The sequence below is a fragment of the Pseudoalteromonas sp. SANK 73390 genome (assembly GCF_054966645.1).
Window position 1 is genome coordinate 1 of record NZ_ARPN01000035.1, and the last position, 115,343, is coordinate 115,343.

Consider the following 115,343-nt stretch of genomic DNA (forward strand, 5'->3'; position numbering starts at 1 on the left):
GCAACCTAAACAACTTGCTCGCTTTGCAGGCAGCCTCAGAAAACACATGCCCAAAGGGCTGCCCTTCGAGTTAAAGTCTTATTTAGAATTAGTTGAGCTAACGGGCCGCTGTATGAGAGAAGATAAACGCGGGCATATAGAGCAACGCACTCTTCCTATTTTAGAACGATTAAACATAGCACCTGAAAACTGGTTAAAACTCACCACACAATTTAGCAAAGTGTTCAAAGGGGCAGTAGGGCGACCCAATAAGCTTGACGGCTATTATACTCATTTAGAAGTAAAACGGCGAACCAGCATCAGTCAATGTGAAAAGCTATTCGGCTAGCCGCTCTAAAACCCAAAACATAGCCTTTTGAATTGGCAATCACTATTTCGGTAACCCTTTGTTGTGTGTCTAGTTATACTAATTTTCAATAATACTTAATCATTTTTAGGTACTAAACCTGGTGTTAGCTGCGTTATAAATCTCTCATTTAGAACAACTTAATAGCGAAACCTCGACCTCATTATCGATAAGATTTATTAGCTAAAAATAGATCACTTAATTAAGCGAATCGCTATTACACTCTTTATCTTTTAATTTAAGTGCAAGCGTTGCCCAAACTAAGCGGTGATCAGAGGATGCAGAACGAGATGAAACTAGCCGTGAAGCTTCATCGTCTGGCTTAGGCCAAAAAACCCCACTGTCGATAACATTTAACTCTGATGACGGAATAACATAGTCTGCACGCATACCCCAACTGGCAGTATGTGATGCTGCATTTAGGTTATCTGGTTTGTTCAGTGCCCCTCCTTCAGATATAGGCGCAGGATAGTTATTGATACGAGGGTGAGTTAACAGTTGACGCATTGCGTTGGGGTGTGCACTGCCTTCAGTGGCACTTGCATTGAGATCGCCAACAATAACAAATGGCGCATTTTTAACAATACCGCCTTTTTTACCCTGATCATCATAGTGGTAACTTTCGCTATTAGCGATAATATAGTCTTTCCAAAAGCGTATTTCGTCGTGATTTCTGCGTCCATTTCGGTCTTCATCGCCATCAAATACAGGCGGTGTGGGATGACTTGCCAATATATTTAGTTGCTTATTACAAATATTCACAGGAATGTCCCAATGTGATTTTGAAGATAAACGCATGTGTTGTTTTTCAGCTTTGCTGTACCAAGACTTGCCTGCTGAATCGACAGGCATTAAGTTATCAGGCATATCTTGCCATAAAAATTGTTGAAAGGTTCGGGTTTGCTGGTTTTTTATCGGATATTTAGACAACACCACCATGCCATATTGGCCGGGATACTTGCCAAAGCCATAGTGGGTTAAACGACTATTTGCGCTTTGAAATGGGGTCTTTACACCGGTATTGACTGGCGCTAGATAAATGTATGGGTAATAAATCGGTGCGTGACCTTGTTGTGATACTGACAGGTATTTATTTTGAAAAGCGTTAATGCCTATCTCTGTCTTCTCTAAATAATCAAACTCATTGAGCAGTAAAATATCAGGTTGCACCCTTTGAATAATTTCAGCAATATTTTTAATTTGTTGATGCTCTGCGCTTGCTAAAGCACGCGGTAGTGCCAAGTTGATGTTTTGAGTTGCACCACCTTCTTCAATATAGTTGTTTGCCTCCATACTCACATTAAAGCTTGCGACCTTAACGTTAATAAAGGTATTACTGTCTTGCATTGTTTCTGGGTTATTTACCTGTTGGCAAGCTGTTAAGAATAATAATGATATTGCAAAAAGTAACGTTGCTGTATGGCTAGCAGCTGAGTTAATAATTTGTGTGTACATAATTTTAATGTGAGTTGGGTGCAAGAACTATATGAAGTATAAATGTGCGTAAAATCAATATGCAAATAAATACGATGTAATCGATTATGCTTTTCTTTTTTATTTTTTGAAAAAGGCACTTTTTGTTTTGCGTGTTATTTTGGGATAATTAAATCAAATGTGTGAGCTGCTTTTACATTCTTAGTTTGAGTGTTGCTGCTAGTGGTGAGTTTGTGGTGTTGGGTGTTGCAGATGGAGTAAGGTAATATTGTTTGCTCCACTGAGCGTCAGCTTTAATATTGCCACTTTATTGCTTTTTTCGCCTGCTTTAACGTACTATCCACGCAAAATTTTTGTGGTATGAATATATGAAAATCAACGGATCAATACTTTGTCTTACGCTTATTGCCTCTTTAACAGCTTGTGGTGGTGGAAGCGGTGGTGATGCCAAAGGTAACTCAGGAGCTGCTGCTACTGCGAATGTAGCAAAGTTAGCCGCCCAGACCAATTTAACTAACTCATGTGGTGATAAAATTCCAACATCTATGGACATTGTTTTTCATGATGTAAATGGTAAAGTCGTGAATAATATAAAGTCGAGTAATGTTGGTCGAGTTGACACAGCCCTCCCTAAAGGTACTCAACATGTCTCTTTTATTGCATCCGTTACTGAAGGGCTTGATGCGCCCAAAATGTTTATTGATACATATTTGGACATTGCAAATGGTCTAGCACGTGATGAAGTGAACTTTTATTTAGCAGATCAAGCGTGCGAATGTAAATACAATACCGAACTTGATGTCACTTCTTTGTCAAGCTCTCATTATGATTATGAATTACACGGCACCGAAAATGTAATTGGGCGCGGTGTTGAGTTAGATAATGCAAATAACACGATTAATATGTGTAGTGATTCTCAAATTGCCTATTTACTGCTTAGAAAACGTTATGCTAGTGATATAACCGCAGCTAAAGTGGACCTGTCTAATGAGAAAATTGCACTATCCTATTTAGACTTTGCTCATAAGGGAGTACAAGTAGACTATATTCCTGCTTTTGATAATGACACAACGGTTTTAGTAAGTGGTGGTATTGAGGGTCAAAGAGTGCTAAGTCAATTTGCTTTAAGCTCAATGGGTGAACCTATGTTCATATTTCCTTCATTAACAACTTCAAATACTATCCGTTTTCGACAAAGTGAAAATATTGATACAGCCAATGGCAGCATAACGACTAGTTCATTTGCTTATAAGAACATCGATGAACAAGGCTTTTTTGAGCCAATAAAACAATTGCCTGGTTACGATATAGGCTATGAGTTTTCAAATAGCTTCTTAAATTCATTCACAACACAAAATCGTAATGCTCTCTCATTTGATTATTTAAGCTTTGCACCTGAGTCTGATTTGTTGATTCATAGTATGAATTTCAATGATTATACACATGGGAATATTCAGTGGGACATTTTTTCTGAAGCAAAAGGCACTATTCCAGAGTTTGAATTTGGTGATATTTTGTCTCAAGATACAGTGAATGAGAACTCCGTCAACCTTAGATTTTCCTTATATGACTATAACCATAATGGCAATTATGTTGACCTATTAAACGATTTTCAACGTGTACCTTATGAGCAAAGGGTGATTAATGGGCTATACGACGGGGCTGCGGGTGTTCAAATAAGTGTGCGTGCTAATTAATATAGAATTAGTAAAAACAAGGCCGCGCGGTATTTTGCTCAAAGGTAATTTACCGCGCTTTGGCTCTGTTTTAGTCAAGCAAAACCTATTATTAGTGTTTAAATCAATTGTCTTTTGATTCGCCCTCTAGAGTTGCCTCGGGTTCATCCGAGAAAATACCTGTATTGATAATATGTTCATCCACAACAAGCATTTGCTCTTGCGCTGTTTTTTCTTCAATCCTTGGGTCAAGTGTTGCCGCAAGAGGTGAGCTGGTGATATCAGATGTGGCAGCGACGTAGTCAGATGCAGCGGGTTTCTCTGCTTTTTGGCGGGCATTAATATAAGTGAGTGCGCAGTACATGCAGGCGGTCAATAGCGTGAATGAGGCATACAAAGCGTGTGGGCCAAAGTACGACATGATTTGTGCAAGACCTGTTGAGCCAACGCAGGCTCCGGCACCAAAGGCAACTAAAAGAGCAGAAGAAACGCCCACTCGGTGTTCATCATCAACGCGTGAATTAGCCAGTGCAGACGACAGCGGGTATAGCGTAAATGCAAATAAGCCAAACGAAAAAGTAAGCCAGTAGCTCAAAGGTGTTTGCGTTGGTAGTAAAAATAAAGCTAAAGAAATCAGCCCGATCATTAACGCATTTGTGCGTAATAAAATACTACGGCGAATTTTATCGGAAATAATACCCATAGGCCACTGCGCTAATAACCCTGCAAAAATGGTAATCGACATATACATGGCAATTTCTTGTGCGCTTAAACCTGCTTGGCTTGCAAAGGTGGGCGCCAAACCATAAAAACTACCATTAATGACACCAGCAAAGCACACTGCAGTAAGGGATTGCGGAATGGTTTTAAAAAAACCTAATAGGCTGACCTGTATTGGCTTTAATGGCTTTGGATGTATTCTGCGAGTGATAGAAATGGGCACAATGCCAAATGAGAGCGCAATACATATTAAAAATAAGGGCGCATAACCCAGCTCAGGAAAGTTAGAGAGCGCAAATTGCCCAGCTACCATACCTAAGTAGGAGGTAAGCATGTAAAATGAGAATACGCGACCGCGCTGCTCTGGTGCTGCTTGTTCATTTAACCAGCTTTCTAATACCATATAATTACACATCATACCCAAGCCAACTACAAAGCGAAGTACGAGCCAAAAGTAAATGTTGTCACTTACACCGTGGCTTGCAACACAAGCTGTAACAACGGCTGTACTGGCGGCAAATGCTCTAATATGTCCGGCAGATTTAATGAGGTGGTAACCGAGTTTTGAGCCAAGCAATAACCCCAAGTAATAGCATGATGTAAGCAAGCCAATCCAAAATGTGGATATATCATGTTGGCCAAGGTAAAGGGCAAGGTAGGTAGTGAGTAAGCCTGTACCGCCAACTAAAAAAAAGTTTGTAAAATAAAGAGAAGGAAATGATTTCATAAAGGCAACTAAGTGAGCCAAATTTTAATACTGTAAGTCTCTAATATTAGAAGAAAAGTGAGCATACGCCAAACTATTATTGCGGCTAAAAGAAATTAACTGAGCACTTGCAGAGTGTCAGGAGGTGTTGAGGGCTCACCAACAGGTAAGCCGCTCGCTTTTCGTATTTAATAATCAAAAACCTGCAGTTTTACCCCATTAATATTTATATTTTTAAATTTAGCAGGCTCAACTAAATACTCTTCGTTGATCAGCATCTCGACCAGTGTTTCTTGAGAGAGTTCATCGGAGTGATTAAAGTGCAAAGATTTGCGTAGCCACTGTGCTTGCTCAAAATAAAAGAGCGACAAATCCACATATTTGTCCTGTTTTGAGATCAATACATATTCGTGTTGTAAGTCGCCATTGAGTTCAATAGGTAGCAGCATTAGCTTGGTACTGTTGGCAATAAATGTGGTGTTCTCATTGGCAAATTTTTGCAGTGTTTTTATTAGTTCAGGTGGCGGTGTTACTTTTGAATGTTGGCCAATAACTTCTAGTGTATTGGCAATATTGGTATTGTTGGTATGCAATGTGTTATTTGCGCTATCGTTATTTAGCGCTGCTTTTATTCTTAGCCCAAGTTGCGGATATTGCTGCGCAAAATGTGCATCAATTTCAGTGAGCGCATCGGCACCTGCTACTCCTAATTCATGGGCAAAATAGTACACGTCAATGTCATCCACATTGGTTATGCCAGCATGTATTCTTGCGAGTTGATTTTGGGCGCTGAGGTGTTTGAAATTTAAAATAGGAGATTGCGTGAGCAACAAAGTAGCGATAAATAATAGCCCTAACCGAGTGTTGATTGTGCCAAGTGACTGTAACCAATTAAGTCTATCTTTGATGATACAAAAGCTGTAACACACAAGATAAAAGGTCAAAAATACCCAAGCTAAAATAGCCCATAAGCGACTGATACTGAGGCCATATTGCTCTACTCTTAACCATATACCATAGCCACTAATGCCCAAGTAAATTGGTAAAATAGCGATGCCAGTTAACAGTGCTAAATAGGCATAATGAGGCATGCTTGGGGGGCTTTTTGTATCTTGAAACGCTAAATTTAACGTTAACAAAATTAGCAATGTGAGTATAAACACTAAGTTGCTGCCGCCATTATCCCACAGTGCATCTAGTCCTTGAAAACTAATAGCGATTAAAAATACGCTACTCAGTAGTAACAAAAGTGGTAGTAAAGCAAAAGACAGTGTTTGAATTAGGTGGCTGGCGGTATTAACTATTTTACTGCTGCTACGCACTTTTAATACACCAATTGCATGTGCCAAGCCTAGCGTTGGGTATACAAACCATGGCTCATAAAAAATATCTTTAAAAATATGAATATCAATTGCGCTAAATAATTCAGCCCATAGCACAACAATGAGCCACACAATTAAAGTAAAAAAGCTGGCAAGGAGTATGGTAATCGTTAAACGACAGGTGTGACTGATAAGTTGCGAGTAGCAAACTTTCCAATGGCTATTTTGGTGCTCAACTGATGCGGCAAAAATTATCGCTTTGAAAGTTAAAATAAACATCACAACGGCAAAGCTAAAACCATGAACTGCTAAATCTGGATAGTGTGGGTAGAGAATTTGCATGCCTGTATAAGCGCCCAATATAGCTGTAAGCATGCTTAAGCACAGAGCAATAACGTAAAAGTGTCGTTTAGTTGAGGCCGTAACGCCATAAATTAATAATGTTGGGCCTGTTAAAAGGGCCGCGTAGCTTGCAAGCACCAATGAGGGAGAATGCATAACTGGCCAGTCAAAGCTAAATGCTTGATGTAGCAGTAGCAACCCTAAAGCTTGCAGTAATGCACAAAGTAATAGCCAGCTGCGCTGTTGCTTTGTTTGTTCAGGTATAACTTTTTGCAATGGTTTCATCCTTAAAATTTACAGCTATAAACACATGTTATTCCTTTAATAATTAACATAAAGTGACTAAATGAGAGGGCGTTTAGTCACTTTCAAAATATTAATCGATATGAAAACGACCAACGAGTTGATCGAGACTTTTTGCTAAGTCTACCAGAGATTTGGCACCATCAGACAAGCTATCTGAGGCTTGACTGACTTGAGTAACAGATTGTGTCAGCCCAGCTATTTGGTCATGCGTTTGGCTTGCAGATGAACCTTGCTGTTGGGCATCCTGTGCGATAGTCGAAATTAAACCTTTCACTTTGGTCACACTACTGGCAATGTTTTCAAATGCTTGATGGGCTTCTTCTGATTGTGCAATTGCTTCATTGGAAGCACTTACACTTTCAGTCATTTTGGCTGAGACTGAACGAGTTTGCTCAATGAGTTTGGTAAGTACTTGTTCAATTTCTTGTGTGGCATCATGAGAGCGTTGCGCCAGTGTTCTTACTTCATCTGCAACTACCGCAAAACCGCGGCCTTGCTCGCCTGCTCTAGCTGCCTCAATAGCGGCGTTTAATGCCAGTAAGTTTGTTTGCTCAGCAATACCCCGGATCACACCTAAAATATTAGTAATGTTATTACTTTCACTTTCAAGGTGAGAAATCTCAGTGGCAGAGGCGTCCAAAGAGTTATTTAGCTGCGCCACTTGATTAACGGTGTTGCTAATTAAGGTATTGCCAGAGTGAGCAAATTGGTCGGTTTGTGCTATTTCATCTAATGAGCCTTGGCAGTTGTGACTGACATTCTGCGCCATATGATGTACCGATTCAGTGTTGTTTGCCGCTTGATTAGCCGTGCCTTGTTGGCTTCGACACTGGCTTTGTATATCGTTAATTTGATTTTCAAAGTGTTGAGCTGCGTTATTGAGTGTATGTGCATTTTGTTGGATGTCTTTAACCAAAGAGTTAATCGAGCTTAAAAATTGATTAAACCACGTTGCAAGTTCACTAATTTCATCGTTACCAATAACTTGTAAGCGCTTAGACAAGTTACCTTCGCCTTGCGCTATGTCTCTGAGCCCTTCTGAAACACGTTCAATCGGGTAGACAATTTTATTCGCGAGCGTGACCGCGATGATACCAAATATAACCAGCATAACTAACGCGATGAGCATGATGCTCCATGACATGCTGTAAGCTGACGATAAAATTTCATCTTCATCAATCACGGCCACAAAGCGCCAATTTAGCTTTTTAGAGTCGTATATCTTAGCGTCGACCGTTTTATCATCCATCTCCACGCTAATGTAGGGTTGGTCAGCCGACGATGCTATCTGGCTATAAAGTGGAATGTCTAAGTCGCTAATATTTTTAAAATTGTTTTCTGGTCGCTTAGGGTCGGCTAAAATGGTGCCTTGACCGTCTAACAAAATGAGGTAGCCAGTTTCGCCTAACTTTATGTTGCTTACTATGTCGGTTAATGTTGATAAAGTAACATCTAAAGATTGGACGCCAGAGAATTTTCCGCCATTAAAAATACCCGTGGCAACCGAAACCATTGCTTGCCCGGTGACGCCTTGATAAGGCTCTGTGATAATTACCTCTTTGGGGTTGATTTTGGCGTTTTTGTACCATGGACGTTTACGCGGATCATAATTGCCTAAAGGCTCTGCTGGGTATTGAATAAATCCGCCTGTTTCAGAGCCCATATAAACAAATAATAGCTCGGGGTGAGTTTGCCCAAATGCCGTATAAAACTCAAAAATTTCCCCCTCTTGCGGAGAATTTTGCAGTGGGGTCATGGGCTTCTCAGCATCAAAGTATTGCGTGATGTTATCTGGCACGGTGCTAACGGCTTTGTGCTGGGCCAAAAAGCGTGCGTTGTTCTTCATTTGATCGAAAAACAACACAAAGGTATTTTCAATTTGCCGCATTTCACTGCTAGAAAAGTCTAAAAAGCTATTGAGAGACTCTTGTTTGGTTTTTGATATGCTTACTGCAGAAATAGCTAAAATAGGCACGATAACAGTGAGCAAAAAACTGACGATTAGTTTTTGGCGCATTCTCATAAGGTGCTCCTGTAATTGGTCTGTTTGCAGGTGTGCTAGTGTTGTTGTTGATTAGTTATCACCTGCAAAGGGGTTGTCATTGTGTTATGCACTGTTTGACTGAGTGTGTTTTTACGCTCAGATATATTTAGCTACTTTGCACGATAACTAAACGTTAATAAACGTCAAAAGGGCTTTTTAACGTTTATTACAGTATAGATACAATAACGAGTAACGCACCGTTTCGCTATATTTTCTAGCAACTTATTTGATGTTTTTTAATCAGCTTATAAAAATCAGAGCGATTACGCTGTGCAAGTTTGGCGGCTTCGGCCACATTGCCTTGGCATAATGACAGTACTTTTTTAATATAATCGTATTCAAACTGTTTTTTTGCATCGTTGAGCCCTTGAAAGCTCACTTGGCCGAGATCTGGAATGGCTCCCTGTATTGTATCTGCGGTTATCAGCTTGGATGAACTAAACGCAACAGCATGCTCTATGATATTTTGCAATTGCCGAACATTTCCAGGCCACTGGTAGTTTAATAAGCAGGTCATGGCTTGCGGACTAATTATTTTTTGGCCTTCACTGATACTCGAGGCAAATCGATTGGCTAAAAGAGGAATATCTTCAGGGCGATCATGTAGGCTGGGTAGATGAATAGATACCACATTGAGTCGATAATAAAGGTCTTCTCTAAATTCTTTATCAGCAACAGCTTGTTGTAAATTTTTATGGCTTGCTGAAACAAAACGAATATCGATTTGCTGCTCACAATGTCCGCCAACGGGGCGTACGCTTCGCTCTTGCAGCACACGAAGTAGTTTAACTTGCAAGTCCATAGGCATGTCGCCAATTTCATCTAAAAACAAAGTGCCACCATGGGCACTTTGTACCAAGCCAACCTTATCTTGCATTGCACCAGTAAATGCGCCTTTTTTGTGACCAAATAGTTCTGACTCAAGTAAGTGAGCAGGCACTGCGCCGCAATTTATGGCAACAAAAGGTCCGCTACTGTAGTTACTTGCTTTATGAATGGCATTGGCAGTTACTTCTTTACCTGTGCCGCTGGCCCCTTGAATTAAAATATTAGCTTGGCTTGGGGCAAGTGCTTGAATGTGCTGTACCACTTGGTGCATAGCATTGCTTTGATAAATGAGTCCGTGAAAGTGTTGCTTGTTAACTATGCTGTCGCGTTTTTTACTATTTTTGAGGGTATTGTCTATGGCTTCAAGTAATGCTTTGCTTTGTATCGGCTTACTTAAAAAGCTCACAAACCCTTGTTGCATGGCATCTACGGCATCAGGAATTGAGCCATGCGCGGTCATCATAATGACAGGTAGCCCAACGTGGTTTTTTTTGATGTTCTCAAATAATTCAAAGCCATCCATGTGAGCCATTCGTAGATCAGTGATCACTAAATCAATCGCATTGTGTTGCAGTAACTGTAGCGCTTGTGTACCTCTATGCGCTGTTAGTACATCATAATTGTTGGCTTCTAAGCGCATCGCGAGTAACTCGATGAGTGATGTATCATCGTCTACAAGTAATAAGGTATTACGGCTCATGGTTGTATTCCTAACTGGCTATTTTCAATGTCTGATGCTAAGCGTTGTTGCTCGATTTGGGCGAGTTTTTGCTTTAAATTTTTCAATGCAAGTTGCGTGTTTTGTAGGGCACTTTGCTGCTCAATTAATTGCTTTTTTAATTCAATATTATTGAGTTTATGTTGCCTTAATACAGACGTTTGCTGATGCAACATTGCAAAGTAGCTTAGGTAAGCTTGCGGCCAATCATCTTGTTGATGCAATTGGGCAATAAGTCGCAACTGTGTTGTGGTTGATTCTTCTGAGCAAAAAGCGCTGAAAAAGAGATTGAGTTTTTTAGCAGAACGATAACCTGCCAAGGGGTTGTAAAAATTGCCATCACATGCACTTTGATGGGCGTGAAGCAATGCATCAAGTGGTGCAAATTGTGCGTACTTAGCATTGGTTGGACCAACAAAAGGAAGCTGTTTATCTGATGAACTGATTGATTGGCATGCAACTAACGAGTATGTCATCAAGAACAATAGTAGGTTACGCATTTGAAAGCTCTCTTTGAATTGGAAATTGAATACATATATGGCTGCCTGTCTGGGCATGTTGCCACTTTACAGTACCGTGTAGTTGTTTAACGCATTCCGCAACAATCGCCAAGCCCAAGCCACTGCCGTTATGTTGTTCGCTGTGTTTGCCACGATAAAACGGTTGCATGAGTTTGTGTTGCTCAGATAAATCAATACCTGGACCATCGTCTATAACGCTTAATTGAACTTGCTGTTGTTCTATATGAGAATGTATTTCGATATGTGAACGTGCATATTGCAATGCGTTACCTAAGAGCTGCGTTAAGATCAATTTAATTGGTAAGTAAGGTAGTAAAGGCGCTGAGTCTTCATGGTTCCAATGTATGCGCAGGCGAGAGTCATTGATTTGCTGCTCAAAATGTTTGATTAATTCGAGTTTAATCTGATCAAAAGAATACAGTTGTTGTGACAGAGGATGATTTGCTGCGCTGTAATTTAGTAAGTCATCAATTAATGTGGCCAAACGAGACAATGCGCCATCCATAATATTAATGATACGTTGTTGAGCTTTGGTTACAGTGCCAAAGCTATCACTTTGCAGCAAACTATTTCCTTCAGTTAATGAGGCCAGAGGCGTTTTTAGCTCGTGACTTACGTGACGCAAAAAAGTGTCTTTTTGTTTATGGCTTAGGTGCAACTCCTCTCTTAGCCAGTCAAGCTCTTTGCCTAATGCCACAAATTCTTCGCTGCCGTGCAAAGTGATGGGCTTGGCAAAATTACCTTCACCGAGTTGCAATATAACCCGCTCAAGTGCATTGAGCTGATTGGTCACTTTGCGGATCACGATTAAAGAGATCACAATCAGTAAGGGGATGAATAAAAACAATCCTGCTAAAAAATACTGGTTAAGCGTTGAAAACGCGATAGCTTGTTGGCGTAAACTATCTTCTATTGCTTTGTGTAAAGGCTGCTCTAGCTTTAATAATTGCTGCTGAAGTTTAGCGTAATCTACATTTAAAACATGTGTTTTTGGGGCCAGGTTTTGCAACTGTTGCCATTTAGCGACTATTTGCTCAGACACATGTGATTTTTTTAAAAATTCAATACGTTTGTTGGTGACTTGCCATTTATCTTCAATACTTTTTTGCAGTTGTGCATTGTTTAACAGTTGATTGTTTAAGTGGGCTTTTTCAAGCGCTGATATATCACCTTTTAGTGTGTTAAAAGATAAAACAAGCGACTGATTTTTATGGTAAATATGGTTTGTTTCTTGTTGGTGCTGCGCGACTTGCTGTGCATACCACAAGGTTAGTATTACTATGGGAACAAGCGCTAATAACATTGCACGCTTTGCTTGCTGGCTTAAGGACTGAGAAAAAAACTTTGCTGGTGAGTTTTTAATGCCTACTAAGTTTAAAGTACTTGGCCACTTTAACCGATTTGTACCCACTAATCACTCCTTATTTAAACCGCAAGTTGCTAAAAAGCAACACCTTAACTCATTGATTTAAAGTATGTTATTTGTTTTCTATTGGTCTGCTGTTGCTATTAAGCAACAAACTGTCTTAATCGTCACTGAATTGCGCAGGCTGATATTTCATAACCTTATGTTTTATCTTGCTTTTTAATTTCTGGCATTAAAGTTGGAATAGTTAGGGCGACACAAACAATCGCTCAACGACAGGCAAATCGTTTTACGCCGTAAAAGTCACTAGTGAGTAGGCACTAGTTTGACTGTGAGCAGAATATAAGGAATCAAATGATGAAAAACAGTTTAATTACAATTGCATTTTTAGCCGTATCAGTAAGCGCAGCAGCACAGGCTGGCGACACATTTTCAACACTTGATACTGATAATAACGGGTCAATCAGCTTAGCTGAGTCAAAAGTACTACCCGCGTTGATGGCAAAGTTTAAAGATTTAGACACCGATGGTAATGGCGAGCTGAGCGCACAAGAGTTCGCAAGCTTTAAAAGTGAATAACGCCTTTTTTATCAGGCTACCAGCCACAGCTAAAAATTAATATTTGGAGTACAACATGAAATTAAGCCACGTTTTTACGTTAACAATCGCGTCATTGATAAGCACGGTAGCACTTGCTGAAGAGGTCACATTTCAATCATTAGATAGTAATAATGATGGTGTGATAAGCCCAACTGAAGCACAAGTATCAACTGAGCTAGCTAAGCAGTACCGCAAGCTTGATAGCAACAAAGACAACGAACTTAGCCCTGTAGAATTTGCTCACTTTAAAAAATAGGAGAGAAAACATGAAAACACTTAATACCCTTATTATCGCGATGGTTACAATGGCAAGCGCAACTGCAATGGCGGCATCGTTTGCAGATTTTGATACCAATAAAGATGGTGTGATCAGTAAAAGTGAAGCCTCCGCATCTGAAAGTTTAATGAAACAATTTAATGAATTGGATGCGAATAAAGACGGTGAGCTGTCTGAACAAGAATTTAACAAGTAATCCCTAGAGAATCATTTCTCGTCCTAAAGCCCAGAGTGATCTGGGCTTTTTTGCGTTACTTGAATGAGTCTTAACAGAATCTGTCTGATTTGATCAAATATGACAATCGCATATGTGCCACTTTGAGCCGCTCAGCTAATCCAATATTAATTTTTCGTCACCGCGATAACAGATGTTAAACCAACTCATTTCTGGACAAAAATGAGTTACGAGTCGGCACAAAAATGACTGGTTTTAGATTCGATAAAGTATGGAATAGCTCTGAACCTGTGACCAATCTTTCTCGGCAACAACAATCATAAAAGAGGCGGTTCTTCCATCGCGTTTGGCGCTATCTATGCCTTGGACTAGACTAAATAATCACTTCTGTTTTGCTTAAAATCGGCAACCTGAAGCTGACTTAAAAATTAACTATACTAGTTCTTTTATTTTTCTAAGGTACTGCAAGTAAACTGGAATTTTCACAGAGCCTTCGCTCCAATACTGCTGAGATTTTGACATTTTGCCAGCAAGTTCAGAAGTTAGGTATTTATAGTTTGCTACTAGCCTATCGCTGCCGATAGGAGAGCTTTTCTCTGATGCTAGTTTCTCTGCATATGCTTGAATGTGCTGACGCATCTCAAATTTAGCTGTTTCTGGAGCTTTTTCTTCAATGTTGCAAAAATCCAAAAATTCACCAATATCGGTTTCAGTCTCATTGCAAAGCGCTAGTATTCCTTCGAGATCAGCAACACAACAGAAGTGTACGTTTTTCAGAGGTATCTTACCAGCAACTGCTTCATCTATCCTTTGTCTATACTCTTCCCCTATATAAGAGGCGAGTTTAACACCATTACCAAGGTAGAAGTCTTGGTGAGTAACTATGAGAGCATATCTGTTATCAAAATCAGCAAGTTCACCAAAACCAACGCCACTCAACTTATCTGCACATTCAGCCGCTTGTTTAATACCTTTCAGATGAGTATCTCTTAACTTGTCCTTAATAATGTTTCTCTGATCAGTCACAAGAATTTTTTGGTTGGGTTCTACACCCTTTGCATCAATAAAAATCGAAGTTCCGCTCCGTTGATGTAAGAAGTCGACAACCTTACCTTGAATTTTGTTGTCTCTGTAAACTTCCATCAGTTGCTCTTCTCTTGTCGTCTCAAAATTATATGCATCAAAAACATATGCTAAATAATTTTCAAACTCTTTAGTAAATTTGTCTCTAAAACCACTCGAATCAGCAGTTTTAAGAGTTCTGAGAACAAATTCGCTCAACCCGATACTTGCAATATATGGATGAGCGGTTGATATACCCTCAGGTAGAATGAGTATTGGTTTCTCAAGCAATAGTGGTTCAGAAAAATACTCTTCCGCTCTTACATCTCCATCGCCTCTAGTTTTCCCCCTTCGGTGTTTCATCAATTGTTGCAACTGTTCAAAGTTAGCCCCAACTAAGTTAAGGTATTGTTTAATCAGGGCTACTGGATATGCTGGTGATAGTTTGGGTAAGAACTCTTCGTACTTAATGGCTGGCTTATTAGGCGAGTAAAATATAGAAAAGAAAAACACCGACAAAATAAAAAAGTCTTCCAAATCAATATCTGTCTGAGCTTTGAAATTATCTCGAAAAGACCGACTTGCACCTTCATTGCACATTATTGAGAACAACCTTACCAAGAAATAGTTGTGTACTATCTGGTTCGTTTGAAATCTAAATTGTGTTAGTAAGAACGCTCTTAGAGACAACCAAACATTATCTTCATCGGCAAATTTTATAGCTTTTACTTGTAGTGCACAAATTTTGTTCAATATGTTCCAAACATCTTTTTCATTCGCAGGAATAGCGCCTTGAATGGGTTCTAGTTCTAATGTCCACTCAAGCATTAGGCAGACAATCCAAGGACGACCTATTGCTTGAGGTTCATCAGGATATACGGTATGTAGCCGAGTAAGTAAATGTTGTACTACAGATTCTTTTGTGTAACGTGTTATCGAGTTTCTTATCTTATGGGCATCTCTACTAAATGACATCAAGTAATCCCACTAGCAACAATGCAAAAACGGTTAAACAAGTCATGAGCAACCAGGTGATTTGATGAGCAGCTTCTTTCATGAGCACGGATTTCTCCTTGTAGCTTCATTACGATCGAGGTTTGATAATATCTTAATATCTTAATATCTTAATATCTTAATATCTTAATATCTTAATATCTTAATATCTTAATATCTTAATATCTAGACTGTGTAGTATTACTAATATTTAGTCAATCTGGTTTTGTTTGAATTGGCCTAAAGTCACACTGCCAAAGCATTTTGGGGCAGAAAACAGTTGAGTGCGCCTAATAGTTGTTGCAGCTTTATAATATTATTGAGAAAGGAATGAACTCTTATCCGACTAATTAAAGTTAACCATAAAGCCGTCTAGATCTTTTGCGATGACATCTAACATTTTCTTTTCGGACTGTTGGAGTACAACAGCATGATAAGAGAATTCATTGCGTAATTGATGGTAGTTCAGTTGTTTGGTTTTGCCACTCAATATAGTTTCAATAGGATTATTGTAGCCTTTAAAAAGGCCAAGCAATCCAGATCGTTGATCTAAACTCTCCTTTATCGATGCAGCAACATTGACAATATTTTGATAATCGTCACAAAATTGCCGTAGGACAACTTGATAATCAGACTCACTGGTGTAGAAACCATTTTCTAAGGCGACATTTGCTTTCAACTCATTGAGCTGTTCAAAGATTGAACACAAGCGTATGTACAGAACAGATACGTCTATTTGAGCAATTTTTCCCATATTTCGGTTATAGTAGCGCTCATTTAGATCAAAATCTTTCATAGGTTTTTTGGTTTCTTCAACAACGTTTATCATTAAGTCTTTGAAAAGATCCAATACGTTGTTCGGATTACTTAGTTCCATTTCCCCACCTAGCAATTACATCGGTTGATGTTACCCCAATTCTATATACACATTACTTGCATGAGAAAAAGTATATCAAATGATGGTTCGATGAACAAAGAAGCCTATCAGGTGTAACTTCGAATGGGGCACTTCTGAGTTAAGTAGTGCCAACTGTGAAGCTTCTGGACAGGAACGGTGATCATCCCTTTTTTAATAGACATCAAAAATGGAGTATTTAAGCAGCCTTTAATGGTGGGAAACCATTATTAGCTTTATGTGGTCTTTCATAGTTATAATGCCACAACCATTTTGTAGCATAGTCAGATACTTCTTCCAAGCTATCAAAAATAAATCGCTCAAATAAATCGCTAATAAATCGCTGACACCCACCACTAATTTGCACCTTCCTAAGATACCGCCTAAGCTTTAATCCTGCACTCAAAGGATTGAGGAAACCAAACTATGGCAACAGCCCGTAAAAGACAAATCAGCTTAACCGACACCAAATACTACCACTGTATCTCCCGTTGCGTAAGGCGCGCGTTTCTGTGCGGCGAAGATAAATTTACTGGCAAATCATACGAACACCGCCGTGATTGGGTTGAAGAAAAGCTCCTGATATTGGGGTCTGTGTTTTGTATTGATGTCTGTGCTTATGCCGTGATGAGTAATCATACTCACATTGTTTTATATGTTGATGATAAAAAGGCTAAGGGCCTGTCGGATAAAGCGATTGTGATACGGTGGCACAAGTTGTTTAAAGGCAATTGGATAAGTCAAAAATTTACTGAAGGTGAAGCACTTAATGAGTCGGAGCAGTTGATACTCAATGAACATGTCGCCAAGTACAGGGAAAGACTTGCAGATATTAGCTGGTTTATGCGCGTACTTAACGAAGATATCGCCCGTCGAGCAAATAAAGAAGATAATTGCACAGGCCGCTTTTGGGAAGGACGATTTAAATCCCAAGCATTACTGGATGAAGCAGCACTGGCTGCTTGTCTAGCTTACGTAGACCTAAACCCCATTAGGGCCAAAATCGCCGCAACGCCTGAAGCCTCAGACTACACAAGCATCAAAAAGCGCATCGACCACGCAAAACTGGGCAAACAACCAAAAAGCCTACTACGCTTTGCGGGCAGCCCACGAAAACATATGCCTAAAGGCCTGCCTTTTGAACTCAAATCCTATATTGAATTGGTTGAACTCACAGGACAATGTATTCGCGCCGACAAGCGAGGCTATATTAACGAAGCACAACCCATTCTTACTCGATTAAATATAGAGTCTGAGAACTGGATAAAACTCACTACGCAATTTTCTCGGGTATTCCACGGTGCTGTAGGTAGAGAGCGAACAATAACCGCTTACTGTGAAACACTGCAAAAACGACGGCGGACGAATCTAACAAACTGCGAGCGCTTGCTGGCTTAGCAGAACTCACATTCTCAATTCTAGAATTTCTTACTGTTGTATTAGCTGCGCGTTGTCGTGCGCGATAACCCAGTTTTAGTGTAGAGATATGCTTGGGCGCTAAAAATTAGCCTATCAATAAACGTTTTTGACCAACGTGATGGAAGTGCTTTCGTAATTTTTTATTTCACCTCCTCAGCTTGGATATTAATAGTGGTGGGTGTCTTTTGTTTTTCGCCAATATGGATTAGATATTATCGGTCAAACTAAGGATAGGTAAAACGACATTGACTATCGTTTCAAACACGTTTTGGGGCATAAACGAGTTAGTTGAACGTCTGCTTTGAAGAGCTATAGACAAAACTTGTAAAGCTATTGAGCGACCGTTGTTCGCTCATATCTCGTCAACACCGCAAAATCAGATATGAGCTACTACAGTTAATTACATTACTTTGACCATTTGAATCATTTCTGGCTCAAAGCCTTGTTGTTGATAAAAGCCGCGTGTAGCGGTGTTATTTGCGGATACATTCCAAATGTAACCTCTAAGTGGTAAGTCTGCATTTAATTTGTGTGTAAGAGAGCTTGTTAGCTGTCGTACTTAGCTCTCCCTAATAACATAACTCAATGCTAATTGTTAGCGAATGACACATTACCTTATATTTGTATATCAGGGGTTTACTTGAAGTAAAGATCAACACACTCGTTAAGTGATGCTGACCTGTATAGTTTAATATCTAGAATACTTGGCACGCTAATATGTAAATAGGTACTCATATTGGAATATAATTTGCTTTATTTAGGGGGTATGACAAAGCAATTAGTATAAGGAATAATCATGGCCACTTTCGGAATTAATAGCAACTTTCAGACTTCTCAATATAATCAAAGTGTTAAACTAAGTAACGCGAGTGCAACAAAGCATGTAGAACAACCACCGAGGCAAGAAATTGCCAGCGTACAGCACCGCTATCCAGAAAGAGAATTTGACTTTACAAATATGACATTGGCTGAGCAGTCTAATGCGGCGAAAACGCTATACGATAAAGGCGTATTATCCATGGGGGAAATGGCTTTTATGACAGGACGTTATGGGCTTATTGAGCATGACGGGCAACTCGGTGGCACCACTTTAAAACAAGCAAACAGTGAGCGCTTTGACGTTATAGCAAATATGAAAGAAAACCTTGCAACAGTACAAGGGCAAGGACAAGCAACTTCAGATGTTGTCAGCAATTATAAGGCATTGATTAGTAAATTAGAGACATATCAATTTGGTTTAAATACAAGCGCTTAAGTAAGCGCTTGTATTGCATGCTCTATTATCGAATATAAAGTCGATCATCTTCTCTATTGTATGGGAAGTTGATTGATACTGCTTGATAGGTAGATGTGCCACTTGTGAAGTTGGTTTGTGTATTATGCCAGTAATTAATCCAACCGATAACCGTATTACCTGAATCTTTGATAGGCTCAGATTGCGCTAATGATAGGTTTGAGCCATTAAGCTGGAACCTTCTTGAAGATGGCGTAGCATAACCATATTCGACTGTGACGGCATAAAACTCGCCACCATGATCTTCATTGGTTGAAAAATCACCAACAGCAACATAGTCCCATGATGGAGATTGTGCTGATAAAACACCACGGATCTCTAAATAAGTCAGTTCAGGTGCAGGTGCCATAGGCACAATTTCACCCTTACTCTTTAGAGAGTCGATGTATAGTTGATAATTTTCATGTGTGTTGAGTACTTCTTTTTTTAGAGTTTGTTGATACGCGAGGAATCCAGACTCTTGAACAACGTTTTCTAATGAAGGTAATTGACTTGCAATGGTTGAAAATGTGCTGAACGCAGCTAATCCTAATAAAAACTTTTTCATGTGCTATATCCTTATTCAGTTTGTTAAATTGAGTACTGCGTGAATTACTATACTTCAATACAGTAGGAATGATAGCAAAAGGTGTTTTTATTGTTAACAGTTGGTTTTTATTTCCCAAAAAAACCTGTATTTATTTGATTTTAAATAAAAATTTCTGGTGTTGAGGTGGCTTTATTTTATCATTATTCTATATTACTTTGACCATCTGAATCATTTCTGGCTCAAAGCCTTGTTGTTGATAAAAGCCGCGTGCAGCGGTGTTATTTGCGAACACTTCTAAATGCAACAAACGACAACCTAACTTTTTAGCCCATTGCTCTGTTGATGTCATAAGTTGTTTGCCAAGCCCTAGGCCTTGTGATTTTGGGGATACTGCCAGCAGGGGCACGGTGGCACACAATTCACCTGAAATACCATCTGTGTGAGTACGTACATGTATGAAGCCCAATGTTGTGCTGTCTACCTCAGCGATTAAAGTGAGGGTTGGCTTATCTGTGGGTGTGAGCATCTGTGCAATGTATTCGTCTTGCATTTTTTTAATGGCTTGATCAGTGTGCCACGGCAGTTGCGCAACTTCGGCCAAGTGAGGAGATAGTGAAAAGATAAAAGGGTGATCTCCCGTGTGTGCTTCTCTAATGATTACCTGATGTTGCATGCTGTTCTCTGGTTGTTTTGCCCAAATTAAAGTGGTGAGATAAGTAAAAACTTCGATCTTTGAACCTATTTTAATAACATAATTTGAAGCCAATTGTTAGGGGCGTGTTGATCTTTGCTGTGTGTTGTTGCTGCAGTCATTCGGGTATTTTTACAAGGCGGAACCTGCATCCATAGGTATTCTATGTTAGCCAGATGATAACGTAGAAAAAATGCCTGAATGGCGCTACCCAAAGGGTTCAAGCAAAGGCTTCCACTACTTTGTCATTCGCAACTAACATAAACTACTATGCTGCATTGCTCATTCTTTTTTATACAAGCCTTTGATTTTAAATGAATTTATACCTCAATGGTCAACAGCCCCTAGGCTTTTTAAAGCTCTGTTAAAAGCGATAGGTAATATTGGCACTTGCCTGAAATTGACTCAGTGAGTCGCTATCAAAGTGCCAGCTACACGTGTCGGTTGTTTCTGGGTCGTCATCGCAGTTGATAACTGATGTGTTTTTTACAATCGTAGCAATCCATCTAATTTCTGTGCCAACACTAAAGCCTGCACCCAACTTGTAATCAAGCCCTGCAAACAGCCCTGTTGCAAAGAAATTATCAGCATCAACAAAGTTAGTTGTGATGCGATTAACACCCAACTGTGCACCGAAGTAAGTGTGTAAGTTATGTGTGATAGGGCGATACACGGCACTTTGAAATAGTAAAAGCTCAGAGTCTACTTGGTGTTGTGAGCTATTTTCTAACTCACTTTCAAAGTTACTATAAAAAATACCATACTTAGCACCATCGATATGCCTGTCGATACTGACTGCAAAGTGCGCATCGTCAGCTAGTTCATGTTTTTGACCTTTACTAGTGGTCAGCTTTTGACTATAAGTTTGCCCAGCATAAGCGGTAATACCAATATCAGCAAAACTAGGTGCTGAAATAAACGCCGCGCTGGCCAAAGCAGCCGTTATTAATTTGTTCATAAGAACCTCCCTTTAAGTCGGCCTTCGTTGAGGCCGATGTAAAATAGTTATGTTTTATACCAATTGCACTAAGTAAATGACCAGACATTGCGACAGATAAATGGCTTAGTAACAAGGAAAAGTTTCGGTATGTAGTTATTCTCCATAGTAAAATTTCTGCTTGGCTATCGACAAGGTTGCATTGCCACAAAATAGCTCACTTAATTAAACGCATTGGCATTAATGACGGCAATTCTACATTAAATATCAGATATATAAACCTTGTTGGTTGATAGTTTCTTCTGTTAAAGGCTCTGTCAGCCAGCCTAACTTGACGGGGGTGTTGTAAAGACGCGGATTACCGAGTTGAGGCCAAATATGGCAAAGGCCGGGGACAAACACTTTAGCTGTACTGAGTGGTATGTCATTTCGACTATAATCTAGCGCCAATGTTTGCATACCCAACGTACTCAAATGTTCGATGATGTGGATAATGTCTTCTTTTATATCAGTACTTGGCAATATTGCATAGCTCGACTTAATCTTGCTATCAGAAGGCCACAAGAATGCCTCATCCCGAATTGCATCAAAATCAAAAGGTGCGCAGTTTTGCTCACGAATAGGAATTAATTGACATAGCTCGGTTAAGGCGCGTTGAGCTGCCATTTCGGGCTTTAAGTGGCAACCAAAACCAAATGTCCATCCCTTTGTTTGTTTGTCTCGACCTATAGCAGCCATTACTGGCACAGCTGTATCTACAGTCAGATCTAGCACCCAATAATCATGCTTATGCGAAATAGTCTGGTGCAGTGGTGCTAAGTAATCAGGATCGATTAGGGAAATATCGAATGATGGCCTAGGCAGTTTATTATACCACCAAATTGCAGTGGCATCTCGTTCCATTAGCTCAAAAAGTGCTTGGAGTATTGCCTCTTCAACATTGTTACCAGCTGCACATCCATTTGAATGCCATTTGCCGAAGCGATCTTCTAGATATGGTGTATTTGCGTAACAGCATACAGTCGGTACATATACTTTTTCATTGCTTGATAGTGACCATAGTTGAGACCAGTTTATCGGCGAATTATCATAGGATTGGGCAGCCTGAATTCGTGTCGAGTCTAGATGGTTTGCATTTTGAAACTGAGCATATTGCTTTTCACTGTATGGTAAGAGAGTTTTAAAATGATAACTTAAAGCATCTAATTGATTTGGGCTTGCATAAGTAGATTTTTCTTTACTTGTGAACTGAGCATTTCTTCGCTCTATTGCTTCACATAATGCACTCGCTTTAGATTGTACATGCGTTACCCCTTTACCGAGACAAGCTTGCATAAAACTGCCTTCATTAAGCTTAATACTCTCTCGCATAGGAGGGCACTTAAAGAAACCAGTTTTGTAAATTTTTACAGGTTGGTTTAATGTACTTTCGAGCGTTGTTAGGTGGTTAATACAGCCTGTCAAAGGGCTAACAAAAGGAAGTAGCTTTGCTACGGTTTCTTCTGCTTGTATAGTCCGAGAGCCGCCATCTTTGTTATAGCTTGCAATTTGAGACTTCAAAGTAATTGTTGATTCTATGTCGTTTCGCTCGTTTAGTTTACAGTTGATAATATGCTTATTAATTACCTCTTTTGTTAATAAATATTCTGTTAAGTATGGGTTGGCGGCATTAATTTGTGATGTAGCTAAATCGACAATGCGTTCTAACTGCGTCGATGTTAATTTATGCATATAGCTCAGGTTAGGAGTTGGTCTTGTATATATTGTTTGTTGAAATTGACTCACGAATTTAAGTACAGGCTTGTTGCGAATTAAAGATGATTGCAATGTACGTAAGTCAACTTTGCTATTTAGTAAATTGGAAAATTGAAGCGTGTCGTGTCTTAGTTCGATTAAGATGCAGGGTAATGTAGTTTGTTCAAAAATACTCAGTAATTCGCAATCAAGCATGTCAGTGGTAATCACTAAGTTTGAACCAAGTTGAGAGTTAACAACCCGTTGTTCAATCTCACTAAGCAGTGGTTTGATATACGATTCATCAATGTAAGTATAAGTATTAGGCAATACTTTTCTAAGTTTTACGCAAACATTGTTTTTAGACTCGCTATGTTGTTGTGTTAAAAATATATTTTTGGTCAAAAAGTGAGTCACAACCTGCGTAAACCGTGTTAGCATCTTTGAGCTTTGTGCTAGCTTTTCTAAGTCATCAATTGAACGAGTTCCATCGATCAAACTAAACAAAGGAAAAGCTTCATTGCTAAATAAGACTTCTTGCTCAGGTGAAACAACAATCAAATCGTCATTTGGTAACGTGAATATGTCCAAGTTAGGTAGCCAGTGGATCGCTTTTGAGGTGTCTAATTTCATAATCCGAACAGAGCTTTTGGATTGTTTTCTAAAATATCGCGAATTTGTTCAGCCGATAGCGCTGGCATTTCATCTTGAATGCTGGCTAAGTCAAAATGTAAATGATCAGGGTGTGGGTAATCGCTGCCAAATATCAGTTTTTGGTGGCCAATCATGTTTAGGGTATCTGTAATTGGTTCACCGATTTCTACACCTACCCAACAATGCTTTTTAAAATAATCAGAAGGACGCATTTTGATATTGTTTTCAGTTAAGCTTGGAAACTCGCTGTAACAAATATTATCGAGTCGCCATAGCCAATGAGCAACCCATGAGCAACCGGCCTCTAAAAAGGCAACTTTTAAACTAGGGTTTCGTTCAAACACGCCTGATTCTAATAGGTCAATGAATGCCATTTGAGCTTCCATTGGGTGAGAGCATGCGTGCAGAGAAAAGCGCGTATTAAATCTTTCCATACCGACTGTTTGCCCTTGCAAGTGTGTGCCTCCGTGAAAGCAAACTACAATACCAAGTTCTGCACATGTAGCCCAAAAAGCTTCGTTATCGGGGTGGCTCAAGTTTTTACCTAATACTGGTTCTGGCCTTAATACAACAGCTTTCCAGCCTCTAGATACGATAGCTTTTATTTGTTCAACCAGTACGTTGCTATCGTGGCGGCTAATAAGTCCTACGGGTAATAGCCTTTCTGTGTTATATCTACAGTAATCATCTAACCAGTTGTTATAGGCCTTTGCATAAGCTATTGATGTATCCGCATCAACATTTTGGTGATTTACAATATAATTGGCAAAAGTAGGAAAAATCAGCGCTTGAGCGACGTATGTTTCATCCATTGATGAGACTTGATCAATGGGATTAGTTGCTGATTTTCTCTCTTTAATACTTTGTGCATTTACAAGAGCTGACGCAACTTGCTGATCAAGACCCCAATTGCTTAAAATTGGCTCATCGCCGATTAAATAAGTCGGAGGAATTGAAAGATCAGGGTAGCCGTTCAATACCCTTTGCTTTTGGGCCTCTGAATTATCAAATAGTAAAGAGATCTTTTTTATATTTTCGTTTTTGGGGAGGTATTCATCCCATATCTGGATAGGCTCGATAACATGTCTGTCACAGTCAATGATTTTAAATTTATTATTCTGCATAAATTGTATAGCAAACCTTTGGGTATTTTAGGTTATTTATATATCAAAAGGGGTCGTTATTAAAGTCCACTTTTGATGGATCTGACAGTAGTCCAACTGCAATTACTATTCTAGTATTTTATATGTCAGCTAGGCTGCGATTTTGCCAATACTAGTATTTGTAAAATATTAAGGATAAGTTGAGAAACTTTTTGAAGGTTTATAGTTCTCACCACTTGCTACCCTCTCAAAATGTAGCAAGTGAACAAAGGCATGCCGTATGATAACCAAGAAATAAGTTACTCATTCTCTTCCTTAATTTTCTTATAGAGAGGTGAATACCTCTCTATATTTGATTTATTTAGCTACAAGTAAATGGATATGCCGGTCCATCATCGTTGTATGCTGTTAACGCTGTAGGCATTTGTGATTGTACTTCTGGTCTGTTAGGGAACCATAATCTAATTTCATTGTTGGGTATGTTTGCCTTATCCCAAGACCCCGCATGAACAATAAATTCTTCGTTTGGTATATGGAACTCTTTTACAGAGTAATTAAAGTTTTCTGCTTCAAAGAACTGTAAGTTAAAGTTCCAAGGGTTTTTATAGCCTAAAAATTTCGCGATAATAGGTGAGGCATCGGCGATATATTGTGAGTTATCCTCTTTTGGATCTGAAGCTGCCAAAAGCTGATTTTTAAAGTCCTCGGAAATCCAAGTAAGAGCAATAATTTGCAGCATTGTGGCACCAAAGTATGAAATTGCATCATCTCCAATAAGGCTTTGAGCTGGGCCACATGCAGCATTGGTATTTGGAATTAACATTTGCGCCATTTTTTCAATATCACTAAACATGCTTACGTTAGGTGTTCTTAAAGGCCCTAGGAAATCTGGAAAAAGAGCATAATAATCAGCAAGTGCTGTTGCCAAAATGTCACCGTTGGCTTTATGACCATTGAATTTTGGCACGTTAGGCAAGGCTATCTTTATGAAATCATTAGGTCCTATCCAACCTTGGACGTTTGAAGGGGCCCAAGACATAGCATTTGTCTTGGATACAGTAACTGTTAGATGTGCAAATGGGTTTTGGTAGTCGTTAAATAACTCTGGGTTATTACTAAAAAAATCTAACAAGTTATTTTGGTTCAAGAGCAACTTTTCAAATCTATTACTTTGCCAAGCCAAAGTAATAGATTTTAAATAAGCAATTCGAAAGTTTAAAACATTGTTCATTATTTTTCCCTATATTTTATTTTTTAGATATTATATTTGCCTTGTCATAATTTTCAGTAAGACACCGCTGTTTTTTTGTAATAGTCTCATAGACTGAGCTTGTTACTTAAAAAAGTATGTAATACTCCCATTTTAAACAACAGTTATTCGTATAAATTGTTTAGGAAACAACGCCGATCAGACATAAAAGTGCTAGCTTAAAAAAGAAGTATAAGATCATATTTTTAAGTCAAGGTAAAATTCATAATTTTGCTCTGGGGGTCATTGCTATTCAATGGAGTACTGTCCATTTAACATCCTTATCATTAAATTTATTTTTTATATAGATTAAGAGGTAATTGATAGCTTTAATCCCTCTTAACCTGTGGTTTTGGCAAGAGACTAGTTAAGCTTTGGGTCTGTGTTAGACTCTGAGAAATCGTCTTTAACAACTTCAGCTAGCTCGTCATGGATAGCTTTTGACATTACTTCTACCTCAGGAACCCATGTTTCAAATGCTTCTTGAACTTTAGGGTCGGTAATACCAAAGGTATCGAAGAAATTTTGGTATTTTTGCTTATCTTGTGACTGAATGTAATCTGACACGCTGCCGTCGTGTAGAAGGTTATAAGTCGCAGATAGAGTTGATGTTTCTCTATAAATTTCAGAGTTTGGGATTAATAGCTGCGGCTTAGATAAATGGCTAGATACTTCATTCGCTAGCATGTCACCTAGTGTAGTCTTAAAATCGCCACTGCTATTGGCCGTAATAAGATTATTATACTCAATGTCTGATAAGCCGAATACTTCAGCAACTTTACGAGGGCTTTTGTTGAATTCAGAGCGTACTTTTTCATCGAAAATTAAATTGTATAGTAAGCCTAAAATAGGCGCTTTTACTTTTTTACTTGAGTTCATTGTTTATCCTTATTTAGTCATGTTTTAGTATAAATCTAAGCATCCAATGAGAGCTATCAGAGTTCTTATTATCTCTAACCTTATGGACAAGAGAAGTGTAAAAAATTAACACATCCCCAAAATTAAGTTCAATATTAACTTCTCTTTTTAAATATTGTTCAAGACGATTGTCTTCTATTCTAATTAGAGGTCCGAATAAAATATGATTGAATGTCCCAATATTATGCGTTGAACATAGAACTTTGATTAGACTTAATCTCTGTTCTGATAAAGGGGTGATTACATGTATTCTCTTCGGATTTTTATCTTTTACATTCTCATCTTGGTGATAATGGACGTTATAGCCACTTAGCTCTTCAGGGAAAAGGGTAATAATGCTCGCTCCCTCTTCAAAGGTTAGTGATTTTTTTATTTTTTCTGAAATTTTTCTTTCTAATAATTTGTTTGATAGCTCTTTTATTTTTTTATTTATTTCTTTAGTCTCATAACCCATTGATAGGTACTTCACGTTGCAATCACTAACTAACTTGTGAGCATCTTTCAAGTCTAAATCTTCAACTCTATTGATTCTATTTTGAGAAAAGAAAGATTTAGTAACTTCACTTCTAATTTTAAGTAAGTCTTCTTTTTCTACTATTTTTCTTAAAACTAAAAAACCTACCTGTTCAAAATTCACGGCTCATAACCTCTAGTGCCCAAATGTTGTTGTTTGTTCTATAAAAATTAACTTCACTATTGGGGCATGAATTAATTCTTTTGTATAGAATTGGCTGAAAAAACTTCTCACCAATTACTTCCGAGTTTTTTATCTTTTCTTCAATATAACTAGGAGTCATTTCTTTTGTACTTATATAAAATGCAATCCAAAGTGAATACATTATTCCAGACATGTACTCGGGATTATTTATCCATTTTTCTATGCATTTTGCATCATCATTTACCCAGCCAGTTAATACTTCTAAGCAAGGGAGCACATATCCAAGTGTGCCATATTTTTCAAAATGTTCATTTACTGCATTTATATAAAAGAGAGCTTTTTCCTTTTGTGAGGAACCACTCTCATGGAGCATTAAACAAATAAAACAAGCGTAGCAACATGACTGGGCTACTGCATTATGGTCTTGCTTCTCTTTTCCAACAGCAATTGCTTCGTCGATATGTTCAAACGCTAGGTGAAAGTTACACTTGAAAGCATTTAATAGTGCTGAAATCATATACAGCATTGGCTTATAAGAAATACCAAAGCTTAAATCATTGCTTTTTAGTTGTTTAAAGTGGTCCAATATCCAAAATGCTTTGTTTATGTGCACTTCAGCATCATTTACTTTGCCTTGTAGCAGCATACTCTTTGCTAATACTATGTGTACATATACGGTTTCTATATCTTTGCTTTTCTCAATCAGCTCATAAGAGTATTTAATGGTGAGGGTTTTATTGTTGTTCATGTGATGGTAAAGCATGAGGAACCACATGGAGATAAAAAGACTACTTTGTAGCTTTTCATCTAAATCTATGTTTAGCTTTCTGCCTTGCCATAAAGATTTTAAAGCAATCTCTCTAATACTGGGGTGCCCGTAGCCTAGTTGACTTGACTTAGACTTTAGGGTAATCGACGAAACTAAGATAGAATTAGCTATTTGTTCTTTTTGGTCGGAGACTTTAGAGTTTACGTAACTCACATGCTTAAGAAGATCATCAAACCCTTTAAAATCATTGATAAATGATTTATGTTTTAGTACCAATAATGATGCTTTAATAGAATCGTTATACCGATTTGCGAGCAAATAATGTCTACTTATTAGGCTACTTGATTCGCTGGAGTTAGTCTTCCCTAAGCTTAACGTGTCTCCTATCGTTGCATGAAACTCAAGTTTCTTGTTAAGTAATATGGATTCGTATGCGGTATCTTTGATAAGCGCATGTTTAAAAATATAACTATCGTTATCTACTCTTCGCTGGTGGATGATTAAGTCGTTTTCTATGAGTTCATTTAAGTCGTTTTGAACTTGGTTTTCGCTTAGGGGCGAGGCGGCAACGAGTAGGTCGTATTCAAACTCTCGGCCAATGGTGGCGGCCAGTTGTGCGGTTTCTTTGGCGTAGAGTAAGCTGTCGAGTTTTTGTTGTAATGACTCTCGTAAGCTTGTTGGTACTTGGTCTAATTTGTCAGGGCTTACAAAATCAATGGTGCCATTGCTATCAGCAACCAGTCCTTTTTGTTTTAGCATACCGACTAATTCTTCAATAAACAGTGGAATGCCGTCGGTTCTACTGACCAATACATCTAACACATTGCGGGCAACACTATGGCCGTCGAATAAGTGAGCAATAAAGTCTTCGGTGGCTTGCTCTGTGAGCTTTTTAAGATTCACGTCCATTAAAGTTAAATCTTGTAGCTGGCTTGGAATATCTTGTCTTGAGGTGCTAAGTAATACGTGCCCTGAGGTAAGCTTTTGCGCAAAGTGATGCAAAAACTCAAGCGTGGCGCTGTCAGCCCAATGAATGTCTTCAACAATATAGAGCTTGAGCTCGTTAAGCGAGTGTTGGTTGGCTAATAACAATGCACTTAAACCATTGTAAAGTAGCTCTTTTTGAGCATCAGGTGCCAGTGCTGAGGGTTGTAACTCTTCTCCTAACTCAATATTTAACCATACCAGTAAAATTGGTAAAGTTTGATCAATGTTAAGGGTGCTGTCTTGTTCCTTAAGGTGCTTGCTAAATAACGCACATGCGTTTTTTGTATCAAGGTTTGTGGTGTTAAATAGGTAACGAAGTAGAGTCAATATTGGGTAGAGTGCATTGTTTTGATGCTCAGGTAGGCATTGTGCAACAAGGTGTTGAAATTGCGCAGAATTAGCACGTATTTCTTGCAATAGTCGCGATTTACCAATGCCTGCTTCACCATGAATATGGGCAATACGGGTGTTATTGTTATCGGCTTTTATTAACGAGAGTGTTTGTTCAAGCTCTTGGTGGCGGCCAATTAGCTCATGATTATTACGTGTACCACGCATAAATCCAAAGGCTTCTACTCGGCGCTCTCCCACTAAATTATACACATCAATAGGGTCAAAAATTGGCCCCATCTGGGCTTGTCCGTAGCTGGTAAATTCAGAGTATGAGTCGAGAATAGCCCTCGATTCTGCGGTACAGAGAATTTGCTTTTCGCCGGCTTCTCGGGACAGTGCCACTGCAATGTTGGCATTATAGCCTTCAGGCACCGCGTTGGCGTAAGTGATAAATACCCCAGTATGCATACCAAGGTGTACGTTGATAGCCACATTATGTGCTTCATGCATTAAAGCATTACGTTTACTGAGTTCACTGACCATTTCAAGTGCGGTACGAGCGCATAATCGCGTGTCGTTATCACTGGTCACTGGGTAGCCGTAATAAAACAAGCAGGTATCTGATAAGTTTCCCACATGGTAAGCGCCATAGCGTGTGGCTATATCAATCAGGTTATTGCGCTGAGATTTGTAAACAGTATCTATTACATCGTAGTCTTTATCGCTGTTATTCAGTGCTTTTACACTTAACCGTACCGCAAGCACTGTTAGCTGTTTTCGCTCAGTCAATGCAGTGTATTCTTGCAGCGCTCTGTGGTTTGGGTCATCATCACGAATCAGTACGGTGGTGTCGTCAAAGCCATGTTGCGCATTAGCATCGGCAAGTACGCCAACTAGGTTTGAGACGTTAATAGAGGATAAATCTGAATATATTTCGTTGCCTGTTATCACGCGTTCAGTGGCATTTTTATGTAATACACGGCGCAGTAATTCAGCCAATGGGTGGCCTAGCAATGCGCTGGGAATAGGAATATGTACATCGCTTAATTGCTTATGATAAATTGATGCAATACTGTTACCTGTGACGGCGGGTAACCCTGTTAAGCATTCTAAAAATACTAGACCCCACACGTACAAGTCAGATTTTGCAGACGCAGGTTCTCCACGCAGTTGCTCAGGTGCGCTATAAGAAGGCGTGCCGAGTGTTTCTTGCGTAAGTGTTAAGGTATTAAAGTCTGGTTGGCGACTCTCAGTTACCAGCGTACCAATGCCGAAGTCTAAAATCTTAGCGTGAATTTTGGCACCTGAGTTGGTCAACATGATGTTGGCAGGCTTTATGTCGCGATGAATAATCCCTTTTTGATGAGCATGAATAAGTGCATCGAGCACTTGAAGCATCACATCAGTGGCGGTCACAGAGTCTAGTGCGTGCTCGGAGGTTAAATGTTCACGCAGTGATACGCCTTCAACATATTCAAACACCCCATATAAAATGTCCTCGTTCACTTGGCCTCTATCTAACAAACGCACAATATGAGGGTGTTGTAATTGGCTACTTAGTTCAGTTTCGCGTTTGAATCGCTCAATATAACGTTGTTTTTTTTGTTCTTCACAATGGGGCTCTAAAGCTAAAAACTTGATAGCGACTAACTGGTTGGTGTTTTTGTGTTTGGCTTTAAACACTTTACCAAAGCCACCTTCACCAATCTTATGGAGCAGTTCATAATGCTCAGAATTGAAGCTCGAGGTGATAAATTCGTCTGAAAATTGTGTGAGCGACATAACTTAAGTATTCCAATAAAGAACTTGCAACCAGATCCTTTGATAAACTTCCTAGTTACAATTCAATTATAATTTTTATTGGCAAGAAAACTTATCCCTTCCATGCACTTGCCATACGTCGTTGAGTATAGCCTACCTTATCGGTAGAACTTTAGGGAACTTAAATTACATATTTGTTAATTATTTTTGGAAATCTTTGATAGAAGCAAGTGTCTGCGAGTGACACTTGCTTTAAAAGCGGGTTATTTGATAGTTATGTTGATGTTTTCTAATATTTTGGTTTGTGTGGCGTACGTTCTGCTGCTTGATGCGTAGCGGCCATCAACCGAGCCATAACGCCTGCGTTCAAAACTAAATTTAACCGTACAGGTAAAGTTACTGTTTAGTTCTTCATTCTTAAAAAGGCCAATGGTTTCAAAATCAACAACCTGTATTCCATCATCTTTTATATCATTATAATTGTAAGATTTGGTGATTTCTTTCTCACCATGCTTGCAAGTACTATCAACGTTTATTTTAAGTGATTGATCGCCTATAATTTTCGTTGCTTTAGCCCATTGCAATTCCAAAGCGCTATCTGCAGAAAATGTTTGGTAAGCCTGTGGCGCAAGTATCAAAATAGGTTCTGGAAGTGTTACTTTGCTACTAAGCGTAACTTTATCTTTGGCTCTATAAAGCCTGATTTCATACTGAGTATCAGCTTGGTAATATGGAAAGTTTGCTCGATAATCAATATCAAAAATCTTGTTATCTTTGTCCATATTTTTAGTCATGTTTGCTGAAATAGCATTGTTTGTTGCTGTGACCGAGAGTTTATCTCCTTGCACTAAATTTATATTGTTGCCGTTTCTGCTACTTACGTTGAGTTCTGCAACAACTTTGCTGATATCACCATCAGACTTAACCAAAATATCAGACCAAATAGCCTCGGTTTTAACTAAGTTTGAATTAGTATCTGAAGAGCATGCGCTGACGAGTAGGCTGCAAAGCGCAATAGTGCCTAATTTGAAATGAGACATAATATATCCTTATAGATATTTTTAAGAAATTTTGCAGATCGTACTTTAGAAACAAAAAGGTTTGAATATGTAAATACAATTAATAACAATTTCGCACACATTCTAACCGCGCTGTTTAGTCTAGCAATGTGATTTTAAGTTGAGTTACTTTAAGTGTGCAGTTAAGTGCTGATAAATGTGTATTTAATACTTGAGTGGCAGTTTGCAATTGAGTTGCACTTAAGCTCTGCGAACAAAACAGTTGCACCACCAGTGTTGTGTTTAACTTTTTTAAAGAGGCTGTATGGCTTAAGTAACAAAATTGAGAAAGCTCGTCTTTTAAGGTATTACACGCATTTGTGAGCAGTGAGATTAATTGTTTTTCTAAGCGCTTTTCTGTTTTTGTCATAGTGATTTAGATGCCGCGTAAATCCAACAACGTTTACCTGATTTAAGCTTTGCTTCTACGCGTACATAATCATCTACTTCATAGTCATCGGCTTTGGTTAGCTCATCATCAGTCAGTGAATATACAGTGCCTTCAACTAGGTTATAGGTTTTACCAGTATACACTAAAATTGGATGAACATTTTTACCGCTACTGGCTATAACGGCCGGGTCGGTTATTGTTATTTCATCTACTAAGTAGCCCATTAATGTGTCTTTATTACCTTCGAGCTTTCTACCAAAAGTGTCTAGTTGCACTTGAATTTGCTGCAGCGTGCCATACGAAAAGAGCTGTTCCATGTTGTACCTTAGTAATGAATAAGGCAAAACTATAACAAAAAACCTACTAAATTAAATATCTTTTGGTCTGCCTACATCGCCCTGGCTATAGTCGCACACACCTTGCGAAAAAATAGTTTTTAGAGCCGTGATATCTTGCTGGGACAAGTTTGTGCCGTAAATACCGCGAGTGATTGCTAACTCAACATTTATTAAAGCACATTTAAACATGTCTCCTGCCCATGGCGCACCTGCTTCAATCCGACTTGTGCTGTACATAGGAAAACGCGATTGACACTGGCCCTCAATACGGTTATTCCATTGCCCATCAAAGACCTTTGGCCCTGCTGAATAAACACTGCCGTCTTCGTTAAAACAACTATCTTTTAGTGTTTTAGGTTTTTCTTTAACAACCTCTTCGGGCGTACCATGCTTGATGTTTAATAGCCATTCATCCATCATTGCAAAGGCCTTAACGGTTGGGTCATATTCCTTGTGCGCTACCCAAATAATATGATTTTTGCTGTGACCTTGCATTTTCTCTATGCGTAAGCGGCTATAAAATGAGGCAGACATGTGATGCATATCGAGTTCATTCTCTAAGTAATGTCGGGCGTCTATTATAGGGATGTGTACTTTACCTAAAAATACTTGTCCTGAACGATAAGCTGCTTGCATTGCTTTAACAGAGCCATGATGACGAGGCGCAACCCCCTCTTGAGGTTGTGTAATGTTATCGCTACCCCAAAGTGATAACCAAAGCGGAACCTTGGTGCCCAATGGTGTAATGATATGTTCTTTATGCATGTGTTCTTGAGCTTTCCATGCGCCTATTTGGCGATTAATATCTAAAAATTCATCCATTGAAATCTGCTGATTAAGTAAGGCATTTATACCATATTGCACGCCAACATTGTCCCAAGTGCTCAGGCCAAAACCTTGTTTATTGGTGCCAAGAATATACTGCATATCTTGCCAATAACTCCAATTAGTTTGTGCTACTACAGGTTTTGCAAAAAACTGCCTTAAAAAACCTTGTTTTGGGTTATTTATAAATGCAGATAGTCCAAAGTAACCGTTAATACATTCGCTATTGCCATCAGGGAAAGAGGGCACAAACCCTGCCATTAACTGGTTTAGTGGTTGTAAAAAACCCGCGCGTTGAGGAAAGTCATTAATGGCATTCATGCCTTCAATTAGCCGTCTGCGCTCCCAATCTAACCACGATTTTCTATTGTCTGCTCTAAACGTAAAGTAATTGTTGAGTAAGTCACAATCTAGCGCATAGGTGGTTTGGGTTATCATATCAGGGTAGCTATAAAGTGGAATTAGCCCATCTAAAATCCCGCTGCTATTTTGCGCAATCAGGTATTGTGCAAGTCCGCCACCAGAACCGCCAACACCAACTGTATAAAGCGGCTCACCATACAAGCTAGTAAATTGTTTTTTAACGCGCCGTGCGGTGTCTTCTGCCAATAGCATATTGTAGGTGTAACTGGTTTTGTTGCCGCTAGAGCTTATTACGGCATAACCATCAAGTAATTGCTGTGCTTGGCGCTGCATTACTTTCCAAGCATGCTGTCGACCTTGGCGGTAACCAATACCAGAGCCGCCATTAAATTGATAAATTAACCGCTTGTTCCATTGAGATTGCGTTAGCCTGTCACCTACTTCTTGGTTTGAAATTGGCATAATAAGGGTGTAAATGAAGCGGTTTATTGTGCCTCTTTCAACTCTAAATAGCGGTCCTTGGTGGTGTTTAGCTTGGGTTGCACCGAGCTGTTTTGGAGTTAAGCTTTTATCCAAAGTGTAATACTCAAGCTTAGTTTTTAAAGCGCAATCTTTGCTGTACCCGATCATCTTATTATGTTGATCAAACACTGCAACACCATACCCTTGTTGGTTATCTACTTCAGGTTGCCCGAGCCCCGAGTCAACCGTCATGCAGAAAAATGGGTATTGATTTGGACCGGAATATAAGTTTGTTGATGGCCCTATTTGCCCAAGGTTGATGGGAAATGGATAGGGGTCCTTTGGGCGGGGTACTTGGGAAATGTGCGGATAAAAATCAAGCAATAAATTGCTTTCACTTGGGGCTATTGCCTGCACTTGTCTATGACTATATTCATCTTTTCTCAGCATAGGCCCATACAAAAGTATACAAACTATAGTCGTTGCAATTAATATAATGGATGCAATGTACTTAACGTATTTTTTCATAGCGCCACCTACTGCGTTTGGCTTATATACTAAGTTTAGGGCAGCAAAAAATGAGTCGTTGTTATCACTTTGTGAATTGTAGATAAGCCAATGAAGTGGTGCTAAATTTAGTCTTAAGCTGCGCTACGAGTTAGGTGCTTTTTGGTGCTTGTGCAACAAATTCGTCAAGACTTTAAGACAATACCTGAAAGAGAAGGGTTACTGTGCACACACCCTGTCTCGTCCTTGATTCTTGGCTTTGTACATTGCTGCATCTGCGCGCTTAAGTGCTTGTGTGTATGATGGATCAGACGCTAAAATTTCAGTAACACCAACGCTAATAGTAATGGTGTTTAGCCCAAAATCTTGGCTTTCCTTAAATGCTAGCTTAACATTTTGGCGCAGTCGTTGCGCTGATTGAATGGCTTTATCTTTTTGTATGTGGGGTAAAATAACCACAAATTCATCGCCTCCAAAACGGCAAAGGATGTCTGTTTGGCGTAATGTTTTTTGACATGTACTGGCAACTTTGCAAATTGCTTTATCGCCAGCGTGGTGGCCTGCACTGTCGTTTAACGCTTTGAGATGATCAAGGTCAAACATGAGGATTGATACACAATAATCGTGTCTTTTAAACGCATTAAAGTGATAGCTTAATTCACGTTCAAGACGTCGGCGATTGAATAGCCCCGTGAGTAAGTCTGTGTCACTTTGTTCTCTAAGTTGTGTTTCAAGTCGGCGTCGCTGAGAAATATTACTGGCAACCCATAACACCATATCTTCGTCATTTACTTTAAAATCGAGGGGGGTTATGCGGGCTTCAAACCACATTTTTTCGGTGGTGTCTTGTTTGGGTAGGCCTTTAACATCTTGATTACTTAGTTCATATTCTTCAATTAGCAACGCTTGCGAGTCTAATGCACGCGCAATGGTGTCAATAAACCAGCTAGCTTTTTCTGGTACTATTAAATCATTAATAGATTTGCCTATTAAGTTGCTACCATCATGATAATAACGTTCATCTTTACCACCAAAAATAGCAACGTACTTGCCACTGCGTGATAGCAAAAAAGCAGGATCTGGTAACGCCGCCAGTACTGCGGACATCTGTTCAGCGTTAATCATTTAATTCCTCAAGTACTTAATACTTCTGTATCGTTTATTAATTGTAAAACACGCAATAAAATCATCCACTATAGTTATTAAAATTTTATGAAATGTGTGAGTCAGAGTCAATTTTTATGCGCCTTTAGGTAAACTCATAAAAGCACGTACCGCTTTATCTCTAAATGTTAAATCAGTCGCTAAATTTGATTCACTGTAACTTTTACAAAATGAGAGTGGGTCTCCTTGGTGTGTTAAAAGCTCATCTGGATTGGGCATTTTGCTTATTATTTGACGCCAACGTACTTGCATTGCTTTAGGGGGCGGTGGCAGGTTAGCTAAGATTCTTTGTGATAAAGCAAATTCACTGTTCATGGCAACTTTTAGCATGTCATCGTTTGCTGCTGCAAGCCAACTGGCACCTTTTTCATTTTCACAAATTAGCGGAAAATAAGGTGCTAAAGCTGGAAAAGCCGTATTTTGATACACAGTCACTTGCCAGTATGACTGGGCAATTTTTACAAATTGCTCAAAGTCTTCAATAGCTGAAAAGCCTGACTGTTCAAGCTTTTTTATCTCAACCCTAGGTTTGTTAGCATTGACTGTGTCGTTGGCACAGTCAATATACCAGTGCCCTACAACAATGGCATTTTGAAAATATTCGTCTCTGAGCGATCCCCATACTTTTTGGAGTTCTTTTTGAGCGCTTTGCATGTAATGTGCAAGAGGTGCGAGAGATTCGCTGTTATGCGCCAGTTGCGCATGGATCAATTTATACATCTCATCGCGTATTTCAAGACACCGGCCAAGCGGGTAAGGTTTATCTGAAAAAGCAGGGTACTGAGGTGCTAATGTTAGGTCTGCTTTTAGACGAAGGTTAGCGAGTTCATAGGCAAGTAAATCTATCTCTTCTTTTGTCATAGGGTTAGCTATTTTATTAATTATGTTGTCAGTATAGGCATGTTCTTTAGTTGTTATCTAGTTTTGTGGCAGCAGTGCGCTGCCACAGTTTAAACGTTACTGCTGTATGGTTAAATAAAGTGCATCAAAATAGCTATCATTGTCTGAGCCGTGATTGCGTTTACCCGTTAATACAAAATCAACAAAGGCGGTATCAACGGGCAATGTTATTTGACCTGTAGCACTTTGCCATTGCGCACTTTGTGTTGTGAGCGCAGGGCTATGTTCTATTAGCTCGCCAGCGTGGTTAAATAGTGAGAGCTGGATAGATGGGGTATCTTTTCCACTGTAGTTGCGTAACATGCCGCCAAAATTAAGCTGTATTGCACCGTGCGTTATTTGCGAACTGTAGCTTTGTAAATCAACACGTTGATAAACGCTTCCTTGTGCCGTTTCACCTTGGCATACTCCGCCTATGGCAAAAAACTGTTCACCTTGAAAGGGCACAACTGAATCACATTGGTCTGCTTTTAGAGATTCAATGGGGCCTGCACCACTCCAACCATCTATCCCTGTCTCTGCACTTGGGTTTTGCAACAAATTACCTGATGGCACGACTTGTTGAGTAATATGCTCAATAGGTGCGTTGCTTGGTCCCCGGTTATTGATAGTAGGGCAGTTTGATGTTTCAGTTTGTATTTGAAGGTTGAGTGAGTCGAAGTAGCTATCGTTGTCGGTGCCATTTCTGCGTGTGCCAGTGAGCACAAAATCAATATAACGAGTTTGAGGGGGTATTAATGCATTACCGGTAAATGCTTGCCAGCTGGAGTTGGCACCATTGAGTGGTGCGCTGGTTGTGAGTGTTTGTAATTGCACATCTTTAAATTCAAGTTTGATAGCTGGTGTATCGCTGCCGTTAAAGTTACGCATAAAAGCTGAGTAATGCGCTTTTATTCCACCTTGGTCGATAAGCGTTGCGTAGTTATGCACATCAATGCGCTGAAATGCTTGACCAAAGTCTTGCTCATTGTTGCAAATACCGCCTACAGCAAATAGATGTCGTCCATCGTGTGGTGAGACCGAATCACATTGGCCATCAGTAAGACTTTCTATGGGGCCAGTGCCTTGCCAGTGGGTAACCGCTTGTTCTGCTCCTGGGTTGAGAAGCAAATTATCACTGAGTTGTGTTGAGCTTGAAGTGGTAAAGGCAATGGGAGATGACCACTGACTCCACGCTAAAGCTCGATCACGCATACGTACTCTTACACAATATTGCTGGTTTTTTACTAAACCTTGTAAAGCCACTTTGTTAGGTGCTTTACCTGCTTGGGTGTCTTGTTCATTCCAAATGTTTTTATGCTGATACCAGTGATCAAATAAGGGCGTTGAAAAATCATCACACTGCCCACTTACTTGCCAGTGTGCTGCACCAAATAAATCTAAGTCAGCATCGGCAAACAAGGTAGCAGTAGCTGTGTTGCAACTGGCATTGATTGCCCCTGCTTGAGGCCATAAAACCTCAGGTGTGTATGGGGCGGTATTATTTAATTTCACTTTTAAAGTGTCGCGTATCACATTATTTAGTGGCGTATTTTCATCACCCAATGAGATGCGTTTAATTTCAAATGCTGGATCGTCACCCGCTTCTACATCTACGACAACAAAGCCATATTCATCTTGGCTGACGGCAAATTCGGTGTAGTCGGTTTGAGCATATTCGTCGAAATAATCTAGATTGCCGCCAGCGGACGCTACATTAACCATGGCATGTTTATGATCTCGGCTGGTGCCTCGCGAATAGGCATGCGTATGGCCAAAAAAGTGAATACTTGGTTTGTTACACGAGCTTGAGAACTGCTCAATTTTAGCAACAATTTTACCACTATAATCGGTTTCGCCTGCTAACCACATTTCTGATTTATGAGGGTGGTGCATTTGAGCAAATACAAAATCAATATCGGTGTTGCTACAGGTTTGGGTTAGTACATTATCTAGCCATTGCAGCTGCTCATCAATGCGGTAGTTAGAGTTGGTATCTAAAGAGATCACACGAATGTTTGAATGATCTTTAAACCACCAATGTTCTAGATAGTTAGGAGAACCATTTTTGGGTAAGTTGAAGTAATTAAAAAAATAACGCGAATCGTTTTCATGGTTTCCTGGTGCTGGGTAGGTGGGTACATGGCGGGCAAGCGGTGCGATAGGGTTAAAAAAAGTATTTTTCCAACTATTGTAATGATTGCCGTTATCAACCAAGTCACCAGGGATCAACGTCATGTTCAGCCCTTCATGTAAACTGACGCCAAGCGTATTTTCAACGTACGGGATCACGCCAGTATTTATCACATCTCTAAATTTATTTGGGTTTGATGAGTCTTGTTGCATATCACTCATTGCTAAAATACGCGCACTTTTCTCTTGTGACGCAAGTGGTGGCGTTTTAAAACTATGAATGTCGCTCATTACATCATGTGTTTTAACGCGATAAAAATAAACCGTATCGGGTGTTAAATTGGTTAATTGCACTTCATGGATGCGACTGAGTATATGACCTGTTTTACTTTGCCCTGTACTTTGTTGCCCTAAATTCCTAGTGGTGCCCCAGTGTACGATGGACTCTTCGCCACCACTTGTTTCCCAGCTGATCCAAATACTTGAAGGGGTTGCGGTTTGTAAGTAGGGGGTGACATGAAATGAATGAGCCATGGCTGAAGGCTGTGTGAATAATGCTGCGCTTAATACGCCAGCTGCAAATAGTGCGTACCTCATCGTTGTTTCCTTGATTCGTAAAAGTGATTCGTAAAAGTGCGCAATACTGACAGAGAAAGATTAAACAATGATGTATGCGGTGTTAATTTTATGTTTCTTATCAGAGGGTTTAACAGTGGCAAGGTTGAAAACCTTACCACTAAAGCGAATCAGCGAATTAAAGCATTTCGACTTCAATTTCAATCCATGCTTGTGCAGTGCCTTCAGTACCGCCTTTACGAATAGGCGTTATTTTAAAACCACCCCAATGATCGGTATAACTTTTACCAATCACTAATTCTGAATCAGTTTGGTCATCACCCCACCAACCGGGTGTTTTTGAACCTGGGGTCATATCTAACAAATAAGACGTTGTTTTCCAAAAACGCGCATCTTGCTCATTTTCAAAATAGCCTTGTAGGTTGATGAGTACGCCATTTTTAGTATTTGTATAACGGCTGTGCGTTGTACGGTATTCTAGCCAGTAAGTATAGCTACCATTGCCTGATTTTAGTTTTAATCCAATATTGCCATTGCTATTACTGCCGTGATCAAAGGCATAAATACGATAGATACCAGATGCATTGATTAGTGGAACATCCGAAGCACTTAACCAACCAAAATACTCTTTGTACAGTAAGTTGTATTCTTGTAGTGAGTGAGCACCCATACCCATCATGCTGTATACATTACCGTAATTAAGGCTTTCAGAGTCATAATTGCCAACACCAATTACTTTACCAGGACCTGCTTCTAACGCTTTTGCATGACGCAGTCCCAAAGCATGGCCTAACTCATGCGCAATAACACCAGCTGTATGGTGGTATAAAGTAATGTTTGGTGGTGCTGCGCTTGAATTATAGTTTCCAACCTGAGGTGCAACCATCATGACAACATTGCCCGCACCGGGATCATCAGGATTAACACCAAGCTCGCTTACTTTAGATTTCCACAATGCAGTCCAACCATGAAAGTCGTTATCATACTGACTTTTAGGGGCATTTATTTTTATGACAGGCGTTGTAATATCGTAGGTCATATTAAACTTACCATACGATTGCTCACTGTAGTATTGTGCCGCCTTATCTAACTCCTGCTGCATGGTGGGCCATTCTAATGGTGTATCAGAGAATTCAAAGCGATATACTTTGATGTTGGCATAATCATATTGATAACCTCCTCCATCTGGCGGCGGCGGTGGTGTAGCTCCAGTCGTTTTACAACTATTTGCTCCGAAATCAACCACCAAAGATGCACCTGAGGCTTGACCAGATACTGTGATATATGTCCAGTATTGGTTCGGGTTGCTGATGATAATACATTCGTTATTATCAGGGTTTTTTGACGATGGATCACCACCATTGGTATTTGGCCAGCCACCATTTCTAGCGTATAAATCCAAATTACCGCTACCATAACCGGTGCTGATTGCAATACTATCGTGTTGGTTGGAGTTCGCAATACTCAAATAGCGAGTGCTTTGATCGAAGAGGCAGACAGTATCTCCATTTGTTAAGCTTCTTCCTCCATAGGGAGATTCAGTTTGACAGCTATCCTCAAGTTGTTGTGCTAGATTCGAGGACATATCGTTGATTGTGGGTGTATTAACCCCTTCTATATGCGCTATGTCTGGTTGCTGTGCATATGCAGCAAATGACCCGGTCATGAGCAACGTCGCGCAGCACAGATTACATGTTGTATTGTATGTATCCATTAGGTTTTCCTTACTAGTCTATGGGTGATGCCTTGTTTTGATTACTGCACTTATCTGTACGTAATTTAAACAAAGGCATATATTTATAGCACTTTACTAAAAAGATATACAATATACTTTATGTTGTTTTTTGATGTGTTGAATGGCTTTTTGGCTTTTATTGTTACGGGTTGTAAAGTGGTAGGGTGTTTTATAAGTCAGAGTTATTACTATATATACTTGAATAATTTACTTACTTTTTTTGAAATAGCAGCCGAGTGAAAAGTAACCCGACTGCTAGCCTAGTAGAATTTTTTTAACTTTTTATTTACTCTATACAGCTCGGAGCATTGATAAGCTCACCACTGTGACTGGCTAAGGCACTTTCCATTACCTCGGGATCAGACTCAACTTCAGATACCTTGATGTATGTTACAACGCGCTCCCTAGCTACCCCTCCTGATGTCATGACTTTTTTAAATTGCGAATAACCATCAATTTTAAAAGCGGTATTTCTTGGAAAAAGCACTTCAAATTGGTTTTTTGCAGGACCATACGCGGTGAAGTTCGTAGGCAAAAAGCGACCATTCACCCCTTCTATTTCGTAAAAAGCCAGATCATCAGCACTACCATAAAACTGCTCTGCTTTAGAGGAGTTCATAAAGTTTAGATTGCTAGAAGTTGACTGATAAGCTTTGTCGGCAACCACATCGCCCACTTTTATTTCTCCGCTAGTCAGCTTGCGACCTATGCCAAAGTCCCGAGTGTAGCGATAACTTGTGCCTGTATATCTAGGTAAATGCTTTAACCCAGTATCTAGGTTATTCATAAACATCTGAGTATCAGCAAGGTCCGCAACGAAGTCATCTGCAGCTGTAGGAATCCCTGTGCGGGCATAGTTATTAATTGCTGTAAAATCTCGTGTATAACGAGCAATGGCAGATTTAGATTGGTTAATCAGCCGACCAAAAAGTCTACTAGCCTCAGGGAATGAATTTTGGTATTCAGCTAATGTCGCAGCGGCAACACCAGACTCTTCGTAGGCAAGTACATCATTTATATATGCAAAATCGGCTGCGCTTTTGTCCACCACCGCGGTTGTATTGGTAAAACGTTCGAAAAGTGCAGTTTTAGCTTCTTCACTTAAATCTGACGCAAAAGTAAAAGGTTTTTCATCTATTACTTTTGTTTGCGTACCTGTTGCGCAGGCATTCGCTGAGCATAGTAGTAATAATGATGCTGTTAATAGGCTTTTAATCATTGTTGTTCTCCGGTTTAAATTGGGCAAAATGCGGCAAAGTCGATTTCCTCTACTGTTTCAGGTCCTAAAATAGCACTCTCTAAGCTTGCACCTTCTTCTTCTAATGAAGTAATGCCTTCCTCTGCAAAGCTGCTCATTGACATGCCTTCTTCTTCAAGCGCAGCGCTAAATGTGCTGGCCAAGTCCATGGCTCTAATTTCTTCTACCACCGGTAGTAAAATCATTAACCAGTCGGCAAATCCGCCAAAAAAGCCTTTACTGCCTTTTTGGGTAATAAAGTCGCTAATTGCTTCTTGGCGAATACGAGCTACTTTGTTTAAGTCAGCTTGCAGTTGCGGGTAGAAGCAGTTTTTTATTAACTCATAATCAAATCGACTGGTTGTACAGGCCGACGCTAATTGCCCATCAACATGTTGAAGAAGGTTTTTTGCGTATGCTCTGCGGACATAGTGCGCAGCTCTAATCATTGGGTCGTAACCTGCAGAACCAAATGCCCCGGGTAAATAGGCTTGTTGATATTGCGCAACTGCACGTTGCGCTGCAGCATACAATTTATCGCCGTTATGGCCATTGAGCTTGTAAAATTCGCGAGTTTGTCGGCTTGCTGCATCTTTTGCTTCTTCGGATTCACGCAATGTTGTGCCAGCTGCACGGCTTCCATAACCGTAAACATCTAATCCTAGCGTTGCATACGCCCACAAAGCGGGTACTTCTGCGCGATGAAACAAGCGCCAATTTTCTACCTCTTGCCAGTCTGGATCTGGATTTTTAACGGTAGGAATAGGGTAGTTGCCAGCACCATATTGTCGGTCAGCAATATTGTCAAAGCGGGTAAACTGTACGATGTATTTCGCACTCTCGGACACCTTACCAAACCCTGAATGAGCCAAAAATGTACCGCTAAAGTATCCATCTATGATGTCGCGAGTGAGGGTATTGGTTAGTGTAACGCCCGCTTTTTGTGTTTCTATGGGTTTATTTATGTATGGGGTTATCGTTTTTAAGTAAATTGTTTTACCCAAACTTTCTTGTTTGGATAAGTTTTCTATGTTTTCGTTATTAGCTCTGTGCGCTTGTAGTTTTTGCAAATAAGCACCAACAGCGTTTATCCACACGTTGCCTCGGCTTTTTGGGTGCCCGCCAAGCTGTTGTGTAGCTTGCTGAGTATTAAACTGTAAAGCGTGGAACATTTTCACAAATTCAGGATAGTAAAGGTACATCGTTTTTTGGTCTGGCGTTAAATATTCCTTGAAATAAGTAAATATGTCTTTGGCTGATGCTTGCAAGTTGCCTTTAAAGCTATAAATATTAGTTCCTTGTAAGGTAGGTTCAGTATTAATGTTAAAGCGAGAATCTTCATACCAATTAGCTACTTTGTCAGCATCAGTGTCCTCTTTAAACGATACTTCAGCAACATTCAACATGGTTTGCGTTGTTGTTAAGTTTTCGTGCGGCTCATCAATGCGTAAGTTTTGCGAATAGTTTAAGTTACGAATATCAAAGCTACCTTCAAAATCTTTGCTGGCAGCATGTAAACCAATAGGTTGAGATAAAAATTCATATACAATATCAGCACTTAAATTGTGCATAACAGATAATGCATAATCAGGGTTGGCTTGACCGTATTTGCTATCTGCATCGTTCGGAGATAGATATAATCCAAAAGCAAAGGAGTCTGATACATCGTCTGTTACCCTTTTGGTACCAAGGACGGCAGAGTGCCAAGTACAATCAGCGATGAGTGATTGACCAGCTCCACGGTTCATAATGTTATGATCAAATGTATCAAGTAGTTTTGCGTTGCTATTTACGCCAACATGCAAAGCAACGCCTTGCGTTTTTTCGGGTTCTAGTAGGCCGTATAATTCAGGTGTTAAGCGATTTAAGTTGGCTTTTTCATAGCTTGAAATAACATCCCTTTGATTAAAGCTAATTGCTAGGCCAATATCTGTTTGAGTGGTATTGCGTGTAGGGCAAACGCGATAATCAAATTCAAAGCCAAACTCAGCATGCTCTAAAGGCGGTAAAAATACGCTGCGAGTGCTTGGTGCATTGGTTGTTGTGTTTAGTAACGAAAACTCACTAGGGTTTTGTTTGTTATCACGAGTAAGAGAGGGGGTCTTTGCTATGGGATCAGCACTAAAAGTGGCATCAATGCCTTCATAGCGAATATTACGAATCGCATAACTATTGCTTTGTTGGGATAAACCAGTGCTATTACTACCTGCAAAAAAAGTGACTGGATTAGAGTATATGTTGGCCACTTGCTCGTCAGTTAACTGTGTTTTGTCTAAAATGATGTGTTTGCCAATATTAAGCGAAAGCTGGTTGTCGGTATTAATATGTAAAGTAACGTCTTTAAATTGGCAATTTGTATATTGATAATCAGTCCAGATATAATTGCGAATATCGACGCTTGGGTTATGTCCCCATACGCCTATCATGCGACCAAAATAATCTCTAAAAAACACCTCGATACCATTGGCTTCTTCATTAAGTAGCGGGCCAATAGTTGAGTTAGGTTTAATTTCAAGGCTTGTGGGTGTTGGTGTACCCAGACGAATACCAAAAGAGGATACTTGCATAGATTGAGTGTTAGGTTTGCCATCGGCATTACAACTGTTGTATTCAAAAGCCAGTGTTGCGCCGTTTTGGTTAGGGGCTAGCTGGCGCTCAAATGATAAAATTGTTAATGCATCTTGGTTTGTCTCATTAATGAGCTGATATTCACCGTAACCATCTTTGTTACTATATGCAGGGTAGCCATCGAGCGTACTGGCCATGTAAGCTCGCGATTGTGATAGCGGGGTATCAGTGTTTACACTTTCCTCTTCGGGCGCCTTCTCATCAGGGCTACCGTCAGTGATATCTTCCGCTGATGTATATAAATGAAATTGGCGCTCGCCAGTATTACTGACACTAATGGTACGTCCAAACGCTGTAACATAATTTCCATTGTCCGCTTGTAACTCAACTAAATCACTCCCTTGCGAGATTACTTTAAAGGCAGAAGTACCATGAGGTGTCCAACCAGGTGTAATAGAAACGTACTGTTTGTCTTGGTAATATCGTTTTAAGTAACGTCCTGCATAGTCATATGTTGCATCTTGATGGATGCTTAGATTGAGAATACCGCGCTGAGCATCGACAACTTCAACGTTAAACTTGCACCAAGGGTTATAAAAACCTCTTGATGATACTGGCACGCCACGGTGATCAGGCACTGCAAGTGTTGCTAAATTACTGTCTCTGTCGTTCCCCAAACAAACAAAGTCACTGGGCTGCGCATTTTTGGGTTTAAGTACAATAGTATCACCAGTTTGTAATGATAATGCCGGTGATATAACAATTTCGTCGGCTCGCGTGTATTGGCTATATACACCAATGCTGAGCAATAATAAGCTCTGTGCAGTCAGCAAAAGCTGGCACTTTTGTTTATGCTTCATTTTAACCTCATAATTCGTGGAAAAAGCAATGTGGATGTGTTTGTTTTTTGTCAAATGCAGACGATTGGTATAAAAGTTGTACACCGTGTTGTCAGATAGCACATTATGCAAAATGCTCTAGCTGACAAGCACATCTAATATTTTGATTTATTAATACTTACCTCTTTTTTCTTGTGAAGAAAACAGGCACTTTTCTGTGTCTTGACGGCATCGTATGCTTGTTGATGTGAACAGGCATACCGCTGAATATCATTTGGCATGCTGTACAGCACATATATACATGAGCTAAACATAAGAAGAAGCAAAGCAATGCGTAGCAACTGATTATTGCGTTTCATTTCAACACCTAAAATTTTGATGTATATGGGAACTAGCAGCTCGCGCTTAGCGAGCTTGCGAGTTATCGTATAAGGGTTTAAGAGCACCGCTGGTAAGCGTTGTTCTCATTTGCTTAACTTGGCTTTTTGTGAATAGTTGTCTGTTACCACCCAAGGCTGTTTCACGCATGAAATTCAAGTGTATTAGCTGATTCGCACAGGGGGCATCTTGAGTTGTTATTACATCACAAGGCCGGGCTTTTGGACTGTCGACGACATAGCCTGGTAACCCAAGAAAGTGCCCAACTTGGTGGGTAAGCACAGTGTTTAATCGATCTCGTACAGGCTTTATTTGCTCGATTGATGTATTTTGTTTTGCAGGCTTTGCCAAAACGTTACTCTCATCTGTGTTAAACACACTGCTGTCGATAACAATGCCTATTGGGTTATTTGAGTCTGTTGGCATGTGGGTTGTTTTACCTAACTTAAGTCCTGTAATTGTTGTAAAGTCTCCAACCCATACATTAATGTAGCGTGATGTGTCCCATTCAGGTTTATTTGTGCTTAAAGGCTCAACGATGTCGCTGTGGGCAATGCGGTTAATGCCAGAAGTTGCTTCACCTGATGGCGTGGTTGAAGCTAAATAAAATTGTATGCCGGTATCTTGTGTCGCAATTGCTGATGTTGTACTGACTGTAGCTGTTTCATTGCCTAAACTTTCAGCCCGAAAATGCCTGTTTAGTTGTGAAAGTTGGGCATGTATTTGCGCATCGCTAATTACGGTTGTGGCATTGTCAAATGTGTGTACAACAACGGGTAATTTTATGAGCTCTTTTGAAGCTTCAGGCATTTGAAACTTAGATTCAAACGTTGCTGTAATATGACATGGTGCTTTAGCATTGCTTACATGCCAGTTATTTTGTGACTTTTTGGTCACGCCACACCCTGAAATACTTTTTATTTTATGGCCTGAACGTGCTTTTGAGTCAAATGAAAACGGACTCCCTTCTTGCACTGATTGAGGTAAATTAAGTAGTTCACCTAGCCCCGATACCGTACTTGTAATTGCAACATTGGCAATGTGCATTTTGTCTATAATAGTGATGGTACAATCTTGAGTTGCACCGTTGAGTGTAATTGTATTGTGTTGTTCACTTAACTTTGCACTACAACCAGAAATTTGTTCAATTTTGTAGCCAGGCATTGTATTGATAGTAAAAACACCAGACTGGTCTTTAGTAAGCGATAGACTTGTGGGGGTCACGCTAACCGCCTCCTTATTAAACTGTAAAGTGACGGCTGATACCGGAGCCGGTTTTACACTATTTGCTAGCTTTGGTTTATTTTCGCTGCTGCCAGAGCAGCCACCAAGTAAGCCAGTTATTAATACACTAACCAACGAAATATGTAATTTAGTCATGTTTGTTTCTCTTTCCATTAAATATGTTTGCGTATATATGTTTATACTCGAGCGTTTTTAGCAAAGTGAACTTGCCGTTCGCTTTTTGAGCTAAACTAGGGTTGCGGTCAACCTATCACTTAATGCAATAATGTATTCTTTTTTGTTCTTAATAATTGTTTGAATATATTTTTACAATGCGAATACGCATTTAATTGATTGAATATTAATAATATATTTTTAATTTTCCGTGGATATAGTTATTGCTGAATAAAAGTTGATAAATTTGATAACGGAAAAGATTGAAAAATTACCTATAACTTTTTACGTTAATTATTTACATGGTTAACATTTGATGGTTATTTATTATTGGTTTATGACTATCTGGTATGATCTCTTACTTGCTTTTTACGGTGATTTTTTGGGCCCTTTTATGCCACTTATGAAGGGCTAGGTGTTTATTGTTTGATTGATACGTATTAAGTGAGGGGTTTTGGGCAAGTGCAATTCAGGTATTGATACGCACCTAATATATGTTTATTCAAATTCTCCATTTAACATCAGGTTTGTATACGGGGTTTTGAAATAGTACATATGTAACAACTCACATTACTAATTACCTAATGATGCTGCTTCGTTCAATTTCAAGGCGCTTTTATGTAGTAATGGTAGCGCAGGTAAAGGGCTAAATAACTTTATTGGGCAAATTCGCTTATTCAGAGTTGAGTTTGTTTAATATCTGGCTCCTCCCCCGTAATTAAACACCGGATACAGGTTGAAGGTGACTAGCTCTCCATATCTGCAGATATGGCAGATTATACTTTACTTATTGGTTTACCTTTTATTGATGCACTAAACAATTCAACTGACTAATTTTTCTGGGTGAAAAAATCAAACTCGATTAGTTCTTTATGCATTTGTGTTGTATAGACGTCAAGTTTATGAACAAAAAAATTATAAATTAAATTTTCATAAAAATATAAAGCACTGATTGTTTTGAATATTTTTTAATTTAAGTTGCATTAAGATTTACTAAGGGTTATTCACAACGACTCTGTTTGCATAAGTGCTAGCCTGTTAACGTTTTGCGCACAAAGTTGCATTTTAGTGTGCAACCTTTGCAAAAACACATTCGAGTTTGTCACGTTCATTGTATATGCCCAGCTGATTAAGCATCACAGGCCGTTTGGGGCATATATTAAAGTGGGCTGACAAAAACGTTTTATCATTTAGGTTTGTAAATACAACAAAATATAATACAAGCCAACAACAGGAATCGTTAGTATGAACAACAAGTTGTTGAGTAAGCGGTGCTGCGTAATTGCAGTAGCATCGGCTTTTTCAAGCGTGGCATACTGTGCCAGTATTACCATTGATGAAGCGGTGATCCAGCGTTTTGGCATTACCCAAAATAGTTTAAAAAGTAGTATTGGAAATTGGCAAGAAGGTAGGTATTTACCTTACACTAATCACGGCAGTTATTTTTCCATTACAATAAATGGGTTGAACACAGTAATCACAGAACAGCCAGAAACAAATTGTAATTATTGGGTAGCTCTTGAACATTTAAAAGGCATACCATATGGCATTTTGTCTGCAGAAGATAAAAGTTGTGGTGGTATAGGTCAGGTTGTTTATAGTGAAGACGCAAAAAGTTTAGCGGGGCAAAAGCATATTCGGGTAGGTGGGTATGCATACGTCGATAAAGACACTGTTGTGATCAGTAAATCAGGGGATGCAAAAGAAGTTGCGACTATTTACCCCCATGGCTCGAAATATTTATATTTTGGGCATCAAAATGCACAGACAGATGTGCTGGCACAATTTGAGATAGAGATTGTTGATACATTATATGACAAGGTACGCTTAAGGCTAAGGCATAATATTGGCGGTTTTTCTGATAAATACTTAAAGCGAGTGGGATCTAAATTATCGGTCACACAAAATAGAGAGCCTGCAAGAGAGCAATCTGTATTTAAAATTGATTTTATCAATGATGAAAGTGCCACTGCAGGTATTAGAAATTCTGGTGTCCAGATTATTGCAGACAATGGGCAGTCTTTGTCACAAGTTATTGATGGACATACATTATCGCTTACGACTAATGAAGATACTACCTTTAACTTTACAACTTTGGCGCATCTTAGCGGTATTGGCAACGTACCGAATGTTCATGGTAAAGACCCAGACAGTTTACTATTAGCGCAAGAAGCAGAAATTTTGGATTTCGAGTTGTTCCATGCGCCTTTAAAAGAAAAGGACTACCCTGAAAACCTGATTTTTAGAATCAATGAAGTACCTGATATTAGCGATACAAAAAATTACTTTTCGCCATTATCCAGCGTATTTTTAGAAGCTGATTATGATGCTGTTTATGATATTTTTTCTAGTATCAAGCATCAAAGTAAGGTGATTGGGGCTGATTATGTCTATCCAATGAAAGCAGTGGTTACGGTTGCAGATAAAGACGGCAATCAATATCAAATCTATGATCAATACCATATGAGTAGTGGTGATTGGACCCAATTAAAAAGTGATGCAACCGCTGCTGCGGCTAGTCGAGAGCCAGGTAGTGTTGCTGATTTAAGCGCTATGGTCTTACCGACTTATATTGAAAAGGATCAGCTTACTTTTGTTGCGGACTCTAACTGTAATTCAAACGATAAAGTAGCGTATATTAAGGCATCAAACAGCTGTACTCGTTATGAGAACAATTATAGTGATTTAAAAAGTAACACTGAAACACCACGCTTTATTGCTATAAAACTCGCTTCTAAAATTAGCGTAAACAAAGAGGAAACATTTAGTCATCAAAAAATGATATCGGCAGCATCTGGCGTGTATAAAGAAGCGTTAAATTATGTGCTTTCAGAGCAATTTTTGCAAAAAAAGACGGATCTGGATGCGCTGGGTTACCTTGGTTATTTGGCAACCGTTGGTTTAACCAGTGAAGATAAGGCAAAACTGAGGACTTATTTAACCAATACTCTCAGTACAAATGCATTAAGTGTTATGCGCCCAGCAGCTAGGAGCTTTCCTGATGTACACCAAGTGTACAAAAGGCACTATGCAACCGGTACTGATTGGGCCAAAGAGATAAACTCCCGCCATGAAATTCTCTCAGAGGGCATACAAACCCCTTATCTAGATACGTTTGCATTTACCAAGTTTAGCGACATGCCAAATCATGCAAAGTATACCGCATCGCCTTATTCACTTTTGCCACAATATGATGCGCCATTGATTATTTTTGGCACTATGGTTGGTGCACTACAAACTATTGAAAAGATGCAAGGCGCAGATGCTGCACATGCATTCTATGCCAAAAATGGCCAAAACTACCATAAGCTTTATAAAGCGTCTGCATTAGTTTTGAATCAATACGGTAAAAAATGGATCCCAGCCACAGACCGTCCACTTAGAAGAGAGTCAATTATATACCACGCAGCTTATGAATATGCACAGCGTGCTTATGATGAACCTAGTGAAGTATTGCAGTCATTTTGTGGCTTAAGTAATGAGCAAAGTAAGCAAACACTCACAGAGGCAAAATTGGCTGATTGCGGGTTGGTGGAATTACATTTAGAAGAGCAAGAAATTGCAGCAATAAAACAACATGAAATAGCACGCTTTATGCGCGTTGAGAAAACCCATGTTGATGGTGGTTGGGCTGAGATACTGTTTCCATTAATAACCGGCCCTTTGGTTGATTATCTGTTTACAGGGTCATTATTTGGGGAAGAATTTGAGGCACTTTTAGAGGACTTGGCAACCACTGATGCAAGTGAAATTGAACTGGAAACTGTAGGCAGTGAGGAAGTAGCCGAAGAGGAAGCTGGGGAGGTTGCTGGTGAAACAGGCGCTACAACGGAGCTTGGAGAAGGCCTCACAAATACCCGCTTTAGTTCATATTGCTCAATTTAATTATTGATTTAGTTACATAAATTTATTTAAAGGTTTGATCATGAAAAAATCACTCTTACTGGCTTTACTCTTAGGTATGCCGTCAACACATATACTTGCCGCTGGAGAGGGGGCATGTGCATTACCAAGTGCAGGCGAAGAAATTGTTACTGAAGACTTTCGAGGTGGTGCAAACTTATCGGCGGAACAAAGACTTAGGCAAGAGGTATCGCAAGAAGCGCGGTATTGGTCGCTCTCAAAGTCAAATAGCAATGTGTTTAAGCTAAGCAAAAGTCGCCTTCGCTCAGCAGCAGCCTATGCAAAAGCAGAAACTAAAATTGGCGATCAGCTGATGCAAACAGAAGGACACATTAATATTCCTGTTCGATATAGTAATGTAAAAAATGAAAGCTGGATCACGACAGTTGAAAGTGGGGATGGAGAAAGCCTATATAGAATCAACGATATAGATAAATACATGGATCGAGTTGAAGTTGAATATGCAAAGCTAGGCGAGCGAGTTAATCCATTGACTAGAAAATATATTCAAGAGTATTTATTGTTTGAAAACGACGGTGAAACGCTTTGGACTGATGGTGGTCGCTTGCTGTCAGAGCCTAAGGGACTACCCGGTATGCATGCAGAAGTACAAGCATTTAATCGTATTTTAAACTTGTCTGAAGATGCAGGGGTTGTGTTATCTGAAGGAGAGCTTAATAGTATTACTTTGGCAACAGCGAGGGTAAATGCGTTGGAGAACCTCAGTGGCATTGATTTTGGTGCTTGCCCAAATTGTTATGGTATTTTGTCTCGCACGGGAATCAATATTGTGACTGATGACTTCTAACAATGAATATTAGGGGCTGTTGATCTTTGCTGTGTGTTTTTACAGCAGTCATTCGCAACTGTCATAAGCTATTATGCTGCATTGCTCATTTCGCGTAATGAAAGTCTTTGATTTGAATAAAACTCATACCTCAAAGAGCAACAGCCCGATTACCGAAAGGGGTTGATTTTTCGAGGTAAATATTATGACGACATGTTTGGCTTTTAAGCAAGATTAAGTCTGTATTATGTGGTTGTTCCCCATAAGTGGACGATAATGGCGCATAAAGGTCAAACATGCGCTTTTTTTGGAGTAATAAATTCTTTGTTGCTCAACTTCTATCAAGCCCTTTAAGTAATAAGTTTTGCGTCACGATTAAACCATTCGAATGGCACTGCCTCAAGGGATCAACCAAAGACTTACACTGCGTTGTTATGAGCATTAACATAGATTTTTATGCTGCGTGGTCCATTTCTAGTATTAAAAGCGTTAGATTTTAACAAAATTCATACCTAAAAGTTCAACACGCCCTAATGTCGTATGTTGCAATATGAATGCATAACAAATTGATAAAAAACAATAAAGCTGTTTAAAAATAGACGTGCTAGCGTTTTTGAAAGTATACTGAACATCATTAATGTGTCATTTCTCGTTGTTGTGTATAACCTATCTGATGGTCTTCAAGTGATTAATACTGCATCTATCAGAGGCCGATTTTAGCTTTACATTGTACATTTGTTGCGAGATCCATAGAAATGATGTATTGGAAAGGCTGAAAAACAGTCACTACTGATTTACAGTGTATAAACCACTTGACGACTGAAGATGATGTTTTATTCAATACTAAGGCGCTTTCTTGTAATAGCTGGCTACGACAAGTGAAAGCAACGCAGATAGAGAGCAAATTCGCTTATCCTGCTATTGAGTTGCACATTCGTGTTATCAAGAAGGGCAATCAAGGAATGGGAGATCTTGCCCTTTAATGGTTCAGCAAAGAATATGGTTTATCTTTTCATTAAAGGTGCCAGAAAAGTGGGAGTATTTATTCAAAGCTCGCATCAGGTGATGAGTCGTTTTATTATCGAGTTTGAAGAGTATCTCGACAGATACATTAGCGAAATGGCAGTTCCATAGAATCTTTTACAAGGTCGATACTAAAGTGGCTATTGTTGGTCCTGTAATACACCCATCAGGCTGAGTAGTGGTTTAATGGTATTTCCTATAAACCAGTTTACTCACCCCAATGATTGTATGCATATCAGTAAGTTGAATTATATCCGCTAAGAGAAGTTTATTGCTTGTCGATATTGTTATGGTATAGCTGCTTCAATGGTCCAGAAGTCACCCAGTTGCGCATTATTTCTGCTTGGCTTATTGAGAACATCCTTTTATCGTTATCATCGACACTATTATTTCGCATATAGTTGAACAGTAAGTCTTGGTTGCGGCAGTTTAGACTTTGTTGTGTATCCCCACCGCAAGGCAAAAATCGATGACCAGACTCAGGGCCCTCAGTAATATGCCCAATTAACCCCAAAAAGTGCCCAAATTGGTGAGTCAGTGTTTTTTTCAAATTTGGATCAAATGTTCTGTTGTAGTTCGCTAATGCGCGGTAGTCAATACTAATCCCAGATGCAACTTCAGACGTACCCGCTAAATATGCGACGGCATCATCAACTTGTTCAGGTGATTTTTCGCCCACCCAAATATTAATGTACTTATTACTGTCATACATTGAGCCCAGGATACTGGCAGCGCTAATAAACCCCTGATCAGCAACACGATTAATCCCATTAAATGGTCTATCGCTGGGGGTATGCGTTGCTAAATAAAATTGAATGCCTACATCAGCTATAAAAGGTATTTGCGCGGCTGGAATTTTTGAACGCCCTGAAAAGCTTTCCAGATCTTCTAGCAATTTTGATTGTCTAAAGTGTAAGTTGAGTAATTCAATCTGTCTTTGTATTTTAGAATCTTCTATTTGGACGTTGTCGTTTTCTAATACATGCACAACCACGGGTAGGCGAATAGTATGAGTAAATGCTTCAGGGGTATCAAATGACGATTTAAACTTTGCTAATAAGTGACATGGGGATTGTGCATTTTTTACAACCCAAGTACCAGCATCGTACTCTGAGCCGCACCCTTCAATGCTTTCTAGCTCGTAATCTTGTTGTGGCTTTACTTGAATCTCAAAATGACTACCTTGCTCTACGGTTTGAGCGAGCGCAACAAACTCGCCATACCCTGATGTTGAGCTTGTTACGGCAATGGGGGGGCTGCTTACTCGACTAGTGACTTTAATAGTACATACTTTGCCATTACCCATTACCTGCACTTTATTTTTACTTTTGTTAAGGAGTGCACCACACCCTTGAACTTGGTCTATTAGAAAGTTAGGTTGAGTTACTATTGTAAATTCGCCTTTTTCACCTTGTGCTAAGTTTAATAGCTCAGGTGAGATTGATAGCATTTTATCGTCAAACTCAACGCTAATATCAGATTTAGTCGATGTTGGTTTTTGCACATTATCGATTTGTGAAAGTACTGTTTCAGACTCACCTGAACAGGCAACGGTAAACAGACTGAGTAAGCCTGTAGCTAAGATGCGAGAACGAATCATTGAATGTATCCTTCTAATTAAAAATGCCGTTATACGACATAAGAAATGGGTAATTTAAAGGTATGTTGTAATGTGATTTCTACGCAGGGTATCACTGACCTGCTAAAATTAAGCCTGAATAGTTCTTAATAGTTATTTCACACTCTTAACGGTTTGAATTTAGTTTTTAAGTTGTTGATTGTAAAGTTTACTTTTTTTTGGTTGTTAGTGGTGACAAAAAAGAAAAGAAATGTGTTAACGCTCTTTACGCCAATGCGCTTTAAGCCGGACTTACTTATGCAAAGTATATAAATGTTAACATTTATATACTTTGCATTATCTTTTTGTTAGTTATTTTGTTTTGGTTTTTGACAAGCTGGTCTGAGGTGCTGTTTGGTCATCGCGCAATGATGTATAGGCAAAAAAAGTTGTGCTATAAAGCCCAACTAAAATAAAAACGAACCTAATAATTTTAGCGGTAATAAAGCGTATTTATGGCATACAGTGTATTTTACCGTTTTGGCTTAGGCAATTGAATAACAACTAAAGGTGCTTAGTTTGCAAGTTAAAGTCGGAAAATGGATATTAGAGGAGAGGGCATTCTGTATTGTTTGTGAAGATAAACAAGTAGAGTTGAGCCCAACTGCATTTAGGCTTTTGCAATTATTTGTTTCGCATGGCGATAAAGTTATTTCCATGTCAACAATAAAAGAGCAAGTTTGGCATACAGAATTTACCACAGATAACCTTGTTTATCAGACTATTCGCAATCTGCGTTTAGCTTTGGAAGATGGTACAGAGCAAACATATATAAAAACAATTCCAAGATCTGGTTATCAGTTAATTGCGCCAATAGTTAAACAAAATGACGAGTTGGTTCAAGCGGTAGCTGAACCAATCGAGGGCATTTCAAACAAGTACTCAAAGCTATTGTTAACTGTTTTTATTGGTGTCACGATGGCCGTTGTATTGGCCAGTATTATATTTATTTATTTTATTAAGCCTCAATCAACAGATTCAGTTCATATACCAGATTTAGTTGTTATTAATGGATTTTATCAGACAAAAAGCGACTCATTTAATCAACTAGTGAGTCAATTATCTTCTACGTTACATATTGAGTCAGTTCAACGCGCTGAGCACGCTAGTATGCGAGAAGCTATCAATGCGCTAGGGAGTGGAACAAAAATCGTCATAGAGCATATACCAGATAAGAATGCACTGTTAGCTATGGTATTTATGGGCTTGCCATCAAGATTAATTCACATTGAAATGCAAGCGCTTGGCAAAAATGATCGCGAATTGATCTCCAATATTGTAAGCCGTGTTAAAACGCCAATGCTAAAGCAGGGGAACTCTGGGATAGCAGAGCTTGTGAATGCGAGCAAAGAGTTAAAAGCTCTGGTTGCTTTATCAAACAGCGAGCAGTTAAAAACAGCCATACAATCATTGCACAATGACATCGAGCTAAACAGTTTCAATGAGCAGCAAAAAGTTGCTAAACGTGCATTCGTAGATATGCTATTAGCGTTTTATAAAATTGAACACTTTGATAATGAAAGATTGTTATCTGGTGTTAATTATTTATTGGCGCGATATCATCAAAGTAACTATGCCATTATATCGGCCGCGCTTTATTTGGCTAACCAAGGTAATGCACACTTTGCATTTCAATTGTTAGAAAGGTTAGAGCAAGATCACTTTGTTACCTTTATTCAGGGACTCATACATCTGGAACTAAATGAAGATCCGCGTGCCTTGAAGCATTTTGAAAAAGTTTATAAACATGAGCAGAGCTTTGAAGATAATGCTTATTTTTATTTTTACGAGCTATTTTATAGTGAACGTGAAGCGCAGTTAGATGCTTATCGTAGTGATTTAGAACGGAGCAACTATGCCTCAAATGGTATTCATTATGTATTTTTTAATTGGTACTTAAAACATGGGCAATTTGAACAGGCCATGTCTTTGCTGTTAAGCATGAAAGAACGATTACAGTGTAGTGATGATATGACAAGGTCGTTAGCAATGCTTAATTCGGCGTTCAGAAATACGCAGTGGAGCGAGCGCTGGTTGCAAAAACTAGATGGTCTTAACGCCCGTGACTGGGGCATTCCTTGGTTAATATTTTCAAATTATGTGATGCAAGGTAAGCTGGCTTCATATTCAAATTGGTATAACGACTATGTCTCCAATGTACTGGCAAGTCACAGTTTATTTGAGCCTGTGTTTCTCAATGCCATGACTCAACTTGCATTAGAGGATAAACAGCAAGCTATGCAAAGCCTTGCTTTTATGACAAGTGCCTCAGGAAGTTTTAGTCAAGATCCAGTCATTGACGTTGCAAAGGCCATTGTCAATGTGCGATTAGCACCGGCTAACCCTGATGAACGGGTTAGCTTATTGTCACAATATGAAGATTCGGCGCTCGCTTTAAAAGGAGATGAAATTGCTTTACCAGAATTTGTAATGGCAAGTTACTTTACACTTTATGGAGATGTTGGTAAGGCTGAGCAAGCTTTGATTTTAGGGTGTATAAAAAGCCCTGGGATGTGCAATGCATGGCAATTTTTCCCTTTGCTTCAAGGTGCTGCCAGTACCTTAAATGTTGAGCGAGCATTGCAGCATGCTAATGATCTAATAAAAAGCTCACAACCAAAACTGATCGAGCTGAACAAGCAGCTTTATGATATTTGCCAGTGACAAGCATTGTTAATGATATTGATGTTTATAGCTGGGAAATAAGCCCCCAAAGCGGGGGCTTAGAGTTAAACAACATGTAGGTTATGTTTAATTGTAAACACTGGCATAGCTGTCCCCGCGCGGTAAACAAGTATGCAGAGTATCTACTAATTACCGTTATACACTAAATTGCATACATTATACATGTTTTTGGTTGTATTTTATTTTGCTATTTAACATGCCATATCGGCCTGTGCATAATATAAATTTCTGTGGTTTAAATACTGTTGCCAAATAGCATCCATCTGCAGTTGAAACTGGCTTGGCGTATCATTATGCAACAGCCCGTTATTTTTGATTAAATCAGTGAGCTGTATAGCACTTGCCATGGCGTTGAACATGCCTTGAGATGAAAGCGGGTCAAAACTCATGGCAGCATCACCAATGGCAAACCATTGTTTATCAGCGACTTGTTCCAGCTTAGATGTATTCGCAGCGACGACACCATGTAGTACCTCAGAACCTGGAATTATTTGTTCTATCAGTGTTCTAAATCCGTTCGTTTGATGGGCCTTTTGTAAAAAGGCGTCAGTATTTTTATAGTCATTTTTTTGCAGTTGCTGTGCATTTAATTGCCAAGAGACCACGCGAGGCAGGCCTATTGCACTTACACTCTGCGGCATTTGAGATGGCAATGGTGCGCTGTACCACCATCCCTTATCACTACTGGCGATTAAAGCCATGCTTTTTGATATGTTAAATTGAGCGGTAAGCCAAATTGACATTAACTTGTCTAGTTGCTTTCTAACTACACCTTGTTGACGCGCAAATACACAGTGCCTACCACTGGCATCAATCACAATATCTGCATATAAAGTATGTTTTTTTTGGTACTGTTGATATTCAATTTGCCACTGCTGATTTATGTAGTTACTTGTGACTAGCTGAACGGGGTAAATACAGTGAACACCCGTTTGCTTTGCTTGTGCTCGTAACTGGCTTTCAAAGTGCCGACGGTCTAGGTGCCAGCCGAGACCGTCGGGGTTACGTAAGTTATCAACTATCGTTGGTTGCGTGCTGCCCCAATACGAGACCATACCCTGACTAATAAGGTGTGGTCCATTATCAATTAAGTGTTCTATATGTAGCTGTTTTAAAATGCGCCGAGCCGCTGGTGGCAGGCATTCCCCCACTTTGTTAGACACCTGAATGTGCTTATCTAGTAGCGTTACATCGAAGTGTTTTGCCAATGCTAAAGCGGCTGTACAACCTGCAATACCTGCTCCAATAATAGCAATTTGGGTGCGTTTAGTGGTCTCGGCGCACATAGTTTATTTATCTCCTTGATAGCGATTAGCTTTGTCAGTTGCACTCAAGTCAGGACGATGCCGCGTTTTGTCAGCATGTTTAAACTCGGCGCGTTTACTGGCTTTAAATACCACACATGGTTCATCGTTGTTGGGCGTGAGTCCAACTTGCATGGAGGAGGGAAAGTCAGTTACACCCAATTTAGTTTGTTCCAATACAACTGCCAGCTGTCCAAAGCCCGTTACCATAGAGTTAATTTGTGCTTCATAGTCATCTGATGGGCCTATGGGTAGATCATCTAACCAAAACTCACGTTCATTAAATGCGGCTTGACGTTGCTCAATAGGCTTACTTTCATCAATAACGATGTGGTAGTTTTGTTCATTAAGCATGTTGTTAGGCACGCGTGCAGGCCAAAAAGTGGGTAAATAGGGGTCGTAAGCTGAGTTGTAACCATCTCTGCAACTTGCCGTGTCAGTTTGCCAAGGGATTGCCATCCATCGAGTTATGCCCCCTGCAACTTGACCACTTAGCAGCGGGCCATCAGGTTGGCGGGTAATTTCTGGTGTCATAACAGGTCCATAATTAATGCCATGAGTGGGGGCTGTGTTTGTTGCATGGTGTAAACGATACGCTTCACTGTACATACCAGCAGTGCGCATAGGCCAAGTCATTTCGCATCCAGGATGAAAGGCATCAGCTAAACAAAACTCCATAGCAGCGCGCGTTAGCATATCAGGTTGCTCCGCAACAGGTAGGTCATCAATGTATTTGGCGCTTTGGTAGCTAGGGTCGTAATCAGCAATAAAATCGCCATCTACCCATTGTGCTAAGGCGTTAAGTTGTAGCCGTGTCAGTGAGCTAAATTGCCTTGGTGAGTTGTTTGCATTAGTCCCCATTGCATCGCCATATATCCATGGCCATTGTTGTGCTGATAAGGCGCTGGGTTTGGGGTCCCATACCGACACTTTATAAGGGTTTTCGCCGGTTACAAATTCGCAGTCTAATCGCCTAAAATTGTGATATAAAGTGCGACGGCTTTCTTGCCAGATAGGTGAAGGGTCTGCAAGTTTTTTTAACCATTGCTCAGACGTAAAATCAAATGGGCTATTCCAGCCAAAGCCCGCTGCAAATCCCGCATTTACCCACTGTAAATTGGTCATTCGTTGGAAAACAGGCAGTATATCGTGGGTAAAAGAGGGTTGTTCAGGTTTTGGTAACATATCTGCGGTGACCGCTACATCACGCATGAGATCCCACATGGTCCGCACTGATTTTTGTAGTGGCGCATAATCTGGTGGCGCGCATATCACCCATGCAGGTTTTACAGGCAGTGCCTGCTCATTAAAAATCACTTTGGCGTTAATTGGACCATCGGAGGTATCATCATACCAACCGTCATTGTTACCAAAGGTAATGGCAGGTTCACCTTTTAGATTTTCAGACTTTCCATGGCCACCGAGCATAATAAGGCGGCCTTGCTCATCGGTACGCATCTCACCCAAATAAACATCTTTATCTTCAAACTTACCGACAAACTTGGTGTTATTACCATTTTGTTCTGTGCCAGATAATTGATTTGAACCACCGTCGATCAATAAAGTGCTTCTATCTTGGGTGGCCTTGTTACGAAGATATGAGGGCGGTGCTGTGACAGCTTCGGGAATGTCCAAAGCTAATTGAAATTCGTACCAAGAGGACTTTTGATTGGCTAGTTGGGCGTGCCAAGTGATGTTGGCATTGGTTGCTGTCAGTTCTTGTACTACTTCACCAGCAGCATTTAGGCCATAAATACGAAACCGTGCAGCTTGGCGCTTAAGAGCGCCAGTTTTATCGCGGTAAAATTCTTCACTTTGCACTGGTGGCTCGTTCACCTCAGGACCAATAAAATACGCTTGCTCGCTATTACCAACTCGCATCACGCCTATTGGTGGGTAGATAGCAGCGCTTACAATAGTTGTGTCTGTCATTGAAATATTCCTTCACTTAAATTTGGTCGTGCCTGTCATTGAAAATGTTGCGGTAAAAACCAGCTAACAAGTACAGGCATAGTGTGAGCATTGCGCTCGAAGGGTAAGTGTATGCGTGATTTTAAAGTTCGCCAATTACGTGACGTTACATTTAGAAATAGGGATATAATTTACGTTGCTGTAAAACTAACAAGAGACAGGATTTTCGTCACTTTCATTAGCATATTTAGCTCTAACTAACGCTAAGTAATGCGTTAAGTTTTTAGTATTATTGGTTGAGAAAGGTATGCTTAAAATAGTTAGGCTTTGCATCCTATCTAAGCGAAATTCGCGATAGTCTTGTCGCAGCTGACAAAATGCAATTAAGGTCCATTTTCCTCCCCAATATACGAGCCCTAAAGGTTCTAAAGTTCTTTCGCTGCGATTGTCATTCACATCTTGATATTGCAACTTAACGCACTGGTAAGATTCAATGGCTGTGCGCAGTGTTTCGCTAAAAGTCTGCTGTTGTGCATCATGTTTAAAGCTCGAGACCAAATAAGGGGAGTGCTCACTGTGATGTTTAAGTTGCGCTGGAAGTACCGCCTCGATTTTTTCAATAGCAGATTTGGCATGATTACTAAGAGTTGGGTCGGTCCACGCGCTGACCATTTTACTACCCAATAATAGAGCTGTGAGCTCATCTAAGCTAAACATCATAGGAGGCAGCGGGTGGTCACTGATGAGGTAGCCGATACCGGCTTCTCCTTGCACGGGTATACCAGAACTTTGTAGTGTTTCAATATCACGATAAATAGTACGTTCAGAGACCTCAAAGCGCTCAGCAAGTTGCTTTGCTGTAACAGCAAGTCGCCTACCTTTGAGCAAATTAACGAGTTGAAATAGCCGCTCTGATTTATGCATAGGAACGTACTTTGTATTTTACTGAATGAGTTGGCGCAGCTTAGCTACTACATTGGGTTTGTGCAATAATATTGTGCTGAGTCATAGTGACTGACTGTTCATCAATTACTTTTAAAAACGCGATGCAAGCTTCAGACTCCTTAAATGCTGTTTCGACCATATTTAAGTCTTCAATAGATTGCCAGTAGCTTACATCAACATAACCATTACCGTTTTGATGAGTTGCTAAAGAGCGATACAAAAAACCAGGCTGTTCCTGTAGAAAGGTTTGAAATGCGTCACTCAGTGGCATCAAATCCGATTCACTTACACCTGGTACTAATTTAAATTCAACAATTTCAAATACATTTTGAGACATGTTTATTTCCTTACTGGTTAGGTTGTTTAAGTCGTTAAACAGTAAACCACGAAGAAGTGTCAAGGAGTGTCAGTAGTGTGGGCGTATTAAAAAATCAAAGTTAATAATCTCATTTACGCTCCACTTTCGTATTATAAGGTCTGCTGAGAACTCAGGCCCTGAGTTTTTTATTATTCTGATAAAAGCAATTTTATACGTTTTATTTCAACATGTTAAATCTTTATTTTGATCTTTTTTGCGTTTTATACGTTATGATTTATATATTTAACTATAAGGAAACATGTCATGAGAAAGAAAACAGCTTTAGTCTTGGTACTAACGGCAATGATACCTAATTTGGCTATTGCTGCACCGAATGTGCAAGCGAATGACCATAAAGAAATATCAGATAAAGCTCATGAAACACAATTTGGGCCTCAATCTCCGCGAGATATAGATGTTGATAATGGTCAAAACCCGGTTGTTTTTTCTAAAGCGCCACCGAGTTCAGTGTTGAACCTGTGTAATATTCACTTTCATAAAAATGCAGAGCATCGTGGTGGTGAATTTACCAAGCCGGTAAATTCAAGTGTGAATGAAGCTGGTTTTCTATATACAGGGCAGTTGAGTAAGAGTGAACTGATGCCTTATGAACAGCCGGTATGTAAAGCTAAAGGCTCAGGGTTGAAATCTGGTGACACTATTGAATTACATTATGTGTATAGCACTGCACCTGTTAAACCTGGTGAGACACTAGGTTCGTGTTTAACTGAACATATTAACAATCCACAACTGCGTGTTGAAGCTCAAGTGATGGTGCTAACTAATGATGGTAATGGACAAAACTTTAATACTCTTGCCGAATTTGAAAAAGTAAATGGTTACTATCAAGCAGTCAACCTTTCCGATACAACAGGCAAGCCAGTCGAATATACAGGTTCTACCACTGGGCCTAGTTATAACGATAAAGGGTCTCCTTTTAAGGTAACGTGGAGTGTGCGCCCTAAAGTTTTAAAAACAGACATAAAGAGCGTTGGGAAATGGTGTGAGCAAAATACCTTTAATGAACATGCAGCACATGATGTGAGAAATTTGGTGACTAACCCTCAATATTTATCGCCAATTTTGAACTAATCACTTTATCTTCTGGTAATAATTTTAAAAGTGTGACTTGTGTCGCACTTTTTTGTTTGTTAAGGTGCGACATGTGTCACATAAAGAGCATGTTAAAAATGAAACCAAATACAACAGAGCTGGAAATACTTAAATTACTTTGGCGTCATCAGCCAAGAACCGCAAAGGAAATTCATGATGCGATTTACGTTAAGTTTAATTGGTCTTACTCTTCAACGCGTAAAACACTTGAGCGCATGGGTGAAAAAGGGTTACTGATTATTGGTGAGCAAGGCAATAAAAAATCTTATAGTGCTCAAGTTGATAAAGTAGCAACACTTGCTGCTTATGCCCAAGAGTTTGCGAAGAATGTGTTTGAGTTAGATGGACCACTGCCTGTGAATATGTTTGCAGACAGTCGACTGATTGAAGCCGAAGAACTCAGTGAGCTTGAGCATTTACTCGAAACGCTATCAGAGCAAGATAAGCGGGAGGACTAAGTATGAGTTTTATGGCGCTAACCAACCTGTTGGCCTGTTTAATTCTTTGGGTGCTGCTGAGTTACGCCTTATTAGGGTTGGGAAAGTACCTAACACGATTTAACCCCGCAATGCCACAGCTTTGGTGGGGGTTGTTAGCGATAAGCTTTGTGCCTTTTTTGCCTTTTAATATGCAGCAGCACTATCAGGCATTACCCGTCGCTTTATTTGCAGTTTCAGAGCATGCTGAGCAAGTTAAATTGCAAACTGAATTAGTGGCTAGGAGTAGCTTTAGTTGGGACTTTAGTGTGGTTTTGGCCATTTTAATGGTTATTTATATCGCAGTGACGGCAAAGAAATTAATGCGTTTTTGGCATGCTCACAATGCTATTAACGATTTACTGGCTACGGGTGAGCCGACGACGTTTACGCAAACAAATATTCAAACCGTTATTTTGCCAGTAAATTGTAGCCCCTTTGTCAGTGGGTTTTGGCGTAGTAAAATAGCGTTACCCAAGTGTTTTATGTCGTTACCGACAGCGCATAAAAATACCTTGCTATATCATGAGATGACCCACTCTCTATATCGAGATCATCACGCATTATTTGTGTGGCAAGTGTTATCATGCTTTTGTTGGTTTAATCCTGCGCTACATAAAATGCAAGTAGCTTTAGTTAAAGCGATTGAAAGCAGATGCGATCAAAAAACCATTACACGGTTTGCTTTAAATAAAAAAACTTACGCACAAGCTATGCTCTGGGTGCTCAAATACTGTGACTGCGGCAATAAACAGCAAACGGGTGTGGCATTTGCATCAACAGCTTTGTCGTTAGAAGATTATAAGCAGCGATTAACGAATGTAATGTTACCAGTCAAAGCTAAAACGGGTCGAATAGGTTTAGGGTTGATATTAAATGCATTACTGCTTTTTGTTGTGAGTAGTCAATTACGACCAATGTTTACTCCTAGCGAACCGAATTGGGCACCTCCTTTAGAGACTTACTTTATAAGCTCTCACTTTGGCCATATCAGTCAATTTAGAAATAACAAAGCTCACGCTGGCAGTGATTTAGTTGCACCTAAAGGCACATTCGTGTCATCAGTTGCAACAGGAAAAGTTTTGGTAGCCGACTCGCAAACACTTCCTAGTAATTACGGTAAAGTAGTACTGGTTCAACACAGTAATGGCTATCAAAGTCTCTATGCCCATTTAGATCAAACATTTGTAAACAAAGGTGACTGGGTCACTGTTGGTGGCCACATTGGCACAGTAGGAGAGACTGGTAAAGTGACAGGCCCACATTTACACTTAGAGATTTTGCATAAAGGCAAAAAAATTAACCCATTAGATGTCATAAAAGTAAACTAATCTTATGAAAAAAATACTTTTTACCGTATTGAGTACGGCTCTTTTCGGCTGCGTAGAAAACGTCTCAGACCCAAAAATTGAAGTGCAAAATAATGTGTCGCAAGAGACTGTTAGTCATTCGACTCAATTGCCAAAAGTTGCTCAAATGAATGAGCAGCAGTCAAAAACGAATCATAATAAGACAACAAAAACATTGGTTTTGAGTGTCAAGGCGGGGCAGTCATTAATAGGTTTACTCAAGCCATTTGGTTTTACTGAACAGCATGCTTGGCAAGTCACTGAGTTAGTAAAGCCAGACATCGACTTAAACCGTCTGAATATAGGTCAGAAACTTCAAGTTGAGTATAATGAGCAGGGGCTTGTAGCACTAATATTTGCGATTGATTTTGCCCAGCGTTTGCGTGTAATACGTAATGAGATTGGTTGGCATAAAGCGCTTTATTCTATGTTAACCAAGTCAAAACAGGTATTGCGTTCTACAACTGTATCAAACAGTTTATACGAAGCTGCACAACAAGAGGGTGTGCCACTTGATGTTATTAATCAAATGATCATGGCGTTTTCTCATTTTATTGATTTTCAAAGGCAAATACAAAGTGGCGACCAACTCACTTTAATGTTTAGTGAGCAACAAGTATTAGTTGCTGATGCATTGTATGACCGAAAAGATAACCCGACTCAACTCTTGTATGGTCACTTAGTCGCAGGCAAAGATTCGTTTGAAATTTTTCATCACCAAGGTGACAAATTAATTGGTGGGTTTTACTTTGCAGATGGTCGGCCCGCTAGAAGCTTATTATTAAAAACGCCTCTAAATGGTGCGCGCTTATCTTCTAAATTTGGCCGTCGAAAACATCCTATTTTAGGTTATACGCGTTTGCATGCGGGACTAGATTTTGGTGCTCCAGTGGGTACGCCAATTTTTGCTGCTGGTAATGGTACGGTTGAAAAGGCCAATAGGGCCGGCAGTTTTGGTAACCGAGTGTTATTGCGCCATGTTAATGGATATAAAACACTATATGCACACCTAAAAGGGTTTGCGCCGGGGATCAGGCCAGGCGTGAAAGTAAAGCAAGGTCAAACAATAGGTTATTTAGGTAATACGGGGCTTTCACAAGCGAGGCACCTTCACTACGAGGTGCATAAAAACGATAAACCTATTAACCCTTTACTACTTAAAAAAGTGTCGCAAGCTAAAATTCAAGGCAGTGAATTAGCACGATTTCAAGATACAGTTATCAATATTCAAAGTATGTTAGAAAAAGAGCGATTAGCAATGAATGCAGTTGAACTTTAATATGCAATAATCAGAGTGTGGCTTAGAAAATTAACCCTTGATTTTTAAAAATTTCATACGAAGCTAAGCAGTGTCATCTCCTAACAATAAGTACTTGAACTCATGTCAAAAAATAGATTAAAGCATGCACAAAACTTGATGCGGTCAAAGCAATATACTCAGGCAGCAGAACTTTTTGCACAGCTTTTGGATGAAGAGTATAGGAATGTTGCTGCGTTTTCTGGTCTTGCACAATGCTACCTAAAAATGGGGCGCTTTTTTGAGTCGCTAGGTTGTGCGATAGATGCTGTTCAGTTTGGAGGTTACCAGCAAAATGAGTTGGCTTATTTACTTAATATACTAAAAGCAATCAATTTTACGTCGTACCTAAAACCACTTGAGAAGGCGCTACATGAGGCGATTAAGTATCAATACTTGGAAGGTCAAGCTGTAGAGTATCTTAGAGTGCAGTTATTTGCGAAGTATGAGAAAGTTTTAGCAGGGGAAATTACCACTCTTAATGAGCCTCTTGAAAGCATGTTAGCTGATCCCACATTTTGTGCTGTTATTGAGCGCGCCATCACACCTAATCATCAATTAGAAAAAGTTATTTTATTGGGCAGGAAAGAATTATTAAGGTGCATTGCAAATAATTTGGATGCACGAAAATATTTACCGACTATGGTCGCCATAGCATGTCAAAATTTACTCAATGATGGTATTTACTTCACAAGTACTGAAGAGCTTACATTATTTAACCAATTAGATTTAAGTGATCCATTATTTACCTCTGAAGTGATGGCACTCAAGCTATGTTATGCCAGTTTTGACGAGGCATTAGAGCTTTGGCAACAAGGAGGAGATGGCTTTGCACACTACAAAATGTTACCAATTGCTGAAGACTTAAAGTTCTACCTTTCAGTTCTTCAAGGAGAAACGGAGTCTAATAACGAGCTTACTAATGATACTTCTAAGCAAGTACAAACATTTTATAAAGCAAATCCATACCCCAAATATAAAGTGGTCAATTTAAGCTCGCTTAGTTTTGAGCAATGTATGACAAGATTGGGGTTAGATAGCATTCAAACTCCTAATATATTGATAGCAGGTTGTGGCACAGGTTTACAGGTCGTAGAGACCGCTTTTGCCAATCCTTATGCCCAAGTTACGGCAATAGATATTAGCCCTGTTAGTATGCAGTATGCTCAACAAATGGTGAAACGCTATAAATTACAAAATGTGCGCTTTGAACTTCTAGATATACTAGAAATTAGCAAATTAAGTAAACAGTTTGACTTTATTCTTTGTACTGGTGTAATGCATCATATGGCTTCTCCACAGCTTGGACTTAGTAGATTAAGTCAGTGCTTAAAATCTAATGGTTTGATGATCTTAGGCTTTTACAGCAGTTTAGGTCGACGCGAGTTAGCAAACATAAGAGCAGAGGCTATTGACTACTTTGGTACTGATGAAATCACCAAGAAGCAACTACCACAATGGCGTAATGAGTGGACCAAGCAGCAAAAAAGTAGGCAATGGTTTAACAGTAATGATTTTTTTAATAGTAACGGTTTAATGGATGCCGTTTTTCACCCGCAAGAGATTAACTATAGCCTTGAAACGATTGATCAATTGTTAAATAACTCTAGTATCGAATTTAAATCAATGGCGATTTCAAACGTACAGATGGTTCAATATAAACAGGCTTTAGATGAATTTCAGCCATTGGAGCTTGGTGAAACCTTAACTCGTTGGGAACAGTTCGAAAAAATGCATCCAGACTTTTTCTTCGGTATGTATAATTTCTTTGCGGTTAAAAATAATGTTTAGGTATTGTACTCCGTACTTTCATCTAACAGAGTGAGTTGGTTTCCTAGGAGCTAATTTATAAACGCCCTAATCATGTCATTGTATCTAATAGCTCTAAGGCAGGCCATTAAAGTGCATTAATGGCCTGCCCAAGAACAATGCTCAAGATGCTTAAGAGTAAGTTGACAATAGGTTACAAGGTTTTACTGGCTCGCCTGATTTTAAAATTTGTATATGGGAGTTTTTAATGTCACCAATAAGTGGTGCTATTAAGGACTCAAAGTTGTTAGCGGCAAATTCTATTTTTTTCCCGTGTGCTTCAAGTGCTTTAAAATCATCTTCATGATCGGATGCCAGTGTACTGAGTTGGTTTGATATTTTCTTTTGCTTGGCAAGTAAAGTTTTATCTATTGTTAATTTACCGTCATGTTCTACAAATGCTTTACTCGATAAGGCTTCAATTTGCTTACCAAGCCTGCTCATTTGGGCGCTAACTTTATCGACAGGCTTTTCTAACTGCTTCATCTTTTTAGAGAGTGTTGTTAAAGCCAGGTAACTGCTTAGTTGCTGATCATTTAGCGGTTCAACAAGTACTTGCTGGCAATCTTGAAATACAATCATTCGATATTCTTCATTGCTAATCTTTTGTTTTTGAAAGTCTTTTGTTGTGTTCTTAGCGAAAGAGACTGACATAACGGTAACAGTAATAGTAAGGGCGACTAAATGTTTAAGCATGATGTTCTTCTTGTTAGTAGATGAGGTTTAAATGATTAGTCGTAGATTTTTTTGAAAAGGTTTAAACAGGACTTTCATAAAAGTGAATAGTTTTTTAACTGAATATATAGTTCGCTTTTTCCGATGTTTAAATGCGTTATAATGTGGTTTTATTTTGCTAAGTGTATATGTAAACTAATTTTGATTTCACACTTATCCCTTCATGATTACCCATGATATTGGCCGCGTTCAGCGGCCTTTTTTTATGTCTAAAAAGAATGTTTAAAAAAAATATTTGTAGATTCAGGTAGTGGCCAGCTTTTTTTACTAAAATATCCAGTTAAATGTAATACATGAGTTCATTTCTGTTAGGAGTGTTAAGTATGAAAAGTAATTCTATGATGGCTATCATATCAATCGTTCTATTTTTAAGTGGTTGTGTTTCATCGGCAGGAAACACTGTGGCTCAAAAACGCGCAGCAGTGGAGGATATGCGTGGTGATGTATTGAGATCGCTCTATTCAAAAAAGCCCGATGTACAGCAACAAATTGCAAGCTCAGCTGGGTATGCTGTATTTGATAATGCCAATGTAAATGTGATCATTGCCAGTTTTGGTGGTGGATATGGTGTAGCTGTTAATAGCAAAACGGGTGCTCGAACATACATGAATATGGCTGAGGCGGGTATTGGCCTTGGTATTGGTGCAAAAGATTTTAGTGTTGTTATGGTTTTTCATACTCAAAAAGCACTTGCAAGGTTCATTGAGCACGGTTGGGCATTTGGTGGTAATGCTGATGCAGCCGCTAAACACAAGCATCAAGGTGGCGCCGTCGCGGCGGAAGCGGTTGTTGATGATGTTACCGTTTACTCACTGACAGAAACGGGCCTAGCACTGCAAGCTGTACTAAAAGGGACTAAGTTTTGGGTGGATGATGAGCTTAATTAAGATGTGTAAGATTATTGATAACAAGCTAAGAGTCTAGAGGTATTATGTCAATTAAACAGCGCCTATAGTTGGCGCTGACGTTTTTCTCAGAACTGGACCCCATTGGCTGGACACATAAACTAACTTATCTGTTTCTTCTATCAGTTAAGTTTTCAGAAGCGAAGATAATAGCCGCATTTTCAAGTAGTTTTTTTCCATGTAGAAATTTGGTTTGCGTGAAGGTTGTATTTCTGTGCTAATTCAGCAATGTTTAGCAGCGGCCAATGCCACTTTAGCTTTAAATTCAGGAGAGTGGTTTCTGCGTTTTCTAGTCATCATCTGTTCCAATATTTTTGGTTACTATAAAAACAGATCAATCACTGAAAGTTATATCCGAAAATTTGGGCCAGCTCTGTTCGCTCTTTTTTAATAAAGTAAAGCTTTTATAGCAGCATAAAGTGACAGCTAATTGGGCTAAGTAAAATTTTATACACCTTTAACTCCTTGTTATTTTATTTACTTTCAACCCTTACTATTAACATATTAATATTTAGTTATGCGAAATTAACAGACATAAGGAAGTTACCTATTGGAAACAATTAAGTAACTTTTTATGCAGTTTCGTAGTTTTAATTGGTGGTTATAATAAGTAACAAGGAGGTGAACATGAGCATGACAGCAGATTATAGGTTACCTAAACAAAGGATGTTGTTTACGCATAATATGAAAAGTAAGAACACGTCTTTTTTGAGTCGTATTAAGCTACGATTGTTTGGTAAAAAAACGATGGTTCAACTTGAGCAAGATATACATACTCAAGATGCTGCAGAATTTGGTTTGGCTGATGTTGTAAAGTATCGTCGAAATGATAAATCGGTATATGTTAAGCACGTATTCTCTGAGCATTTAAGTCGTGCTGTTAAGCCTAAAATCACGTCAAAAGATATCAACTTTTTTAGGGTGCTTGATAAAGTTGAGATGCGTTGCTACGTACTGGTTTATGTAAAAAATCCACAGACGAAGAACTATGACAAGGCTTTCTTTTTAGATGACTATGAAGCAATTCAGGGTGTTGAGCTGGCTGAAGCCAATAGGCGTTTAAGTAATTTGTCACAAGCAGCAAAAACCATTCGTAACAAATTGCTTTGACGAACTAGCTTTTGCAGTCATTGAAAGCCGTAGCTCCAGCACCGGTATGGGCTGCTTTTTGTATTTTTTACTTCATTTCCAAGGAGAGCAGATATCAATCAAACAACCGCTTGGGTCCTGTGTTAGAAAGCGGCGTTGTCCGTAAAATTCATTGCGCGGCTCTTGGAGTATTTGTAAATCCATTGCTACTGCTTTTTTATAGGTATTGTCTACATCAGACACTACAAATGTGACATACATTCCCGTCGGTTTACGTTGATAAAGATTAGGCACTAACTCATGTTGTCTTTTGATAATTCCATATTCAATTTCGGCATCATTAGGTGAACATAGTTGAATATACCAATCACTTTCATATTTAACATCGAACTCTAAAAGATCGACATAAAAGCGTTTGCTACTTTGTAAATCATCAGAACAAATATTGGTAAGAATCCTCATCATTACTCCTTTAATTGCTATCGTATGGGTGCAAATACCTAACAGAACTTGGCGGTTGAATAAAAGCTATCCATTTAAGGCATATTATACGCCTCGAAGCAATAGGCAATGCCAATCCATAGTTGGAATCTGACATTGTCGAAATTAGTCATCCATTTTGAAAGTAGATTATTGATATTGAGTATTTGCAATAAATCCTGAACTGCAGGTATTTCATTTGTCTTATTGCCAATTGTTTGGTGGAATAATGTGAGACCTGCCTCACAATCAAATGCTTAGACGAGGTGTAATTTATCAGCAAGCAGTTTACTTGCCCCGCGAATAGCTTTGCCATCAAAGGCAATGATATGTCGCAATATTTGGTCACATATTTAATGCAAATGGTATAACCTTGAACATGACCCTTTCCTGCATTGCAAACTCTACTGATAAAGAGCAGCATTCAATTAAGAGATGTATTTATTTGTTATTGCAGGCATGAAAAACATTTTTTATTTCGCTACTAAGTGACTCTATATATGCTCTACATTGTTGCTTTATTATATTTTCAGTAGCTTGTGTTTGAGTGGTGTCTTCAAGTTGTTGTAAGTAGTAAGCGCAACGTTCAGCCCCAATCGCTTTAGCGGATGTTTTTAAATAATGTGCCTCATCTTTGATTGCCTTTATTTGGTTTTGGCGATAGTAACCAGCAATTTTTTGCAGACTATTTTTGGCTTGTACCAAAAATTGTTGGCGAAAGCTGTTGATTTCGTCTCTATCATCACCTAGCAGTTCTAACATTACATCTTCATTTAACGTTTTCAAGCTATCTAGCGTGTTAATTTCCATACCATTTCTCTAGTGTATTTTTGAATTTAGCCAAAGTAACTGGTTTGCTAATAAAATCTGACATCCCAACGGATAAACAATACTCTTGGTCACCTTTCATTGCTGCGCCAGTGACTGCAATTATGGGAATTTCAGCGCTTTTTTCTTCAAACTTTCTTATTTGGCGTGTTAGTTCAAATCCATCCATACCTGGCATATGGCAATCAGTTAAAATCAGAGCATAATCATTGTTTTGCCACATTTTTAATCCTTGTAATCCATCAGATGCCAATTCACAGTTGTAGCCAAGCCTTGAAAGCTGTTTAACCATCAGTTTTTGGTTGAATTCGTTATCTTCAACTACGAGCAACGGGAGCTGATGAGGAGAGTCGTTATTAGGTTCGGTTGTTACATCTAAGTTGATTGCAAAATCATCTTCTTGCAAAGGTTCAAACTCCAGCTTTGAGCGTTCTTTCAACTGTAAGCAGTACTTTTGTAATGTGAAAAAAGTCAGTGTGTCTAAATTTAATTTGAAGGTTTTTTTAAAGCGCTCAGTTAACTGCTCAAACAAGTCTCTTTTGTATAAAAGTAAAACGTCATGGGGAGTAAATGAGCAAGAATCAAGTTCGTGTATATCAGCCATAGTTGTGGCAATCAGAATATTAAGGTTCTCACTACTAGTATCATATGAGGTTAAACTGCTAATGGGTATGACAATAATCTCATTACAATAAAAAGATAACTTGTTCTTTAAGTTTTCTATTTCAGGCGTGTCGTTAATATTAGAGAAGAGGGTAATGCAAGAATAAAGTGTTTGCAGCTCTCGTGGCCTGAAATTCCAAATAGGAATGCTGACTGTAAATTCACTGCCAATATTGACTTCGCTATTAACTACGATCTCGCCACCCATTAATTCAATGAGTCGACCACAAATTGCTAATCCGAGGCCTGTGCCACCAAATTGCCGTGTCGTACTCTTATCTGCTTGCGTAAATGGCGTAAAAAGCTTTTTTAATGTTTCTTTATCAATGCCTATGCCATCGTCTTTAATTACAAAAATAAGTTTACTGACCAGAGCATTAACTTTTTCACAAGATAAAGCGATTGATACAAGTCCCATGTTACTAGAGTCGTTGCCACTAAACTTAATCGCATTACTCACTAAATTAAACATAACTTGTCGAATACGGTTTTCATCACCATTGAGCTCAGCAGGCAGATTGTCAGATTCTAAAACCTTTAATTTCACGCCTTTTTGCTCTGCTATTGGGCCGAAGATAACAATAATATTATTCAACATTTTAGAGACATCAAAATCAAAGCAATCTAGTTCAAGTTTCCCTGCTTCAATTTTGTTTATATCAAGAATATCATTAAGAATAGAAACTAGGTTATTGGCAGCAATTGCAGCGGTATCAAGTAACTCTTGTTCTTCAAAGCTATTGTCTTGATCGGTTAACAAGTCTAAAGCACCAATAATTGCATTCATTGGTGTTCTTAACTCATGGCTCATCATAGATAAAAACTCTGATTTTGATTGACTCGCCATCTCAGCATGCTTGACGGCCTGATCTAGTTCAGCAGTACGTGATTTTACTTTTGCTTCGAGTAGTAAGTTAGACTCTTCGAGTCGCATCCGTGCTTCATATATTGGCGTATGATCAATGATGACGCCATCCAAAAAGGAAGTGTTAGTACGTGAGTCGTTGCTCAGTACACCTTTGGCATAGATATAAATACAACTTCCATCTTGCAATATACAGCGATATTCGCGTTCGAAGTCTTTGTTTTGTGTAAATGCCTGTTCAATGGCCGCTTTAACTGAGGGGGCATCCTGAGGGTGAATATGGTTAATCCATGTGCAAATGCTACCATGATTATTCGTAGCTGGAAGGTGTAATAACTTGCAAGTTTGACTGTCCCAGCGAACAGACATTTCATTTTTGTAATGTATGATACTCCAAGTACCTATTTGCCCACCTTCTAATGCACGTCCTCGTCTTTCATGTTGTTCATCAAGTTTGCAATCTAGTTTTTGCGTATAGATATTTCGTTTAATAATACCTTTAAGCAATGTAGCTGCAGATTCATCTTGTAAACCATGGCAAATTAACTGTAAAGGGGCAACGTCTAGAGAGTGTTTTGTATGAACTTCAAGACTAAAAGGTTGTTTATTAATACCCGCTTCTTTAAAGGCATTAACAACCAACTCAGTATCCGATTTGGCCAAGTTTTCTATGATATAGTCAAGTGAAATTGCAGTTTTTTGCTCTAACGCTAATAAGGCTGCACAGGTTTTTGAAAGTTGAAACGTGCGGTCTATTGTGTTGTACATCCAGCGACCAATCACTTGAACTTTATGCTCGGCTGGTGTTTTGTCTTGAGGTTGTTGGTCAATCAATATTATTGAAAAAGTGCTTTCTTGTTGCGGTAAAATCAAAGCAGTAAAAGGCTTGTCGTCAACTTCCAATAAAATAGTTTGGTTTACATAAGCATTTAATTGCTTTAAAGATATTTTTTGCGGGCAAGTAAAAAAGTTTTCTACCGACTTGTTTATAACATCCTTGTATGTTTGGGATATTAATACAAGGGCTGGTTCGTTAATGTCTAATATGTGCAGGCTATGTGACACCATTAGAGCAGGGGTGTTGCTGACATTGAGTTTCATACATTAAGCCTTTAATCACACTCTAAGCTGGTTTATAGCATTACACTTTTCGACAGCTTTAAGAATTGATTGCTTAGTTGATGGTTTCGCAATATAAGCGGTGAGTCCTAAGCTCGCCCACTTTCGGATGAGCTCTTTGTTTTTATTGCTTGTTAAGGCGATAATAGGAATGCTTTTGCAATTAGGAATATTTCGGATATTTTTAGTGGTATTGTAACCATCAAGCTCAGGCATAAATAAATCCATGAAAATTAAATCATACTTATGCTTTCTCAGCATCTTTATCGCTGTGAGCCCACTACTTACGCTTTCAACATAATGACCTTCATCACGTAGTATTTTGCTTATCATTTCGCGATAAATTTCATTATCCTCAACAACCATTATTTTAGCGTTTTTTAACGGCTCTTCTTTGACAGGCTGCGGAGTGTTTTCTTCCTTTGAGGAGGGAAGATCTAAATAACCATTGTGTCTATTCGGTTGTGCTTTTTGTGTTTCAGGCTTACTTTCCTTAAGCAAAGACGCTTGGTGGTTGGTATTCGGTATGGCGCGCTCTGTGAGTAGTGCTGATAGTTCAGCCACAGAGAACTGTTTGCTTTTCAACCTTTTGGTGAGCTCTATAACACTATCAGATAATTGTGCTTCTAGCTTATCTAATAGCGGGTCGATATGCTGAGCTTTGAGATCTTGTATCAAAGCTGATTGTACCTCGTTTATACCAGAAGCATTTTGTAAATCTTTTCTGGCATCTTTTAAGGTTTGCTCGGCTGATTGGTGATATTGGGCTGCATCATCAATAAGTTGCTTTAGGTCTTCATCAATTCTGCCAAAGTGCTCTTCTCTGATGTGAGTAATATCATGCGCTTCTTTGCTACGTAAAAGTGCGTTGTGTAATATCATCCGTAAGCGGTAATTTTCATACATGGGTTTGTAGATGAAGTAATCTCGAAATATATTTTTCATACAGCATCGAAAGCCAATACCTGACTCTCTATTTTCACACAATAGAATATTTTCGTGCGGGTAATCTAGCATGCCACCTTTGGCTAATAGACTATATAGTTCAACACTTTTACTCACGCTTGACATCGCAATAATAATAACTAAAGGCGTTGAGTCGACTAGTACTTGTTGCATATCATCGAAATTACAGAGCGTTCTGAAGGCCGATATTTGTGAAGATATGACTTCAGTAACCCCAGCAAGCTCTTCTACATCTTCACACAAAAGTACAACTTTTGGGTGGCGTTCAACGTGTTCCACTTCTTTACGAGTCATGTTTCACTTCCTAGTTACCATGGTGAAACTTACCTTGCTACATTTGCACATACATGCGACTAATTTTGGCAAGAGCTTTTAAATATGTCGTGAATAATGAAAAATACCAATTTGGCGATTTAATTGCCTTAGCCTCTCATTATGTTGCGTTTACTATCTCGCGTATAACTTGATTGCTGCTCAATCGTTTTTAAAAAGTGGATTTTTTCTAAAGGCAGTGCAAATAAATAGCCTTGGCCGTAGTCAATTTGATAATTGTCTAAAAAAGTGAGGTCTTGTTGTTGTTCAATACCCTCAGCCACTACCTTTAAATTAAGCTTTTGAGCAAGAGATACCGTTGCTTCAATAATCGCTTGTTTATCTTTGTCTATTGCGCAGTCGTGAATAAAGCATCTATCTAATTTTAGTTCACAAAATGGGATTTGACTCAATTGTTTGATTGAAGAGTAGCCAGTACCAAAGTCATCTATCGCCAGTGAAAATCCTTTTAGACGTAACCTTAATAAAACATCTAATGACTGTGCTAAGTTCTCGATTAACAGGCTCTCCGTGACCTCAAAAACTATCATGCTGGGTGGTACACGATAACTTTTGGCTAAATCTGCAAGTCGTTCAGGTAGCTGAAGGTCTTCTAAGTTTTTTACACTTAAATTAATGTTAAAGGTGAGAGACTGAACAAGTTTAAAGTGCTGCTCTATGAATGCAAAGGCTTCATTGACAATAACAATCGAAAAATCATGTACAAGGTCAGATTGTTCAATAATATCGAGAAAATAATAGGGCGATAATATGCCAAACTCGGGGTGATCCCACCTAACCAGAAATTCTGCACCTATAATTTCTTCATTTTTTAAGGCGACTTTAGGTTGCAAATACAGGCACATTTGTTTATTTTCAACCGCACTCTTTAATTCTTCTATCTCGAATGAATGCGATGATAGATTTGGGGCTTGGCTATGAGCGATGCTAAATAATGACTCCATGAGTTGTTTAATTTGTGCTGCCGTAATGGGTTTATCTAACCCTGTTATAACGTTTAAATTTCTCAATTGTGCTAAGTTTTTTGCCATCTTTATTATGGTGTTATCTTCACCGCTCAGAAGTACTATTGAAGCTGAAATATTTAAATCAGATAGGTGCCTCAATACTTCAATGCCATCCATATCAGGCATATTTAGATCTAAAAAAATTAAATCTGTTTGTTCATGTTTTATGTGTAATAAAGCTTCAGAACCCTTGGTAAAGCCTGAAAAATTGACACTATAAGAGTGAGACAGCAGCAGCCTTAACTGTGTCAAGATCAGACTATTGTCATCAATTGCTATTACGTTTAATGATTCTCTTACATCCATTAGTTAGCCTTTGTATCTACCTGAGCTTTCGACGCATCTATCAGTGCAAATCACTAAGCTTAAGTATAGTTGTAATTTCAGAACATACAGCATTGAATTGTGAAACACAGGTTGGAAATATTGTGCTAACTTTTTCAGATTTTTTGTCTTTGGCTGCCTGCTCTAGCTCGTGATAGTTATTGGCAAGTTCGGTTGCACCTATTGCTTTTGCAGAGGACTTTAGTTGATGAGCTAAGCTTTTGACCTGTTCGATATCAGCAGTGTGATCTATGAGTAATTTCATAAGAGGGTCTGAATCACTCATGAAGTTTTCTAAAAATAACAGCTGTATTTGTTTATCATCACCGACATAGCTTGACAACAATGCTAAATCAATCAATGCGTTACTTGTTGGTGTAACGCTTTTTTGGGCTGTTTTTGGCTCTGGCTGAGTAGGCATCCATTTGTGTAGTAAATTTTTTAAATGCGCTAATTCAATCGGTTTAGATATGTAATCGTTCATGCCACATGATAAACACTTTTCACGTTCACCGCTTAGGGCATTTGCTGTGGCGGCAATAATAGGCAGCTCTTTGATTGTGGGTTGTTGTTGCTCTATTTCACGAAACTTTTTAGTGAAGGTGTATCCGTCCATTATCGGCATATGGCAGTCGGTAATTATTAAGGCAAATGAATGTGTGGCTATAAATTCTAAAGCCATTTGACCCTGTTCGGCAATCATACATTGGTAACCAAGTAAGCTTAGCTGGCGCCTGAATACATCTTGATTATAAGCATTGTCTTCTACAACTAAAATAAGCTGGTTATTTTTTTGCGCTTGTTCAATACTTGGTGGCGCTGTGTCGTTATTGTTGACGATCTGAGGAAGCGGGATATCAGGGCTAATAATGCCTTCGCGAACGGCGATGTGCTCAACTATTTTGAAGCTATAGTAAGGGTTGTAGTAAATCGGTTCAAAGCAGTTTTCTGTCGGTAGAGGCGTGGTAAAGTTGTCACCCACTAGAATAATATAAATAGCCTTATCATTATTAGGTTGAAATTGATAATTTGAAGTAATAATTTGTTGGTAGCGTTCAAGTGTTACCACAATATAATCGGCGCTGACCGCACTAATATTACTGTCATTAATATTCACCCAGTTAATTACCTCGCATTTGGCACCGTGCGCTATTAGATTTGCCTGTAAATCTTGCTCAAAGATGTCATCATCACCCAATACATAGACACTGATATTATTGAAGTAAATTGCAATTTTATTGTTTTGTTGCGGAATATGTTCACGAAAGGGAAGTGATAGTTTAAAAGTACTACCTAGATGCTCTGTACTTTCACAGCTGATTGAACCATGCATCATATCGGTCAGCTTTTGAGTAATAGACAGACCCAAACCTGTACCTCCATACTCTCTATGAATACTATTGTCGGCTTGCATAAATGGCTTAAACAAGGATTTCTGTTGCTCGTTTGTCATGCCTTTACCATTATCTTTTACAGATATTTCGATTCTTTCATCGTTGTTCTTGGCTATAGAGATATGAACCTCAATCAAGCCAATTTTACTGGAAGAAGTTTTTGTAAACTTGACGGCATTACCGATTAGGTTAAGCAATATCTGTCTAATTCTTATTGGGTCCCCCAATTGCCAATAACCAAGTTTTGGGTCAAACATAAAGTACATCTGAAGGTTTTTTTCTTTAACTTGGTGTGCTAACAGCTCTGCTATTTCTTGAATAACATCGCGCCAATCGAACGGTAACCAGTCTATGGACATTTTACCTGCTTCGATTTTGGAAAAGTCGAGAATATCGTTAATGATCCTAAGCAGCATCAGTGCAGAATTTTTGGCTACAGATGTTAAATGACTCTGCTCTTGAGAAAGGGTGCTTTGATGAAGTAAATCAAGCATACCAACAACACCATTCATGGGGGTTCTTATTTCGTGGCTCATGGTGGCCAAAAAACGAGATTTAGCATCATTGGCGAGTTCTGCTTTAGCTTTAGCATCTTGCAATTGAAAAGCATCTTGTTTTCTCTGCGTTATGTCATGCTGATACATTAAAATTGATTTGCCGTTGTGTGTCTCAATGGTCGTTATGATGACTTCAAACCATATTGGGCCTTCAGTAATGATATATTCGCATTCAAGTTCTTTTATATAATTGTCTTGAAATTTTGCTTCTGTTAGGCCATTTAGTAAGGGTTCTCTTTTTGTTAAGGGTAAGGAGTTGATAGCATCAATACAGTCATCTCCTACGTTAAAGAAAGTGTTAAGAAATAGTCCACCACTAAACTGGTCAGCGTGTTGTGTTTTAAACCAGTATTGATTCACTAAGGTTATTTTAGCGCTAGCATCTAATAACAAAATAAACGCGGGTATGCTGTCGAGAGTTTGCTGTAAAAGGCGTTCGGTTTCTTTATTTTCTTTTAACGCTAACTCTAATGCAAAACGTTGTTGATCCGCTTCTTCCATTTTGGCAAGTGCAGCTGCTCGAGCTGCCTTTAGCGCTGTTTGTTGTTTCTGCTGACGGTTTTGCTCCATGACTTGTTCGGTGACATTTTTGATGATGCCGACAAGGTTCTTTTGTTGCGTACCAGTATGAGCCATTTCAGTGATTTGCCAGTTGGCTGCGAACCCGATATGAGAAATACTTGAGAGGTTTTGTGTTATCAATCGCATGGTAATGGAGCTGCGACCATTATGTTTTTTTATTGAGTGCAATAAGTCATGCCGACATGCAGGTTCTATAAATCTTAACAAGCTGCGAGCCGAATAGCTGTTTGTATCACTTGGCAATTGAAGCATATTAGATAATTCTTTAGAAATAGTGACTTGGGGGTCACCAAAGTACCATTCCCAAGAGCCAGTATTAGCAATTTTTTGGGCATTATTAAGCTGAATTTTATCTTTTTCTAGCTGTTGCTCTGAAAGTGCAAGTTGCTCAAATGCTTTGTTTTGGATTCGATAGACAATTGATAGAATAGCGCCGCTTAGAAACAGTAAAATAAACAATTGAATAGAAAATTCCCTTTGTACATTTTTTACAATGTTATCAATAACAGCCACTTCTTGTTCTGCACCTACTCCCATCTGTAGCTCGTTGTTCCAAGATAAAACCCCCAACACGGGTTTGTTGAGGTAATTAATGTATTCGAGTTGTTTGAATTTGTTTTTTAGGGCGAGGGGAGTCGTGGTTGGCGTGGTGTTGTCTTGCAGCCAGTGATTTTTATAATTTTTTTGGCTCGTCAGGGTATGATTTCTATCAAAATAAAGCACGGTCGAATCAGAATCTAAAAAGGGGGATTTTAGAATTGATTTAAGGGCTGTTAAATCGGTTTTGGAGAACCACAAAAAATACGGCTGAATACCTTGTTCGTTTACCAAAGAGGTTACAAAATGTGCAGTCATAGCTTCATTTGTAACAACGGTTGTTGATACAACATGACCCTGTTTAATAAGTTCATAGTGTTTATCAACTTGCTCTAATGCAATTGCTAATTGTTTATTGTCATTTAATAGCCATGTCTGGTTTTGCACATCATAGATAGCAAAGTCACTACCAATGTTTAGCTGGTTTAGTAAAGCGTTATCTTTCATGTCGGCAGTTGTGAGGTTAAACAGGTTCGCTTGAGTTGCAGTTAAACTTTCTATTGTGGGATTGAACCAAACCTGTTTAATACTTTTTAGCGTATTTATTGCACTATTTTTTAATTCAGCTGTAAACTGCAATTTTAGTTGATTATCAAGGTCTCTTTGGCTGATTCTATGAGTTAGTAAGGTAATGAGTAATATGGCAATTAATACAATGCAAAGCTGCCAATAGTTTATCGTCGTGTGTTGATGTTTATCGCGGGGCTTCATTAATAGCCACATCGAGTAAAGTAAGAAAATAGCCACACACACTACAGCAATTGAGGTAATAAAAATAACCTGACTTTTTACTTTTTCGGTATGCATACTACGTTGAGCATTTTCTTGTCCATTAACAGTGATGGCTGTGACCAATGAGGTCAATTGGTTAATATATGATGTGCTTGTTTCCCACCATAGTGATGGTTTCATTTTAGCTTGGCCTGTACTTTTCAGCCCCGCCATTAAGTTGTTTATTTTTTGTTTCTCTGCTGAATTTTCAATAGCATGGAGAATATTCAAGGTTTTTTTGCTTAAATTTTTAGTCGATAATGAATTGTTTATGTTCGAGTTAAGGTAGAGAGTTTTTGGTATTAGTATGTTTTTATTCGCATCTGGCTTATTGAGTAGTATGCCGATTTTTGCTCGTAGTTTTCCTGCATACTCAATTAAGTAAATTAAATCTAGGTAGTGGGATAAGTCTGGATATATCGTGTTTTTAGTATTGTTATCAGTAAATGTACGATGTTTGATAGCTAATAGTGAGTCTGATAAAAATTCTATTAGCGCGGTATATTGAGCAAATGATTGATTTGCTGAAAGTTGCTGTGAGTCTACTTGGTTCCTAATATTTTCTGTGCGCTGAAAATAGATGTTTAGCATCTCAACCATGTTGGTATAAGTCGACGTATTACCTTTTTGAGTGTAGAAGCTGATTGCTTGCGTAAAGTGCTGTGTTGTTGCTTGTCTGTATTGAGATAATAGGGTAGGCATGGCAGAACTGTTTTGTTCATTAAAAACGGCGGTTGATCCCCTTTCCTTTTGCAGTGAAAAAATGATATTGCTGAACAGTAAAAATTGTTTGCTATTTATGAACACTTGCTGGTGCATCTTGAAATGCTTATTTGCCTGATCATAATCGATAGAAATACGATCTAACATGTAAAAGCAACCTAATAGTAAGATAAAGCAAAGGAGTTTTTTAAAAATTTTTTGCATATTCATATCACTAAGGGGCGTTAATAAACTACTATAGAACAAGGTTTCCAAATTGCTATTTAACTTTCATTATGAAAAAGCCCGAACAACCTGCAAATGAGCCATTAAGAATTCAAACACTCAATCAACTTGGGATATTAGATTCGGAGCCTGACCCTAAGTTGGATAGACTAACCGAGTTTGTTGCGCATGTATTTTGTGTACCTGTTGCTTTAATTAGCTTGGTAGACAGTGACCGACAGTGGTTTAAGTCTAAAGTTGGGCTAGAAGCATGTCAGACAGGCAGAGATATTTCATTTTGTGGTCATGCTATTTTGTCGCCTGATGTGTTTGTAGTTTCCAATGCACTAACCGACGCGAGCTTTAAGGATAATCCTTTGGTAGTTGGTCCTCCTTATATTCGTTTTTATGCTGGTGCACCATTAATTCATAAAAATGGCAGTGCGTTAGGTACTTTATGCTTGATTGATATTGAGCCTCGAGCTTTTGATGATGATGATATTAAAGTGCTACGTGAGGTAGCAGACAAAGTAATGGCTGAGTTTTGCCATTAGCGTATTAGATATTTTAGTGGGAGAAATGAATAAAAATAAAGTGTAGGTCAGGTTTTTAATGCGCCAAGCATGAAAAATAGTTACAATTGAGACTGTATATCATTACCCTTGCGGTGCATTTCATTTTTTTAAGGTTTTCCATCTGTCAATGACTGACATCACAACTCACAAAGCTTCAAGGCGCAGACTACTTATTGCGTTGGCAATCACTTGCTCATTTATGGTTATTCAGCTAATTGGAGCGTATTATGCTAATTCATTAGCGGTGCTGGCAGACGCTGGACACTTATTTGTTCACAATAGCTCGCTTTTTATCGCTCTGATCGCTTCGAGTATTGCTGTATACCTTGCTAAAAATTTTAACGATGGTTATAAAAAAGCTGAGTATGTAGGCGGCCTTATTAATGGCATGCTTTATCTGGCTATTTCTATACTTATCATGGCAGAAGGAACAGAGCGTATTCTTCACCACAATGATGGACATCAGTTGGAAGTTAATTCTTATCTAATGTCTGTTATTGCTGCTATTGGATTTTTGTTTCATGGCTTGTCTACTTGGGTATTGTATAAAGGAAGAAAAGACAGCATTAACGTATATGCAGTGTTTTTACATTCTTTCTTTGACTTACTCTCTACCGTCTCTACTTTTATAGCTGGTATTATGATCTATGTAACAGGGTGGGGGATTATAGATGTTATCTCGAGCTTACTGATCTCTGTGTTTGTTTTATTTACTGGTATTAAGGTAGTGAAAAGCTGTGTTATTGGGTTATTTCTACCTCATAAAAAATTACCAAAAATTACTCAAGTTGAAAGAGAGATTTTATCTACAGAGCATGTTGAAAGTGTGCATAATATTACTGTTAGCGAATTAGATGGTCAGCTGGCTATTGGTGCACATATCGTATTGAAGCATCACTGTACTGTTGAATTACATGATTCTTCATGTAGGTTACAAGTTGAAGGAGTACTAAAAAATCGTTTCAATGTAGAGCAATGTGTGCTGCAAATAGAAAGCCATCAATGCCCTTTACACTAGGATGTGTTTATCTTTGAGGTGTGAATTTTGTTGAACTTACTGCAGCAAAATCATGCCCTAAGGTGACTTTATGGATTAGCTGCTTTGGACTAAAGATAAGTTGCCGAGAAAAATACACAACAGCGATGTTTCGCTTGTTAATGACTATATTTGCAATAATATAGATTAAATTTGGTTTTTTAGTTATCAAAAGTGACTAAATAGTTGGCAAGAAGCTTATTTTCTTTTACCTTTATAGGGTAGTTTATCAGGAATACTCTGTGCCAAATTATCTTCATAAATATATGCCTTTTATCTTAACGCTTGTTATTGGCGGGTTAGGTGGAGGAGCCAATTTACTCCCTTTCTTTTTTTTAGACTCATCTGAATTTTTATTCGGTCAGCTTTTTGTATTGTTATGTTTGGTATTGTTTGGCTGGAAATATGCACTGCTTGCTGTGGCAATTGGAGCAGGGTTTATTTTTTATCGATGGGGACATAGCTGGCCATCTGTCGTTTTTGTATTAGAAATTATTTGGTTGCAAATATTTTGCGTACAAAAAGGAAAACCATTTTTTATACGGGGCTTAGGCTTTTGGCTTGCAGTTGGATTGCCTATTTTATTGATATTTGGACACTATTTACTTAGTTTGCCGAATTTAGTGATTGTGACAGCGCTGGCTAAGTACTTTATCAATGCAGCACTTTATCTTGCCGTAGTTGACTTGCTTAGCTTTTTCTTTGTTCGCCACTTATGGCGGGCACGGCCTCTTAATTCCATCTTAAACTACACCATAAGCTTGTTGATAGTGCTAGTTGTGCTCATTACTTCCATTGTTTTAACTAATAATAACTATCGTCGGATTGAGTTTGAGGTTCAAGAGCAACTACATGGCTCAGCCACTAATATTAGTACTCAGCTTCATGACTATTTACAAAATTATCGTCGCGCGGTAGTCGGGTCGGCTAAAGCTGTTGAGTTAGGCTTAGATGAGCATTCAGTTTTAAAATCTCTTGTAGACCTTCAGCCTGACTTAAGAACCGCAATTTTCGCTGATAATCAGGGTTTGGTTCAATCATTTTACCCAAGGGTGTTTAAAAGTAACCGTATCGAAGAGTCTTTGTCTGTGGTTGAACGAGAGTATTTTGTTCAGGCTCCATTTTATCCTAATGGCTATATTTCGCCAATTTTAAAAGGCCGAGGTTTTGGAAGTGATCTAATTGTTGCAATATCAGCACCTGTTTTTAAGAAGGGCGAGTTTAGCGGTATTGTTGAAGCTTCAGTACTTTTTGGCTCATTTGCTCGTTTTCAACCGAATATTTTGTCAAATAAAGGCGATCTAATCATCTTAGATAACGCGAATCAAGTTGTGTTCAGTTCACTTTCTTCATCATTCAGTGCGCTTGATATTGTGACCCCCCCAATACTTGATGGCTGGTTTGATAGTATGCAATCGTCCTATACTACAGAACAAGGAGAAGTATATTATCGCCATGCAGTAAAAGTCGACGGACTCAATTGGACTGTTGTTACCCTTTTAGAAGGTCACCTAATTCGTTTAGCGGCAGCTTCTGCATGGATGAAATCATTGTTGTTGGCACTGGCTATAATAATTCTCAGTAGTTTTTTTGTTAGCCAATTATCACGGTTTTTGGTAAAACCCATTGGTGCATTAAGTGACGATATAAATCGTTTTGAACCCAGCTCGTTATTGAAAAACTCTGCAAGCGAGGACGCAAGTTGCTTAGAGGTTATTACCTTGCAGCAGCACTTCAATCAATTAGCTTTTAAGCTTACGATGAACTTTTCTAAACTAGAGTTAGCTAATAATGAAAATGAAGAGTTAAACAAAAAGCTTACTAATTTTAATCGTGAACTTGAGCAACAAGTTAACGAGAAAACTGAGGAACTGCTAGAGGCTGTTGCTTCTGCTAATAATGCGAATAAAGCAAAAAGTCGATTTTTGGCGAATATGAGTCATGAAATTCGTACACCAATGAATGGTATTATTGGCTTAACAGGTATTTTACTTGAACAGAAAAAAGCGGATGAAGAAACCTTACAGCAATTAGAGATTGTTCACACGTCTGCCAAAAATTTGTTACTAATCCTAAATGATATACTTGATTACTCAAAAATAGAGGCTGGGGCATTAACCATTGACACGCATCCATCAGATGTGCTGAAAATGTTTGACAATATAGCGTCACTTTTCAAGCAAGCGGGCTTAAAAGAGCACGTAGAGTTTGAGTATCAATTGTCTCCTGAGTTACCTGCATGCTTGTTAATTGATTCGTTGAGAGTGACGCAAATTGCCAATAATCTGCTTAATAATGCAGGTAAGTTTACTGAGCGGGGTAATATTACTTTGCAAGTGAGCTATCAAGATGAGCAGTTGCAAGTTTGTGTCAAAGATACCGGTATAGGTATATCTAACAAGCAGCAAGCAAAGCTGTTCCAAGAGTTTACACAAGGGGATGTATCTACTACCCGTCGTTATGGTGGCACTGGTCTTGGATTAACTATTTCAAAGCGTTTAGCCACTTTGATGGGCGGTGGTTTAGAGGTATTAAGTGAACCAGGAGTAGGCAGCTGTTTTACATTAAGTATACCAGCAGTAAAAGCGCAGCTTGCAGTCGAATTTAGCCAACCTCAGACTAAGCTTGATCTCAGTAATGTAAACGTGTTGCTTGTTGAAGATAATATGGTTAATCAAATTGTTGTCGCTAAAGCGTTACAAAGTACACAGTGTAATTTGTATAAGGCAATGGATGGCGTTGAAGCCTTAAGGTTTTTACAAGATCACAGCGTTGATATCATCCTTATGGACTGTCAAATGCCTAATATGGATGGTTATGAATGCACAGAACATATTCGCAAAGAGCCTCAAAAGTACGGGCAACCAAATATTATCGCTATTACAGCCAATGTTTATAGTGAAGATAGGTTAAAATGTTTGCAAGTAGGCATGAATGACTTTGTAGCAAAACCAATTGATAAAGAGCTGCTGTATACAGCATTGAAGCGTAGTAAGCAGGATATTACATAAATAGCCATATAACCCTAAACACTTAAGTATAATCATGCTGAAAAAGTAGGCAAAGTTGTACTTAACACTTTGTAATTAAAACCTAAACTCTGGATAAAACTAAAATAGTTGTAAAGGAATGCTTTTGGCGTGAAAGTATCAAAGGTACTGGTTTTTTTACATAGTAATAGTTTGATAATTTAATTATGGCTGTTTTGTTTAGTTGTTAGCCAAAAAAATGGGTGACCCCTTGTGACCTATAAGTATGTGCCAAGTGCGGCGCTGACATGGTTTTACGCAAAGTGACCAAAGGCAAAAATGCTGGAAATGAATTTTTAGGTTGTAGTGCACTTCCTAAATGTCGAAGTGTTTAGAATTTATAAATCAAGAACTTAAATGAACCAAATTATTAGGAATATACTAGCGTTATTAAAAGTCTCATGTTTTATTTTAAATTAAAAAGTGGTTGTTTATTTTATTTTGCATGATAGCATTAACTAAATTAGGTACAAAACTATCAATCATATAAGGATATACATATGTTGAAAATGAAAAAAATGGCTGTAGTAATCGCTTTAGCATCAGTTACTTCAATTACACAAGCGGCTGTATTTGATGGCTCTACTCAGTGCTCAGAAGATGCTGGATTCAAATCAAATGCAGTTAACAATTTAATCGCCTCGCTCGGTGACCTTCCTGCACTTAAACAAATAGCTCTTGAACAAACAGGCCCCATAGAGAATGGGTACTTCATATTCGATCCTCAGTTTTCTCGCTCAGATCGCTATTTTAATTGTAATGTTCCTTTAAATAATACGATCGGTCAATTTGAACTGACGATTCATGGTATTACAGAGGGCTTAACAGGCACAAATGCTGGTTGTTCAATTTCTCGTGTACGTAAAATTAGTGATGGCGGAAAAGATAAATGGTTTAAATTTAGTACTGGTAAAGGCTTTGATTGGGCTGATATTTCAGACAATTCAAATAGTGCAAAGCAATTTGTATCTTATACAACCACGCTTGATAATAACTTTGAAAGTGACGCCGTATTGACACTAAAATGCCGCACTACTTGGAAAAGTGGTTCCATTGCTGTCGGGCAAATCGAAATTAATAACTAATTCCTAACAACTTAAATTAGTCCCTAATTATAAGGCTTAGTATTATGGCTAAGCCTTTCCTTAAACTTTCCTAAGCAAATTAATTTAGATACACGTTAGATTCACTGCGAACCTCTGTGAGTATAAGCATAGAGCAAAATAAACAATACTAACCAATCAAGGTGATTTTTTAGTCGCCTCGTGCCATTTATCTAGTTAATTTTTAACTTTGAATGTAAGCGCCTAGTAAAGCGCACCAGCCAGTGACTCATTAAAATGTTTAAGCTATTTCCTAATTTCAATTAGGAGATAGGACCACACATTAACTCAGGTAAATGGACTGCCCACCCATTTATTACTCAAGATGATTCTTATATCATCTGGGGTAGCGAGAAGGTGAGCGGATATGGAGACAAAGATCTGTATATCAGTTTTCGTCAAACTAATGGAGATTGGAGTAAGGCATTTTATCTAGGTGAAACGATCAATACGAAGCAGGTAGAGGCTGGGGCTTATGTGTCACCTGATGGTAAATATCTTTTTTTCAACCGTGTTCCATTATAAGCAAGTGATGGCAGTGAGCCAAAAGGTGATATTTACTGGGTAGATGCAGAAATAATCACCAAACTCTGGCCAATGCTATAACAGTATTTCGTACTTTCTAAAGTCAGAATGGCGATCTTAAATAATGTGTAAACTAAAGCACGTGAAATAGTACCATATGCTGAGCATTCACTTGGTAATCGGGTGGCTGTTGCATTGTTTGAATAAGGCATCACTTTTAGTAAAGTGGTGCACTTACTACCTGAATTCGGGCTTATTTAAAGTTTATCCTACACTTTAAATAAATAACGTGGATATATATGTCCTCTCCTCCTTCTGTCACCTATGGTAAGGCTTTAATAAACATGGAGTGTGCTCAAACAGAGCGCATAAGGTCACAGTAGACAAGATCAGCCAAATCTACTTAGTATTGTTCTCAATACGTTGGTGAACTTACCTTAGTGGGCCACCCCTATAAAACCGCTAATCCACCATTTTAGCAAGCGCTATATCACCTTGCTTAGCAAGGCTTTGTTTTATTTGTATTTTAACATGCTTAGGTTTGTTTTGACTGAGTTTAAAATCGCCTTGCCAGTGCTGTATTGAAATGGTGAAAAATTCGATATGCTTAAGCATAGTGTCGCGTTTGGCATCGCTTAACGCGTTAACAGGCCATGGGTGCTCAAAGGCTTGTTCAAAGTGGTATGTGAGCTGGTTTATCATGCTTAGTTTAGTGTGAGTGTCAGGCACTACCTTAAGTAGCCCCGTCAGTTGTGCGTTGGCGTAAAGCCAAGTGGGCACGACCAAGTGTTCGCTGTGATTAGGTGACAAATAACCGTTAGGGCCATGAAATAATATTTTAACTTGACTGTTTTTTGCAGCTATAAGCGGGTTATTGGCGGCGACATGGCCAATGAATAGGTACTGTTTGTCATCAAACACTAAGGGAGCATAAATAACATGATTGAGGTTATCGTCCTTAGCTTGAAATAAAATAGTGGCTAACGGCGCTTGTTGAGCCAATGATAATATTCGCTCAAGTGTATTATCTTGAAAATGCGTCGGTGGATACATTATAACTTCTCCTGCAATTGCGCTTTAATTTGTGGCCACTGTTGATCAATAATGCTAAAGCGTGCGGTATTTCTAAAACTGCCATCAACCAATCGTTTATCTTTATAAAAAATACCTTCAAAGCGAGCGCCTAAGCGTGCAATGGCATTTCTAGAGAGTTGGTTTTGTTCGTGTGTACCAAAAGTAACGCGAACCAACTTAAGTGTTTCAAAAGCGTAATGTAATAATAAATACTTACTGTGTGTATTGATGCAGCTGCGCTGCCAAGGTACGCCGACAAAGGTATGGCCAATTTCTGCACTGAGGTTTTGTTTATCAAGCCTAAACAAGCGTGTGGTGCCCACAATTTTTTTATCTGCTTTACTGTAAATACCCATTACCAATTGCTGATCTGGGTCGAACTGAGCGGTATTATAAAACCACTCACTCAGTATTTGTGGGGTTTTACAATAATTGCCTAAAATCCAACGCCAAAGTTTTGGGTCTTGCCCTGCTGAAAATAGTTCGTCTAGATGCTGCTGGGAAAGAGGCTTAAGGGTAACTTTATCCGTGCTTAAACTGTGTTTTTCTAACATTGTTTTGTACTCATAAGTGATTACTCATGGGCTAACTTTAATAAATTTTGGTTTAAACTAAACAACCAGAAATTTGTTTTTGTCTAGACCAGACTGATTTAGTAAGTTAGTTTATAAGTAAGCAAATCAAAAGTTGATGCCAGTGCACCCACTAGAATTTAAAACCAGCGTAAGTAAGGAGGCGATTTATGTGCAATTGGCACACACCTTACGTCAGGCCATAAAAGCGGGTGAGTTGATAAAGGGCACTAAATTAAGCTCGGCGCGTACCATGGCTGATGTGTATCAGATTAATCGCCATACCGTAATGAATGCGTTGCAGCTATTAGTAGCCGAAGGGTGGTTAGAGTCTAAAGAAAAGTCAGGTTACTTTGTCACCCGCTCTTTGCCTATAGATTCAAGTTGCCAGCAACAAAAGCAGCCACAATATCAAAAAAAGCATTTAACGTTTGCTACGACTATGTCGGAGCCTGTTACCCATGATCTTGGCCAATATTTGTATCAATTTGCTGGTGGTTTGCCAGATATTGCAAGCTTTCCATTTAATGAGTTTAAAAGTGCGTTAAGCAAGATTTGTCAACGCGTTGATAGTACGAAGCTGCACTATGGTGATATTGGCGGGGTTGATGAGCTTAAAATACAAATTCAATCCTATCTATATCGCGCAAGAAGTTTAAAAGTAGACGACCTATTGGTGTGCAATGGTTCACAAGAAGCATTGTTTTTAGCAGCAAGTGTGTTTATTACCTCGGGTGATTATGTAGCATGCGAAACTTTAGGCTATCCACCTGCACGCAGAGCTTTTTCGGCTTGTGGGGCGCGTTTAATTGATATTGAGCAAGATCAAGAAGGCCTTTGCGTTGCAGATTTTGAACTGCAATTAAAACAGCATAATATCAAGATGCTGTATCTTACTCCGTTACATCAATACCCCACCACCGTTACGCTTTCACCTACGCGAAGATTGCAAATATATAAGCTGTGCTATCAATATGGTGTAGTAATAATTGAAGATGATTATGATCATGAGTTTCATTATCGGTGTCAGCCACTGCAGCCTATGGCAGCCGATGACCCTGCGGGCATTGTGATTTATATTTCAACCTTCTCAAAACTCATGTTTGCAGGCGCGCGCGTAGGCTATGTAAGCGCAGCTGATGAAATACTTGTACAAATGCGTGCTCGCAAGCAATTAATGAATCATAAGAATGATGTATTAACTCAGCTTGGCGTGGCTTATTGGATGGCTGCAGGGCAATTTGAGCGTCACTTAAAGCGAGCAACCAAACTATACAAAACGCGATATCATGCCATGGCTGATACGCTAACACAGTGTCAGCAGCAAGGGTTGCCCTTACAATTTATAAAACCTGACGGTGGCATGGCGATGTGGGTTGATTGCCAAGTTAACGTGCAGCATGTAAAACATGCAGCGCATAACAAAGGCATTTACTTACAAACTGAGGATGAATTTTACTTTGCTCAAAGTGCCCGATCTCTTAAGCCAAATATTGCCGATATGCGTCATATTAGGCTTGGTTTTGCTGGGCAAAATACCCAACAAATGCAAGCCGGGCTTACTGCGTTAATGAAAATTATTTACCCCCAATATCTGAGCTAAGGGTTAATACCTGCGCGTTACTGGGCGTGCTAAAACTCACCACAAACACTTTATTAAACTCATCTTCGTTGATACTGACAATGTGGTTACTCAGTAACTGTACTAATTCAGGGGTAGTATTGCTATGCCCTGCCACAACTATGCTACCTGCCAGCTGCTTAAGTTGTTGAGCAAATGCTTTTAAATCACGGGGATCATAACTGTGTACTACTAAATTAAGGTGCTTGGCCAGTGGCGCAATAGTTTGTTGGGTGCGTTTGTAATCGGTGCTGAATAATTGCTTGATGGGCTGTTCACTGAACATCGTGACTAAGTGGTTGGCGCGGCGCTTACCCATATCTAATAGTTGTGGATCAGGGCCAGTTGCTTTCTCAGCATGGCGGAACAAAATAATATGCTCAGGTAATGCCAGTGCAGCCTGACTTAAAAGCAGGAAAGGGAATAAAAAATATTTAATTTTCATGTTCTTATTTTTGTACTTAACCTCAGGTTTGGATAAGGGTTTTGTAATAGAGGATATTTTTTCAACAAACATTACGTACAATCCAATGATGATATTTTGCTCAATATCAAGGCGCTTTTATGCAGTAATAGCGCTCTATTACAAATGAAAGCAACGCCGAGAGTGAGAAAAATAGCTTTATTGGGCAAATTCGCTTATTCAGAGCTGAGATTACCTTATAGTTAACAGTCACTTTATCAGCTACCGTGTACTCTGGCAATGTTCCCTTAATGGTGCTCTCGTCGGTGTGGTATTTCATGCCTTCCCAATGTGTCCGGTGCGGACACTTTTTCTGTCCGCGGACGGATTTCACTGAGCTGAAAAAATTTAACCTGTTGTTTTTTATGGTGTTTAGTTTTGGCATGTAATTGGAATACATCACGGTATCTATATTTATTGGGTACTTGATATGTTGCTTTGTTCACTTTTTTTAATATCGCCTGTAATTATGCTGCTTATAGCAAGTGCCATTACTGTGATTGAACAAACAACATTCTAATAAGGGACATTTATGATTAAAGATACAAGTGGTCAAGATAAAGCAGTTGTGGCGAAACGTTCAACGATTAAACCACTCATTATTTTTGCTGCGGTTGTAGCTGGTGGCATGATGTCAGCGAATGCGTTTATGTCTGCATCAAAATCGAGCTTATCAGTGGCAAAAGAAGACCTTAAATTTGCGACGGTTGTTAATGGCGATCTCGTACGAGATATTTCTGCGACGGGTCGCATTGTTGCGGCTAATGCGCCGCAGGTATATAGCCCTGAGCAAGGCGTAATTAATTTGTTGGTTAAAGCGGGTGATAAAGTAGCTCAAGGGCAAAATGTTGCACAAGTAACGAGTCCTGAATTGCAAAATGAGCTAAAGCAGCAGAACTCTGAGTTACAAAGGTTATTGGGTGAGTTAGAACGAAGGAAGTTAGAAGCTCGTCGTCAAACTTTGAGCTTAAATAAGTCATTGGATATGGCACAAGTTGAATTAAGCGCCGCTGAAAGAGAAAATCGTCGTGCGCAGTTGTCAATTCAAAAGAGCCTAATCAGCCAGATTGACCTAGAAAAAGCGGTTGATGATCTAGCCAAAGCAAAATTAGAATATAAGCATGCACAACAAGAGGTTGAACTTGCCAAAGATACTTTGGCATTTGAACTGAAGTCAGTGCAGAGCACAGTTGCACGTCAACAGTTAGTCGTGGATGAACTCAATCGTAAAGTCAATAACTTACATATCAAGGCAAGTGTGTCAGGCATCGTTGGCAATTTATTGGTGCAGCCTCAAGCACTCGTGTCACAAAATCAAGCATTGATGACTTTGGTCGACTTAAGCGCGTATGAAGCGCAAATACAGGTCCCTGAAAGTTATGCCAACGAGCTTGGATTAGGTATGCAGGTAGCATTAAAAATTGGTAACCAAGAAGTGATGGGGGAGCTTTCTTCTATCTCACCTGAAGTAAATCAAAGAGAAGTGACAACACGGGTTAGATTTGACCAAAGTGGGCTGACAGGTATACGTCAAAATCAGCGTTTGTCAGCACGTGTTTTATTGGAAAACAAGCAAGATGTGTTGATGGTCAAGCGAGGTACATTTATGCAGTCTGGCGGTAATTTTGCCTATAAAGTTGATGGCGAAAATGCAAGCAAAATTAATATCTCAACAGGGGCCATCAGTATTAATGCGGTAGAGATTTTAGCTGGCTTGCAAGCGGGTGACCAAATAATTATTTCAAATTATCAAGTATTTAAACAAGCTGAGCAAGTTACTTTGCGCTAAGCACAACATATATCGAACAGAATTAATAGCAGGAAAATTATTATGTTAACAATGAACAATATCAATAAAGTTTATCAAACCGATATGGTGCAAACGCACGCTTTACGTGACTTTAATTTACAAGTGGAAGAAGGTGAGTTTATTGCCGTAACCGGCCCTTCAGGCTCTGGAAAAACCACGTTTTTAAATATAGCGGGCATGTTAGAGACATTTACTAACGGACAATACTTGCTAGATGGCGTAGATGTAGGAAGCCTTAATGATAATCAGCGTGCTGATTTAAGGAATCAAAAGATAGGCTTTATTTTTCAAGGGTTTAATCTTATTCCTGACCTTAATCTTTTTGAAAACATTGAAGTGCCGCTGCGCTATCGTGGTATTAAAGCGGCTGAGCGTAAACGCAGAGTGATGGAGCGTTTAGAGCAGGTTGGTTTGGCTAGCCGTGCTAAACACTTACCGCAACAACTCTCAGGTGGCCAGCAACAACGGGTTGCAATAGCAAGGGCATTGGCAGGTGAACCAAGGTTTTTGCTTGCCGATGAACCTACAGGCAACTTAGACAGTTTAATGGCGCGTCAGGTGATGGAGTTGCTTGAGCAAATTAACCGCGATGGCGCAACTATTGTGATGGTAACGCATGACCCAGAGCTTGCTCGTAGAGCACCAAGAAACATTCAAGTGGTGGATGGTCAATTGGCTGACTTTACCTTGTACCAAGGCAACCCTGCAGTTGCAGTGGGAGCGTAATTATGTTTTTACATTATGTGGATTTGAGTTGGCGAAGCTTTAAACGCACCCCCATGGTGAGTGCATTAATGGTGTTTGCGATTGCCATTGGAATAGGGGTCACCATGACTAGTTTGTCTATCTATCATATGATGACAAAAGACCCTATCCCTAATAAAAGCGAACGCCTGCACCATGTGCAGTTGCAAACTATGGATGATGGAGAAGGTTATTGGTCAAAGGATGACGTGCCATTTCAGGTGACATACCAAGATGCCATTAACTTACAAAACGGTAATTTTCCTTATTTGCGTTCAGCGATGTATAAAGCGGGGTTTTCAGTACATTTAAACTCTGCGCAGTTCAAGCCATTTGTTCAAGAGGTGCGTTTATCTTCTAAAGATATATTTCAAATGTTTGACCTGCAGTTTATCTATGGTGGTACATGGACGCAGCAACAGCAAGATGATATTGCGCCAGTGGTGGTGATCTCTAAGAGCATCAACGAGAGGTTATTTAAAGGCGTAAACTCGGTAGGGCAGAGCTTTTATCTAGATGATATTTATGTACAAGTTGTTGGTGTGATAGAAGATTGGCATACGCCTGTGAAGTATTACGACCCCAATAATGGTTCGTTTAAAGACCCTGAAAACATTTTTATGCCATTCACCATGGGTGCTGCATATGAAATAACAACCGCGGGCAATACTAACGGTTGGAAACATGAATCAGATAATACCTTTAAAGAGCTAATGGCATCAGAAAACCTTTGGTGGCAGTTTTGGGTGCAGCTTGAAAATGAACAAGAGCAGGAAGAGTTTGCTCAGTATTTAATGAGCTATATGCAGCAACAGCAAACGTTAGGGCGCTTTAATCGTGAGCAGCTTACTTACAACTTGTTTAATGTGATGGAGCTTATGGATTACCGAGGTGTGGTAAAGCATGACAATCAGATTATGGTGGCACTGAGCTTTATGTTTTTGGCTGTGTGTATTGCCAATATCTTAAGCATACTGTTGGCGAAGTTTTTACGTCGAGCGCCAGAGGTGGGAGTACGTAGGGCATTAGGTGCATCTAAACGACAGGTGTTTTATCAGCATTTGGTTGAGGTAACTCTGTTGGGATTACTAGGCGGCGTATTGGGTATTATGTTAGCACAACTAGGGTTATGGGGTGTAAGAGCCAGCCATGGTGCCTATGACGCTTTAGCAAGTATGGACGTTACTATGTTGTTTGCAGCCCCAGCTATCGCAATGGTCGCGTGTATTATTGCGGGGCTATATCCGGCTTGGATTGTTTGTAAAACCGCTCCTGCCATTTATTTAAAAAGCCAATAAGGATAGTAATTATGTCTGAGCTAAAACCAATTTTAAATGCATTGCGTCGCTCTAAAGTTGGCGCCATTTTATTATTGTTGCAAATTGCAATTACTACAGCCGTTGTGAGTAATTCGGCGTTTATCATTAGTGAAAAAATGACTTATTTAAACCAAGACACAGGCTTTGTTGAAAAAGACATTTTTACATTTCAAATGATGCATTTTGGGAATGATGTGGATTACTTGCGCCAAGCTGAGCTAGATGAGTCCACATTACGAGAGATCCCTGGTGTGATTGATGCGGTGATTGTTAACGCAGTTCCATTAAGTGGCGGAGGGTCGTCTAGCACATATCGTTTGCAGCCAACAGGACAAAAAAGTAAAGGCCTTAATGCCAGTATTTTTGAAGCCGACTCTCATTTTTTAAACTCAGTGGGTGTAAAACTTATTGAGGGGCGTAACTTTACAGACTCAGAAGTGGTGGTGTCGAATGATTATGCGCAATACCCTACTGTTGGAATTATCACACAAGCCTTGTCTGAAGAGTTATTTCCTGATGGTGACGCATTAGGTAATACGATTTATCGTGGAGATAACCCGGTAAAAGTTATCGGTATTACGGACGTAATGAAAGGACCGTGGCTAAAGTTAGATAGACGAGATTGGTCAGTCATCGTTCCTTTTGTAATGGCTGACAAACTGACACAGTTTATTGTTCGCACTCAGCCAGGAGAAAGAGCGCAAGTGATGCAGCAGGTTGAACAGCATATGTTGTCTTCAAACAGGCAGCGGGTGGTCGAAAACATTCGCGGTTTTGAGGACTTAAAAGCTGAATATGTATCATCCGACAAACTCACTATGCGTATGTTGGTGGTAATGATAGTGGTGTTAGTATTGATAACAGCGCTGGGTATATTTGGTTTGACGTTGTTTAATATTAACAAACGAACAAAGCAGATTGGTACACGCAGAGCTTTGGGCGCACGTAAATCGGATATTGTTCGATATTTTTTAATCGAAAATAGTGTCATTTCGACCTTTGGGCTTGTGACAGGTTCGGTATTGGCAGTGTTAATGGCGCAACAGTTAATGAAGCATTATTCGCTGGCTCAATTACCTCTGTCTTTTATTATTACAACGGCAGTATCGGTACTCGTGATTAGTTTATTGGCTGTGATTGGCCCTGCAAAACGTGCGGCAAATATTTCACCTAGCATTGCTACGAGAACCATCTAAACGATAGGTAAATAGGTGTGCTACACTGGCGCAGTGTAGCACATTGAAGTATAAGAATAATATGGGAAAAATACTGATAGTTGATGATAACCCCTCGATTTTAGAGGCGTTGTCTTTACTGCTTGAGATACATGATTATAGTGTGGTCACGGCTCAAAATGCATTTGAAGCGCAGCAAATTGTGCAATATCAGCGTATCGCTTTAGTGCTCCAAGATATGAATTTTTCAAACGATACAACCTCTGGAGATGAGGGTAAGGCGTTGTTTTATAAGCTCAGAGAAATTAACCCCCATCTTCCGGTTATTTTAATTACTGCTTGGACAGAACTTGAAACCGCGATAGAGCTTGTTAAGGCCGGAGCGGTTGATTACATTGGTAAGCCTTGGGATGACCAAAAACTGTTAACGAGTATTGGCAATTTAGTAGAGTTAGGTAAAAACAAAGCAAGTAATGCGCATTACGAGCGTCAACAGCAAGAGCGCGATGCACCAAAAACACGAGCAAATCTTGCTGGGCTTGTTTATGCCAGCACAGCCATGGAACGCATTGTTGATATGGCCTTACAGTTAGCAAAATCGGATGTATCGGTACTTATCACAGGCCCAAATGGTAGTGGTAAAGAGCGCATTGCAGAAATTATTCAAGCGAACTCTTTTTTAAAAGACAAGCCTTTTATTAAAGTAAATGCAGGTGCTCTGCCGCAAGAGTTGATTGAAGCAGAGTTGTTTGGGGCCGAGGCTGGTGCTTATACCGGCGCAAATAAACAGCGCATAGGACGTTTTGAAGCCGCAGACGGTGGTACTTTGTTTTTAGATGAAATCGGTAACTTACCTTTGTCGGGACAAATGAAGCTACTTAGAGTGTTGCAAACAGGTGAATTTGAACGCTTAGGTTCGGTGCAAACGCGCAAAGTGACTGTAAGGGTGATTTCTGCCACCAATGCTAACCTACTTCAAGATATACGCAGTGGCCAATTTAGAGAAGATTTATACTATCGGCTGAACGTGATTGAATTGCAGTTACCGCCACTGTGTGAGCGACCAGATGATATACTGCCATTAATAAAGCATTTTTTACCAAACCGACCGTTAACTCACCGCGCTGAGCAAGCACTGAGTGGCTACAGCTGGCCTGGTAATGTGCGAGAGCTAGAAAACGCCTGCAAGAGGGCGGCCGTGCTCACACCTGATGGGGCGTTAGATGAGCATGATTTTGCATTAAATAATGAGGCAGTAATAACGACGACAAAAAGTGTACAAAGCAAACGTGAGCCAAGTAAGCAAGAGTTACAGCAAGCAATGCATGATCACCAAGGTGTCATAGCCAAAGTTGCGCGACATTTTGGTATGACTCGTCAAGCGCTCTATCGACGTTTACAAAAGTTTGAGATAGATTATTAATGATACATAACAATAAGCTTAGCCTATCTTTAGTCCATAAAATCCAGCTAAGTATGCTCTTGGTTGTGATGCTTTGCATCGTACCAGTACTCATTTATATCCAGCTACCTTGGACTCAAGCCATAGTAATTTTGATGCTTTGCATGGTACTGACGATGTTGCTGGCGGCGTTTGTCTGTGCGCCAGTAAAGCAAGGATTAGACGCATTAGAATTGGGCCTACAAAACTTTAAAGATAGAGAATTTTCTAATCAGCTGGCATATCAAAGCGATGATCAGCTTGGTCAACTATGTGCTTTATATAATCAAACAGCTGAACAACTGCGTAAAGAAAAGCAATGGATTTACCAGCGAGAATTAATGCTAGATAAGGTGCTAGAGAGCGCCCCTCAGGCATTACTGCTTGTTAACAGCAGTGAGGTTGTTGTGTTTAGTAATTTAAGTGCGCGTAGTTTGTTGTTATCAGCTAGCCGCCTTGAAGGGCTGAATTTGGCGCAAGCAATAGAGCCAACATCAGCAGAACTTAAACAAGCCATAAGCACCGGACAAGATGGTTTGTTTAACATGCTTAATGAGCAAGAAGAAGTGCAAACTTGGCACTTGGCGACAGGTCAGTTTTTGCTTAATAACCAACGTCATAAGCTATATATATTTAAGCAACTTACGCGTGAATTAAATCGTCAAGAGGTGGTTGTTTGGAAAAAAGTGATTCGCATTATTAGCCATGAATTGAATAACTCGTTGGGACCTATGTCATCGATGTTACACAGTGGCAAAATATTAACGAAAGGCTTAGATGAGCCAAGACTGCTTAGGGTATTTTCAACGATTGAAGAGCGCATTAAACATTTAACAGAGTTTGTGCAAGGTTACGGAAAGTTCGCTAAGTTGCCCCAGCCCAAATTAGCTATTATTGATTGGCATCAATTGGTGGATGAATTGGCACAGCAATGGCAGTTTGAAAGTGATATCACATTGTGTGCCCAGCCATGTTTTGCTGATAATACGCAGCTCCAACAACTTCTTATAAATTTACTAAAAAATGCCCATGAATCGGGAAGTGCCGCTGATAAGGTTAGTTTACGCATTGAAGCGCATGATCAAGGTGTGATGATAAGTGTTACTGATGAAGGCCAAGGAATGAATGAGCAAGTGATGGCTAATGCGCTAGTACCATTTTATTCAACCAAGGCATCAGGTAGTGGTTTAGGGTTAGCTTTGTGTAGAGAAATAGTAGAAGCACATCATGGTTACTTGAGCTTGCATAACATAACACAGGCCAAAACAGGACTATTGGTTAAAGTGTTCATACCAAATAACATTTCAAGTGCTAGTTAATACGTTATTGAGCGTATTAACTAGATGTCTCTATGAGCTGCTTATGCATAATGTGACTATCAACATACCCCAACTTAGAATGTTTGTATGCATTAGGAATAGTACCGATTATCTTATAGCCAAGTCGTTGCCACAGGCGAATAGCCCCTTGGTTGGTACTGACCACACTGTTAAACTGCATCGCTGTAAAACCAAGCAACTTAGCAACTTGTTGTGAGTGTTCGCAAAGTTGTTGTGCAATGCCTTGGCCTCTTGTGGCTTCACTTACCATGTAGCCACAATTACAAATGTGGTTACTTGGTCCCATTGCATTCGCTTTTATGTAATAGGTGCCAAGCGTTTGACCATTTAACTTATAGGTAAATGTTTTGAGAGGAGCTGTACACCATAATTGGTAAGCTTTATCAAGCGACATATTAGCATCAAACGCATAGGTTGTTTGTGAAAGTATAATAGCCTTAAAAGTGGGTCAAAAGGATATAAAATCTTCGCGGGTTATTTCTGTTATCATACAATGCCTCAAAATCAGGGAGTGTGTTAGTGTACACGCTCTATCTCACTAATATCACTTTTTGGCTCATCTGGGGCTATTGGCTGAGTGCTTTTGGGTACGAATTTTTGACAGTTTTGGTTTCTTGCCTCCCAATGCTCAGTATTTTTAGCCGCCACCGCAGCTGTTGCGACAAATAAACTTGCAAACCCTACATAGGCGTCGGAATGAGTATATGGGGAGCAGGTATCGCTGCAGCTTCGGTAAAACTGGTTAGCTGATTTTAGCGCTTCAATATCGAGGACTGTTTTTTGTGCATATATTTGGCACTCTTCATCAAAATAAGTGACATTTTTTGGTACGAAGACACACCCTGATGTTAATGCTAGGATAAAAGTAAAAAGTAATGCTGCTTTCATAATGTGCTCCTGCATTGTACTTAAACGAGTTAGATTTAACGGTTGCTTATTGGTAGAAGTATCCGTTATATGTTTTATATAGCAACCGCGTGCTTAACATCAGTGACGTTCAATGTCACTTATATCACTGGCAGTTATTTTTGTCTGAATTGGCTCGTTATCTGGTTTAGTAATGTTACAGTCACGTTGGTTTTCGTGCCAGTAAACTACGTTTTTTATGACGACTACGCTTCCTGATACAACAACACTGGCTGCACTGACGAGTCCTGCAGATACGAGCATAACACCACAGGAGTGATTATCACATTCTTGTATTTGTACTGCATTTTGTGTATCCAATACCGCTTTTTTAGAGAAGATTTGGCATTGTTCATCAAAATATGTAACTTCTTTTGGCACAAAAATACAGCCCGATAAGAGTGTAACAACAGCGCTGCATAGTAAAAGCTTTTTCAAACCATGTTCCTTTTTTATTGTTAGAAAGGGTAGGATAACTTTATTATCAGCATGTTAAAGTAAAAAAGTGTTAAAATAAGGTGTGCATCATCATTGCGGCGGGTCAATATTGCCGCTTACACTGGTATTAACCCTAAACCAGCCCGCAATTGAATACCGTGTTTTTTTTGCGCTCAGTACTTCGTGAGGAAATTCATCACTTAAAAATGTCACCAACGTACCATAACTGGGGGCTACTATTTGTAAAATATTATCTGGGTTATGTGGGTCATATACAGCTAACTCTCCGCCATCTTCGCTTTGCCAAAATGGATTGAGGTATAACACCGTAGACAGAACACGATTAGTTTCGCCTTTGAATGCATCTAAGTGTTTTTTGTAAAAAGCGCCCGGTTCATAGCGTGCAAAGTGACACTCGTAACTGAATAGACCCAAAAATAGCTTGCGATTCAGGTAGCTTTGTAAGTCTTGCATATAACTCAAAAACAACGCTTCTTGAGGATTGTTGTTATCTAACCAGTGAATTTTATCACGTCGAATATACTCATTTTTAATATGTTCCTCTTGGCGGCCTATACCGGCTTTACGGAAGTCTTGTGGCGATAAAATAGTGAGTCGTTCAGTGAGGGCTAATAGTGCTGGTTCGTTTAAATCTAAACTTTGTATACTTAAACCATGTACTTGAAGGTCAAGGGCGATTTGCTCGAATAAATTACTTTGAGTTGCCAATAGGGTCACTCTTAAAGAAGGGGCGCTATAGATACCACAGGTCTTTCCTGCGAGCGAGAAAAACAATCATAAATAGGTCATTTATTTTTATCGTGCTACTACACATTAAAGGAACCTTTAAAAGGAGTGCATGGTTATTAACAGTGATATTGATCTTGTAAAAAGTTTGAAGGTCAAAAATGTGGTCAAGTTCCTGGATTATGTTCAAGTACAAAACATAGTTAACTTTAGCTCGCTAGAATGATCATTGTTTTAATAAAATTGATATGAGCGTGCGTAAACGAGCTTAATTCTCTTTCAAACAGCGAATCAATAGGGAGGCTTTGGGTAGACAGCTAATTTTTGTTTAGATACTTTGATTTGAACAAAATTCATATTTCAAAGATTAACACAACCTAATAACGAACAGATCAAAATAACAGTAAACGAAGTACACAAAAAGTGTGAAAGATATAGTACTCTTTTGATCAGCCAAAGGAATTTAGCTTTGATGACTGTTGGATACTCTCAGCGTCGGGCGTATGGCTAACTTATTCAATATATTATGTTGAATAATATGTGATTTTAGTCTTAATGGAGCACTTTAAATGCACTCTTTCATGTTAGATAGCTTTACCTCATACACTCTAGGTATTTTGGTTTTTTTTGTAGGCTTTTTATTAACCAAAAAATTTAAACTGTTGCAAGAATTTAATATCCCAGAGCCGGTAACAGGTGGGTTGCTCGCAGCGCTGGTGTTCTATTTTGTTTATATGACTGTGCAGATTGAGGTGAATTTTGATTTATCTACTCGCGACCGTTTACTTGTTTACTTTTTCACCGCGATTGGTCTTAATGCCAAATTTAGTGACCTCAAAAAAGGGGGGAAACCACTGACTATCCTGTTAGTGCTGACCTTGTCCTATATTGTTATTCAGGATGTGATTGGTATTACGGGCGCACTGGCACTTGGGCTACCGTCACAAGTTGGTGTTTTAACCGGCTCAGCGGCACTGATAGGTGGTCATGGTACTGCAATTGCTTGGGCACCAGATATTCAAGCTATGGGTATTGAGGGAGCATTAGAAATTGGTGTTGCAGCAGCTACACTTGGACTCGTGATTGCGAGTCTGATTGGTGGTCCTATTGCCAAATTTTTAATTTCCAAACATAAGTTAACTGCAGAGTCTGTTGAAGCACCGATGGTGGGTGTGGAGTACGAAAAAGTGGACTTGCAGAGGTTTAGTCACTTAAATTTTATGGCTGCCATTTTGGTGCTGCATATTTGTATTATTTTAGGTTGGATAGCAAACGAAATAATCACCGAAGTTGGTTTTAAATTGCCTCTTTTTGTAACCTGTTTGTTAGTGGGGATCATACTTTCAAATACGTTGCCGCATATATTTCCGAACATGCCTTGGCCTGCTCGCACGCGTTCATTAGCGATTATCTCTGACTTTTCTCTTAGTTTATTTTTAACTATGTCGCTGATGAGTATGCAGCTTTGGACTATTGCCAGCCTCGCGGGTCCTTTGCTCGTGTTATTAACACTACAGACTATAGGCGCTGTGTTTTTTATTTTATTGGTACTGTTTCCGCTAATGGGCCGCAGTTATCAGGCGGCCGTATTGGGAGCTGGTTTCGGTGGCTTTGCTTTAGGTGCCACGCCCACGGCAATTGCCAATATGACTGCGGTCACAAAAGCACATGGTCCGGCACCGACTGCATTTATTATTCTACCTTTGGTGTCGGCATTTTTTGTTGATGTAACCAATGCCTTTATCATCCGGTTTGCGCTGGCGTTTTAAGGCGTGTTGATCTTTGCTGTGTGTTTTTACAGCAGTCGTTCGGGTGTTTCCCCAAGGCAGAGCCTGCGCTGTATACATATTCTATGTAAGTCAGGTGATAACGTAGAAAAAATGCCCGAATGGCACTGCCTAAAAGGCAGCTTAACGGGCTTTTTTGTCTAAGCTAATAACCAACCCCTGCGATGCCTCTTCAATAAGGTCAAGTACCAATTCAAAACCATCTCCTTCACCATAGTATGGGTCTGGGATCTCTGTATATTCGCTACTTCCGAACGCTAAAAAAAGTTGTATTTTATGCTGATATTGCTCAGGGCAAAGTGCCATTAAATCGGCTAAGTTTGCTTTGTCGGCTGCTAAAATCAAATCAAAATATTCAAAGTCTAATGGTTTGACTTGTCGAGCTTGCATGGCATTAAAATTATAACCACGTTTAATACCTGCAGCCATGCTGCGCTTATCAGGGGGATTTCCTTGATGATAAGCGATGGTGCCAGCTGAATCGACTTCAATATCAAGCCTAGCATCTAATAGTTGTTTCTTTAACACGGCTTCGGCTGTAGGTGAGCGGCAGATATTACCCATACAGACTATTAGTATTTTTTTTATATCATTGTTTAGTAGGGTGTTAGTCATCAATTTTACCAATTAAGTTTGTTTTTTGGTAAGTTAACACATTCAAATAGTATAGATATAAGGTTTTTATGCTGTGCTTTTGGTGGGGTTTATAATGGAAAGTGATAAGGCTAATGTAATGGCTGCACAAGAGTGTGCAAAAATAACAGGAAATAGTTTATGCACCTCAAAACAACAGATTTAACGCAAACCAAGCAGTGGCTGAATGATGCGCAAAAGCAGCAAGTGGGTGGCGTTATTCAAGCGAGCTTTGCTAATGTTAATGTAAAAGACTATTTAGCCAAGTACTTTGAATGTACAAAGCCGCATCAAAGAAAATTGCGGCTGTATTATGATAATGATAAGCTGGTGGGGTATTGTTTACTGACCTTTAGTGACGAAATAAATATCACAGTTATAAGAGCATCGGCTGCATTTTTGCCAAAGTTTAGACAAGGCGGTAATACCTTTGCGTTCTCACTAAGCCAAAGTATTAAAGCATGGCTAACACGGCCATGGCGCAAGCATTATTACGCCGATACAATGCTCAGCCCTGCAATGTATCGTGCTATAGCTAAGAAAACAGGTGTGATTTGGCCTCACTTAACTCACCAAGCACCCTCCCAATTATTTGAGCGTTTCAACTCAGGTGGCTTACTAAGTCAGTTTAACTCGTTACGTTGTTTGGTGAAGGTTAATAGAGCAAGTAAGTATTTACAACAGGACTTAATCGCTTTTAAAACCAGCGAAAAGTTAGAAATTCAATATTATTGCCAAGTTAACCCCGGTTTTGATAAAGGCATTGCTTTGTTTGTGATTATTCCCGTAAATTTGGCTCAGATAGCAAAAACACTGTATAAAAACTTGTTTAGAAAGTAACTAGACGAACTATTGCATGAGGCATATCGTTTAAGGTACATTTATTTTGACCGTATTAATGGCCCGTTATTAAAATCACAATATGTGGATGGTATCTCAAAGCTTGATACCAAAGACTACTTCATAGAAAGTAAAGGGATATTAGTTTTATGTTGTTTAGATTTGTACTTTATACTTTGATGGCACTTGGGGTTGTGGCGTGCAATGGAGATGGTTCACCTCAACAACCCGATCTTAACTTTAAACCTAAAAATACGTTTAAACGCTTTAATAAAGAGCAAGCACCATTAGTGCTGATTGACGAAGCTCATTATAATTTTCATACCCTTAATGGCCGTTATAAACCGTTTGCACAGGTATTGCGCAGTGATGGCTACGTTGTAAAAGCAAATAAAAAAGTACTTACTAAAAAAAGCCTAGAACAAGCTGATATTTTAGTATTGGCTAATGCACTACACAAGGAGAATAGCAGAAACTGGGACGGCCCTTTTTATAACGCTTTTACTGATGAAGAAATCAGTGCAGTTAAAGCATGGGTAATACAAGGAGGTGCGTTATTTTTGGTTGCAGACCATATTCCATTTCCTAAAGCCGCTGAAAAACTTGCTGCTGCATTTGGCTTTGAATTTGCTAATGGGCATGTTAGCAAATTTACTTTCAGCAAAGACAATAAGACTTTAAAACAGCACCCGATCTTAAATAGTACAGAGCGAACTGGACAAGTTACGAAGGTGCGAAGTTTAGGTGGAGATGCGTTTAAAGTACCAAGCAATGCAAAAAATATTTTGCAACTGCCTAAAGACGCTGTGGCAGTACTGCCAGATAAGCCATTTAAGGTTAACCAGCAAACACCTAGAATCTCTATAGCTGGTTGGTCTCAAGGGGCTGTATTAGAGATAGGAAAAGGGCGGGTTGCGGTGTTTGCAGAAGCCAGTATGTTTACATCTCAAGTATATGTACCTACAGGTAAAAAGCTTGGGCTCGTATCAAAAAGTGCAGAGCAAAATGAACGGTTTTTGCTTAATGTAATGTATTGGTTATCACGGGCAATATAATGGGTGTTATTACGAATGAGGCAGTTGAAGTAAAATTTGAAAACTACCCTGCTTCAGTTCGCCCTGCACTTGATGAGCTAAGGGCGATAATCTTAGATGTTGCCAAAGATATAGGTGCGGGAGCAGTCGAAGAATCTTTAAAATGGGGCGGGCCAAATTATCGGGTTAAATCAGGTAGTCCAATAAGAATAGACTGGAAGCTAAAATCTCCCGACAACTATTACTTATTTTTTAACTGCAATACCAAATTGGTTGATACTTTTCGGCAAATTTATAGTGGCTTACTTCAGTTTGAAGGTAATAGGGCCATTGTGTTGAAGTTAAATCATCCACTTCCTATACATGCAATTAAACACTGTATTGAGCTTGCCTTAACCTATCACAAGGTGAAGCATTTGCCTTTGCTGGGAGCTTAAAAAGCTGCTTAGTTATAAGTGATTTAATAAAAATAAGCTTTATTTTCATATTATTAAAATAATCCCCTATGTTTTTCTACGTTTTCAATTTAAAGAATTTGTTTTGTATTATCACTTGGGACAGCATATAAACCAGTGCCTGTTATAAAGGAGTCGTACAGTCAACATAGGAAAATATCATGAAGTCGCACACTCTACTTTTGTGTTTAGGAATGCTTTTAATAGTCGCATGTGGTGGTAAAAAATCGCAGAATATAGATACACCGATTGCTAAAGAACCTTCGACAGACGTTATATCGTTTGATGTAAATGAAGATTATCAAGCACTTCTAGATAAAGTCGTGCGAAGTGGGTTAACGGGTGTCTCGGTCTACATAGAAACCCCAAATTTTGAGCGCGCTTATACGAGTGGTTTGTCAAATATTCAAAATAGCACCCCACTTTTGCCAGAGCATTTGTTCAGAATTGCCAGCAATACGAAAAGCTTTGTTGCAACAATCACTTTTTTGATGGCGCAAGAAGGGCAAATTGATTTAGATAAACCAATCGACTATTACCTAAGTAAAAACATTATAAGTCAGCTGCCTAATATGGATAAAATCACGATACGACATTTGTTAACGCATACCAGTGGTTTATACGATTACTTATCGACACCGGGTTTTTGGCACAAGGTTGAACAGATACCAAACCATGATTGGAGTGAGTTGGAAATGCTGGGTTACGCATATGGGCAACCCCCCATATTTAAGCCAGGCCATGGCTTTGACTATTCCAATACTAATTATTTATTGCTAGGAATGATAATCGACCATATTTTGGGATATGACTTAGCAATTGAAATACGACAACGTATTCTAGAGCCATTGGGTTTAGCAAATACTTTTTACTATCAAAGAGAAGATATTGATGGTGTATTGGTAGATGGGTATGAGCTGCAAGCAGGTAAGCTTAAAAGCTACCGCCATGTTAATTTAGGCTACCGCGCAGCCGATGGCGGTATGGTTAGCACCACAAAAGACTTAGCAAAATTCTACCGGGCGTTTGGTAAAGCGTTAACGCCGTTTAATGAGCAAATAAAACAGCAGATGTTGAGCTTGTTAAATAAACTAGACGAACACAGGCAGTATGGCGGTGGTGTTATCGTTCTTACTGAAAACAGTAAAAATACTCACCTAAATGGTAAAATGGCCTATGTTCATGGTGGTTATAACAATGGATATATCACTCGTAGTTATTACTATCCTGATGAAGATGTAAGTATTAGCCTATTTTATAACCATGTGTTTGACCGCCAACGTGAGCCAGAAAAACACAAAATGGTCGAGGAATTTAGAACTGTGATCCGAGCAAAAGTACTCGGCGGTTTGTAATTACTGATCTTATGTCCACCTGTTTAGCAGAGCCTAGTATTACTCTATGCTCTGCCTTTTACTTATTACTTACCCTTTAGTGCAAATAGCATAGTCTTTTGGACATGTTTTGGCTGTAAAGTCGCGGGTCCAACGTTTAAAATCTGCGATGTTAAGTTGCCGCCACCCTCTAATATCAATCAGTTTTTCCACGTCGATATTAAGTTCGTCAAGTGCTTGAGCAAAGCGCACCATATCGTGATAAATACGCGGCTTAGCCGTTTTTAAGTTAGTGACATAATGGTCCTCTGCAAAGACCATTTTATGTTTAGGCAAATAGACTAAAAGGTAATGCTGAGCGTGTGCTGTGGCAATGTCACTGAGTGTGAGATTACCTATGTTAAAGGGAGTTCTGTCGGGCACCACAACAAAGTCATCGGCTGAAGACTTTGACGATAATGACTCAGTAATGACGCTTTTATGTGCGTCAGAGAAGACAAGCTTTGCGCCTAGCGCGAGTACTTTATCAAGCCCTTGTAAATTTGCGTTATGATGGTGGGTAACAATAAAGTACTTAATTGGTTTGTCATTGTTAGTGCGCTTTTTGATTTCGGCAAAATTGTTTTCTATCGCATTTGCTGCCCCAAGCGCAATATAATAGTCAGAATGTTCAATAAAAATCGATAAAGCACGGCCTTTTCCTACTTGGTAAACACCGTCAGCACGCTTTTCAATATGTAAACCAGAGTAGTTAAAAGTATCTCCCCACTGAGTAAAGTTATCAAAACCTTTAAAAGCGCGAGTGATATTTGGGTTTAACTCTATATTGCGCTCGACAGAAGTAATGCGTAATGTGCCATTGATGAAAAAGTTGAGATCTTGTGCAAATACCACTTTATTAACTGTCTGATGGTTGGAGAACACATAAAGCATATTGCCAATGCGCGGGTGGGACCGTTGTATTTTACGGATCAACCCAGATGTTATATCAATAAAATAAGTAAATTGTGTGCCTGAACTTAAGGTGACGGCTAATTTTTGATGCACCTTACCTCGATAGTATTCATTACCTATGTACTGAGCTGACTTTAAATCAGTGTGCAATCGCCTAGCTTGTAACGTATCGCTACTGCGTATCAGTGAGCTGCCTAACCACTCGTAACTGGCCCACTCTTCGACAGAGTATTTGTTATGCAAAATGTCGTACATAACGGTTTTTTTACCATCATGAATCCATTTTTCTAAATCAAGGGTAGTACGAGGCGCACGATAAGATAGCAGACTCTTTTTTTGTTTTCAAAGTCGATAATAAGCTCTTCATTGATACGCCATATTTCAGGCTCACCAGGTATTTCACTTTCTCCGGGCCACGGGCCTTTATTGTAATCTAACACCTTGATACTTTTTGCGTTAATTAACGCATCACCGCCATAGGCGTTAATTACTTTACTGATGATTTCAGATTCTTGACTTACGGCAGTAGCTTTATCAAGCGCGTATGTTGAAGCAGGTATCAACAATACAACACAACTAATAGTAGCAAGCTTTTGTTTTATAAAAGGAATGAAACTGGATTTGCGAAGCCGCTTTTTTATATTTTGGTAACTTTTTGGGTTGTGCATACAGAAGGTAACCTCTAGGTGATTTTGAGGTTACATTGACATAGCTCAAATAGGTAAACGATTAAAAGTCAGTAAGCGGCTATAAATTTACGCTATGTGGCTGCATTGTTGTTCACTTTATTTAGCTGCACTAGCAGCGCCTTATAACGGCGGCTCATTTTAACCGACTCGCCATTACTCATTTGCAGTAGCGCATCGCCAAATCGGCCCTTTTCTACTTTACGGACATGTGCCAAATTGACCATGTAGGATTTATGTGAGCGAGAAAAGAATTTATCGTCTAACTCTAAGCTGAGACGTTTAAAGGAGTCCCTTGATAACATTACCTTGTCTGCAAAATGTAATGCGAGGTGATCGGCAACTGCTTCAATATAAAGGATGTCTTTTTGCTTTATGTAAAAAAGCCCCTCGCTGGTTTTTACACTCAACCCAAGTTGTGAGGTTTGCAGTTTTAGTTGTTCGTAAAATGCTTCTACCCTAGCTCGTTTTAATACCAGCGTTTGCTGTTTAATATGCTGCCTGACTTTATTTATCATGATATTAAACCGCTCTTGCTCAATTGGTTTGAGTAAGTAATCAAGCGCATTATTATCAAATGCAGCCACGGCGTATTGCCCATAGGCAGTAATAAACACAATATGAGGTAGTGGCTCGTTCCACAATTTTAATAGTGCAAAGCCATTTTGCCTTGGCATTTCAATATCTAGAAATACCACATCCGGTTTAGGCAAACTTAGCGCAGCGGGCTCGTCCACACTATAACCATGATAAACAACGCTAAAGTCGCTATGGTTTTGCAGCGCAAGTTCTAACCCTTTGTGTGCTGCAGGTTCGTCGTCAATTACCCAGCAATTTATTGTCATGCTGCAACTTCTAAAGGAATGACCAAATTGACATTAAATCGATTGTTTCCAATTTGTATGCAAAATTGCCCGCTGCTGCCATATAGTAATTCTATTCGATTTTTCACGTTATTAAGCCCTGTATTCGTGCCGTTAGTATTTGAATATGCCGTTTCTATGTATGGGTTGCTGATATTGATACACAGTAATTTATTGCGGATGGTTGCAACAAGTGTTATCTCGCAATCAGTCATTATTTGTCTGCTGAATTTGATGGCATTTTCCATTAATGGTTGCAAAATCAGTGGCGGTAAATAGGCCTGCTCGGCATCGTTTTGTATTTGATAATTAAATTGGATGTGCTGTTTACTGCGCTGTTGCTCAATTTCTACAAAGTGGTTGAGCAAGGAAAGCTCTTGGTGAAGTGGTATTTTTCTATCGAATTTGTGCTCCAGCGTAGTGCGTAGAAATTGACTGAGTTTTATCAGCATTTGATGTGCAGTTTTAGTATCTTTGTCTAATATAGCCACATCTAAGGAGTTGAGTACGTTAAATAAAAAATGTGGATTAAGCTGGGTCATTAACAGTTGCAACTGTGCTTCTTTAGCGGTGTGCTGAGCTTGTTCTATTGCTTTAGCATGTGCTTTTTTTTGTAGGTAGTTATAGCCCGAAGCAAGTAATCCTGCCCAAGCAATAATCAACAAGACACGATACGCGCTACCAGTAAGTGACTCTAATATAGGTGCTTGTATTAAAGCGGTTAAGCTGGTGTGGCCGTGCAAAATACTGGTTAAGTTATTCCAAAAAACTAGAGTCAGTAAGCCTAAAAATAATACCAATGTATATCTTACTCTGACGGATTTTTTTTCGAGCTTTATAAAAAGCATGGCAAGTAATGCGCTCGCGACCATGATAAATACTGACGAAAACACGCTCCCTTGCCAATGGTTTTCACCATAAAGTAAGTGACTTATGTGTTCAGCAGTTAAATAACTTAGCCAAAATAACACATGGCCCGCTATTAAAATTGGATACTTATGCAAATGATACTTCACCGATTTTGATTAGGTTTCGATAATGATAGGCTACAATATTATTGCTCAATCTTTGTGTAAAGCTTTGTTACGGATGTGTGAGTGAAAATAATCGTCACTCTTATCTAATTTATTTTAACTACTTCTTTTTGATATTTGCAGAGAGTCTATATAGTCCCCTAGTCATCCTGAGCTTGTTTCAGGCCCTTTGTTATTGAAGTCAAAAGCTTAATAAGATCCTGACCTTCGTTAGAGCAACGGCTTTAAGGTGGCAATCAGGGCAGTTATATTGAACTTACCAGCTGCCACCTTGAGTTTGTTATTGGTCGTTCGGAACTAACTATCACCTGAACTTGTGTTTGGGCCTTTGACTAAGTGCACAGGCTGTTTTCACTAATAGGGGATTTTCACAGCGCCTCATGTGGCCCAAATACTTCATACAAAATACGCTGCGACTCAACACCCAGATCAAGTAACTGCTGTTTAATTGCTGCCATAAACGCAGTGGGGCCGCAGAGGTAAAATTCACCATGTGTTAATGGTAGTTCAAGTTTGCTTTGACTCAGTTGAATACGTCCTGTTTGATCGCCTGCATCGCTATTTTCATACCAAATTTCTTTGCTCAAGTTTGCGTGTGACTGTTCGATGAACGGCCTAAAGCTATGTTCAGCCTCATCGACACAAGCATGAATAAACGCTAACCTGCGAGTTGTTGCAGAATTTATCGCCTGCTCTAGCATTGCCATCATGGGGGTAATGCCCACGCCAGCACTGATAAATACTTTTTCATTTGGGGTATTTTGTAGCACAAAGTCCCCTGCTGGTGGGTAAAGCGTGATTGTGTCGCCTGTATTTAATTGGTGCAAGTGCGTTGACACCAGCCCTTGTCTTTTCACACTAATGCGATAATGGTTTGCCTTAGGCGACTGCGACAGGGAATATTGGCGAATTTGCGTATTGGCACTTTGTTCAGGTTGTACACTTACACTAATAAACTGACCCGCTTGGTAATGGGTAATAGGGCGTTTATCATTGGGGGTAAGGTAAAAGCTTTTTACGTTTTCTGACTCTTTTACAATGGTATCAATGGTAAATTCACGCTCATTACGCCAGCCACCGACTTGACTCTGAGTTTTTTGATATAGGCCTTCTTCTTGACTAATAAATAAATCGGCCAATAGGGCGTAGGCTTCGCGCCATGCTTGCTCTATATCTGGTGTGAATTGCTCTGGCGCTAGCTCTTTGAGTGTTTCAATTAAATGGTAGCCAACAATATCGTAATGCTCTGCTTGGATATTTAAACTAACATGTTTGTGATTAATACGAGTAATGGCCTGTTGTAGTACTGATGGATTATCAATATGAGTAGCATAGGCCGCAATGGCGCTAAATAGCGCGAATTGTTGCTTGCCCGTTTGTTGGTTAGTCATATTAAAAATGTTTTTAAGTTCAGGGTTATGGGTAAACATTCGCTGATAAAAATGCGCGGTGACCGCAGTACCCGCGTCGCTTAAAAGAGGAATTGTGCTTTTAACTAAAGAAATAGTGCGCTGAGATAACATAGTAACTCCAAAGGTAAAAAATTAACCACGACGACCGTCAACGCGCTGTTGCGTTAACACGTTAAAGTAGTGATGAACAAATAAGCTAAAGCCAACACACCAAAGTATTGCGCTGTATAGCCAAGCTAGGTGTGGGGAAATAAAATAGGGTAAAAAGGCACGACATATAGCACCTATTGCAACGGCCATAAACGCCAAGCTAACAGTGTGGGGAACTTGCAAGGGCCGACCTGTATGGCCCAAAGATACTCGAGCCATGACGGCGATGATCATCAAGCCAATACTACCAAGCGTGATCAAATGCAAAGCATCAGTAAAGGCTATAAGTGGGGTGAAAAAGTTGATTCCCAGCTGTAATAATCCAATTGCACCAAGGATGTAGCCTAGGTGCAGTGACCAAAGTAAAGGCACAAACAAAATTTTTGCGTTAAACCACAATACAGTGCGGATAACGTGCAACAAGGCGCTTAAAATCAATAGGTAACCAGGGTTCAGTGCTAACTTAAATACTTGGCTCAATACAAAACCCGTAATACCCAAAACGCTAACCCAAAGTAACAACTGGTCTAGTTTGGGTGTACGCACTTGCTGCGTCAGTTCCAGTCCTCTGGCCGTGAAAAAAGGGATCACACGGCCACCGACTATGCCAATGAGTAACATAAACATCAATACGGCAACCTGAGTAAATATGCGTGCTAAAGCAAAATCTTGTTGCATCAGTAATATAAAAAATAGTGTATTGAATATGCACAACCCAGTTAACAGCACAATAAATATATAATTATTCTTTGATTTGGCACGAATGAGCATATTACTCAGTACTGTAATGGCGATAAGCCAAAATGCGAGTTGACCTATTAACACCACTAACAAGACTTGTGGTTGAGTAAAAAATATGACGCGGGTAAGGACCCAAATAGCTAAAAGCAAAGCTAGCTTATAACCGCTAATACTGGGTACATTGGTCCAAGTCTGTGCGGCTGTTAGCAAAAAGCCAACGGCAACAGCCCCTGCAAAAGCAAAAATCATTTCGTGTGCATGCCAAAGTGTGGCAGTAATGGGGGCATGCCATGTTAGTTGGCCCATTAATAACCCTGCCCAGAGTCCAATACTGATCACCGCCCATATGGCAGCTGATAAAAATAGCGGTCTAAATGCCAGCATAAATAATGGCCATTGTTCAATTTGATACCATTTAGCATGCGCACTTATGGGCTCTAATAAATTGATTGGGCGCATTATTTTACCTCCATACCAAGTTGGTATTGGCACACACAGCGCGCCACATAGCTGAGCTTAAATAATCCTGCAATGACAATCGTTGAGATGTGTAATGAGATTTGC

Annotated in this window: 89 protein-coding genes and 5 pseudogenes (1 of these 94 running past the window's edge); 35 read left to right on the forward strand and 59 right to left on the reverse strand. The window is 39.3% G+C overall.

What is annotated here, in order from left to right:
* Positions 1–328, forward strand: a pseudogene (locus SANK73390_RS02600) (transposase); the annotation flags it as partial.
* 216 nt (positions 329–544) lie between these two features.
* On the opposite strand, the gene SANK73390_RS02605 reads toward SANK73390_RS02600, so the two are convergent.
* On the reverse strand, positions 545–1,801 hold the full coding sequence (locus SANK73390_RS02605) for an endonuclease/exonuclease/phosphatase family protein (protein WP_462763167.1): 1,257 nt from the start codon (positions 1,799–1,801) through the stop codon (positions 545–547).
* Between the two features lie 347 nt (positions 1,802–2,148).
* Here SANK73390_RS02605 and SANK73390_RS02610 point away from each other — a divergent pair, with 347 nt between their 5' ends.
* Complete coding sequence (locus tag SANK73390_RS02610; protein ID WP_462763170.1) at positions 2,149–3,477, forward strand: hypothetical protein; 1,329 nt, start codon at positions 2,149–2,151, stop codon at positions 3,475–3,477.
* A 103-nt stretch (positions 3,478–3,580) separates the two neighbouring features.
* Here the strand turns inward: SANK73390_RS02610 and SANK73390_RS02615 are convergent, their stop codons facing one another.
* The 6 genes from SANK73390_RS02615 to SANK73390_RS02640 form a co-directional block, all read right to left on the reverse strand.
* A complete protein-coding gene (locus tag SANK73390_RS02615; protein WP_462763173.1) occupies positions 3,581–4,903 on the reverse strand; it encodes an MFS transporter in 1,323 nt (440 codons plus the stop codon).
* A 167-nt stretch (positions 4,904–5,070) separates the two neighbouring features.
* Positions 5,071–6,822, reverse strand: coding sequence for a DUF4153 domain-containing protein (locus tag SANK73390_RS02620; protein WP_462763175.1), 1,752 nt, complete (start codon positions 6,820–6,822; stop codon positions 5,071–5,073).
* A gap of 100 nt (positions 6,823–6,922) precedes the next feature.
* The gene (locus SANK73390_RS02625; protein ID WP_462763178.1) at positions 6,923–8,875 is read right to left on the reverse strand and encodes a methyl-accepting chemotaxis protein; all 1,953 of its coding nucleotides are present in this window, start codon (positions 8,873–8,875) and stop codon (positions 6,923–6,925) included.
* Positions 8,876–9,110: 235 nt separating this feature from the next.
* On the reverse strand, positions 9,111–10,424 hold the full coding sequence (locus SANK73390_RS02630) for a sigma-54-dependent transcriptional regulator (RefSeq protein WP_462763181.1): 1,314 nt from the start codon (positions 10,422–10,424) through the stop codon (positions 9,111–9,113).
* Positions 10,421–10,942: a hypothetical protein gene (locus SANK73390_RS02635; RefSeq protein ID WP_462763184.1), complete on the reverse strand. Its 522-nt coding sequence runs from the start codon at positions 10,940–10,942 to the stop codon at positions 10,421–10,423. Before SANK73390_RS02635 ends, SANK73390_RS02630 begins: the two co-directional genes overlap by 4 nt.
* Positions 10,935–12,374, reverse strand: a complete 1,440-nt coding sequence (locus SANK73390_RS02640; RefSeq protein ID WP_462763186.1) for a HAMP domain-containing sensor histidine kinase — start codon at positions 12,372–12,374, stop codon at positions 10,935–10,937. The genes SANK73390_RS02635 and SANK73390_RS02640 overlap by 8 nt, the downstream gene beginning before the upstream one ends.
* Positions 12,375–12,686: 312 nt before the next feature.
* On the opposite strand from SANK73390_RS02640, the gene SANK73390_RS02645 reads away from it, so the two are divergent.
* The 3 genes from SANK73390_RS02645 to SANK73390_RS02655 are packed head-to-tail and all read left to right on the forward strand — an operon-like array spanning position 12,687 to position 13,402.
* Positions 12,687–12,908: an EF-hand domain-containing protein gene (locus tag SANK73390_RS02645; RefSeq protein ID WP_462763189.1), complete on the forward strand. Its 222-nt coding sequence runs from the start codon at positions 12,687–12,689 to the stop codon at positions 12,906–12,908.
* 55 nt (positions 12,909–12,963) lie between these two features.
* A complete protein-coding gene (locus SANK73390_RS02650) occupies positions 12,964–13,185 on the forward strand; it encodes an EF-hand domain-containing protein (protein ID WP_261591234.1) in 222 nt (73 codons plus the stop codon).
* 10 nt (positions 13,186–13,195) lie between these two features.
* Positions 13,196–13,402 carry an EF-hand domain-containing protein gene (locus SANK73390_RS02655; protein WP_462763192.1) on the forward strand — a complete coding sequence of 69 codons (207 nt, stop codon included), beginning with the start codon at positions 13,196–13,198 and terminating at the stop codon, positions 13,400–13,402.
* A 411-nt stretch (positions 13,403–13,813) separates the two neighbouring features.
* Here SANK73390_RS02655 and gapS1 read toward each other — a convergent pair whose 3' ends face one another.
* The 3 genes and pseudogenes from gapS1 to SANK73390_RS02670 form a co-directional block, all read right to left on the reverse strand.
* Entirely contained in the window at positions 13,814–15,418 is a 1,605-nt protein-coding gene (gapS1, locus tag SANK73390_RS02660; protein ID WP_462763195.1) for a GapS1 family protein, read from the reverse strand.
* Between the two features lie 364 nt (positions 15,419–15,782).
* On the reverse strand, positions 15,783–16,313 hold the full coding sequence (locus SANK73390_RS02665; protein WP_462763198.1) for a hypothetical protein: 531 nt from the start codon (positions 16,311–16,313) through the stop codon (positions 15,783–15,785).
* 217 nt (positions 16,314–16,530) lie between these two features.
* Positions 16,531–16,650: pseudogene (locus tag SANK73390_RS02670) on the reverse strand (integrase core domain-containing protein); the annotation flags it as partial.
* A 107-nt stretch (positions 16,651–16,757) separates the two neighbouring features.
* Between SANK73390_RS02670 and SANK73390_RS02675 the strand changes: the two are divergent.
* Complete coding sequence (locus tag SANK73390_RS02675) at positions 16,758–17,729, forward strand: transposase (RefSeq protein WP_462763201.1); 972 nt, start codon at positions 16,758–16,760, stop codon at positions 17,727–17,729.
* Positions 17,730–18,546: 817 nt separating this feature from the next.
* Positions 18,547–19,005, forward strand: coding sequence for a hypothetical protein (locus SANK73390_RS02680; RefSeq protein WP_462763203.1), 459 nt, complete (start codon positions 18,547–18,549; stop codon positions 19,003–19,005).
* A 25-nt stretch (positions 19,006–19,030) separates the two neighbouring features.
* Here SANK73390_RS02680 and SANK73390_RS02685 read toward each other — a convergent pair whose 3' ends face one another.
* The 20 genes from SANK73390_RS02685 to SANK73390_RS02780 all read right to left on the reverse strand — a co-directional run bounded on the left by SANK73390_RS02685 (position 19,031) and on the right by SANK73390_RS02780 (position 48,200).
* The gene (locus SANK73390_RS02685) at positions 19,031–19,591 is read right to left on the reverse strand and encodes a DUF4879 domain-containing protein (RefSeq protein WP_462763206.1); all 561 of its coding nucleotides are present in this window, start codon (positions 19,589–19,591) and stop codon (positions 19,031–19,033) included.
* Positions 19,592–19,778: 187 nt separating this feature from the next.
* The gene (locus SANK73390_RS02690; RefSeq protein WP_462763209.1) at positions 19,779–20,246 is read right to left on the reverse strand and encodes a GNAT family N-acetyltransferase; all 468 of its coding nucleotides are present in this window, start codon (positions 20,244–20,246) and stop codon (positions 19,779–19,781) included.
* Between the two features lie 382 nt (positions 20,247–20,628).
* Positions 20,629–21,222: a hypothetical protein gene (locus SANK73390_RS02695; protein ID WP_462763212.1), complete on the reverse strand. Its 594-nt coding sequence runs from the start codon at positions 21,220–21,222 to the stop codon at positions 20,629–20,631.
* Between the two features lie 246 nt (positions 21,223–21,468).
* On the reverse strand, positions 21,469–23,568 hold the full coding sequence (locus SANK73390_RS02700) for a YcaO-like family protein (protein WP_462763214.1): 2,100 nt from the start codon (positions 23,566–23,568) through the stop codon (positions 21,469–21,471).
* A complete protein-coding gene (locus tag SANK73390_RS02705; RefSeq protein WP_462763216.1) occupies positions 23,565–24,713 on the reverse strand; it encodes an amidohydrolase family protein in 1,149 nt (382 codons plus the stop codon). The genes SANK73390_RS02700 and SANK73390_RS02705 overlap by 4 nt, the downstream gene beginning before the upstream one ends.
* 340 nt (positions 24,714–25,053) lie before the next feature.
* Positions 25,054–25,923, reverse strand: a complete 870-nt coding sequence (locus SANK73390_RS02710; RefSeq protein WP_462763219.1) for a BMA_0021/BMA_0022 family TOMM bacteriocin — start codon at positions 25,921–25,923, stop codon at positions 25,054–25,056.
* Positions 25,924–26,304: 381 nt separating this feature from the next.
* Entirely contained in the window at positions 26,305–26,820 is a 516-nt protein-coding gene (locus tag SANK73390_RS02715) for a hypothetical protein (RefSeq protein ID WP_462763222.1), read from the reverse strand.
* A gap of 13 nt (positions 26,821–26,833) precedes the next feature.
* Positions 26,834–27,496 carry a hypothetical protein gene (locus SANK73390_RS02720; protein ID WP_462763224.1) on the reverse strand — a complete coding sequence of 221 codons (663 nt, stop codon included), beginning with the start codon at positions 27,494–27,496 and terminating at the stop codon, positions 26,834–26,836.
* A complete protein-coding gene (locus SANK73390_RS02725; RefSeq protein ID WP_462763226.1) occupies positions 27,486–31,388 on the reverse strand; it encodes a TOMM system kinase/cyclase fusion protein in 3,903 nt (1,300 codons plus the stop codon). The genes SANK73390_RS02720 and SANK73390_RS02725 overlap by 11 nt, the downstream gene beginning before the upstream one ends.
* A gap of 242 nt (positions 31,389–31,630) precedes the next feature.
* On the reverse strand, positions 31,631–32,407 hold the full coding sequence (locus SANK73390_RS02730; protein WP_462763229.1) for a hypothetical protein: 777 nt from the start codon (positions 32,405–32,407) through the stop codon (positions 31,631–31,633).
* A gap of 115 nt (positions 32,408–32,522) precedes the next feature.
* Positions 32,523–32,795, reverse strand: coding sequence for a hypothetical protein (locus SANK73390_RS02735; RefSeq protein WP_462763232.1), 273 nt, complete (start codon positions 32,793–32,795; stop codon positions 32,523–32,525).
* Positions 32,792–33,133 (reverse strand): gamma-glutamylcyclotransferase family protein, encoded by a 342-nt coding sequence (locus SANK73390_RS02740; protein ID WP_462763234.1) that lies wholly within the window; start codon positions 33,131–33,133, stop codon positions 32,792–32,794. The genes SANK73390_RS02735 and SANK73390_RS02740 overlap by 4 nt, the downstream gene beginning before the upstream one ends.
* Before the next feature lie 51 nt (positions 33,134–33,184).
* Positions 33,185–35,332 (reverse strand): DUF6351 family protein, encoded by a 2,148-nt coding sequence (locus SANK73390_RS02745; RefSeq protein WP_462763237.1) that lies wholly within the window; start codon positions 35,330–35,332, stop codon positions 33,185–33,187.
* Between the two features lie 198 nt (positions 35,333–35,530).
* Positions 35,531–36,436 (reverse strand): GGDEF domain-containing protein, encoded by a 906-nt coding sequence (locus tag SANK73390_RS02750; RefSeq protein WP_462763239.1) that lies wholly within the window; start codon positions 36,434–36,436, stop codon positions 35,531–35,533.
* Positions 36,437–36,550: 114 nt separating this feature from the next.
* Positions 36,551–37,336 carry a hypothetical protein gene (locus SANK73390_RS02755; RefSeq protein ID WP_462763242.1) on the reverse strand — a complete coding sequence of 262 codons (786 nt, stop codon included), beginning with the start codon at positions 37,334–37,336 and terminating at the stop codon, positions 36,551–36,553.
* Positions 37,337–37,432: 96 nt separating this feature from the next.
* Positions 37,433–40,084, reverse strand: a complete 2,652-nt coding sequence (locus SANK73390_RS02760) for a purple acid phosphatase family protein (RefSeq protein WP_462763244.1) — start codon at positions 40,082–40,084, stop codon at positions 37,433–37,435.
* A gap of 157 nt (positions 40,085–40,241) precedes the next feature.
* On the reverse strand, positions 40,242–41,777 hold the full coding sequence (locus tag SANK73390_RS02765; RefSeq protein WP_462763246.1) for a PPC domain-containing protein: 1,536 nt from the start codon (positions 41,775–41,777) through the stop codon (positions 40,242–40,244).
* Positions 41,778–42,084: 307 nt separating this feature from the next.
* Positions 42,085–43,017, reverse strand: a complete 933-nt coding sequence (locus SANK73390_RS02770; RefSeq protein ID WP_462763248.1) for an ADP-ribosyltransferase — start codon at positions 43,015–43,017, stop codon at positions 42,085–42,087.
* 14 nt (positions 43,018–43,031) lie between these two features.
* Positions 43,032–46,463, reverse strand: coding sequence for a hypothetical protein (locus tag SANK73390_RS02775; protein ID WP_462763251.1), 3,432 nt, complete (start codon positions 46,461–46,463; stop codon positions 43,032–43,034).
* 384 nt (positions 46,464–46,847) lie between these two features.
* Positions 46,848–48,200 carry a zinc metalloprotease gene (locus SANK73390_RS02780; protein ID WP_462763253.1) on the reverse strand — a complete coding sequence of 451 codons (1,353 nt, stop codon included), beginning with the start codon at positions 48,198–48,200 and terminating at the stop codon, positions 46,848–46,850.
* Positions 48,201–49,463: 1,263 nt separating this feature from the next.
* Between SANK73390_RS02780 and SANK73390_RS02785 the strand changes: the two genes are divergently transcribed.
* Entirely contained in the window at positions 49,464–52,103 is a 2,640-nt protein-coding gene (locus SANK73390_RS02785) for a hypothetical protein (protein ID WP_462763255.1), read from the forward strand.
* 40 nt (positions 52,104–52,143) lie between these two features.
* Positions 52,144–52,929: a YwqJ-related putative deaminase gene (locus tag SANK73390_RS02790; protein ID WP_261591261.1), complete on the forward strand. Its 786-nt coding sequence runs from the start codon at positions 52,144–52,146 to the stop codon at positions 52,927–52,929.
* 1,270 nt (positions 52,930–54,199) lie between these two features.
* On the opposite strand, the gene SANK73390_RS02795 is transcribed toward SANK73390_RS02790, so the two are convergent.
* Complete coding sequence (locus SANK73390_RS02795) at positions 54,200–55,531, reverse strand: M43 family zinc metalloprotease (RefSeq protein WP_462763258.1); 1,332 nt, start codon at positions 55,529–55,531, stop codon at positions 54,200–54,202.
* A 537-nt stretch (positions 55,532–56,068) separates the two neighbouring features.
* Here SANK73390_RS02795 and SANK73390_RS02800 point away from each other — a divergent pair.
* The gene (locus tag SANK73390_RS02800; RefSeq protein ID WP_462763261.1) at positions 56,069–58,213 is read left to right on the forward strand and encodes a winged helix-turn-helix domain-containing protein; all 2,145 of its coding nucleotides are present in this window, start codon (positions 56,069–56,071) and stop codon (positions 58,211–58,213) included.
* 212 nt (positions 58,214–58,425) lie between these two features.
* Here SANK73390_RS02800 and SANK73390_RS02805 read toward each other — a convergent pair whose 3' ends face one another.
* From SANK73390_RS02805 to SANK73390_RS02820, 4 genes are all read right to left on the reverse strand, one after another.
* Positions 58,426–59,520: an NAD(P)/FAD-dependent oxidoreductase gene (locus tag SANK73390_RS02805; protein ID WP_462763263.1), complete on the reverse strand. Its 1,095-nt coding sequence runs from the start codon at positions 59,518–59,520 to the stop codon at positions 58,426–58,428.
* 3 nt (positions 59,521–59,523) lie between these two features.
* Complete coding sequence (locus tag SANK73390_RS02810) at positions 59,524–61,470, reverse strand: LodA/GoxA family CTQ-dependent oxidase (RefSeq protein ID WP_462763266.1); 1,947 nt, start codon at positions 61,468–61,470, stop codon at positions 59,524–59,526.
* Between the two features lie 186 nt (positions 61,471–61,656).
* Positions 61,657–62,373 carry a helix-turn-helix transcriptional regulator gene (locus SANK73390_RS02815; RefSeq protein WP_462763269.1) on the reverse strand — a complete coding sequence of 239 codons (717 nt, stop codon included), beginning with the start codon at positions 62,371–62,373 and terminating at the stop codon, positions 61,657–61,659.
* Positions 62,374–62,413: 40 nt separating this feature from the next.
* A complete protein-coding gene (locus SANK73390_RS02820) occupies positions 62,414–62,731 on the reverse strand; it encodes an antibiotic biosynthesis monooxygenase family protein (protein WP_462763271.1) in 318 nt (105 codons plus the stop codon).
* A 285-nt stretch (positions 62,732–63,016) separates the two neighbouring features.
* Between SANK73390_RS02820 and SANK73390_RS02825 the strand changes: the two genes are divergently transcribed.
* The 5 genes from SANK73390_RS02825 to SANK73390_RS02845 all read left to right on the forward strand — a co-directional run bounded on the left by SANK73390_RS02825 (position 63,017) and on the right by SANK73390_RS02845 (position 68,778).
* Positions 63,017–63,844: a delta-class carbonic anhydrase gene (locus SANK73390_RS02825; protein ID WP_462763274.1), complete on the forward strand. Its 828-nt coding sequence runs from the start codon at positions 63,017–63,019 to the stop codon at positions 63,842–63,844.
* 98 nt (positions 63,845–63,942) lie between these two features.
* The gene (locus tag SANK73390_RS02830; RefSeq protein ID WP_462763277.1) at positions 63,943–64,323 is read left to right on the forward strand and encodes a BlaI/MecI/CopY family transcriptional regulator; all 381 of its coding nucleotides are present in this window, start codon (positions 63,943–63,945) and stop codon (positions 64,321–64,323) included.
* A 2-nt stretch (positions 64,324–64,325) separates the two neighbouring features.
* Positions 64,326–65,672 carry a M23/M56 family metallopeptidase gene (locus SANK73390_RS02835; RefSeq protein ID WP_462763279.1) on the forward strand — a complete coding sequence of 449 codons (1,347 nt, stop codon included), beginning with the start codon at positions 64,326–64,328 and terminating at the stop codon, positions 65,670–65,672.
* Between the two features lie 4 nt (positions 65,673–65,676).
* Complete coding sequence (locus tag SANK73390_RS02840) at positions 65,677–66,969, forward strand: peptidoglycan DD-metalloendopeptidase family protein (protein WP_462763282.1); 1,293 nt, start codon at positions 65,677–65,679, stop codon at positions 66,967–66,969.
* A 102-nt stretch (positions 66,970–67,071) separates the two neighbouring features.
* On the forward strand, positions 67,072–68,778 hold the full coding sequence (locus SANK73390_RS02845; protein ID WP_462763285.1) for a methyltransferase domain-containing protein: 1,707 nt from the start codon (positions 67,072–67,074) through the stop codon (positions 68,776–68,778).
* A 150-nt stretch (positions 68,779–68,928) separates the two neighbouring features.
* On the opposite strand, the gene SANK73390_RS02850 is transcribed toward SANK73390_RS02845, so the two are convergent.
* The gene (locus tag SANK73390_RS02850; RefSeq protein ID WP_462763286.1) at positions 68,929–69,492 is read right to left on the reverse strand and encodes a hypothetical protein; all 564 of its coding nucleotides are present in this window, start codon (positions 69,490–69,492) and stop codon (positions 68,929–68,931) included.
* Between the two features lie 362 nt (positions 69,493–69,854).
* Here SANK73390_RS02850 and SANK73390_RS02855 point away from each other — a divergent pair, with 362 nt between their 5' ends.
* Positions 69,855–70,418: a lipid-binding SYLF domain-containing protein gene (locus tag SANK73390_RS02855; RefSeq protein ID WP_462763288.1), complete on the forward strand. Its 564-nt coding sequence runs from the start codon at positions 69,855–69,857 to the stop codon at positions 70,416–70,418.
* A gap of 148 nt (positions 70,419–70,566) precedes the next feature.
* Here SANK73390_RS02855 and SANK73390_RS02860 read toward each other — a convergent pair.
* Positions 70,567–70,733, reverse strand: a pseudogene (locus tag SANK73390_RS02860) (transposase); the annotation flags it as partial.
* A 330-nt stretch (positions 70,734–71,063) separates the two neighbouring features.
* Here SANK73390_RS02860 and SANK73390_RS02865 point away from each other — a divergent pair.
* Positions 71,064–71,546 carry a hypothetical protein gene (locus SANK73390_RS02865; protein ID WP_462763289.1) on the forward strand — a complete coding sequence of 161 codons (483 nt, stop codon included), beginning with the start codon at positions 71,064–71,066 and terminating at the stop codon, positions 71,544–71,546.
* A 72-nt stretch (positions 71,547–71,618) separates the two neighbouring features.
* On the opposite strand, the gene SANK73390_RS02870 is transcribed toward SANK73390_RS02865, so the two are convergent.
* From SANK73390_RS02870 to SANK73390_RS02900, 7 genes and pseudogenes are all read right to left on the reverse strand, one after another.
* Positions 71,619–71,987: a VOC family protein gene (locus SANK73390_RS02870; RefSeq protein WP_462763292.1), complete on the reverse strand. Its 369-nt coding sequence runs from the start codon at positions 71,985–71,987 to the stop codon at positions 71,619–71,621.
* Positions 71,988–72,154: 167 nt separating this feature from the next.
* Positions 72,155–72,334 (reverse strand): annotated as a pseudogene (locus tag SANK73390_RS02875) (ISAs1-like element ISPsesp1 family transposase); the annotation flags it as partial.
* 112 nt (positions 72,335–72,446) lie between these two features.
* Positions 72,447–72,815 (reverse strand): Hpt domain-containing protein, encoded by a 369-nt coding sequence (locus SANK73390_RS02880; RefSeq protein ID WP_462763295.1) that lies wholly within the window; start codon positions 72,813–72,815, stop codon positions 72,447–72,449.
* Positions 72,805–75,462, reverse strand: coding sequence for an ATP-binding protein (locus SANK73390_RS02885; protein ID WP_462763298.1), 2,658 nt, complete (start codon positions 75,460–75,462; stop codon positions 72,805–72,807). Before SANK73390_RS02885 ends, SANK73390_RS02880 begins: the two co-directional genes overlap by 11 nt.
* A gap of 15 nt (positions 75,463–75,477) precedes the next feature.
* Complete coding sequence (locus tag SANK73390_RS02890) at positions 75,478–76,740, reverse strand: response regulator (RefSeq protein ID WP_462763300.1); 1,263 nt, start codon at positions 76,738–76,740, stop codon at positions 75,478–75,480.
* A gap of 128 nt (positions 76,741–76,868) precedes the next feature.
* Positions 76,869–78,092 carry an EAL domain-containing response regulator gene (locus SANK73390_RS02895; RefSeq protein WP_315942695.1) on the reverse strand — a complete coding sequence of 408 codons (1,224 nt, stop codon included), beginning with the start codon at positions 78,090–78,092 and terminating at the stop codon, positions 76,869–76,871.
* Positions 78,093–78,132: 40 nt separating this feature from the next.
* Positions 78,133–82,881 carry an ATP-binding protein gene (locus SANK73390_RS02900; RefSeq protein ID WP_462763304.1) on the reverse strand — a complete coding sequence of 1,583 codons (4,749 nt, stop codon included), beginning with the start codon at positions 82,879–82,881 and terminating at the stop codon, positions 78,133–78,135.
* 128 nt (positions 82,882–83,009) lie between these two features.
* On the opposite strand from SANK73390_RS02900, the gene SANK73390_RS02905 reads away from it, so the two are divergent.
* The 6 genes and pseudogenes from SANK73390_RS02905 to SANK73390_RS02930 all read left to right on the forward strand — a co-directional run bounded on the left by SANK73390_RS02905 (position 83,010) and on the right by SANK73390_RS02930 (position 89,206).
* Entirely contained in the window at positions 83,010–83,492 is a 483-nt protein-coding gene (locus SANK73390_RS02905) for a GAF domain-containing protein (protein WP_261591401.1), read from the forward strand.
* 148 nt (positions 83,493–83,640) lie between these two features.
* Positions 83,641–84,531, forward strand: a complete 891-nt coding sequence (locus tag SANK73390_RS02910) for a cation diffusion facilitator family transporter (RefSeq protein ID WP_462763308.1) — start codon at positions 83,641–83,643, stop codon at positions 84,529–84,531.
* A 260-nt stretch (positions 84,532–84,791) separates the two neighbouring features.
* Positions 84,792–87,560 (forward strand): hybrid sensor histidine kinase/response regulator, encoded by a 2,769-nt coding sequence (locus SANK73390_RS02915; RefSeq protein WP_462763311.1) that lies wholly within the window; start codon positions 84,792–84,794, stop codon positions 87,558–87,560.
* A gap of 257 nt (positions 87,561–87,817) precedes the next feature.
* Positions 87,818–87,913: pseudogene (locus SANK73390_RS02920) on the forward strand (nuclease); the annotation flags it as partial.
* Positions 87,914–88,078: 165 nt separating this feature from the next.
* Positions 88,079–88,663 (forward strand): hypothetical protein, encoded by a 585-nt coding sequence (locus tag SANK73390_RS02925; protein WP_462763314.1) that lies wholly within the window; start codon positions 88,079–88,081, stop codon positions 88,661–88,663.
* Positions 88,664–89,038: 375 nt separating this feature from the next.
* Positions 89,039–89,206 carry a hypothetical protein gene (locus SANK73390_RS02930; RefSeq protein WP_462763317.1) on the forward strand — a complete coding sequence of 56 codons (168 nt, stop codon included), beginning with the start codon at positions 89,039–89,041 and terminating at the stop codon, positions 89,204–89,206.
* A gap of 462 nt (positions 89,207–89,668) precedes the next feature.
* On the opposite strand, the gene SANK73390_RS02935 is transcribed toward SANK73390_RS02930, so the two are convergent.
* Entirely contained in the window at positions 89,669–90,259 is a 591-nt protein-coding gene (locus tag SANK73390_RS02935; RefSeq protein ID WP_462763320.1) for an FMN-binding negative transcriptional regulator, read from the reverse strand.
* Positions 90,259–90,834, reverse strand: a complete 576-nt coding sequence (locus SANK73390_RS02940) for a GNAT family N-acetyltransferase (protein ID WP_462763323.1) — start codon at positions 90,832–90,834, stop codon at positions 90,259–90,261. The genes SANK73390_RS02935 and SANK73390_RS02940 overlap by 1 nt, the downstream gene beginning before the upstream one ends.
* Before the next feature lie 142 nt (positions 90,835–90,976).
* On the opposite strand from SANK73390_RS02940, the gene pdxR reads away from it, so the two are divergent.
* Positions 90,977–92,455 (forward strand): MocR-like pyridoxine biosynthesis transcription factor PdxR, encoded by a 1,479-nt coding sequence (pdxR, locus tag SANK73390_RS02945; RefSeq protein ID WP_462763326.1) that lies wholly within the window; start codon positions 90,977–90,979, stop codon positions 92,453–92,455.
* On the opposite strand, the gene SANK73390_RS02950 is transcribed toward pdxR, so the two are convergent.
* Positions 92,430–92,918: a SixA phosphatase family protein gene (locus tag SANK73390_RS02950; RefSeq protein ID WP_462763329.1), complete on the reverse strand. Its 489-nt coding sequence runs from the start codon at positions 92,916–92,918 to the stop codon at positions 92,430–92,432. The genes pdxR and SANK73390_RS02950 overlap by 26 nt on opposite strands.
* A 550-nt stretch (positions 92,919–93,468) precedes the next feature.
* Here SANK73390_RS02950 and SANK73390_RS02955 point away from each other — a divergent pair.
* From SANK73390_RS02955 to SANK73390_RS02980, 6 genes are all read left to right on the forward strand, one after another.
* Positions 93,469–94,725, forward strand: a complete 1,257-nt coding sequence (locus SANK73390_RS02955) for an efflux RND transporter periplasmic adaptor subunit (protein WP_462763332.1) — start codon at positions 93,469–93,471, stop codon at positions 94,723–94,725.
* Positions 94,726–94,767: 42 nt separating this feature from the next.
* The gene (locus tag SANK73390_RS02960; protein WP_462763335.1) at positions 94,768–95,472 is read left to right on the forward strand and encodes an ABC transporter ATP-binding protein; all 705 of its coding nucleotides are present in this window, start codon (positions 94,768–94,770) and stop codon (positions 95,470–95,472) included.
* A gap of 2 nt (positions 95,473–95,474) precedes the next feature.
* Positions 95,475–96,788 carry an ABC transporter permease gene (locus SANK73390_RS02965; protein ID WP_462763337.1) on the forward strand — a complete coding sequence of 438 codons (1,314 nt, stop codon included), beginning with the start codon at positions 95,475–95,477 and terminating at the stop codon, positions 96,786–96,788.
* An 11-nt stretch (positions 96,789–96,799) separates the two neighbouring features.
* Positions 96,800–98,005, forward strand: a complete 1,206-nt coding sequence (locus tag SANK73390_RS02970; protein ID WP_462763339.1) for an ABC transporter permease — start codon at positions 96,800–96,802, stop codon at positions 98,003–98,005.
* Between the two features lie 61 nt (positions 98,006–98,066).
* Positions 98,067–99,407 (forward strand): sigma-54-dependent transcriptional regulator, encoded by a 1,341-nt coding sequence (locus SANK73390_RS02975; protein ID WP_462763342.1) that lies wholly within the window; start codon positions 98,067–98,069, stop codon positions 99,405–99,407.
* Entirely contained in the window at positions 99,407–100,744 is a 1,338-nt protein-coding gene (locus SANK73390_RS02980; RefSeq protein ID WP_462763345.1) for a sensor histidine kinase, read from the forward strand. Before SANK73390_RS02975 ends, SANK73390_RS02980 begins: the two co-directional genes overlap by 1 nt.
* Positions 100,745–100,760: 16 nt before the next feature.
* Here SANK73390_RS02980 and SANK73390_RS02985 read toward each other — a convergent pair whose 3' ends face one another.
* The 4 genes from SANK73390_RS02985 to SANK73390_RS03000 form a co-directional block, all read right to left on the reverse strand.
* A complete protein-coding gene (locus SANK73390_RS02985; protein ID WP_462763348.1) occupies positions 100,761–101,159 on the reverse strand; it encodes an N-acetyltransferase family protein in 399 nt (132 codons plus the stop codon).
* A 122-nt stretch (positions 101,160–101,281) separates the two neighbouring features.
* Positions 101,282–101,653 (reverse strand): hypothetical protein, encoded by a 372-nt coding sequence (locus SANK73390_RS02990; RefSeq protein WP_462763351.1) that lies wholly within the window; start codon positions 101,651–101,653, stop codon positions 101,282–101,284.
* Between the two features lie 99 nt (positions 101,654–101,752).
* Complete coding sequence (locus SANK73390_RS02995) at positions 101,753–102,109, reverse strand: hypothetical protein (protein WP_462763354.1); 357 nt, start codon at positions 102,107–102,109, stop codon at positions 101,753–101,755.
* 90 nt (positions 102,110–102,199) lie between these two features.
* A complete protein-coding gene (locus SANK73390_RS03000) occupies positions 102,200–102,838 on the reverse strand; it encodes a 2OG-Fe(II) oxygenase (RefSeq protein ID WP_462763357.1) in 639 nt (212 codons plus the stop codon).
* A gap of 587 nt (positions 102,839–103,425) precedes the next feature.
* Here SANK73390_RS03000 and gltS point away from each other — a divergent pair.
* A complete protein-coding gene (gene gltS, locus SANK73390_RS03005; RefSeq protein WP_462763360.1) occupies positions 103,426–104,625 on the forward strand; it encodes a sodium/glutamate symporter in 1,200 nt (399 codons plus the stop codon).
* Between the two features lie 141 nt (positions 104,626–104,766).
* Here the strand turns inward: gltS and SANK73390_RS03010 are convergent, their stop codons facing one another.
* Entirely contained in the window at positions 104,767–105,258 is a 492-nt protein-coding gene (locus SANK73390_RS03010) for a low molecular weight protein-tyrosine-phosphatase (protein WP_462763363.1), read from the reverse strand.
* Positions 105,259–105,417: 159 nt separating this feature from the next.
* Between SANK73390_RS03010 and SANK73390_RS03015 the strand changes: the two genes are divergently transcribed.
* From SANK73390_RS03015 to SANK73390_RS03030, 4 genes are all read left to right on the forward strand, one after another.
* Positions 105,418–106,116 carry a hypothetical protein gene (locus SANK73390_RS03015; RefSeq protein ID WP_462763365.1) on the forward strand — a complete coding sequence of 233 codons (699 nt, stop codon included), beginning with the start codon at positions 105,418–105,420 and terminating at the stop codon, positions 106,114–106,116.
* Positions 106,117–106,265: 149 nt separating this feature from the next.
* Entirely contained in the window at positions 106,266–107,171 is a 906-nt protein-coding gene (locus SANK73390_RS03020) for a DUF4350 domain-containing protein (RefSeq protein ID WP_462763368.1), read from the forward strand.
* Complete coding sequence (locus SANK73390_RS03025; RefSeq protein ID WP_462763371.1) at positions 107,171–107,587, forward strand: DUF1801 domain-containing protein; 417 nt, start codon at positions 107,171–107,173, stop codon at positions 107,585–107,587. Before SANK73390_RS03020 ends, SANK73390_RS03025 begins: the two co-directional genes overlap by 1 nt.
* 179 nt (positions 107,588–107,766) lie before the next feature.
* Complete coding sequence (locus tag SANK73390_RS03030; RefSeq protein WP_462763374.1) at positions 107,767–108,960, forward strand: serine hydrolase domain-containing protein; 1,194 nt, start codon at positions 107,767–107,769, stop codon at positions 108,958–108,960.
* Between the two features lie 69 nt (positions 108,961–109,029).
* Here SANK73390_RS03030 and SANK73390_RS03035 read toward each other — a convergent pair whose 3' ends face one another.
* The 7 genes from SANK73390_RS03035 to SANK73390_RS03065 all read right to left on the reverse strand — a co-directional run.
* A complete protein-coding gene (locus tag SANK73390_RS03035) occupies positions 109,030–110,148 on the reverse strand; it encodes an MBL fold metallo-hydrolase (RefSeq protein ID WP_462763376.1) in 1,119 nt (372 codons plus the stop codon).
* Positions 110,149–110,180: 32 nt separating this feature from the next.
* On the reverse strand, positions 110,181–110,561 hold the full coding sequence (locus SANK73390_RS03040; RefSeq protein ID WP_462763380.1) for a hypothetical protein: 381 nt from the start codon (positions 110,559–110,561) through the stop codon (positions 110,181–110,183).
* Positions 110,562–110,653: 92 nt separating this feature from the next.
* A complete protein-coding gene (locus SANK73390_RS03045; protein ID WP_462763383.1) occupies positions 110,654–111,424 on the reverse strand; it encodes a LytR/AlgR family response regulator transcription factor in 771 nt (256 codons plus the stop codon).
* Positions 111,421–112,446, reverse strand: a complete 1,026-nt coding sequence (locus SANK73390_RS03050; RefSeq protein WP_462763386.1) for a sensor histidine kinase — start codon at positions 112,444–112,446, stop codon at positions 111,421–111,423. Before SANK73390_RS03050 ends, SANK73390_RS03045 begins: the two co-directional genes overlap by 4 nt.
* Before the next feature lie 398 nt (positions 112,447–112,844).
* On the reverse strand, positions 112,845–113,999 hold the full coding sequence (gene hmpA, locus SANK73390_RS03055; RefSeq protein ID WP_462763389.1) for an NO-inducible flavohemoprotein: 1,155 nt from the start codon (positions 113,997–113,999) through the stop codon (positions 112,845–112,847).
* Between the two features lie 21 nt (positions 114,000–114,020).
* On the reverse strand, positions 114,021–115,238 hold the full coding sequence (locus tag SANK73390_RS03060; RefSeq protein WP_462763392.1) for an NnrS family protein: 1,218 nt from the start codon (positions 115,236–115,238) through the stop codon (positions 114,021–114,023).
* Positions 115,238–115,343, reverse strand: the 3' end of a protein-coding gene (locus SANK73390_RS03065) for a hypothetical protein (protein ID WP_462763394.1). 119 nt of this gene lie beyond the right edge of the window; the window shows 106 of its 225 coding nt (coding positions 120–225); the start codon falls outside the window, past its right edge — the gene reads right to left on this strand; the stop codon is at positions 115,238–115,240. The genes SANK73390_RS03060 and SANK73390_RS03065 overlap by 1 nt, the downstream gene beginning before the upstream one ends.

What these genes read in the sequence shown, in the direction of transcription:
- SANK73390_RS02775 (WP_462763251.1), bottom strand. Translation starts at nt 46,463, where the DNA reads ATGAAGCATAAACAAAAGTGCCAGCTTTTGCTGACTGCACAGAGCTTA.
- SANK73390_RS02695 (WP_462763212.1), bottom strand. Translation starts at nt 21,222, where the DNA reads ATGAACAAATTAATAACGGCTGCTTTGGCCAGCGCGGCGTTTATTTCA.
- SANK73390_RS02785 (WP_462763255.1), top strand. Translation starts at nt 49,464, where the DNA reads ATGAACAACAAGTTGTTGAGTAAGCGGTGCTGCGTAATTGCAGTAGCA.
- SANK73390_RS02710 (WP_462763219.1), bottom strand. Translation starts at nt 25,923, where the DNA reads ATGAACAATGTTTTAAACTTTCGAATTGCTTATTTAAAATCTATTACT.
- SANK73390_RS02645 (WP_462763189.1), top strand. Translation starts at nt 12,687, where the DNA reads ATGAAAAACAGTTTAATTACAATTGCATTTTTAGCCGTATCAGTAAGC.
- SANK73390_RS02840 (WP_462763282.1), top strand. Translation starts at nt 65,677, where the DNA reads ATGAAAAAAATACTTTTTACCGTATTGAGTACGGCTCTTTTCGGCTGC.
- SANK73390_RS02895 (WP_315942695.1), bottom strand. Translation starts at nt 78,092, where the DNA reads ATGGATGTAAGAGAATCATTAAACGTAATAGCAATTGATGACAATAGT.
- gltS (WP_462763360.1), top strand. Translation starts at nt 103,426, where the DNA reads ATGCACTCTTTCATGTTAGATAGCTTTACCTCATACACTCTAGGTATT.
- SANK73390_RS02795 (WP_462763258.1), bottom strand. Translation starts at nt 55,531, where the DNA reads ATGATTCGTTCTCGCATCTTAGCTACAGGCTTACTCAGTCTGTTTACC.
- SANK73390_RS02845 (WP_462763285.1), top strand. Translation starts at nt 67,072, where the DNA reads ATGTCAAAAAATAGATTAAAGCATGCACAAAACTTGATGCGGTCAAAG.
- SANK73390_RS02870 (WP_462763292.1), bottom strand. Translation starts at nt 71,987, where the DNA reads ATGAGGATTCTTACCAATATTTGTTCTGATGATTTACAAAGTAGCAAA.
- SANK73390_RS03060 (WP_462763392.1), bottom strand. Translation starts at nt 115,238, where the DNA reads ATGCGCCCAATCAATTTATTAGAGCCCATAAGTGCGCATGCTAAATGG.
- SANK73390_RS02935 (WP_462763320.1), bottom strand. Translation starts at nt 90,259, where the DNA reads ATGTATCCACCGACGCATTTTCAAGATAATACACTTGAGCGAATATTA.
- SANK73390_RS02820 (WP_462763271.1), bottom strand. Translation starts at nt 62,731, where the DNA reads ATGTCTCAAAATGTATTTGAAATTGTTGAATTTAAATTAGTACCAGGT.
- SANK73390_RS02700 (WP_462763214.1), bottom strand. Translation starts at nt 23,568, where the DNA reads ATGAAATTAGACACCTCAAAAGCGATCCACTGGCTACCTAACTTGGAC.
- SANK73390_RS02765 (WP_462763246.1), bottom strand. Translation starts at nt 41,777, where the DNA reads ATGGATACATACAATACAACATGTAATCTGTGCTGCGCGACGTTGCTC.
- SANK73390_RS02805 (WP_462763263.1), bottom strand. Translation starts at nt 59,520, where the DNA reads ATGTGCGCCGAGACCACTAAACGCACCCAAATTGCTATTATTGGAGCA.
- gapS1 (WP_462763195.1), bottom strand. Translation starts at nt 15,418, where the DNA reads ATGTCATTTAGTAGAGATGCCCATAAGATAAGAAACTCGATAACACGT.
- SANK73390_RS02960 (WP_462763335.1), top strand. Translation starts at nt 94,768, where the DNA reads ATGTTAACAATGAACAATATCAATAAAGTTTATCAAACCGATATGGTG.
- SANK73390_RS02900 (WP_462763304.1), bottom strand. Translation starts at nt 82,881, where the DNA reads ATGTTAGATCGTATTTCTATCGATTATGATCAGGCAAATAAGCATTTC.
- SANK73390_RS02690 (WP_462763209.1), bottom strand. Translation starts at nt 20,246, where the DNA reads ATGCAACATCAGGTAATCATTAGAGAAGCACACACGGGAGATCACCCT.
- SANK73390_RS02970 (WP_462763339.1), top strand. Translation starts at nt 96,800, where the DNA reads ATGTCTGAGCTAAAACCAATTTTAAATGCATTGCGTCGCTCTAAAGTT.
- SANK73390_RS02740 (WP_462763234.1), bottom strand. Translation starts at nt 33,133, where the DNA reads ATGGAACAGCTCTTTTCGTATGGCACGCTGCAGCAAATTCAAGTGCAA.
- SANK73390_RS02980 (WP_462763345.1), top strand. Translation starts at nt 99,407, where the DNA reads ATGATACATAACAATAAGCTTAGCCTATCTTTAGTCCATAAAATCCAG.
- SANK73390_RS02965 (WP_462763337.1), top strand. Translation starts at nt 95,475, where the DNA reads ATGTTTTTACATTATGTGGATTTGAGTTGGCGAAGCTTTAAACGCACC.
- SANK73390_RS02745 (WP_462763237.1), bottom strand. Translation starts at nt 35,332, where the DNA reads ATGAAAAAATACGTTAAGTACATTGCATCCATTATATTAATTGCAACG.
- SANK73390_RS03020 (WP_462763368.1), top strand. Translation starts at nt 106,266, where the DNA reads ATGTTGTTTAGATTTGTACTTTATACTTTGATGGCACTTGGGGTTGTG.
- SANK73390_RS03030 (WP_462763374.1), top strand. Translation starts at nt 107,767, where the DNA reads ATGAAGTCGCACACTCTACTTTTGTGTTTAGGAATGCTTTTAATAGTC.
- SANK73390_RS02780 (WP_462763253.1), bottom strand. Translation starts at nt 48,200, where the DNA reads ATGACTAAATTACATATTTCGTTGGTTAGTGTATTAATAACTGGCTTA.
- SANK73390_RS02630 (WP_462763181.1), bottom strand. Translation starts at nt 10,424, where the DNA reads ATGAGCCGTAATACCTTATTACTTGTAGACGATGATACATCACTCATC.
- SANK73390_RS02890 (WP_462763300.1), bottom strand. Translation starts at nt 76,740, where the DNA reads ATGACTCGTAAAGAAGTGGAACACGTTGAACGCCACCCAAAAGTTGTA.
- SANK73390_RS02625 (WP_462763178.1), bottom strand. Translation starts at nt 8,875, where the DNA reads ATGAGAATGCGCCAAAAACTAATCGTCAGTTTTTTGCTCACTGTTATC.
- SANK73390_RS02650 (WP_261591234.1), top strand. Translation starts at nt 12,964, where the DNA reads ATGAAATTAAGCCACGTTTTTACGTTAACAATCGCGTCATTGATAAGC.
- SANK73390_RS02615 (WP_462763173.1), bottom strand. Translation starts at nt 4,903, where the DNA reads ATGAAATCATTTCCTTCTCTTTATTTTACAAACTTTTTTTTAGTTGGC.
- SANK73390_RS02685 (WP_462763206.1), bottom strand. Translation starts at nt 19,591, where the DNA reads ATGAAAAAGTTTTTATTAGGATTAGCTGCGTTCAGCACATTTTCAACC.
- SANK73390_RS02750 (WP_462763239.1), bottom strand. Translation starts at nt 36,436, where the DNA reads ATGATTAACGCTGAACAGATGTCCGCAGTACTGGCGGCGTTACCAGAT.
- SANK73390_RS02725 (WP_462763226.1), bottom strand. Translation starts at nt 31,388, where the DNA reads ATGTCGCTCACACAATTTTCAGACGAATTTATCACCTCGAGCTTCAAT.
- SANK73390_RS03015 (WP_462763365.1), top strand. Translation starts at nt 105,418, where the DNA reads ATGCACCTCAAAACAACAGATTTAACGCAAACCAAGCAGTGGCTGAAT.
- SANK73390_RS02925 (WP_462763314.1), top strand. Translation starts at nt 88,079, where the DNA reads ATGTTGAAAATGAAAAAAATGGCTGTAGTAATCGCTTTAGCATCAGTT.
- SANK73390_RS02790 (WP_261591261.1), top strand. Translation starts at nt 52,144, where the DNA reads ATGAAAAAATCACTCTTACTGGCTTTACTCTTAGGTATGCCGTCAACA.
- SANK73390_RS02770 (WP_462763248.1), bottom strand. Translation starts at nt 43,017, where the DNA reads ATGATTAAAAGCCTATTAACAGCATCATTATTACTACTATGCTCAGCG.
- SANK73390_RS03040 (WP_462763380.1), bottom strand. Translation starts at nt 110,561, where the DNA reads ATGCACAACCCAAAAAGTTACCAAAATATAAAAAAGCGGCTTCGCAAA.
- SANK73390_RS02815 (WP_462763269.1), bottom strand. Translation starts at nt 62,373, where the DNA reads ATGCATAAATCAGAGCGGCTATTTCAACTCGTTAATTTGCTCAAAGGT.
- SANK73390_RS02955 (WP_462763332.1), top strand. Translation starts at nt 93,469, where the DNA reads ATGATTAAAGATACAAGTGGTCAAGATAAAGCAGTTGTGGCGAAACGT.
- SANK73390_RS02835 (WP_462763279.1), top strand. Translation starts at nt 64,326, where the DNA reads ATGAGTTTTATGGCGCTAACCAACCTGTTGGCCTGTTTAATTCTTTGG.
- SANK73390_RS02880 (WP_462763295.1), bottom strand. Translation starts at nt 72,815, where the DNA reads ATGGAAATTAACACGCTAGATAGCTTGAAAACGTTAAATGAAGATGTA.
- SANK73390_RS02605 (WP_462763167.1), bottom strand. Translation starts at nt 1,801, where the DNA reads ATGTACACACAAATTATTAACTCAGCTGCTAGCCATACAGCAACGTTA.
- SANK73390_RS02635 (WP_462763184.1), bottom strand. Translation starts at nt 10,942, where the DNA reads ATGCGTAACCTACTATTGTTCTTGATGACATACTCGTTAGTTGCATGC.
- SANK73390_RS02730 (WP_462763229.1), bottom strand. Translation starts at nt 32,407, where the DNA reads ATGTCTCATTTCAAATTAGGCACTATTGCGCTTTGCAGCCTACTCGTC.
- SANK73390_RS02735 (WP_462763232.1), bottom strand. Translation starts at nt 32,795, where the DNA reads ATGACAAAAACAGAAAAGCGCTTAGAAAAACAATTAATCTCACTGCTC.
- SANK73390_RS03010 (WP_462763363.1), bottom strand. Translation starts at nt 105,258, where the DNA reads ATGACTAACACCCTACTAAACAATGATATAAAAAAAATACTAATAGTC.
- SANK73390_RS02760 (WP_462763244.1), bottom strand. Translation starts at nt 40,084, where the DNA reads ATGAGGTACGCACTATTTGCAGCTGGCGTATTAAGCGCAGCATTATTC.
- SANK73390_RS02975 (WP_462763342.1), top strand. Translation starts at nt 98,067, where the DNA reads ATGGGAAAAATACTGATAGTTGATGATAACCCCTCGATTTTAGAGGCG.
- SANK73390_RS02950 (WP_462763329.1), bottom strand. Translation starts at nt 92,918, where the DNA reads ATGAAAATTAAATATTTTTTATTCCCTTTCCTGCTTTTAAGTCAGGCT.
- SANK73390_RS02885 (WP_462763298.1), bottom strand. Translation starts at nt 75,462, where the DNA reads ATGAAACTCAATGTCAGCAACACCCCTGCTCTAATGGTGTCACATAGC.
- SANK73390_RS02905 (WP_261591401.1), top strand. Translation starts at nt 83,010, where the DNA reads ATGAAAAAGCCCGAACAACCTGCAAATGAGCCATTAAGAATTCAAACA.
- SANK73390_RS03025 (WP_462763371.1), top strand. Translation starts at nt 107,171, where the DNA reads ATGGGTGTTATTACGAATGAGGCAGTTGAAGTAAAATTTGAAAACTAC.
- SANK73390_RS02985 (WP_462763348.1), bottom strand. Translation starts at nt 101,159, where the DNA reads ATGTCGCTTGATAAAGCTTACCAATTATGGTGTACAGCTCCTCTCAAA.
- SANK73390_RS02940 (WP_462763323.1), bottom strand. Translation starts at nt 90,834, where the DNA reads ATGTTAGAAAAACACAGTTTAAGCACGGATAAAGTTACCCTTAAGCCT.
- SANK73390_RS02825 (WP_462763274.1), top strand. Translation starts at nt 63,017, where the DNA reads ATGAGAAAGAAAACAGCTTTAGTCTTGGTACTAACGGCAATGATACCT.
- SANK73390_RS02715 (WP_462763222.1), bottom strand. Translation starts at nt 26,820, where the DNA reads ATGAACTCAAGTAAAAAAGTAAAAGCGCCTATTTTAGGCTTACTATAC.
- SANK73390_RS03045 (WP_462763383.1), bottom strand. Translation starts at nt 111,424, where the DNA reads ATGACAATAAATTGCTGGGTAATTGACGACGAACCTGCAGCACACAAA.
- hmpA (WP_462763389.1), bottom strand. Translation starts at nt 113,999, where the DNA reads ATGTTATCTCAGCGCACTATTTCTTTAGTTAAAAGCACAATTCCTCTT.
- SANK73390_RS02680 (WP_462763203.1), top strand. Translation starts at nt 18,547, where the DNA reads ATGGCCACTTTCGGAATTAATAGCAACTTTCAGACTTCTCAATATAAT.
- SANK73390_RS02855 (WP_462763288.1), top strand. Translation starts at nt 69,855, where the DNA reads ATGAAAAGTAATTCTATGATGGCTATCATATCAATCGTTCTATTTTTA.
- SANK73390_RS02665 (WP_462763198.1), bottom strand. Translation starts at nt 16,313, where the DNA reads ATGGAACTAAGTAATCCGAACAACGTATTGGATCTTTTCAAAGACTTA.
- SANK73390_RS02910 (WP_462763308.1), top strand. Translation starts at nt 83,641, where the DNA reads ATGACTGACATCACAACTCACAAAGCTTCAAGGCGCAGACTACTTATT.
- SANK73390_RS03035 (WP_462763376.1), bottom strand. Translation starts at nt 110,148, where the DNA reads ATGTACGACATTTTGCATAACAAATACTCTGTCGAAGAGTGGGCCAGT.
- SANK73390_RS02705 (WP_462763216.1), bottom strand. Translation starts at nt 24,713, where the DNA reads ATGCAGAATAATAAATTTAAAATCATTGACTGTGACAGACATGTTATC.
- SANK73390_RS02675 (WP_462763201.1), top strand. Translation starts at nt 16,758, where the DNA reads ATGGCAACAGCCCGTAAAAGACAAATCAGCTTAACCGACACCAAATAC.
- SANK73390_RS02655 (WP_462763192.1), top strand. Translation starts at nt 13,196, where the DNA reads ATGAAAACACTTAATACCCTTATTATCGCGATGGTTACAATGGCAAGC.
- SANK73390_RS02830 (WP_462763277.1), top strand. Translation starts at nt 63,943, where the DNA reads ATGAAACCAAATACAACAGAGCTGGAAATACTTAAATTACTTTGGCGT.
- SANK73390_RS02865 (WP_462763289.1), top strand. Translation starts at nt 71,064, where the DNA reads ATGAGCATGACAGCAGATTATAGGTTACCTAAACAAAGGATGTTGTTT.
- SANK73390_RS02990 (WP_462763351.1), bottom strand. Translation starts at nt 101,653, where the DNA reads ATGAAAGCAGCATTACTTTTTACTTTTATCCTAGCATTAACATCAGGG.
- SANK73390_RS02810 (WP_462763266.1), bottom strand. Translation starts at nt 61,470, where the DNA reads ATGACAGACACAACTATTGTAAGCGCTGCTATCTACCCACCAATAGGC.
- SANK73390_RS02850 (WP_462763286.1), bottom strand. Translation starts at nt 69,492, where the DNA reads ATGCTTAAACATTTAGTCGCCCTTACTATTACTGTTACCGTTATGTCA.
- SANK73390_RS02610 (WP_462763170.1), top strand. Translation starts at nt 2,149, where the DNA reads ATGAAAATCAACGGATCAATACTTTGTCTTACGCTTATTGCCTCTTTA.
- SANK73390_RS02755 (WP_462763242.1), bottom strand. Translation starts at nt 37,336, where the DNA reads ATGACAAAAGAAGAGATAGATTTACTTGCCTATGAACTCGCTAACCTT.